This is a genomic window from Streptomyces sp. NPDC032721, assembly GCF_055579625.1.
This window is the reverse complement of the sequence record NZ_JBVIMX010000005.1, coordinates 172364-287706: the sequence shown is the minus strand read 5'-3', so window position 1 is coordinate 287706 and position 115343 is coordinate 172364. Positions and strand designations below refer to the sequence as shown.

Genomic DNA, 115343 nt, shown 5'->3' with positions numbered 1-115343 from the left:
GGCGACCGCGGCCACGCCCAGCAGGACGGTGGCCACCACGGCGGAGGTGCCGCGACCGGCACGACGTACGGACTTCGCCTGCACGGCGGACTCCCTCGGAGACGGACGGAAAGGAACGGGCGCGGCAACGGGCGCAGCGCAAGGACCGGGCCCCGTCCCCTGGACGCTACGTTCCGATCCGCTCCCGCCGGGCCGCCGTAAGTCCCTTCCCACAGGGCCAATCGTCCCGACTCGGCTCCTCAAGGCGTCTGCCTCTCAGGGCGCCTGCCCGTTCCAGGAACGCCAGAGCGCCGCGTACGGACCCTGCGCGGCGACCAGTTCGTCATGGCTGCCGAGCTCGACGATCCGGCCCGCCTCCATCACGGCGATCCGGTCCGCGTCGTGCGCCGTCTGCAAGCGGTGCGCGATCGAGATCACCGTACGGTCGGCACGCACGGCCGCCATGGCGCGTTCCGCGTGCCGTGCCGTCGTGGGGTCGAGCAGTGCGGTCGCCTCGTCGAGGATCAGCGTGTGCGGATCGGCCAGTTCCACCCTGGCGAGGGTGAGCTGCTGGGCCTGCGCCGCATCGAGCTGGACACCACCGGCGCCCAGCCGGGTGTCGAGCCCGTCCGCCAGCTCCCGTACCCAGTCGGCCTCCACCAGGGCGAGCGCCGTCAGCATGGCGGAGTCGTCGGCGTCCGGCGCGGCCATCGCGAGGTTCTCCCGCAGGGTGCCCAGGAACACGTGGTGCTCCTGGGTGATCAGGACGATGCGCTTGCCCAGCGCACCCGCCGCGGCCAGCGCCGCGACCGGCACCCCGCCCACCGTGACCGACCCCGTACGGGGAACGCCCACCCCGGACATCAGCTTGCCCAGGGTCGACTTGCCCGCCCCCGAAGCCCCCACCACCGCGAGGCGCTCACCGGGCCGCACCGTCAGATCGACACCGTCCAGCACGTCGTGCGTACCGGAGTACGCGTACCGGACCCCGGACACCTCGATACGGTCGTCGGCGGGCCGGCGCGCATCGGGCGCGGTCTCCTCGGGGACCAGCCCCACGCCCTTGATGCGGGCGAACGAGGCGCCGCTGCGCTGGAGTTGCTCCATCCAGACGAGCACCCGGTCGAGCGGGTCGACCAGCTGCCACATGTAGAGGCTGCCCGTCACCACCACACCCAGGCCGACCCCGCCGTCCAGATAGGCCAGACCCCCCACCAGGAGGATCAGCGCCAGCGGCAGCGTGTGCGCGAATTCGGTGACCGGGAACAGCACCGTCCGCAGGTACAGCGTGCCCCTGCCCGCCCGGTACGCCGAATCGATGGTCCGGTCCGAATGCCGCACCCGGCTCTCGCGCAGGCCGAACGCCTCGACCGTACGGGCGCCCTGCGCCGTCGCGTTCAGCCCTTCCGCCACGTCGGCCGAGGCCGCGCCTTCCGCGAGGTAGGCGTCCCTGGCCCTGGCGAGGTACCAGCGGCCGACCCACCACACGAACGGCAGCCCGACCAGCGCGCACAGCCCCAGCAGCGGATGCAGCACGAACACCGCGACGAGGATGAACAGCGCCTGCACCCCGGCGAGGAACACGTCCGGGGCCGCGTTGCGCAGCGTCGAGGCCACAGTGCCGACGTCGACGGTCGCGCGCGTCACCAGATCGCCGGTGCCCACCCGCTCGACCACCCGGGCGGGCAGGGCGAGGGTCCGCTCGACGACCTCCTCGCGCAGCCGGGCCAGGGCGCGCTCGCCGAACCGGTGGGACTGGTTGCGCGCGTACCGGGTCAGCACCAGCTGGGCGACGGCGAACCCGACGACGCCCAGCGCCAGCAGATCGACCTGGGAGGCGGTGATGTCACCCTGCTCGACCCGGCCCACGATCCGCCCCAGCAGCCACGGGCTGCCGAGCGCCGCGAGCGAGGCGAGACAGGTCAGGACGATGATCACGGCCATCGCCCGGCCGTCCGCCCTGAGCAGCCCCCAGCCGGCCCGGCGCGCCGTCGCGCTGTCGGCGACTGGCAGCTGCGGGGTCTCCGATGCGGTGCGCGAAGGGTGCGAGGTGTGCGAAGCGTGCGAGGTGCTCATCGGCCGGCTCCTTCCAGGGTGGGGACCGGTTCGTCGTCCGCGCCCCGGAAGACCAGCGCCCGGTACGCGGGCTGCCGCGCGAGCAGTTCACCGTGGGTGCCCACCGCGACGACCCGCCCGTCCACCAGGAACGCCACCTGCTCCGCATGCCCCAGCAGTAGCGGCGACGTGGTGACGACGAGGGTGGTGCGGCCCTGGCGGGCGGCGTTGACCCGCTCCGCGACGGTGGCCTCGGTGAGCGCGTCGAGCGCCGACGTCGGCTCGACCAGCAGCAGCACCTCGGGGTCCGCGAGCAGCGCACGCACCAGCCGCAGCCGCTGCCGCTGGCCGCCGGACACGTTCAGGGCCCGGTTGCCCAGCCGGGAGCCGAGCCCGTCCGGGAGCGCCTCGACGATGTCCTCGGCGACGGCGTCCCGCAGCGCCCGCTCGATCTCCGCGTCCGAATGCGCCCCCGCCGACACCGCCTCGCGGACCGGACCGCTGAAGACGTACGTGTCGTTGTCCGCGAGCAGCACGCGCCGCCGCACCTCGTCGAGCGCCATCCCCGACAGCGGGACACCGCCCCAGGTGACCTCGGAGTCCGTGTAACGGCCCAGCCGGTCGACCACCGCGCGCACCTCGTCGAAACGCGCGCTCACCAGGGCCGTCGTACGCCCGGCCGGAACCACCAGACCGGAGGCAGGATCGTGCAGATCGGCGGGGCCGGCCGGTCCTGGCACCAGGGTCGCGCGGTCCGCGACGTCGGGCTCCATCGCCAGGATGCGGGTCACCCGCCCCGCCGAGACGAGCCCGCGCGGCAGGTCGTCGGCGCCCTCGACGAAGAACGTCACCGGCGGCAGGAGCGCGGCGACGTATCCGTACACCGCCACCAGCTCGCCCACGGTGATGGCCCCACTGGCCGCCATCCGCGCCGCGATCCAGGTGACCAGGGCGAGGAAGAGGACCGGCAGACAGGCGCCCAGGGACTGCACCCAGCTGGTGAGCGCGGCGACCCGGTAGCCGTCGGCGAGCAGGGCCCGGGACCGCTCCCGGTAGCGGCGCGCGAACACCGCCTTGCCCCCTATGCCGTTCAGCACGCCCAGACCGGTGACGACGTCCACGGCCTGCGCGGTGAGTTCGCCCTGCTTCTCCCGGTACGTTCCCTCCGCGCCGTGCAGCTTCCCCAGCAGCGGGCCGACGGTCACCGCCAGCAGCGGGACCCCCAGCAGCACCACCAGCGCCAGCAGGGCGGAGATGCGGAACAGCAGCACGGCCGCGGCGGTGTAGGCCAGTACCGCACCCACACCCGGACCCGTGATGGTCAGGGTCTGGGCGATCCGCCCCATGTCCCCGGCCTGCAGATGGGTCAGCTCACCGGCCGACACCTTGCTCGGCAGCGCCGCCCCGAGCCGGGTGATCTGGCGGACGACGACCTGCACCGTGCGGTAGGCGGCGTCGATCCGGATGAGCGTCATCGTGCGGTGGCGCAGGATCCCCAGACAGGCGATGACCGCACCGACCACGAGGATCAGCACGACCCACAGGACCAGCTCCCCGGTGTCCCGCCCCTTGAGGCCGCTGTCGATCGCCCTCGACATGAGGTACGGCGGCAGCATGAGCGCACACATCCACGAGCTGCCCCACAGGGCGCCGGTGAGGACCCGCTTGGGCTGCATCCTGACCAGCCACCACAGGAAGCGTGCCGGACTGCGGAAGTCCGGTGTCCCCGGATCGGCGTGGGGGACCCGGTGCGCACGAGCGCGCGGGTCCGATCCCTCGACCACCTCGACTCCGTCGACTCCTTCGACTCCTTCGACCATGGTGGATTCCCCCCGAATCGGCTCGGCGAGCAGGCGTCGCGCTCCGTCATCTGATCATGACCGGTACCGGGCTTTTCCGTCGGGTGTACGAGAAGAGGCTGTTCAGGCCCGCCCCGGCGCGGGCGGCTTGTGTGCCGAGAAGGTCATCCCCTGGCCCACCCGGAGCGTGATGTCGACGTACCCCAGCGTCTGAAGCCGTACGAGGAAGGCGGCCGGCTCCACCGGGTGGTAGACGTCGCCCTCGTGGAAGTCGTGCAGCTCGGTGCTGGCGAGGCTGTCGGCGCCGACCAGCACCCCGCCGGGACGCAGTACCCGCAGCAGCTCCGCCAGCAGCCGGTTCTGGAGAGCGGTCGTCGGCACGTGGTGCAGCATCGTGAACGAGGCCGCCGAGTCGAACGAGTCGTCGGCGAACTCCAGGGACACCCCGTCACCCCGCAGGACCTCCACGTTCGTCCCGGCGTACCGGTCGGCCAGCAGCTCCGCCGCCCCGGCATCGACCTCGACGGCCACTACCCGCTCCACCCTGGTCCGCAGCCACTCGGTCGTCGCACCGGGACCCGGCCCCACCTCCAGCAACTCCCTTCCCAGTTCGGCCCGTTCGACAGCGACGGGCAGTACGTCGGTCCGCAGGAATTCGGCCCACTCGGGGGTCGCGCACAGCTCGTGGTTTCTGTTCATGCCCGCAACGCTAGGGACCGCCGACACCGCCCGGAAGGACGTAGCCTTCCACCCCATGTCGAGAAACGGACACGACGCCTCACGCGTCCTCATCGGTACGTTCCCGATGCCGGTGGGGACCCGGTTCAACCGGCACACCCACCCGGTGCACCAACTGGCCTGGGCGTCCAGCGGCACCCTCACCGTCGAGGCGGACGACCGGACCTGGGTGCTGCCGACCACCCGGGCGCTGTGGATCCCGGCCGGGGTGCCGCACGAGGTGCTCTCGGCGGGGCGCAGCACGATGCGCTCCCTCTACCTCGCCACCGCACCGACGGGCATCCCCGGGCCGTGGACCGCACCGCAGCCGGTGGAGGTCCCCGTACTGCTCGCGGAACTCATCCACTTCCTCGACGACCGCGACCTCCCCGCCGAACACCGGGCGCACGGCGAGGCGTTACTGCTCGACCTGCTGGTGCCGGTGGCCGTGACCACACTGGCCACGCCCCTGCCCGCCGACCCGCGCGCCCGCGAGATCGCCCGGCTCCTCATCGACGAACCGGCCTGCGCCCTCTCGCTCGACGCCCTGGGCCGCCGGGCCGGAGTCTCGGGGCGCACCCTCGCCCGGCTGTTCCTGTCCGGCACCGGAATGCCCTTCGGACGCTGGCGCACCCTCGCCCGCCTGAACGCGGCACTGCCCGCCCTGGCGGCCGGCGAACCGCTCAACCGGGTGTCACGGTCGGTCGGTTACGAGACGGTCAGTGCCTTCGTCGCGGCCTTCCGACGCGAGACCGGCACCACTCCTGGCGCCTACTTCCGCCCGCGCCGGCCCCAGTAGCCTCCCCGCCGCTGGGGCCGGCGCGCGCAACGACCGCCGCTACGGCGTCAGTTGGAGGTCAGTCCGCCGTCCACGGCGATCGCCGTACCCGTCGCGAACGAGGCGCGGTCGCTGCACAGCCACAGGGCCGCCTGTGCGATCTCCACCGGCTCCGCCATCCGCTTCTGCATCTGCCGGGCGACGAACGCCTCCTCCAACTCCGGTCTCGCGGCAACCACTTGGCTGATCATTTCCGTTCGGGTGGTGCCCACGACGAGAGTGTTGATGCGGATGTCGTGCGCGGCGTACTCGGCCGCGGCCGCCCGGGTCATGCCGAGGATCGCGTGCTTGGCGGCGACGTACGGCACGGGCGCTCCGGTGGCCACCATGGCCGCGGTGCTGGCGGTGTTGACGATCGCGCCCTTCTTGGCCCCGAGCATCACGGGTATCTGGGCGCGCAGGCAGTTCCAGGTGCCGCGTACGTTGACGTCCATGGTGCGGTCGAAGACGTCGGGGGCGAGCTCGTGCAGGGGGGACAGGTCGTCGCCCGCGTAACCCGCGTTGTTGAAGGCCGCGTCCAGTGCGCCGAAGTGCTCCACCGTCGCGTCCACGGCGCGCTGTACGTCGTCGGCGACGGAGACGTCACCCGCGCTGACGGCGGCCCGGCCGCCCGACTCCGCTATCTCCCGGGCGAGTTGCTCCAGTGTGTCCTTGCGGCGGGCCATCAGCAGGACCGACGCTCCCTCCGCGGCGAACAGCCGGGCCGCCGCCTCCCCGATCCCGCTCGACGCGCCAGTGATCATTACGGCCTTGCCGGCCAGCATTCCCTCGTTGTCACTCATGCGGTGAGTAAAGCCGCTGCGGACCCATGATCACAGCCCTTTGTGATCACGAGCTCTCGCACCGTGCGCGACCGGAACGGTCCCTGACGATCCGTCGGATCACTCCGCCGTCCTGCCGTAGGCTGAACACGCGTTCATGACACGCCTGTTGGTCGGAGTCGCTTGGGGGGCGAATGCGGGCGGGAGAAGTACTGAACGGCCGGTACCGGCTGGAGGAACGGCTCGGTGCGGGTGGCTTCGGCGTGGTCTGGAAGGCGTACGACCCCCAGGTCCAGCGGGTGGTGGCCGTCAAGGTCGGGGTGCCGAGGTCGGCGGGCGAGGCCCTGCGGATGGTCCAGGAGGCCAGGCTCAACGGCAGCCTCCCGCATCCGCACATCGCGACCGTGTACGACTTCGGCGAGACGGAGCGCGACGGCGAACGCGTGCTGTACCTCGTCATGGAGCTCATCGAGGGCGAGCCCCTGTCCGCGACGCTCGACCGGGGGCTCCCGCCGCTCGCGGACGCCCTGGAGTGGGCCGCCCAGATCTGCTCGGCACTGGGCGCCGCACACGACGCGGGAGTTGTCCACCGGGACATCAAACCCGCGAACGTCATGATCACACCGGCGGGCAAGGCCAAGGTGCTGGACTTCGGCATCGCCCGCGAGCAGGCCGCGGCGGCCCGGCTGACCAGTGAGAACACCATCATCGGCTCGCTGCCGTACCTGGCGCCCGAACGATGGACCAACAAGGGCGTCGACGGACGCGCCGACCTCTACGCCCTGGGATGCGTGCTCCTGGAACTCTCCACCGGCCAACTCCCCTTCCAGGGCGGGGAATGGCAGGAACTGTGCGTCCAGCACACCACTGTTGACCCCCCGCTACCGAGCACCCTGAGACCGGGCCTGCCCGCGGCCCTCGACGCACTGGTGGCAGAACTACTGTCCAAATCCCCCGCCGACCGACCGGATCACGCACGCGAGGTCGAAGACCGCTTACGAACCCTCCTGACGACCTCGACGCCGAACCTCGGCGCGGCGCCGGTGCCCGACCCGACGACGACCGGCGGCAAGCCGCCGACGAGCGGCAGCGGTCAGGTGGTGGCGGGCAGCGCCTCGGCGACGACCGACGGCACGACACCGACGACGGGCAGCGGTCCGGCGGTGACGGGCAGTGGGTCGGGAGCGACGGGCGGCGGTGGTCCGGTGGTGGCGGGCAGCGGGCCTGCGGCAACCGGGAGCGGCTCGGCAGCGACGGGCGGCACGACGCCGACGACAGGCGGCGGGCCTGCGGCTTTTGGCGGCGGTTCGGTGGCGACCGGCAGCTCCTCGGTAGCGACCGGCGGCAGGCCGCCGACGATCGGCGCTGGGCCGGTGGTGGCAGGCAGCGGCCCGGCAGCGCCCGGTAGTAGTCCACCGACCGTCGGCAGCGGTCCTGTCGCGACCGGTCGCGGCCCGGCCGCGACCGGGGCGCCACCCCCCGCGCCCAGAGCCTCTGCCGTTCCGCGTTCGCGTCGGCTTCGGCGCACCCTTCTTTCCGGTGTTGCCGTCGGCGCGGTGAGTGTGGTCGCCGTTGCCGTCTGGCAGTTCGTGCCTCCCGGCGGTGAGAAGGCCGATCAAGGGGCCAAGCCGGGGGCCTCGCCCGTTATCGACCGGTCTCCGGGCGCGCCCGACGCGCTGGGCAAGGGCAGCCCCACTCCGGCACCCAGTAAAACGGCGACCCCCAGCGTCCCGCCCGCCACCACGCCCGTCGCCGACCCCGTACCGGACGCGAGTCCTTCGCCCAAGCCGCGTCGGTCCTCGGCCAAGCCCAAGCCCAAGCCGCCCCGTCCGGCGCCGCTGCCCACCGGCTGGTTCCGGTTCACCAGTGCCGCGACCCGGATGTGCCTCACCGTCCCCGACGCCAGTACGGACGCCGCCGAGGGCCTCGTACAGTCCAACTGCGGTGTGGGTCAGGAGCAGTTCTGGCGGCTCACGGAGGAGGAGCGGGGCAGCGCGGGCCCGGTCTACTCGATCCGCAACGGGAACAGCGACCTCTGCATGTCCGTCGACGCCGCCCGCAAGGAGGAAGGGGTGGTCGTCACCCAGTACCTGTGCGGCGAGGGCGGTGGCGGCCTCTTCCCCGACCAGTACTGGAGCTTCCGCTACAACGGCACGTACCGCGCCTGGCAACTGGTCAACAGGAACAGCGGCAAATGCGTCGCCGTGCGCGAGGGCGGCGGCGAGCTCGACCAGGCGCTCCAACTCGACTGCGGCGGCGACGCCTGGCTCCTGTGGCGGACCTGACCGCCGGTGCAAAATTACGGGGTTTCCCGACAAGGCTTGTGCGAAAGGGCGTTGATGAGAGTGACAGCCGTGCTGCCCCGGTCGTTACGCGTGTGGCTCGGGCTGATCGCGGCCCTCGGCACGCTGGCGGTCGTCGTCCTCGGGGCCATGTACGCGGGCCACGGGCAGCCGGGATCGCTGGACGCCTGGATCCTGCGGGCGGTGGACGACCCGCGGCCGCCGTGGCGGCGCGTCGCGCTGGCCATCGACTTCCTGGGCGAACCCGCAGGCGCGGCGACGGTGGTCGCGGTCGCCGTCGCGGGCTGCCTGCTGCTGCGCAGACCCCGTGCCGCCGTGCTCGTCGTGGTCGCCTGCGGAGCGACCGTGGTGACGACGACGCTGCTCAAGTACCTGGTGGGACGCACCATCCACGGCCCGGAGAACCTGTCCTACCCGAGCGGCCACACCGGCTTCCTCACCGCGCTCGCCGCCACGGTGGCACTGCTGGCCGCAGGCCGGTACGGCCTCGGCAGAGCGGCCGGTACGTTCCTCGTGCTCGTCGCAGCGCTGTCGGCGGGCGCCGCCATGGCCTGGGCCCAGGTCTCGCTGGGCGCGCACTACCCGACCGACACCTTCGGCGGCTGGTGCACCGCGCTGGCGGTGGTCCCGGCGAGCGCGTGGCTGATCGACGAGGTGGCGGACAAGGTGGGCGACAAAGTGAGGGACAGGAGGGCCGACACCGTTCGCCCCGGCCCTCGCTGACACCGCGTCACCCCACGCCCGCCCCTCCTCACACCAACCGCCGGAACACCGGCTTCACCGGCCGCCCGCCCATCCACGGCGCGGGATCACCGGCGTCCAGCGCCTTGCGGTACACCGCACACGCCTGCGCCACCGCGTCGACGGTGCGCTCGATGTCGGTACCGCTCAGCGCACTGCTCACCACGAACGACGGCGCCAGCACCCCGCCCGCGAGGAGCTGCCGCAGGAACAGGGTGCGGTACTCCTGCGACGGCTGCCCGTTCACGTCCAGGGTGGCGAAGACCAGATTGCTGGCCCGGCCCCGTACGACGATGTGCTCACCGATCCCCGCGTCCGCCGCCGCGGCCCGGACACCGGACGCCAGCCGCTCGCCCAGCGAGTGGAGCCGTGCGGTGATGCCCTCCTCGGTGTAGGTGCTCTGCACCGCCATCGCCGCCGCCAGCGAGTGGGTCTCCGCGCCGTGCGTGGTGGACAACAGGAACACCCGGTCGCCGGAGTGCCGCAGCCCGCCGAACTCCATGAGCTCGCGGCGCCCGGCCAGCGCGGAGACGGCGAACCCGTTGCCCAGCGCCTTGCCGAAGGTGGAGAGGTCGGGCACGACGCCGTACAGGCCCTGGGCGCCCGCCTCGGACCAGCGCAGACCGGTGATCATCTCGTCGAAGACCAGCACGCAGCCGTGCCGGTCGGCCAGCTCGCGCAGACCGCCGAGGTACCCGGCCGGGGGTTCGGTGTGCCCGGCGGGCTCCAGGATCAGGCAGGCCACCTCGCCCTCGTACCGGGCGAGCAGTTCCTCGGTGGCGGCCAGGTCCCCGTACGGGAACGCCACCGTGAGCTCGGTGGTCGAGTCAGGGATCCCGGCGGACATCGGCGTCGTACCGATGAACCAGTCGTCGACGGAGAAGAACGGGTGGTCGCCGCAGATCGCCACCCGGGGCCGCCCGGTGGCGGCGCGGGCGAGACGCACCGCGGCGGTGGTGACGTCGGAGCCGTTCTTCGCGAACTTGACCATCTCGGCGGTCGGCACCGTGGCCAGGAAGCGCTCCGCGGCCTCGACCTCCACGATCGACGGCCGGACGAAGTTGCTGCCCCGGCCGAGCTGGCGGCGGACCGCCTCGACCACCCGGGGGTGGGCGTGGCCGAGGCTGACCGACCGCAGCCCGGACCCGTACTCGATGTAGCGGTTGCCGTCGACGTCCCAGACGTGGGCGCCGAGGCCGTGGCTGATGACCGGGGCCAGGTTCTCGGGGTACTGGTCGTCGCCCTTGGCGTACGTGTGCGCGCCCCCGGGGACCATGGCGTGCAGCCGCTCGTTGGCGTGCCGCGACCGGGGCAGCGGGAACTCCCCTTGCTCCGCACTCTTCTCCACGCTGACTTCAGCTCTCCTTCTTCTTCAGGGCTTCCGCGAGGCTCGGTGCCTCCCGGTCCCGCCGGGACATCGACACCGCCGGCAGCGGCCACGGAATGTCCAGCTCCGGGTCGTCGAAGGCGATCGTCACGTCCTCGGCCGGATCGTGCGGGCGGTCGATCCGGTACGAGGTGTCGGCGGTCTCGGTGAGCGCCTGGAAGCCGTGCGCGCACCCCGCCGGGATGTACAGGGTCCTCTGCGTCTCGTCGGACAGCTCGAAGAAGGCCCGGCCCAGGTACGTCGGCGACTGCGGCCGCAGGTCCACGACCACGTCGAAGATCCGCCCGTACGAACACCGCACCAGCTTCGCCTCCCCGGCCCCCGACCGCAGGTGCATCCCGCGCAGCACGCCCCGGGCCGAGCGGGAGACGCTGTCCTGGACGAAGGCGTACGGGTCGAGCCCCACCGAGCGGACCACATCGGCGTCGAACGTGCGGCAGAAGAAGCCGCGTTCGTCGGCGTACGGCGTCGGCTCGAAGAGGTACGCGCCGTCGATCTCCGGTACTTCGGTGGCCTTCACGGTGTCTCCCGCTGTGCTCGGTCCGGTTCGGCCGCGGGGAACACGGCCTTGGTCAAGTCGGCGAACTGGTCCCGGAGTTGACGGTCGACGTCGAGGTTCCGTTCGCCGAGGGTGCGGCGTAGGTCCGGCGCGTTCTTCTCCAGCGCCCGGAACTGTTCCAGCAGCCGGTCGGCGTCGACCTCGCGGGCCGGGTGGCAGTAGGCGCCCAGACCCATCCGGTCCAGGAGCGCGTCGCTCTTCGCCGCATAGCTGAGCGCGAGCGTCGGTACGCCGACCTTCAGCGCGCAGACCAGGTTGTGGTAACGGGTGGCCACCACGGTGTCGGCCACCGCCATCTCCGCCATCAGGTCGGCCAGCGAGCTTGTTTCTGCGGCGGTGACCAGGGGCGAGTCCACCGCGTCGAGGATCGCGGCGACCACCGGCGCGTCGCACGCGTCCCCGGTGAGCAGCCGGACCGCCCTGCCCTCCTCGGCCAGCGTACGCACGAAGCGGGTCGTCCCTTCGAGGTAACGGCGGTGGATCTCCTCGGCCCTGGCGCGGTCGTCGTTGCCGCCGTGAAAGGCCATGACGCCTACGCAGACCCGGCCCTCGGGGTCCGGGGGAGTGCCCACGGGCGGCGTCGGCGTCGGCGTCGGCAGCGCGAACGCGAGGTCCGGGTACACCCCGTCCCGTCCGGTCCGCACCCCCGTCGCCCGCATCGCCGCACGCGACGGGGCGTCCCGGTACGACCGGTAGGCGGCCAGCCGCGCCGACCAGCGCACCAGCGCCCGGGTCGCCCGGTCGCCGATCGGGGCCGCCCCGACCCCCACCAGCGCGACGCGCGCACCGAACAGCCGGCCGCTCGCACAGAGCAGGAACAGCGAGTACGGGAACCCCCAGGGCCGCAGCGGCAGCGTGGCCTCCAGGACCCCCATGCCCGGCACGATCACCACATCGTGCCGCCGCACCCAGGCGGCGGTGCGCACCACGTCGACGAGCTTGCCCAGACCCTTGCCCGCGACCGCGCCCGCCCGCGACGCCGTCCGGTACTCACCCCGGTACCAGTGCAGCCGCGTCGCCCGGATCCCGTACCGGGACGCGACGACCTCGGGACCGCCGCACAGCGCGTCCACCACCGCATCCGGGTGCTCGGCGCGGAGGTAGCCGAGCACCGCTTCGAGGGAGCCGTCGTTGCCGAGGTTCCCCGAGCCGAGCAGGCCGAACACCCCGACATGCAAAGGCCTTTGGCGTACGGCAGCGCTGGGTGTGGACGTCACGCCCGCCGCCCTTCGCGGCCCGCGACGAGGTCGTCCACCGAGACGGCCAGCAGCGCCGGATCGACCGGCGCGCGGTCCTCGACCCGCTCGCCCGCCCCGGGCCTGGCCCGGCTGGCCATCCACGCGGCGAGGTGGCGGTAGCACGCGAGCCGGTCGGCCGAGGAGAGCGGCGCCCGCCGGATCGCCGAGACGAAGCCCGCGACGTACTCGGCGAGCAGCCGGGGCGTCGGATGCAGCAGCCCCGCCCTGCGCGGGTCCAGGTTGACGCACCGGGAGCGCAGCGAAGGGTTCGCCCGCTCGGCGCGGGTGGGGTGGTCGCGGCGGAAATACAGGAGCTCAGGCACCTGGTGGAAGGGCCCGTGCAGACCGATCTCCGCGACGAACGTACGGTCCGCGTGGTGGTAGCTGTCGTGCGGCTTCACCCGGCGCAGCACGTCCGCCCGCATCACCCCGTAGAAGTCGTCGCCACCGGGCTCGAAGAGCATGCTGCGGAAGCGCTCGGGGGCACGCGGCGAGTCGGTGGCCAGGGTGTACTCGTACGGGACCTTCACCTGGCCGTGCTCGTCGATCACCGCCTGGTCGGCGTGCGCGAGGATCACCTCGGGGTGTTCGTCCAGTGCCTCGACGCAGGAGCGCAGCAGGTCGCGGGCGTACAGGTCGTCGTGCGAGGCCCACTTGAACAGTTCGCCCCGGCACTGGGTGAACACGTAGTTGTGGTTCGGCGCGGCACCGATGTTGCGGGTCAGCCGGAGGTAGCGGATGCGCGGGTCCTTCTCGGCGTACCGGCGGCAGATGTCCTGCGTCCCGTCGGTCGAGGCGTTGTCCGAGACGACCAGCTCGAAGTCCTCGTAGGTCTGGCCGAGCAGGGCGTCGAACGATTCGGCGAGGTACTCCTCGCCGTTGTAGACGGGCAGGCCGATGCTCAGCCGGGGAATGGCGGTCATGACGTCCTCACTTCACGGATGGGGGTGTGGGGTGGCGCAGGGCGGCGCGCAGTTGCAGCCACCAGAGCGCCGAACTGCTCAGCGTCGCGGCGGCGACGCCCCAGGCGGAGCCGACCGTGCCGCCCAGGGCCGCCCCGCCGAGGCCGCCGCCCACGTAGGCGGCGGAGGCGAACAGCTGGCAGCGCAGGCTGCGCCGGGCGGCGGCCAGGGCGCGCAGCCCGGCCGCCGCACCGGTGCCCAGGCCCGCGCCCGCGACGCCGAGCACGGCGGGCACGATGAGTTGTGACGCGGCGGGCCAGACACCGCCGAGCACCAGCTCGCCGAGCCGGTCGGGCATCAGCAGCAGCGCACCGCCCCAGAGCAGCGCGGCACCGGCCTGCCCGCCGCCGAGCAGCGCGCAGAACCTGCCCAGCCGGTGCGGTGACTGCCGCAGCACCCGTGCGGCTTCCGCGACGGTGACCAGCGACAGGCCCATCAGGACGGCGAGGAACGGGCCGAGCAGCAGCTCCGAGCCCCGGACCGCACCCACCGCGCCGACCCCGGCGATCGCGCCGAGCCCGTACGCCCGCAGCTGGCTCGCACCGCTGAGGCTGACGTTCTCGGCCAAGTACCGCAGCCCGAGGTCGCGTTGCTCGCGCAGCCAGCCGAGCGCCCGGCCCGGCCGGGGCCGGATCCCGGACTGGAAGCAGCCGTAGAGCGCCGCCAGCGCGGCCGACGCCCCCCAGGCGAGCACGAAGGCCGCCACACTGCCCACGCGGGCCGCCACGACCATCGCCGGGATCAGCGCGACGCCCCACACCAGGTCGTTGACGAACGCCTTGCGCCCGGCGCCCGCGGCGAAGAACGCGAACCGCCAGGCGTCCTGGAGCAGCAGCCCCGGCAGTACGACGCCCAGCCAGACGAACGCGGGCCCCACCGGGCCCCCGACGGCCAGCCCGACCAGCAGGCACAGGGCGCCGAGCGCGATGCCGACACCCAGCGCGGCCCCCGACGAGCGGCCCGCCGCCGCGCGCCACGACGCCTGCGGCGCCCCGCTGAAGCGCACCACGAGCGGGTCGGTGGCCAGCCCGCGCGCGACGTTGAGCACCACGCCATAGGTCAGCCAGGCCAGGCTGAACACACCGAACGCGGTCAGCCCCAGCGAGCGCGCCACATAGATGCCCACCGCGAAGTTGGTCAGGCTGGAGGCCGCCTGGTCGGCCAGCCCCCAGGACAGCCGCCCGGCCATGGCCCGCCTGCCGGACCCCTCCCGTGCCGGTGGCGTCGCCTTCTCCTCCTCGGTGGACATCGGCTTCATGCCTTGATCAGCCCGGCACCGTGCAGGGCGTCCGCCGCGGCGGCGACGGTCTCGAACGGCAGCGCCGCCCGCTCGGCCACGTCCAGCAGGCTCGGCTCGCCGTCGGACATGCTGAGCACCCAGAGCATGGCCAGCTGCGCCTGCTGCGCGTCACTGCGTCCGCCGAGCGACTCGTACAGCCCGCGCCGCCCCAACTGCGGTTCCCCGTAAGGGCTGAGGTTGACGTACCGCCGGTTGCGGTCGAGCACGCCGAACGCCTCGCGGCAGACGGACAGCGTGTCCTCCATCGCCTGGGGGGAGACGAAGTCCGGGTTGTCCGCCGAGGTGTGGTACTCCGGATAACCGGCGTACGGGGTCCGGCTGAGCGAGCCCACCCCGAGGTCGAACCCGGGGGAGCAGTACTGCCGCTCGTCATAGCCGTACGGACTGAACTCGGCGATGCGGTGCGGGCGTTGAGAGCCTTCCAGTACGTGCCGCAGCACCCGGTCGATCTCCGCGTCGCCGCGCCTGCTCTGCTTGTACGTCAGCTGCCCCCGGTCACCGGCACACGCCAGCACCAGCCCGTGCTTCACCTGCTCGATCCGCTCCCGGTTGCGCGCCAGCCAGGTGATCGCCCCGATCGTCCCGGGGGCGTAGATGAACCGGTAGGTGTAGTACGGGGTTTCCCGCGCCAGCGCGCGCGCCAGGAACGTCGCCACCGCGATGCCGGCCAGGTTGTCGTTGGCCAGCGACGGATGGCAGACGTGACAGGAGACGATCACCTCGTCCGGGACCTGCCCCGGCACCACGTGCTCGGCGTAGGTGAGATGACCGTCGGCGAGCGTGGAGTCGACGCGCACCTCGTACTCGCCGTCCGGCAGCGAGTCCAGGGTCTCCTGGGACAGGCAGAACCCCCACTCCGGCTTGTAGTAACTGGTGCGGTACGGAACCCAGTTCGGGTGCTCCGGCAGCGTGTGCAGATGCGCGCGCAGCTCGGACAGCGGCATGGTCCGGGCCACCGGCGCGCTGTAGCCGAGCACGTGCAGGCTGGACGCGGCGAAGTCGATCACCCGGTTTCCCGAGGCGTCGGCGACGTACGCGTCCCGGATGTTCCACTCCTGCGGCACCGTCCAGTCCAGCACCTGCGTACCCGTGGGCACCTCGTGGACCTGGAGGGGTACGTACTCGCCGACGATGTCCAGGGTGGCGCGCACCCCGTCGCCGGTGATGCTCCGGCACAGCGGGTACAGCCGCTCCACCAGGGCGTGCATCTCCTCGCCCGCCGAGGTCATCGGCGCCACCGCAGGGTGTCGTCGACGGTGCCCGCCTCGGACGCCGCGCGCAGCACCGCCAGGCGGGTGAACCGCTGCTCGAAGTCCTCCCGGGTCAGGCCGAACTCGCGGTAGGCGTCGGCGAGTTCGAGGGCGCCCTGCTTCACCGTCCACTCGCAGTCGAAGCCCGGGATCGCGCTGCGGAACCGGGAGAAGTCCACCCGGTACGACCGGGGGTCGGCACCGTTCTCCCCGGTGATCACCACCTTGGCGCCGGACACCGCCTCGGCGACCTTCTCGGCGATCTCGGCGACGGTGACGTTGTTGATCTCGCTGCCGATGTTGAACGCCCGGTCGTGCACCGCGTCCCGGGGCGCGTCCAGCGCGGCCGTGAAGGCCCGGGCGATGTCGGCGGCGTGCACCAGCGGGCGCCAGGGAGTGCCGTCGGACAGCACGAGGACCTCGCCGGACAGCAGGGCGTGGCCCACCAGGTTGTTCAGCACGATGTCGGCGCGCAGCCTGGGGGAGTAGCCGAAGGCGGTCGCGTTGCGCATGTACACCGGGGTGAAGTCGCCGTCCGCCAGCGCGTGCAGGTCGTCCTCCACCCGCACCTTGGACTCCGCGTAGGGCGTCACCGGGCGCAGCGGGGCGTCCTCGGCGACCAGGCCGCCGCCCCCGGCAGCCCCGTACACCGAGCAGGTGGACGCGTACAGGAACCGCCGCACCCCGGCGTCCTTGGCCAGCCGGGCAAGGCGCACCGACGCGTGGTGGTTGATGTCGTAGGTGAGGTCGGGGGCGAGGGAGCCCAGCGGGTCGTTGGACAGCGCGGCCAGATGGATCACGGCGTCCACCCCGGCCACGTGCTCCGCCGTGACGTCGCGCAGGTCCACCCGGTGCCCCGCCGGGTCCGAGGGCGGCGGGCCCAGTACGGAGTCGGCGAACAGGCCGGAGTCGAGGCCGACGACCTCGTGCCCGGCGGCGGCGAGGACCGGGGCCATCACGGTGCCCAGGTAGCCCTGGTGTCCCGTCAGAAGTACGCGCACTTTTCAGTCCCCCAGATTGAGCGTGAGTTTGGTGACGGCGAACGCCTCGGCGTAGCGCGCGTGGCATTCGATACCGCGGATCCGGGCGAGGCCGAGGAAGGCCTCCCGGTCGTACCAGGGACGGTGCCGCTGCGAGGGATAGTGCTCCTGCAGCAGCCGTACCTTCTCTTCGGCGATCTCCGGGGACAGCGGCTGGTACGCGCCCATCCGGCCGAGGTCGCCGTCCCACTTGACGATCTCGTAGCCCAGCACGAGGTGGTCGCGGAACGCGGTGGGAACCAGCTGCGCCAGGCCCCGGTGGTCCTGGTGCGCGTCGTCGGTGCGCGGCGCGAGCACGAGGTCCGGCTCCGTCCGCCCGCGCAGCTCCTCGACGGCGGCCTTGGCCTCCTCCCACTGCGCGGGCAGCCGGCCGTCCGCCAGCTTGAGCACGGTCAGCCGCAGATCGGCGGCCGGGCAGAAGGCGGCGAGCGCGGCCTGTTCCTCCTGCTCACGTGCACTGCCCCCACCGGTGAGGACGAGCGCGTCGACCCGGATTCCCGGCCGCGCCCGGCACAGCGTCAGCAGGGTGCCACCCGCCCCGATGGCGAGGTCGTCGCAGTGCGCGCCCACCGCGACCACGCTCGCCGGCCGTCGTCCGGCCCCGAGCCGGATCACGCGCCCACCCGCATGCCGTCGCGCTCCCACACGGCCCACGGGCGCTCGCCCCGGGTGTACGCGTCGTCGAGCGCGGCCCGCTCCTTCACGGTGTCCGTCGGCTTCCAGAAGCCGCGGTGCTGATGTGCCACCAGCCGCCCCTGCTTGGCCAGTTGACCGCAGCCGTCGGCGACCAGGTCCCCGTTCTCCGGTATGTGGTCGAAGACCTCCTGGCGGAGCACGAAGTAACCGCCGTTCTCCCACAGCGGCATGTCGCTCACCGCCGTGATGCCGCCCACCAGGCCGTCCTCGCCCAGCTCCACGCAGTGGAACGACGACTGCGGCGGCACCACCATCATCGACGCCCCGGCGTCGCGCGCCGCGAACCTGTCGATCATTTCGGGCAGCGGGGCGTCGGTGAGCACGTCCGCGTAGTTGGCGAGGAACATCTCGTCGCCGTCCAGGTGGTGGCGCACCCGGCGCAGCCGCTCACCGATCGGCGACTCGATGCCCGTCTGCGCGAACGTGATCGTCCAGTCGGCGATGTCCGTGGACAGCAGCTCGGTCCTTCCGCCCCGCAGGACGAAGTCGTTGGACGTGGTCTCCTCGTAATTCAGGAAGAAGTTCTTGATGTGGTGCGCCCCGTACCCCAGGCACAGGATGAACTCGGTGTGCCCGAAGTGCGCGTAGTAGCGCATGACGTGCCAGATCAGCGGTCGCGGGCCGACCATCGCCATCGGCTTGGGCACGTCGTCGGCGGTGCCGTTGCGCATCCGCATCCCGTAACCGCCGCAGAACAGTACGACCTTCATGAGGAGACCTCGACAATGCTCAGTTCCGGAATGGGGAAGACCAGCCGGCCGCCCCAGGAGTGGATGAACGAAAGCTGCTCGATCAGCTCGTCCCGCAGGTTCCAGGGCAGCACCAGTACGTAGTCGGGCTTGTCCGCGGAGATCTGCTCGGGCGGCAGGATCGGGATGCGGCTGCCCGGGGTGAACCTGCCGTGCTTGTACGGGTTGCGGTCGACCGTGTACGGGAGCAGGTCGGGCCGGATCCCGCAGTGGTTGAGCAGCGTGTTGCCCTTGCCGGGGGCCCCGTACCCGACGACGGTCTCGCCGCGCTCGGCGGCCTCGACGAGGAACCGCAGCAGGTCCCGGCGCACCTTGGCCACCCGGGCGGAGAACTCCGTGTACCCGGACAGCTCCTGGAGCCCGGCCGCCTTCTCCCGGTCGAGCACCTCCGCCACCCGGCGGCTCGGCTCGCCCGCCACCTCCGCGGGCCGCGCCCACAGCCGGATGGAACCGCCGTGCGTGGGCAGCAGCTCGACGTCCACCAGGGCGAGCCCGCCGCTGGCCAGCGCCCGGATCGCGGAGGCGACCGTGTAGTACTGGAAGTGCTCGTGGTAGATCGTGTCGTACTGGTTCTCCTCGATCAGCGTCAGCAGGTGCTGCACCTCGATGGAGACCCAGCCGTCGTCCGCGACCAGGGCGCGCAGCCCCCGGGTGAACCCGATCACGTCCGGGATGTGCGCGTACACGTTGTTCGCCACGACCAGGTCCGCCGGGCCGTGCTCGGCGCGGACGGCACTGCCGGTGGCCGGGTCCAGGAACGCGGTGAGCGTGGGCACCCCCGCCTCCCGCGCGGCGGCACCGACGTTCACCGACGGCTCGATGCCCAGGCAGCGGATCCCCCGGTCACCCACGTGCTTCAGCAGGTACCCGTCGTTGCTGGCGACCTCGACCACGAACGACCCGGTGCCGAGACCGAGGCGCGCCGCCGCACCGTCGACGAAGGTGCGCGCGTGCTCCACCCACGAGGTGGAGTAGGAGGAGAAGTACGCGTACTGGGTGAACGTCTCCTCCGGGGTGATCAGCGGAGGTATCTGCGCGAGCCAGCACTCCGTGCAGACCCGCAGGTGCAGCGGGTACGTCTGCTCCGGCTGGTCCACCTGTTCCGCCGTGAGAAAGCTCTCGCACGGCGGGGTCGCCCCCAGGTCGACGACGCTCCCCATCGCCGCCGAGCCGCAGAGTCGGCATCGAGTCATCTTCTTCCCCCATCCCTGCCCGCGCGGGTGCCCCGTCGCGAGCCAGTGGTTCCGTTTGCTGTTCCGTTTCCCGTGCCTGTGCCTGTTCCTGCCGGCGGCGCACCTTCCCCGCCGCCCGCCCGGCCCGCGATCGCGGACCGGTACCCCTCCACCAGGCGCTCCAGACCGACGGCAGGGCTGAACCCCTGCTCGTAACGGTGCCGGGCAGCCAGACCCATCTCCCGGGCGCGCTCGGGCCCCGCCGTGATCCGGCGGATGCGGTCCGCGAGCGAGGCGGGATCGTCCGGCTCGTGCAGCAGACCGGTCACCCCGTCCTCGACGAGTTCCACGAACGCGCCGTGCCCCGCCGCGACCGCAGGGACCCCGGCCGCCATCGCCTCCGCGACGACCAGCCCGAACGTCTCCAGAGCCATCGAGGGAGCCACCACGGCGACCGACCGCGCGACCGCCTGCCTGCACTGGTCCGGGTCGTACAGACCGACGTACCGCACGTCGTTGCGGCCCGCCGCCCAGGCGGTCACCTCCCGCTCCATCGGCCCCGCGCCTGCCAGCACCAGCGGCACCCCCACACCGCCGTCCGCCGCGAGCGCGTCCCACGCGGTCATCAGCAGCCGCACCCCCTTGGACTCCGTGAGCCGGCCGAGGAACAGCAGGTGCTCACCGTCGCCCGTCCTGCGGACCCCCGGATCGGGGACGAAGTTGTGCTTCACCGCCAGCCGCTCCGCGGGCATGCCGGAACGCACCAGGATGTCGCGCTGCGCCTGCGAGATGCAGAAGAACCGCTCCACCCCGGACCACCAACGCCGCCGGTTGATCGCGAGGTTGACCGCGAGCGGCACCGTCGCCAGCCGGGAGTTCCGGTAGCAGCCGTGCCGGACGGCGGGCAGCGACACCGTGGTGCCGACGCACTCGGTGCACAGCCGGCCCTCCCGGTGCAGCGTGCCCGGCGGGCAGACCTGGGTGTAGTTGTGCAGTGTGGCCACGGCCGGCACGCCGGCGTCGGCGCAGGCCGCCAGCACTGCGGGCGACAGCAGCGGGAACACGTTGTGGATGTGCACCACATCGGGCCGCTCGGCACGCAGCCGGCCGGCCAACTCTCCCCGTACCGCCGGATTCCACGGCACCAGGAGCGGCACCGCGACCTTGCCCGGCAGGGACCGGGCGGCGATGTCGTCGCTGCGCCGCTCGAACAGCTCGACCCGGTGGCCGCCCGCGCGCAGCAGCTCCACCTCCTGGTCGACGACCCGGTTCTCCCCGCTCGGCTGCGCCGAGGAGTAGCGGTTGTGCACCACGATGACGTGCATGGTTCAGCTCACCTTCGGCTTCCGGGCCCAGTGCGGGACACGTCGTCGCCCGGCGGCGGACACCGGGAGCGGTGCGGCCGGGGAGGATACGGGGAACGGCGCGGCCGGGGCGGGCACGGCCAGCAGCGAGGCGGCCAGCGCCAGATGCAGCAGATACGCGGATGCGTCGCCCAGACCGGCCTCGGTGTACGACGACATCGCGACGTAGACGATCAGGAAGATCGCGCAGGCCCTCGGCAGCGACGGCGGCCGCAGCAGCGCGACACCGCCCAGCACCACGAAGATCCCCACCACGATCGCGGTGCCGGCCAGCCCCTGCTCGGAGTAGACGGCCAGCCAGCTGTTGTCGATCGGCAGCCCGCCGTACGACTTGTCGCCCAGGCCCGTGCCGAACATCTCCTCAAGGCCCGAGCGGGGCGCCGACAGCAGGGCGTCCCAGACCTTCGCCCGGCCCGTGAGGCTGGTGAAGTACTCCTGGGACTGCCCGCGCAGGAACCACGCCTGCAACGCGGACGCGAACCCCACCGCGGCCACCGTCGCGCACACCACCGCCCAGGTGAAGAACCGGCGGGCCGCCGCACTGGTCATCAGCAGCGAGCCGATCGCCAGCACCAGCGCCACCAGCAGCCCGATCGTCGCCGTACGGGTGTGGCTCAGCGCGAGCAGGGCCAGTGAGGGCACGATGATCAGCGCCGCGCTCGCCCCCGTCGTCCGCCGGCCCAGCAGCAACAGCACGGTCAGCCCGACGATCACCGCCGCGTACTGCCCGATCTGCGGCGGCGTGAGCGGCCACAACGCGCCGACCAGGCGCCCCCCGTACAGCTCGGGCATGGCCGCGCCCGGGGAGATGACCAGCCCGAGGGCGGCCGACCCGAGCACCACGAAGTACATCCGGATGTGGGTCCTGACGAACGTCAGGCTGCCGTCCCACCAGCGGCTGAGCAGCCACAGCGTGGTGACGAACAGCGCCAGCCTGCCGCACCGGAACAGCGCGCCGAACCCGGAGTCCAGGTCCGCGCTGGAGAGCACGCTCGGCACCAGCAGCAGCGTCAGCAGCAGCAGGAAGGCACTCGCCCGGATCCGCAGCCGCAGATTGACCGCGAGCGCCAGCGCGAACGCGGCCACCAGCGAGCCCATGGTGACCATCTGGATCAGCGAGCGGGGGATCGGGAAGATGGTCTGCGCCCCGGCGGAGCCCAGCACGTTGAGGCCCAGCAGCGCCCAGGCCACCTGGACGGTCCTTGGCGCGGGGGCGTGGTGCGCCTCGGCGCCGGGCAGCTCCCGCGTCGTGTCCCGCGCTCCGGGCAGCCCGCCGTACGACAGGTGCGCGCTCACCTCAACCACCGGCCCGTGCGGTGAAACTGCTGCCCTTGTCCTGCCCGTACGGCGCCCCCTGCCACTTGCCGGACTCCAGCTTCTGGTCGGGGTCGTCGGCGACGAAGCTCCACGGACCGGCGTAGACGTTGTCGTGCCAGCGGTTGGCCTGCTTGTGCAGCAGGTCCTGGGACACCTTCTTGGCCTTGTACGGGGACCAGTCGGGATAGGTGCCGTAGTTGGACAGCACCGCCATCAGGCCGCACTCCGCCCTGCACTTCACGACGGACTTGTCCAGTACGAAGCGGTTGTCGTGGATGTCCACCCGCTGGGTCTTCCACCGGCAGTCGGAGTAGAGCGGCGGGGAGGCGATCGCGGGCTGTGCACAGCGCTTGGTGTCCTTCACCAGCAGCGTGCAGTACCCGGTCGAGGTGTTGGCGGGGCTGTTGCAGAACCGGTTGGAGTTCTCCCACAGAGTGATCCCGTTCCAGTTGTTCTCCAGCACGTTCCGGTAGATCTCGATCCTGTCCGTACGGGCCTTGATGCGTGGTTCGCCGCCCGCCTCGGAGATGTAGACCGTCGCGTACGGGAAGTTGTCGCCGCGCTCCGCCAGTTCGCGGCTGTCGACCCAGTTGTTCCGCAGGATCGTGTTGTTGCGGATGATCGTGTTGTAGCTGGTCTCGTACATCAGGGCGGCGCCGTCGTTGGCTTCCAGGACGTTGTTCTCGAAGAGGAAGTCGTTGTTGTTGTTGTCCGCCCACAGGCCGGTGCCCCGGTTGTCGTGCACCCAGTTGCCCCTGATGTCGGCGCCGTTGACGGCCCAGAACTTGATGCCGCCGGTGCAGCCGCAGCCCGGCTTCTTCTTCTCCCAGTCGCCGGTGTTGTTGCCCACGACCTCGTTGCCCTCCACCACCAGGCCCCGGATGGAGTCGCCTTTCTTGTACGCGTTCATCCCGTACTGCCCGTTGTCGCGCAGGCAGTTGGCGCGGACCTGCTGGCGGGCGCCCGCCATCATCCCGGCGCCCGAGTTCTTCTGGATGGTCGAGTGCTCGATCACCCATCCGTCGGACGAGGAGTTGTTGACCACGCCCTCGTCGTGCGGCGCGATGAAACCCTGCACCGTCAGGTGCCCGATGGTGACGCCGGTGGCCTCACCGCCGAACGCGTACTGGTTGACCCGGCGGCCGTCGAGCACCGCGCCCGGCGCGCCGAGATAGCGGTTGCCCTTCTTGGGGATGACCTGCGCGTACTGCTCCGGCACCAGCCTGTGCGTCCCGGGCCGGAGCCAGAACGTGGTGTTCGCGGGGCTGCTGTTGGTCTTCGCGGCGAGGTCCCCGACCACCGAGGGGTCGACCGTCACCGCGCCCGCGGGCGCCGTCGCCGGTCCCGGCGCGGGCTTGGCGCACACTCTGGCCACGGGCAGGGCGGAACCGCCCGACGCCGACGGAGCGCCGGACGGCTTCCCGCTCGGGTTTCCCGGGGTGTCCGGCGTGCCCGTACAGCCGGTCGCCGCCAGCAGGACCAGCACCAGCGGTGCCGCCGGTGCTGCCCAGTGCCGCCACTTGTTCCCCACGCTTTCCCCCCTCGTCCCTCGTCGTTGCTTTGTTGCTTGTCGCTCGTCGTCTAGTCGCTGAACCTGAGTACGGTCGTGAACCCGCCCGAACCGTCGGCGAATCCGGTGCCGACCAGGGTGGTGGCGGGCTCCTTGCGCCCGAAGCCGGGGGAGTACCAGCCCAGCGGGGGATCGCTCTCGCCCCGGTGCGCCCGCCAGCGCAGCTGACCGGGCAGGTCGAGCACCGCGGTGCGGTCCTCGCCGTCCTTGGACCAGGTGAGCACCGCCCAGTTCCCCACCAGGTCCGCGGAGATCGCCGGACCGAGGTGGAACGCCAGCCGCACCGCCCCGCCCGCGCCGCGCACCTCGTCGACCACCCGCAACTCCTTTGCTGCGGTGGCCAGTTCGACCCTTCGGCGGTGCACAGAGCGCCGGTACCCGGTGTGCTCGGCGCACCAGCGGAGCACCCCCGCACCCGACGTGCCGGGAACCAGCACCCGGCTGCGGGCGTGCCGGGTCCACAGGAACGGGCCGCCGGAACCGGACTGGTCGGCGCCGCCGAGCTCAAGGGTGTTGTGGCCCAGCGTGGAGCGGAAGTACCGCCGCCACTCTGGCTGCCCGTGGTAGCAGTACGTACCCGGGTCGGCGAGCACGTCGACCCCGTCGTGCCGCACCTCCACCGACAGCGCGTCCGCGTGGGCGTGCGCGGCGATCGACAGGAACCCGTGCGGACCGCCGTCGCAGCGGCACCAGATTCCCCCGGGACCGCGCAGGACGGTCATCCCCGCGTCGGCGAAGTGGACGGGCCGGCTCGCGGGGCGGGCAACGGGGCGGGCCACGACGGGTGCGGATGCGGCTGCCGTCGCCGTCGCGCGCCCGGTCGCCGTCACGCCGTACGGCCTGACGAGCGAGGCGAGCAGCGGGGTGCGCACATCGGACGCGGTCACCTCCGGCCACCAGTCGAGCCGCCCGAACACGGCGTCCCCGGTGGCCAGCAGCGAGGCCCAGCGGTCGGTGCCCGTACCGTCCACGACCAGCCCGTGCCCGTCGTCCGCGTCCCCCTGGCGCGGCGGCCGCAGCCCGTCGTCCACGACGGCCGCGAGCGCGTCGGTCATCCGCAGCAGCACCAGCCGGACCGTGTCGGGGACCGGTACCTCGGCGGCGTCCGCCTCGGCCACCGCCGCCAGGCCGAGTTCCAGGACGAGCCCGTGGTACTCGGTGGCCAGCTCGCGGTTGAGGCCCGAGGGGAAGGTGTTGCTCCGCAGGTGCCGCTCCAGCGACCGCAGCGCGTCCGCGCGCCAGCGCTCCGAGGCGGGGAACCAGCCGAACGCGCAGGCCGCCGCGAACTGCCCGGCCGCCTCCGCGATGATGTGGTTGTTCGCCGACGAACCCCGGCTGGGGAAGGCGGCCAGCCAGCGCTGGTGGTGCCAGATCTGGTTGCGGGCCACCGGGTTGTCCTCGAACAGGGCGGCCGCGCCTGACCAGCCGTCGAGCAGCCTGCGTAGCCACACCCAGGACAGCAGCCGGATGCCCAGCTCGATGCCGCTGATCCAGTGCACCCCGCGCAGCGGCGCGTTGGCCGACCACCACAGCTTCAGGTGCTCGGCCACCCGCTCGGCGTACCGCTCGTGCCCGGTGAGCGCGTACGCGGCGGCGAGCACGGTGAGGTACTGGTGCCGGGACAGCTCCCAGATCTGCTTGATGTCCCCCACGGCTTCCTCGCTGCGGTACGGCAGGTCGAACGCGTAGCCCCACGGCGCCCGGCGCCCGGTCTTCGGGTCGTACCACCAGTCCGGGTCGGTCAGGTCGTCGCGGACCACGCCGAAGTACTCGACGTGCCCCGCCATCAGCCGGTCCGCCTCGGCGACCAGCCGCTTCGCGGCGTCCGGCGGCACCGCGTCGAGCGTCCCTGCGGGCAGTACGGCCGTGAACCGGGCGCCCGTCACCTCGGGGCAGTCGGGCACCGAGGACCGCCACCGCCGCCTGCGCACCACGTCGCTCACCCGGCCGCCGACCTCGCGGGGCCCCATCCGGGACAGCCGGCGCAGGTACCAGCCCGCGCTCGTCACCATCACGTCGTCGCCAGGGTCACCGGCGCACCACCGGCCAGCGAGGTCTGCACCGCGAGGGTGGCCGCCGTGGTGGCGACCAGCGACTCCAGCGGCACCGGCATGGGCCCGCCGGTCCGTACGGCCCTGATGAACGCGGCCAGTTCGGCGTTCTGCCCCTTGTCCCTGGCCTTGGGCAGCCGGGAGCTCACCCACCGCTTCGACCCGTGCACCGAGGAGCGGACGAAGTCGTCCAGCCGCAGCACCTTGCCGTCCCCGACGAGGTCGAGGGTCTCCTTGGGGAAGCTGGACGCGCCGTTGGTGACGTAGCTGAGGGTGGCGGTGGACCCGTCCGGGTAGCGCAGCACGACCGTCAGGTCGTCGTTGCCGGGCGCGGCGACCGCGTACACCGAGACGGGGTCGGCATCCAGCAGCCAGCTCGCCGTGTCGACGAAGTGCCCGCCCTCACCGGCGAAACGCGAGCCCTCGGTGCCCTGGCGGAGGTACCAACTGCCCTGCTGGAGCGTGCCCGCGTTGATCAGGTAGCGCAGGTTCGCCGGACCGGTCCGCGCGCCGAACCGCTGCTTCGCCTCCTGGAGCAGCGGTGCGAACCGACGGTTGAAGCCCACCTGGAGCCGGTCGTTGCCGGACTCCTCGACGGTGTCGAGCACACCGGCCAGCTCCTCCTGGGAGAGGGCCAGGGGCTTCTCCACGAAGACCGCCTTGCCCGCGAGGAGCGCCTTGCGGGTCAGCTCGGCGTGCGAGCTGTGCCGGGTGACGACGAACACCGCGTCGACCGACTTGTCGCCGAGCACCGCGTCCAGATCGGTGGTCGCCTCCTCGAAGCCGAACTTCCGCTTCGCGTTGGCCGCGGACAGCGCGGTCGTCGTGACGACCGTCGACAGCTCGACGCCGTCGCGCCCGACCAGATGCGGCAGGAGCATCGACGTGGCGTAGTTCCCGGCGCCGACGAACGCCAGCCGGACCGGGGTCTTCGCGGCCCCGGCAGGGGCGGGCGCAGTGCCGGTGCGGCGTACGGAAGGCACAGCCACCGTCGGAGCCTGAACCTCCGTCTCCATATCCGTATCCGCGTGGGCCTGCGCCGGGTACTCGAACAGCACGGCCACGGCCTTCAGTTCGCCGTCCTTCAGACGCCGGTACGTCTCGACCGCGTCGTCGAAGTCGGCCACGTGCGTCACCAGCGGCGCCACGTCGACGCTGCCCCTGGCCACCAGGTCCAGGAAGCACGCCAGGTTGCGGCGCTCCGTCCAGCGCACGTAGCCGATCGGGTAGTCCCGCCCGTCGAGCTCGTACTCCGGGTCGTAACGCCCGGGACCGTAGCTCCGGGAGAACCGGACGTCGAGCTCCTTCTCGTAGTACGCGTTCCACGGCAGGTCCAGACGGCACTTGCCGATGTCGACGACCCGGCCCCGGTCCCGGCTCAGCCGGGCGGCCAGCTCGACGGGCTGGTTGGTGGCGCCGCCGGCCGCCAGGTACACCTGGTCCACGCCGTGCCCGCCGGTGAGTTCGGCGACGGCCGCCTCCACGGCCGGGGACCCGGGATCACCGCAGGCCGCCGCGCCCAGCCGGACGGCGAGCTCGCAGCGCACCGGGTCGGGGTCGGCGCCGACGACGCGCACCCCCGAGGCGGTCAGCAGCTGTGCCACCAGCTGCCCGATCAGCCCGAGCCCGATCACCAGCGCCACCTCGCCGAGCTGCGGTTCGCCCTGGCGGACGCCCTGCATGGCGATCGACCCGACCGTGCCGAAGGCCGCGTGCTGCGGCGCGAGACCCTCCGGTACCGGCGCGTACAGGTTCTTCGGCACCCAGTTCAGCTCGGCGTGCAGCGCGTGCTCGTTGCCCGCGCAGGCCACCACGTCGCCGACCTTCACGTCGTCGATCCCGGCACCGACCTGCTCGACCACCCCGCACAGCGAGTAGCCCAGCGGAGTGTACGAGTCCAGCTTGCCCATCACCTTGCGGTACGTGGCGGGCAGCCCGTTGGCGGCCACGCTCTGCACCACCTTGGCCACCTGGTCCGGCCGCGAGCGGGCCTTGCCCAGCATCGACATGCCGGCCTCGGACACCTTCATGAGCTCGGTCCCGGTGGATATCAGCGAGTACGAGGTACGGACCAGCACACCGCCCGGCTTGCACCCCGGCTCCGGAACGTCGAGCACCGCCAGCTCGCCGCTCTTGTAGTTCTGCACAACCTGTTTCACGCAAGTCCCCTAGTTCCTGAGCCTGTTGCCGAGCCTGTTACCGCGCTTGTTCCCGAGCCGTTCACTACGCCGCCGAGCGCGTGCCGCCGGAGGAACCGGACACCGCGTCCCGGTACCAGTACTCCAGCGTCAGCACGTGCCACAGGTGCTTGGAGAAGTCCCGCTGCCCGGCGGCGTCCTCGGCGACCATCCGCGCCAGCGCGTCGCGCCGCAGGAAGCCGGACCGTACGAGCACCCCGTCGTTGACCACCTCGCGCACCAGCGGCGCCAGGTCCCGGCTCATCCAGGCCCGCAGCGGCGCGCTGAACAGGCCCTTGGGCCGGTACACGATCTCCTTGGGCAGGATCGTGGCGGCGGCCTCCTTGAGGACGGCCTTGCCCTGCCGGCCCGCGATCTTGCGACTCCCCGGGAAGGCGAACGCCGCCTTCACCACCTCGACGTCCACGTACGGCACCCGCACCTCGGTCGAGGCGGCCATGCTGGAACGGTCCGTGTAGGCGAGGTTGAGGCCGGGCAGGAACATCCGCGCGTCGCCCAGGCACATGCGGTTGACGAAGTCGTCCAGGTCGTTGTCCTCGTAGACGTCCGCGTGCTCGGTCAGTACGTCGTCGACGGTCCCGGCCAGATCCGGGTTGATGAGCGCGAGCAGCTCCTCCTGGTCGTACATCGTGTAGCTGCGCCGGAACGCGGTCTCCTCCGGCAGGTCGGCGAAGGACAGGAACCGCTTCGCGAACCGCACCGACCGGTACCCCCGCTTGGCGGTGGCCACCGGCAGCCGGTCCACGACCCCCGACACCCCGCGCCGCACCGGTCGCGGGACGCGCTGGTAGCGCAGCGCGATGAGGTTGGCCAGGTGCTTGCGGTACCCGGCGAACAGCTCGTCCGCACCCATCCCCGACAGCATCACCTTCACCCCGGCCTCCCGGGCGGCCTCGCAGATCAGGAAGGTGTTGATCGCGGCGGGGTCACCGATCGGCTCGTCCAGGCTGTACGTCATCCGGGGCAGCATGTCGAGCACGTCCGGGGCGATCTCGATCTCGTGCAGATCGACCCCGAACCGCGCCGCCACCTGCCGGGCGTACCGCAGATCGTCCGGCATCGCCTCGAACTTGGCGTCCTGGGGCCGGAAGCCGATCGTGTACGCGGAGATCCCCGGCCGGTCGCGGGCGGCGAGGGCGGTCAGATAACTGGAGTCCAGACCGCCGGAGAGGAACGTCGCCACCGGTACGTCCGAGAGCAGATGACGCCGCGTCGACTCCTCCACCACGGCGGCGAGGTCCGGGAGTTCACCGCTGCGGGCGCGGTCCTGGCCCTCGGCGGCGACGTCCTTGAGGTTCCAGTACCGGCCGCTCTCCGTCCGGCCGTCCGGCCGCAGCCGCAGCCAGCTCCCCGGCGGCAGCTTCTCCGCGTCGCGGAACGCGCACCGTGAATCGGGCACCCAGTAGTAGAGGAGCGAGGCCACCAGCGCCGCGTGGTCCACCTCCAGCGATCCGCCGGTCGCGGCGGTGAGCGCCTTGAGCTCGGATGCGAACACCAGGCCTCCGCCGCGCCGCATCAGGAACAGCGGCTTGATGCCCAACTGGTCCCGGGCGAGCACCAGTTCACCGGTGCGCTCGTCGAAGACCCCGAACGCGAACATGCCGCGCAGCCGGGGCAGGCAGTCGGTGCCCCAGCGCCGCCAGGCCTCCAGGAGGACCTCGGTGTCGGAGGTGCCGCGGAACCGCACCCCGGCCGCTTCCAGTTCGGTGCGCAGCTCGGGCGCGTTGTAGAGCTCACCGTTGTACGTGAGGGCCAGACCGTCCGAGACCATCGGCTGGGCGCCGGTCCCCGTCAGGTCGATGATCGCCAACCGGCGGTGCCCCAGGTGCACTTCGCCGTCACCCGCGCTGTGTCCGTAACGGCCGGAGCCGTCCGGGCCGCGGTGCGCGAGGGTTTCGGTGAGCCGGTCGGTCACGGCCTTCCCGTCCGGCCAGCGGTACGTGCCTGCGATGCCACACATGTGTTACCGAGCCTCCTGGTCGTTTTCCGGGACCTGTGCGGCCCACGCCGGGTGCCGTTCCGCCAGCCGGGGGGTCTTCGTCCCGTTCTGTCCGGCCGGCGGCTCGCTCCGGCCACGTCGTGCGGTGTGCGGTCCTTCCCAGAGGGTGCCGTCGGTCCGGTCGCGCCGGTCGGGGTCGATCAGCACCACGCCGATCACCGGAATGTTCTGGTCCGCGAGTTGCCGTGCCACGGTGTGCAGCCAGGCGGTGCTGCCGTGCCCGGCCCGTACGACGAGGACGGTCCTGGTGCCGAGGTACCGCAGGTCGGTCCACGCCGTGCCGGGTGCCACCGAGCCGACGCCGATCCGGTCCTGGCCGGACACGGCCAGGACACTGTCGCCGCTGACCACGGCCGGATCTCCCGGCGCCGGGGTGCGGCCGGCGAGCCTTTGTGCGGGCAGACCGTCGACGACGGTCACCGGGCCGTCCTCCGTCAGCTTCCTGGCGACGTCCATCGCCAGCACACCGGTGCCGCGCGCGCAGCCCAGCTCCAGCAGAGACACCGGTTCCGCGGCGCTGCGCACGGTACGGGCGAGGGTCGCGGTGAGCCGCGCCCGGGCCGCCCGGTACCTCCGGCGCCGCCACAACCCGCCCCGCCCGCGCGGCAGTTCGGCGATGACCGAGGCGCCCAGGTGCGCCGCGATGTCCCGGCGCAGCACGGGCCGGTCGGCCACCAGCGTGCCGACGGCGGCGAGCGCGAGGCCCAGGAACAGTCCGAGGGCGAGTCCGATCCCCGCGTTGGTGAGCGCGGTCCTGGGCACCGAGTGGCGCACCACGCGCGGGGCGTCCACGATCTGCGTACCGGCGATCACCCCGGGCCTGCCGGTGCGCGCCTCGGCGGCGCGCTGGTCGAAGTCGGCGATCCGCGAGGTGAGTTCGGCCCGGCGGGCGAAGAGCGACTCGATGCCCGCCGCCGCACCCGGATTCGTCTCCGGCGCCCGGTCCCCGATCGTCCGGTTGACCTCGGTGAGCTCCTCGCGCATCCGGTCCCGCTGCTCCAGCAGGGCGTCGGCCTCGGCCTTCGCCGATTCCCGCATCCGCCGCACATGGTCCGCCACGAACGCCTCGGCCAGCGCCCCCGCCCTGGCCACCGCCTCCGTCCCGGTCTTCGCCGACACGTCGATCCGGAGCAGGTTGTTGGTCAGGCCGGTGCCCCGGTAGTCCTTCATGAAGTCCTCCGGTTTCTCCGGGGACTTGAGGGTTGCCAGTGCGCTGCCCGCGATCCGTGTGGTGGTGAGGAGTGCGACGTCGGTACGGATCAGCGTCCCGGTGTCGTTCGGCTGGTCCTCCCGGTGCGCGACCAGGATCGTGGTCACCGCGCTGGGCGGCGGCGGCATCAGTACCGCCAGCGCCGCACCGGCCACCAGTCCCAGGAGTGCCGTGGCGTACCAGATGAGCCGGCGCCTGCGCACCGCCACCACCAGTGCCTGGAGGTCGAAGAGCGGAGCGGCCGCAGCCGGCTCCGCGGTCGTGTTCGTCGTCACGCCGGTCCCCCCGTCGCGTTGCTGCCGACCGCGAGAACCGGAGCGGAACCGTCCGTGGCCGGGGGCGGGCCGGAGGACCGTACCGGACGGTCCCGGACCGTGCCCGCGACGACCACGCCGACGAGCTCGTGCCCGCCGTCCGCACACGCCCCGGCGATCTCCGCGAGATCGTCGGAGGTCCAGCGGCCCGCACTGAGGACGACCAGCGCACCGGACTCGGCGTCCCGGTCGGGCACCAGCGGGCGCTCCACCGCGACCTCCACCACCCGCAGCACGGGGAGCCCCTCACCTGCCTCGGCCGCCGTCTCTGTCCCTGGCCCTGTCCTTGTTGTCCCTGTCTCTGCCTCCGCCTCCGCGACGAGCTGCGCGGCGGCCCGCCGAGCGACTCCGTCGCCCTCCGGTACGACGACCAGCAGCCCGCGCGGCACCGGATGCCGGTCCCGCAGCCGGGCACACACCCGCCGGTAGCGGACCTGCCGGCCGGCCTCGTCCGCCGACCGCTGCGGGACCGGTACGTCCCACCGGACATCGGCACCGAGCAGCCGGCGGACCCGGGCCTTCGGCCCGTCGCCCTCCGGCAGCTGCGCGCCCCGTTCCTCGACCACGTCCACCGTGCCGAGGAGCGCCGCGCCCAGCGCCGCGCCGATCTCCCGCTCGGTGCGCGGCCGGCGGTTCATCCGCATCGCCGCGAGATGACCGATGACCGCCAGCAGGAAGAACAGCACCGCCCCGGCGACCACCAGCTGGATGCGGGTCGGCGGCGTCTGCGCGGTCGGCCGGGCCGCCGGTCCCATGACGACCAGTCCGGTCCTGTCGTTCGACGGGTCGGCCTGGTCCAGCTTGGTCATGGCCTCTTCCAGCGAGGTACGCAGCTTCTCCAGCCCGGTACGCGCCTGCACGCTCTCCACGGACCGCCCCGGATCGGCCGCCTTCGCCAGGTCGGTGATGCGCCGGTTGGTCTCGTCGACCTTCTTGCGCAGCGCGTCGAGCCCCTTGGTCGCGTCCGTGTCGCCGCCGCTGGTGAGCCGCGCGGCGAACGCCACGAACTGCTGCGCCAGTTGGTCGGTGAGGCGCTGTGCGACCTCAGGGGTGTCCGCCGTGCCCGAGAGCGTGATGATGTTCCCGTCGGACGCCTTGGCGCCCACCCGGTCGCGCAGCCCGTCGCCCCCGACACCGCTCCAGCCGAGACCGGCGGCGGTGCGGTCGAGCACCGACGAACTGGTCGCGATGTTCATCTGGGTCATCAGCCCGCGCTCGTCCCACTGCCCCGGCAGCAGCACCGATGCCGACGCCGCGTACTGCGGCGGGAACACCATCGAGGCGCCGAACCCGACGAGTGCGCCCAGCACGGTGAGGACGGCGAGCAGCCGCCGTCGCCGACGGAGAATCCGCCCGATCGTGGCCAGGCGAATCGTGTCCTCGCTCAAGGGTGCTGCCTCCTCCTTGCCCGTACCCGGCCGCGCGCCCCTCTCGGAGCGCGGGCACGGCACGCGGCGGCGTAGGCGGCGAGCAGCGATGCCTGCGAATTCTGCCAGGAGAGCTCCCCGGTGACCCGTTCCTGGCCGGTCTTGCCCATGCGTTCCCGCCTGTCCGGGTCGTCGAGGAGCAGCGCGATCAGCTTCGCGAACTCGCCCTCGTCGTTGGCGGGTGCGTAGACGGCGGCCTCCCCGGCGGAGACCCGCGCCTCCCGGAGGTCGAACGAGACGAGGGGCCTGCCCATCGCCATGTACTCCAGGACCTTGTTCATGGTCGACACGTCGTTGAGCGGATTGCGCGGGTCGGGGGAGAGGCACACGTCCGCCGTGGACAGGTACCGCACCAGGTCGGCGTCCGGGATGCGCCCGGTGAACTCGACCCGTTCGCCGAGCCCGAGCTGCCCGGACAGCTCCACCATCGTGTCGAAGGCGTCGCCGGAGCCGACGAACACCGCGTGCCAGTCGGTCCTGCCGAGATCGTCACGCAGCCGCGCCAGCGCCCGCAGGGCGTAGTCGACGCCGTCCTGGGGGCCCATCACCCCCAGGTAGCACAGCAGGTGGGGCTTGCCGCGCTTCAACTCCGGCTCCGGCGGCACCGGTTGGAACCGGTCGGTCTGCGGTGCGCTGCGCACCACGAAGACGTCCTCCGGCCGCTTGCCGCCACGGCGCACCGCGACGTCCCGGTAACTCTCGTTCGTGGCGAGCACGACGTCCGCGGCCCGGTAGGTCGCCCGCTCCAGCGCGCACACGGCGCGGTAGAGCACGTCCTTGCCGCGTCCGAACCGGGACAGGTACAGCTCCGGCACCAGGTCGTGCTGGTCGAAGACGAACCGGGTGCCCCGCCGCTTCAGCCACAGCGCGGGCAGGAACAGCAGGTCCGGCGGGTTGCACGCGTGCACCACGTGGACCGGGCCGACCCTGCGGGCCAGCCGGAACGTGTGCCACAGCGCCGATCCGTACTCCCGCAGATAGCCGGCCGGACCTCCGGTGGCCGCGCGCAACGGGTACCGGAGGATGTGCACCCCGTCGATGACGGCCTCAGGATCGGTGTCCCGCTTCTCCCCCCGGGGACAGATGACGTGCACCTCCCAGCCCGCGTCGCGCAGCGTCGTGCACTCCTGCCACACCCGCCGGTCGAACGGCACCGACAGGTTCTCCACCAGGATCAGCGCACGCCGGGCCGGCCGGGAGTCACCGGCCGTCTTCTGTGACGATGTGTTACCAAGCAAGGCCCACGTACCCCGGTTCGGTCCGACGCGCCTCGGCGTCGGGAAGGTGGATGAGGTCGACTATCACCGGTCCTTCGCCGTGCGGCAGCGCCGCCAGCACGGCCGGATCCCTGGTGCCGACCAGGCACACCTCGGCGTGGTCGAGCACCTCCTCGACGGAGTCCGCGAGCAGCTGCGCCAGGTGCGGCAGCCGGCTCTCGATGTACTCGCGGTTCGCCCCCATCAGCCGGGACAGACTCACGTTCGCGTCGTGGATCCGCAGGTCGTAGCCCTTGCCGAAGAGCGTCTCCGCCAGCTCGACCAGCGGGCTCTCGCGGAGGTCGTCGGTGCCCGGCTTGAAGGACAGGCCGAACAGGCCCACCCGGCGCTTCCCGGTCCGCTCGACCAGCTCCACCGCCCGCTGCAGGTGCGCCGAGTTGGAGGGCAGCACATGGGACAGGATGGGCACCGACACGTCGGCCCGCTGCGCCGCGTGGACCAGGCTGCGCAGGTCCTTGGGCAGGCAGGAACCCCCGAACGCGAAACCGGGCCGCAGATAGGCGGGGCTGATGTTCAGCTTCCGGTCGGCCAGGAACACGTCCATCACCTGGTGCGAGTCCACCCCGAGCGCCCGGTACACCGCGCCCAGCTCGTTCGCGAAGCCGATCTTCAGCCCGTGGAACGCGTTGTCCGCGTACTTGATCGCCTCGGCGGTCGGCACCGGAACCCGGAACACCTCGCCGGGCAGCGCGTCGTACAGCGCCGCCACCGCGTCGCCGCTCGCCCGGTCGAACTCGCCGATGACGGTCTTGGGCGGGTCGAAGAAGTCCCGCACACTGGTGCCCTCGCGCAGGAACTCCGGGTTGACCGCGACCCCGAAGTCCACGCCCGCCGTGCCGCCGACGGCCTTCTCCAGGATCGGCACCAGCAGGTTCAGACAGGTGCCGGGGAGCATGGTGCTGCGGAACACGACGGTCTGCCGCCCGCCCCGCTCGGCCACCGCGGCGCCGATCTGCTCGGTGACCCGCTCCAGGTACGTGGTGCACAGGCTGCCGTTGGCCTCCGAAGGCGTACCCACACAGACCAGCGACACCTCGCTGTTCATGATCGCCTCGCGGACGTCGGTGGTGGCCCGCAGCGCGCCCGCCTTGACGACCTCGGCGGTGAGCTCACCGATCCGCTCCTCGACCACCGGGGCCCGGCCGTCGTTCACCAGGTCGACCTTCACCTGGTTGACGTCCACCCCGATGACCTCGTGGCCCATGCTGGCCAGGCACGCGGCCGAAACACAGCCCACGTATCCGAGACCGAAAACGCTGATCCTCATGACCTCTCCCTCCCCTCGGTCAGGCACTCCCGGCCTGCGGTCCGCGTGTCCGCCGTGCGGCGGTCCCCGCGCATCAGTACGCCCCCTGCCCGTGCAGCACCGCACGCAGGGTCTTCCACAAGATCACCGCGTCCAGGGCGAGCGACCAGTCCTCCACGTACCGCAGGTCGAGGCGGACCGCCTCCTCCCACGGCAGGTCGCTGCGTCCGCTGATCTGCCACAGGCCGGTGAGCCCGGGCTTGACCAGCAGCCGCCGCCGGATGTCCGGGCCGTAGGCGGCGGACTCCTCCGGCAGCGGGGGCCGGGGGCCCACCAGCGACATCGATCCGGTCAGTACGTTGAACAACTGCGGCAGCTCGTCGATCGAGTACCGGCGCAGCACCGCTCCGACCCGGGTCACCCGGGGGTCCCGGCGGACCTTGAACAGCAGGCCCGCGCCCTCGTTCAGCGCGGCCAGCTCGGCACGGGCCCCGTGCGCCCCGGCGGACATGGTGCGGAACTTGAAGATGGTGAACTCCTGGCCGTCCTTGCCGACCCTGCGCTGGCGGTAGACCGCCCCGCCCCTGCTGTCCACCATGACGAGCAGTGCCACGCACACCATCAGCGGCGCGAACAGCAGCAGCAGGACCGCCGCGCCCAGCCGGTCGGCGACCGCCTTGACCACGCGGTGGCCGCCCGAGAAGGTCGGCATGCTGACCCGTAACAGCGGAATCCCGAGCACCGCGTCGACGTGCAGCCGGGGTCCGGCCACTTCCATCAGCACCGGAGCCACCACCATCTCGGCGTCCCGGCCCTCCAGGTTCCAGGCCAGCCGCTGCAGCCGGTCGGGGGACCAGTGCGGGTCCGGTGTGACGGCGACGACCCGGTAGTCGTCGCGGCGGACGTGATGGGCGACGTCCGACAGCCGGCCGACCACCGCCACGCCGTCCAACAGGGCGCCGTCGGGGCCGAGTCCGTCCGTCGTGCACACCGCGTCCACCCGCCACCCGAGGTGCGGGAACCTACGCGTCCTGGCGATCAGATCGCGTACGGTCTCCACGCTCCCGGCCGCGAGCACCGGCCGCAGACACCTGCCCTCCTTGCGCTGCCTGTGCAGCCAGAGGCGGAGCAGATACCGCGCGGTCATGGTGACGAGCGCGATGGCGGGCATCGCGACGAAGATCCACAGCTTGATGTTGCGCGAGGTGAGCGCGATGCCGCCGAGTGCGAGTACGACGATCGCGGCGAACAGCGAGCGTCCGAGCCGCCGGAACTCCTCGGCACCCTGGCCGAGGACGGCGGGCGCCCAGGCCCGGCTCGTCGCGAGTGCCCCGAGCACCAGCAGTTCGGTGCCGAAGGCGAGAATGATCCACTTCTCGTGCCAGTTGGCGGCGTCCCCGGCCCCGAAGAAGTTGCCTATCGTCAGTGCGACGACGGCGGTGGCCACGGTGTCGCTGGTGATGACGGTACGTCGGTACCGCTGCTCCCAGTCGATCAGGGGCCGGGTGATGGTCCCGTTCCTCAGGCGCCCTCGCGCCGGCGGAAACGGGCTGACTAAATCCCCTCGCTGCACGGGACCCCCCAGGTCGCCAGTGATTCGACGCGCTCGCCCGACACTGCCCCTCCCCCCGGGAAGCCCCCCGGCCCCCGCACTGTTCCTCTACGCGCGAGCCCCCCGGCCCGTGCGCCGCGCTGTTCTGCTGCGGGGGAGGCCCGTGCCGCCCGCGCATGACTTCTCGAACCACTGCGGTGTTACTGGAACAACCCACCCTGGTGGCAGGGGACTCAGAGTCCCCGCCGGTCTCCGATGTCGTGCGTCGGGGACGTAACTCCTACTTGTTCGAAGCACCGGACCTATTGATCATTTTTGGTCGCTTCATGTCCGAACAGCTGAAGCACGGTCAATCTAGACCACTGGCGCCGAGATGGAGAGAGGATGTGTGAAATTCGTGCTGAGGCTTTGCGGAAGCGTCCACCAATCGCTCACCACTGCGGGTAAACGACCAGGAGAACGCCCCTTGTGACCGGTGATGACCGGACTTCTCCGGCCTCTCGACACCGGCTTTCAACCGCACATCAAGCCCCCTGACCGATCCCCAACAGGCTTGCTGTGAACCCCTGTTGAAGCGGTCGCCCGACCGCCCCGGCGGCGTGCGGCGGGGCGATGCGTGCGGCGGGGCGGGGTGTGCGGCCGGGCGGAGTGTGCGCCAACGGCCCTTCCGGGCCTCAGGTCCCCTTCGCGAAGACGAGAACCTCGGTGGAGGCGACCCCCATGGGTGCCAGGAAACTGGCCTCCAGGCTGCAGTCGAGGGTCGCGAAGAGATCCACACAGGCGCGGCGGGGCATGGCGGCCGGATAGGAGCCGTGCCCCGCCCCGCCCTGTTTCGCCCAGGTGCGTACGGCCTCCGGGTCCAGACAGTTCTCCGTCATGACGTCGAAGACGATCCGCCCACCGGGCCGCGTCACCCGCGCCATCTCGAAGAAGTAGCGGCACGCACAGAGGAAGGTCACGGTGTTGAAGACCTTGTGTGCCTGCACGAGATCGACGCTCACGTCCGGCGTCGGAGCGAGACTTGATCCGGCGGTCGGCTGGGCGACCACGCCGAAGGTCTCCACCAGATAGCCCGCCCAGGGCGCTGCCGTCTCGTAGATCTCGTAGCGCCCCGGTGAGCACTCCTTCAGCGTCTTCTCCAGGTACCGCCCGGACCCGGGGCCGATCTCCAGCACCGTGTCCGGATTCGCGGCGAAGACGCCGAGAGCGGTGAGCTTGTCGATGGTCGACTGGGTCGCACCGGGCGTCCCGTTCATCACCTCGTCGATGTGGTCCCCCACCGACAGACCGGCCGCGCGTGCGGCCCGCATCGTCGCCTCGAACGGGATGAAGTCGTCAACACCCTCAAGGTTGTTGGTACTTCGCACGATGTCGAACCCGGCGCGTCCGAGGATCTTCTTGACCCCGGACTTCAACACCGAAGTTCCCTTTTCCACTGCCCTCATCAGGCATGACCCCCCCAGGTCGGCTCCTGCACTGGGGGTCAGCATAGGAGTGCGGACCCCGGCGCGCAGTGGGACGCCGAATTCGGTGCGCGACTAAGGGGTTTCGGCCAGTGACGGACCGAAAGCCACCTGTCGGGCAGCGGCCCGCGGCCGACGACGCGTCCGTACCGCGATGTCCTCCGGCCGCCCGGCAGGGCCGCTCGCATCCCGGCGATCATGGATGTCACAGTGGGCGTCCGCTTGTGGAGGGGCTGTGGCGAGGGAGAGGGCACATGCTGAAGATCGCGGGGATCGGGGCAGCGGAGGAGAGGGTCTACCGCCTTCTGGTGGAGGTACGGGACGCGGGCCTGGCCGAGATCGTCCAACGGCTCCACATCCGGGAGTACGAGGCGGCGTTACTGCTGTCCTCCCTGCACGACAAAGGTCTGGTCGAGCTGCCGCCCGGCGACGGCGGCACATACGTACCCGTCCCGCCGGACGTGGCGCTGCAGCCCCTGCTCGCGCGCGGCCAGGAAGCGCTGGAGTGGGCGCGGCGCGGAGTGGAGCAGCTGACCGAGGAGTACCGGGCGGCCGGCCGGCGCCATGACGCCGGGGAACTGGTCGAGGTGATCACCGGCAGCGGGGCCATCCGAGGGCAGCTCCGCCAACTTGCCTACGGGGCCCGCAGCGACCTGCGGTGGTTCTGCAAGGCCGATCCGGTGGCGCTGCGCGCCCAGGACAACGACGAGGAGTTCGAACTGCTCGCCCAGGGCATCCGCTACGAGGCGATCTACGAACGGGCCTGCCTGGAGCAGCCCGGCATGGTCGACAACGTTGCCCAGAGCGTACGAGCCGGTGAAGTGGCCCGCGCCACCAGTACGTTGCCCGTGCGCATGGTCATCGTGGACAGCTCCGTCGCCGTCTGTCCGCTGATGCCGGGTGGCGCGAGCGCCGCCCGGGGCGAGCCGACCGCCGCCGTCATCCGCAGCAGCAGTCTCCTGGACGCCCTCATCGCCCTCTTCGACATCCAGTGGGCGGCGGGAACCCCGCTGCACGTCACGGAGGAGGGCGAACTGGCCGACTTCGCCGGCGGCATGGGGCCGGGCGGCAGCCTCGCCGACGACGAGCGCTATCTGCTCTCCCTGGTCGTCGCGGGCGTGGCGGACAAGGCAATCGCCACCCAGCTGGGGGTGAGTCACCGCACGGTGCAGCGCCGGATCACCGCACTGATGCGGCGGGCGGGCGCGACGACGCGTACGCAGCTGGTGTGGCAGGCGGCGCGGCGCGACTGGCTCTCGTAGGACGTACGGAAGCCGCGACCGGGGGGACAGGCCGCGGCTTCCGGATCTCGCGTACTACCTCAACGCGTACGCCCGCTCGATCTGCTGCGTCACCTCATTGCCCGCGTCGTCCCAGGCGCGGACCCGCAGCGTGACGTACCCGCTGGTGCGGGCGGCCGGGGGGTGGGTGACGTGGACGCGGTAGGCGCCGTCGCCCCGGGCCGAAGCCTTCGCCGCCCGCCACTGCTTGCCGTCGTCGTACGAGACGGACACCTGCATGCCCTTCACGGCACGGCCCGTCAGACCGTCCTGGTGACGGGCGCTCACCCCGAAGGCGAAGGGCCTGGAGGCAGGGGCGGCGCCCCGGAGGTCGGTGGCCACGTCGTAGTCGAGCTGGAGGAGCGGAAGCAGTGACTCCTTGCCCTCGCCGGGGCGAGGGGCCGTGAACGACCAGCGGCTGCTGGTGGCCCGCGAGAGGGTGCCCCCGGCGCTGGTGCGCTTCACGTCCAGGTCCAGCTCGTAGCGGCCGTCGTCCCCGCCCGCGGGGAAGGTGCCCCATGCCCGGGGGCCCTCGGCGAGGATCTTGCCGTCGCGGCGCAGTACGGCGTGGCTCTCGTCGGGCGACGGGGTGGCGGCGTCCGCACGGGGCAGGGCGAAGCCGTAGTGGCCGGAGGCGTTGTCGGTGAACTCGGGGATTCCCACGGTCAGTTGATCACCCTTGCGGTGGGCGAGGCCTTCGGCACCGCGGGGGATCGCCGGGCGCACCACGGGGGCGTACCAGCTCTCCGTCGTGCGCTCACCGGGCCGGTAGGTGCGCAGCGGACCGAACATGCCGGTCCCCACCGCCTGGGACGCCCAGGCGTTGCGGGGGTTGACCCAGTGCAGCCACCGGGTGTCGGCAGGACCGCTCAGGTACTCCGTCCGCGCCTGCCCGGTGCGGACATACCGGGCCCGCGCGGCGAGGTACACCTCTTCCCCCTCCCACGGGCGCCAGGACTCCCGGTTCTCCGTGACGTAGCGCGTGCCGCCCGTGTCCGGGTAGCGCGAGAGAACGGTGGCCGTGTTCTTCGGCCCGACCTCGTGGACCACCTGCCGGGGGACGCGCTGTTCGGCGACCTGCACGACGTCGTAGAGGTACGGGCTGTCCGGGGTGCCCTTCAGCTCCAGTACGGTGCCCGGCGCGCGCAGCCGCTGCGCGGTGGCGCGGGAGGCGTACAGGCCGATCGCGGGCAGCCGCGGGCCCACCGGCTGCCAGGTGGCGGCCGCGTACTGGCTGCCGCTCGCGGTGGTGATGGCGGCCGCCGCTCCGGCTCGGGCGGCCGAGGTCACCGCCTCGTCGTACTCCACCCCTTCCAGTTGCACGAGCACCGCCGCTCCGCGGACGTCCGTGCCCCGGGCGCGCAGCGCCTCGTAGTCCTCGGGCCGTCCGCGACCGGCATCCACCACGCGCAGGCGCCGGACGCCCTCCACGGCGGGGGAGTTGTGGAGCAGCCGGACGGGGACGCCGGTCGTGGCGGCGGGGAGCGCGCGGGCGCGGAGCATCGGTGCGGTCAGCTGCCAGCGGGAGGTGAACTCGAAGGTTCCCCCGGTGAACGCCTCGGTGGGCGTGACGTGGAGGAGCTGTCCGCCGCTGTGTGCGCTGGTGAAGAAGCTGACGAACTCCCGGTCGGCGTTCTTGAAGTGGGTGGAGAAGACCAGCGGGCCCCGCTGCTCGGCCGGTTCGGGGGTCCGGATCCGTACGGGGACCGCCTTGCGTGCGTCGAGCGTCAGGTCCGTGGCACCGGCCACCCGCAGTTGGGGGTTGACCACCAGGCTGTGGGTGACGTTGTCCTCCGTGTGCTGCGAGATGACGCCGTGCAGGTAGTAACTGCCCTCGGGCAGGTCCACCGTCAGGCTCTGCCCCGCCGGTACTTCCTGGATGACGTCGAAGCGGCCCGTGGGGCCCAGCATGATCAGCGGGGAGACGGTCGCGGGCTGCCCGGCGCGGTCGATGCCGCGCACGGTGACCTTGCGCTTGACGGGGTCCTTCGTCGCGGCGAGAACGGTGTGCGCGACGGCCTGCCCGTCGGCCGAGGTGGCGGTGAGACGGCCGCCGTAGACGCCCTCGGGCAGTGCGGGGGTGTCGAGGGTGACGGTCACGTCGGCAGTGCCGCGGGCGGGCACGGTGACCTGCTGGGGGGCGCTTACGGCTCCTGCCGGGGCCGGAGCACCGTAGAGCTTGTCGAACGTGGTGGCCAGGGTGAGCGGGACGGGTGCGTCGCCGTCGTTGGTGTAGGTGACTTTCACCTGCCGCGGGCCCGTGTCCGACGCCAGCATGCCGAACGTGGTGGTGCCGGTGGCGCGCACCTGCTGGCGCACCGAGCGGGCCACGTCCACCCGGCCGGTGCCCTGCTCGTAGGCGCTCTGGCCGGGTGCCGTACGCGTCGTGCTCATCAACGCGTCCTTGAGCTGCTGGGCGCTCCAGCCGGGGTGACGCCCGGCCAGGACCGCCGCCGCGCCCGCTACGTGAGGGGTCGCCATGGACGTACCCGACGCGGCGGTGTAGGCCGCGTCCACCGGCCGGCCCATGGACGTACCGGCGGCGCGGGCGGCGACGATGCCGACGCCGGGAGCGGTCAGGTCGGGCTTGGCACCGTTGTCCCCGACACGCGGACCGCGGCTGGAGAAGGAGGCCAGCTTGTCGTCGCGGTCGACGGCGCCCACGGTCAGGGCCTTCTCGGCAGCGCCCGGGGTCCCCACGGAGTAGTCGGAGCCCGTGTTGCCCGCAGCGACGACGAAGAGGGCGCCGGTCTCCTCGGTGAGAGCGTCGAGGACGATGCTGAGGATGTCCGTGCCGTCGGTGGGCGTGCCGCCCAGGCTCATGCTGACGATGTCGGCGCCCGAGCGGGCGGCCCACTCCATGCCGCTGATGATGGCGGAGGTCGGCCCGGAGCCCTTGTCGTCGAGGACCTTGCCGATCAGCAGCCGCGCCCCCGGTGCCACGCCCTTGCGCGAGCCGCCCGAGGAGGCGCCGCTGCCGGCGACGGTGGAGGCGACGTGGGTGCCGTGGCCGTGGCCGTCGTTCGCGGTGGGGTCGGCGGTGAAGTTGCGTACCTCGCCGAGTTTCCCGGCCAGGTCGGGGTGCGTGGCGTCGACGCCGGTGTCCAGGACGGCGACGGTCGCGCCGCTTCCGGTGTAGCCGGCCTGCCATGCCTCGGGAGCGCCGATCTGCGCGGTGCTGTGCTCCAGAGTGGCGTGGACCTTCGCGTCCAGCCACAGCTTCTCGATGCCGCCCTCGAAGGCCGCGTTCTTGAGAGCGGCGTTCTTGGGAGCGGCGTTCTTCGCGTCGCCCCCGGAACCGGTGCCGCTCCCGGCGAGCGTGTCGTCATCGATGGCGTTCCAGAAGCGTCCGGCCTGCTTCTTGTCCGCCCTCAGCGCCGAGCCGCGCAGGCTCTTGATGACCGGGCCCTTGCGCGAACCGGTCGGCGCCGCCTTGGACTTGGGATCCGTACCGCCGGTGTAGCGGGCGATCAGCGGGATGGCGGAGGCGTGGCCGTCGTCGTAACCCTGCTCGATCAGGGAGGTGATGTTGAACAGCTGCCGGTCCAGCTTGCCGGAGGAGATGTACGGGAGCGCGGCGCGGGGCAGCACGTACAACTGCTTGTCGATCTCCAGCTGGGAGAAGTCTGCCTCCGAGGCGCCCGGGGCCGGCTCGACGGAGACGGTCTTCCGGCCGCCGGGGAAGGTCTGCAGCCGCACCCGGTCACCGGTCACGAGCGTGACGGAGGTGATCTGCGGGCGGTCGACGGAGTTCCCGCCGGGGGAGGCGGGCCCCGGGGCGGCGATCGCGCCGGAGGAGGTGGGGACCAGGGTGGCGATGAGGATGCCGGCCGCCAGAGCGGCGGAAGGTCTGAGCCGTATGTGCATCGGAACCTTTCCAGGGGGCATGGAAACGGACGCGCGGAGCGGCTACAGACTGGGGCCCCTCATGATCGCCGCACCAGCCTTTTCGATGCCGTGCTTACGACATGTCGCTTCTACGACACACGACTTGTCCCACCTCGCCCCAGCTGCCCGACAAACGCCCCAGCCCCACCGCGGCCTGCTACGAGATCCGGTTACCGGGAGTTGCTCCACCCGGCCGTGCTGGAGTACGAGTCGAGCAGGTCCACCACGAAGACCAGGGTCGAGCCCGGCGGAATCAACGGCGAGGGCGACTGATTGCCGTAGCCGAGACGAGGCGGCACGACGAGTTCGCGCCGGCCGCCGACCTTCATCCCCCGCACTCCCCGGTCCCAGCCCTTGATGACCCTGCCACTGCCCAGGGCGAACTTGAACGGCTGGTCCCGGTCCCAGGAGGAGTCGAACTCCTTCCCGGTCTCAAAGGTCACTCCGACGTAGTGGACCCGGACCACCATGCCGGACTTCACCTCGGGCCCCTGCCCGACGACCAGGTCCCGGACGGTCAGCTCGGTAGGAGCATCACCCGTCGGGACGTCGACCTCGGGCTTCGCCAGTTCACTCATGTACAGCCTCGTCACTCTCCGTCGCAGGCGTCGGCTCGGAACGGCCGGGCGCCTGAACACCTCATGCAGCGAACGCCCACGCTACCGAGCAGCCCGCTCCCGGAGCACACCGAACGACAGCGCGGACATACCTGATCGTGCCGTGGGTGCTTCGGCCGTATGACGGTGCTTCGCGCGGTAGGTGATGAGTCGATGACAGCGGCCCGGTCGAGGGGCCGGTGGGTGGTTCCGTCGGGGAAGCGGACATCGGCACGAACCCCCACCGAAGGAATCCCCCTTGAGCACGGACAACCTCCCTCCCGTGAGCAGGCCGTAGTCAGAACCAGTGCAGGCAGTGCGGTGGGTGCGGCTGGACACCTTCCGCATGTTCCCGATCGGGTCCTTCGGGTCGGCTCCCCGCGTGGCCATCACGGGGACGCCCCGCTTCTCCAGCTTCTTGATCTTTTCGTCCTTGGTGCGAACGCCTCCACGACGATGAGGTCGGACTTGGCCGCGTGGAGAGTGTCGAGGTCGGGTTCCTCACGTGTGCCGATGTCCTTCACTCCGTCGGGCAGCTTCTCCGCGCTGACCCAGGTGCGGTATCCCTTCGCGTCGGAGACTGCGGTGGGGGTGACGCGCAGGGTGAGCGCGTCCTCGACCTGCTGCCGTTCGAGGACCGCTATCCGCCGGGCGGGCTTGTCGAGCTTCACCTGGCGGCCGACGCCGGATCAGGTCCGGCCCGGCGTCCGGCGCCGTCCGGTGTGAACGCTGCCGGGGCGGGGCGCCCTGCGGCAGGGGCGGGTGTGTGACACCGCAGGTCATGGCGGGCGCTGCCTGCACCCGGCGAAGATCACCAACCGTTACGAGACGTGACCGGCAGGGCTCTCCGGCCACTGCGTGATCATCCCGAAGTCGAACGGGAGTACCTACTTGTTCACTTGGGGCGGTTGTACTCCCTCTGAGTCAAGTTCACGAAGAACACGAGCAATGAGCACGAGAAGGCCCCAATATGACGAATCCGTTCGAGGACCAAGAAGCTACTTACCTGGTACTGGTCAATCCGGAGGAGCAGTACTCGCTCTGGCCGACCTTCGTCGACGTCCCCGAGGGCTGGGAGATCGCGTTCGGCGAGGCTTCGCGACAGGACTGCCTGGACTACGTCGAGCGCACCTGGACCGACATGCGGCCCAAGAGCCTGGTGGATGCCATGGGCGACAACTGACGTAACGGGTCCAGCGGCCGTCCGCCGTCGCACGGCGGCACAGGTCCTTCTGCCGACTCTTCGCTCTCTTCGCTGAATACCAAGTACACGGGACATTCACCTTGCCGAACCATGCCCCAAAAGCCCTGACCGCAGCTCAAGAAGGCATCTGGTACGCCCAGGCTCTGGACCCGGAGAGCCCGGCCCAGAACATGGTGGACTACCTGGACGTCGTCGGCAGTCTCCAACTCGCCCTGCTGGAAAAGGCGTTCGGCCAGGCGTTGGCCGAGACGGAGCTGTTGCGCGTGCGGTTCGGGCAGGGTGGCGACGGGCCGTGGCAGGTGGTCGAGCCCCTGCTCGACTACCGACTGTCCGTGATCGACCTCCGGCAGGAGCCCGAGCCGGCGGCGGCCGCGCAGACGTGGATGCGTGCGGAGGCGGCCCGTCCCGCCGATCTCGAAGGGGGCCGCGTCTGGAGCCTGGCCGCGCTTCTGGTGGGCGAGGACAGGTACGTGGTGTATCTGGGGGCCCACCACATTGCTCTCGACGGCATTGGATACTCGGTGTGGCTGAACCGGGTGGCGGAGATCTACACCGCGCTGGAGGAGGGACAGGACTGCCCGTTCACTCCGTTCGCGACCCTCGAAGAGATCGTGGCCGAAGACGAGGCGTACCGCGGGAGCGAGCAGTTCGCACAGGACCGGGCGTACTGGGCGGGCCAGATGGCGGACGCGCCCGAAGCCGTCACCCTGGCCTCGGGGGCGGCGTTCGCATCCCGTCATGCGCACCGCCGTACCGCCGTGGTGTCGGCCGAAGTCGCCCAGTCGCTAAGGCAGTTGGCCCGCGCCTCGGGTGTCGCCCTGCCCGCACTGCTGATCGGGGCCGCCGGGCTGTACGTGCAACGAGTGGCACAGGCAGAGGAGGTGGTGCTGGGACTGACCGTCACGGCGCGCAAGGGCTCGCGCGTGCGGGGAGCGTTGGCGAGCATGGCCCAGGCACTGCCGCTGCGCCTGCCCCTCGCACCGGACATGAGCGTGTCCGGCCTGGCCCGGGAGGCGTCCGCACGGAGCCGGGGGGTTCTGCGGCACCAGCGTTACCGCTACGAGCACCTGCATCGCGACCTGAAACCCGCCCGTACCGGCAGTCGCATGTTCGGCCCCGTCATCAACTTCCTCCCCGACGACCGGACGATGCCCCGGTTCGGGCGATGCGAGACCACCGGGCGCACCTATCTGGCGAACGGTGCGGTGGACGACCTGACGATCCTCGTCTACGAGCGGGACGCAGGCCTGCGGGTGGACTTCCTGGCCAATCCCGCGCTCTACACCGAGGAGGAGAACGCCGCCCACCAGGCGCGGTTCCTCCACCTGCTCGCGGGCCTGGCCCGCCTGGAGCCCGATGCGCCGATCGCCCGGCTGGGGCTCGCCACCCCGGCCGAGCATCACCGCACTGTGGTGGAGTGGAACGACACGGCACACGAGGTCCCTGCGTCAGCGCTGCCGGACCTGTTCGAAGCACAGGTCGCCCGCACCCCGGACGCGACCGCGGTGGTGTGCGAGGCCACCGAAGTCTCCTACGCGGTGCTGAACGCTCGGGTGAACCGTCTGGCGCGGCTGCTGGTCACCCGGGGCGTGGGCCCGGAGAGCCGGGTGGCGGTTCTGATGGACCGCTCGCCCGACCTGGTGGCCGCCCTGCTGGCGGTGGCGAAGACGGGGGCGGCGTACGTGCCGATCGATCCCGGCCATCCCGCCGACCGGATCGCGTACGTGATGGCCGATGCTCGCCCGGTGCTGGTGGTGACCTCCCGCGCGGTGGTGTCGGTGGTGCCCGAGGGGGTGCCGCGATTGGTGGTGGATGCCCCGGAGACCGTCGAGGCGTGTGTACGCCTCGGGGGCGAGGATCTGACCGATGCCGAGCGCGGTGCGGCGCTGCTGCCCGACCATGCCGTGTACGTGATGTACACGTCGGGTTCCACGGGGCAGCCGAAGGGGGTGGTGGTCTCCCGGCGGGGGCTCGGCAACTTCGTGGCTGCCTTGCGCGGGCAGCTGTCGTTGGACGCCGATGACGTCGTCGTCGCGGTGACGACGGTGGCTTTCGATCTCCATGTACTGGAGTTGTACGTGCCGTTGGTGTCGGGTGCTCGGGTGGTGTTGGCCGACCGGGACACCGTGCGGGATCCGCGGGTGCTCGGGCGGCTGATCGCCGGGGCCGGAGCCACGGTGTTGCAGGCGACGCCTGCGGGGTGGCAGGGCCTGGTCGCGGAGGCTCCGGAGGCGGTGCGCGGGCTGCGGGTGCTGGTCGGTGGTGAGGTACTGCCTCCGGTGCTGGCCGGGCGGTTGACGGCGACGGCGGCGTCGGTGACCAATCTGTACGGCCCGACGGAGACCACCGTGTGGTCGACGTGGGCGGACCTCCAGCCCGGACACGACGGCCGTGCGCCCATCGGCAAGCCGATCGCCAACGCCCGGGTGCTGGTGCTGGACGCGGCGTTGCAGCCGGTGCCGGTCGGGGTGGCGGGCGAGCTGTACATGTGCGGCGCCGGGCTGGGCCGGGGCTACCTTGACCGGCCTGTGCTGACCGCGGAGCGGTTCGTCGCCAATCCCTATGGCGGGCCGGGTGAGCGGATGTACCGGACCGGTGACCTGGCTCGGTGGAGCACCGAGGGGCAGCTGGAGTATCTGGGCCGTACCGACGATCAGGTGAAGGTGCGTGGTTTCCGCATCGAGCTGGGGGAGGTCGAGGCGGCGCTGGCGGCGCATCCGTCCGTCGCCCAGGCGGCGGCGGTGGTCCGTGAGGACCGGCCGGGCGACAAGCGGCTGGTGGGGTACGTCGTCCCCACGGGCGGTCTGGGTGGGGTGGACGTCGCGGATGTCCGGGCAGGTCTGTCGGCCGTGTTGCCGGAGTACATGGTGCCGGCGGCGATCGTCGAGCTGGCCGCACTCCCGCTCACGGTGACCCGCAAACTGGACCGCAGAGCTCTGCCTGCCCCCGACTTCGGTGCCGGTGTCACCGGCCGGGGCCCGTCGAGTGCGCAGGAGGAGCTCCTGTGCGCGGTGTTCGCGGAGGTGCTCGATCTGCCGTCGGTGGGGGTCGACGACAACTTCTTCGAGCTCGGCGGGCACTCGCTGCTGGTGACCCGATTGGTCAGCCGGATCCGGTCGGTGTTCGGCGTGGAGCTGCCGATCCGGGCGGTGTTCGAAATGCCTGTCCCGGCTGTCCTCGTCGGCCGGGTGACCGCTTCCGGTGCGTCCCGGCGCGGGCTGGCGCGAGTGGAGCGGCCGGAGGTGGTGCCGCTGTCGTTCGCGCAGCAACGCCTGTGGTTCTTGGAGCAGTTGGAGGGTCCTTCCGCGCTTTACAACATTCCCATCACGCTCCGTCTCACTGGGGACCTGGATAGTGAGGTGCTGCGGGGCGCTCTGGCCGATGTCGTTGCTCGCCATGAAGTTCTGCGTACGGTCTTCGGGCATGTCGACGGTGTTTCTGAGCAGCGTGTTCTCGCCCTTGAGGCGGTCGATCTTCCGCTGGTGCCGGAGGTGGTGGCGGAGAGCGAGTTGGCGGGGGTTGTGGCTGCGGAGGCGGTGCGTCCCTTTCGTCTCACCGATGAACTCCCGCTGCGGGTGCGGCTGTTCGCGGTCGCTCCGCAGGAGCATGTGTTGGTCCTGGTGCTGCACCACATCGCCGGTGACGGCTGGTCGTTGACACCGCTGGCCCGCGACATCTCCGCTGCCTACACGGCCCGTGCCGATGGTCGGGCACCGGACTGGGAGCCGCTTCCCGTCCAGTACGCGGACTACACCCTCTGGCAGCACGACCTCCTGGGCGACCAGGGCGATTCCAGTAGCGCCCTGTCCACGCAACTCGACTACTGGCGTGCGGCGTTGGCGGGTACGCCGGAAGAGTTGGTGCTGCCCGTGGACCGGTCGCGTCCGGCAGTGGCTTCTCGTCGGGGTGGCGCTGTGGAGCTGCGTGTCGATGCCGAAGTGCATCGGGCCGTGGTGGAGCTCGCCCGTGCGCAGGGTGTGACGGTGTTCATGGTGGTGCAGGCGGCGTTGGCTGCTCTGCTGCACCGTCTGGGCGCGGGGGAGGACATCCCCATCGGCACCCCTGTGGCCGGTCGGACCGACGAGGCCCTTGACGATCTGGTGGGCTTCTTCGTCAACACGCTCGTGCTGCGCTCCGACGTGTCGGGGAACCCCGACTTCACCGAGCTCCTCGGGCGGGTTCGTGAGCGTGCGCTGAGTGCCTACGCGCATCAGGACGTGCCGTTCGAGCGCTTGGTGGAGGAGCTCTCGCCCGTACGGTCGATGGCCCGTCACCCCCTCTTCCAGGTCATGCTCACCCTGCAGAACAACACCACGCCGGACCTCGCGTTGCCCGGCCTGACCGTCGAGGTGCTGCCGCCCGGGAACCGTCCTGCCAAGCTCGACCTGGACGTCCAGTTCAGCGAACACCTCACCGACGGGGGCGAGCCCGCCGGGCTGGGGGGCGTACTCACCTACGCCGCCGATCTGTTCGACCACCACACCGCCGCCGGCATCGGTGAACGCTTCCTCCGGGTCCTGAAAACAGTGACCCAGAACCCCTCGGTGCCGGTCAACCGCATAGAGATACTCGACGCTGCCGAACGCGACCGCGTCCTGGTCGAATGGAACGACACGGCCCGCGATGTCCCCCTCGCGACCATCCCCGAGCTGTTCCAGGCCCAGGTCGCCCGTACCCCGGACGCGACCGCGGTCGTGTTCGAGGGCGTCGGAGTGTCCTATGCGCAGCTCAACGCCCGCGCCAACCGGCTCGCCCGCCTGCTGGTGCAGCGCGGGGCGGAGCCCGAGCGGGTGGTTGCTCTGGCGCTTCCCCGGTCCGTCGACCTCGTCGTCGCCATCCTGGCCGTACTCAAGACAGGGGCTGCCTACCTTCCCGTCGATCCCGGTCATCCGGCCGGCCGGATCGCCCGGCTGCTCGCCGAGGCGCGGCCCTCGGTCCTCATCGCCGACGACGCGACGTGGGAGAGCCTGCCGGGCATCGACGTAGCTCACCTGTCACTTGACGATGCCCAGTTGCGGCAGGACTTGGCGGGCCGTGCCGCGCACGACCTGCATGATCTGCACGACCTGTCCGACGCGGAACGGCGCAGCCCGCTGCTGCTCGACCACCGTGCGTACGTCATCTACACCTCCGGGTCCACGGGCCGTCCCAAGGGCGTGGTGGTCACGCATCGTTCGCTCGCCAACAACATCGCCGCCGTCATGCCGGAGTATGGAATCGACGAGCGTGCGCGGGTGCTGGGGGCGACGGCGTTCAGCTTCGACGTATCGGTACAGGACCTCTTCGTCACCCTGCTCTCCGGTGCGGTCTTCGTGCTGGCCGCCGACGAGGACCGGGTCGACCTTGCGCGCCTGGAGGGACTGATGCGTGCGCAGGGCGTGACAGTGGCGCATGTGACACCGGGAGTGGCGCGGTCGCTGGACCCTGCGCGGCTGCCGGAGCTGCGGTTGCTCGTGGTGGGAGGCGAGGCGTCGGACGCGGCCCTGGTCGACCGGTGGGCCACTGACGTCCGCGAGTTCTGCAACAGCTACGGGCCGACGGAGACGACCATCGGCGCCACGCTGATGCGCTGCGCCGCGCCGTCGCGGGGCGGTACTCCGCCGATCGGCCGCCCGCTGGCGAACACCCGGGCCTTCGTACTGGATCGGTCGTTGCGGCCGGTGCCTGCGGGGGTGGCCGGAGAGCTGTACCTGGCCGGGGTCCAACTGGCTCGGGGCTACCTCGACCGGCCCGCGCTGACCGCCGAGCGGTTCGTCGCCAACCCCTACGGCGGGCCGGGGGAGCGGATGTACCGGACCGGCGACCTGGTGCGGTGGAACGCCGAGGGGCAACTCCACTTCCTGGGCCGTTCCGACGACCAGGTGAAGATCCGCGGCTTCCGTATCGAGCTCGGTGAGGTTGAGGCCGCGCTGACGGCCCATCCGTCCGTCGCCCAGGCTGCGGTGGTGGTCCGTGAGGACCAGCCGGGTGACAAGCGGCTGGTGGGGTACGTCGTCCCGACGGGCGGTCTGGACGGGCTGGACGTCGCGGATGTCCGCGCAGGCCTGTCAGCAGTGCTGCCGGACTACATGGTGCCGGCGGCTATCGTCGAGCTGGCCGCACTCCCGCTCACGGTGAACCGCAAGCTGGACCGCAAAGCCCTGCCTGCCCCCGAATACCTCGCCACGAGCCCGAGCCGGGAGCCGCGGAACCTTCAGGAACGCCTGCTCAGTCAGGCGTTCGCCGACGTCCTGGGTCTGCCGAAGGTCGGGGTGGACGACAACTTCTTCGACCTCGGCGGCCACTCCCTGCTGGCCACCCGCCTGGTCAGCCGCATCCGCAGCACTCTTGGGGCCGAGATCCCGATCCGGGCCCTGTTCGAAGTCCCCACCGTTGCCGGGCTGGCCCGCCGTCTCGCCGAGACCGGCTCGGGCGGCGTACGACTGCCGCTGGCTGCCCGGCCGAGGCCCGACACGGTGCCGTTGTCGTTCGCGCAGCAACGCCTGTGGTTCTTGGAGCAGTTGGAGGGGCCTTCGGCGCTCTACAACATTCCCATCGCGCTCCGTCTTACCGGGGACCTGGACAGTGAGGTGCTGCGGGTCGCTCTGGCCGATGTCGTTGCTCGCCATGAAGTTCTGCGTACGGTGTTCGGGCAGGTCGACGGTGTTTCTGGGCAGCGTGTTCTCGCCCGTGAGGCGGTCGATCTTCCGCTGGTGCCGGAGGCGGTGCCGGAGAGTGAGTTGGCGGGGGTTGTGGCTGCGGAGGCGGCGCGTCCCTTCCGTCTCACCGATGAACTCCCGCTGCGGGTGCGGCTGTTCGCGGTCGCTCCGCAGGAGCATGTGTTGGTCCTGGTGTTGCACCACATCGCAGGTGACGGCTGGTCGCTGACGCCGCTGGCCCGCGACATCTCCGCTGCCTACACGGCCCGTGCCGATGGTCGGGCACCGGACTGGGAGCCGCTTCCCGTCCAGTACGCGGACTACACCCTCTGGCAGCACGACCTCCTGGGCGCGGACCAAGACGCGGCAAGCCCCCTCAACCGCCAGCTGGACCACTGGCGCGAGACCCTCGCGGGTCTGCCGGAAGAACTCACCCTGCCCACCGACCGGCCTCGGCCACCGGTCGCCTCCCATCGCGGTGGCACGGTCGACCTGTGCATCGACGGCGAGCTCCACCAGCGGATCACCGGCCTGGCCCGCGCCGAGGGCGTCACCGAGTTCATGGTGCTCCAGGCCGCTCTCGCCACCCTGCTCCTCCGACTCGGCGCGGGTACCGACATCCCCATCGGGACCTCACTGGCGGGCCGTACCGACGAAGGCCTGGACGAGCTGGTCGGCTTCTTCGTGAACACCCTGGTCCTCCGTACCGACCTCTCGGGCGAGCCGTCCTTCCGCGCACTCCTGCACCGCGTTCGCGAAGGGGGTCTGGACGCCTTCGCCCACCAGGACGTGCCCTTCGAACGGCTGGTGGAAGACCTCGCCCCCACGCGGTCCATGGCCCGCCACCCCCTCTTCCAGGTCATGCTCACCCTGCAGAACGGCGCCCCCGCGAGCCTCGCTCTGCCCGGCGTCCGAACCCAGCTCCTCCGCACGGGTGATCAGCCCGCCAAGTTCGACCTCGACATTCAGCTCCGCGAGACCCACAACGGCAGCCTGACCGGCTCCCTCGTCTACGCCACCGACCTCTTCGACCCCGGCACGGCGACCTCACTGGCCGAGCGGTTCGTCCGCGTCCTCGACACCGTGACCGCCGACCCGGCACGGCCCGTCACGGACATCGACCTGCTCAGTGCCGACGAGCGGCACCGCGTACTGGCGGAGTGGAACGCCACCGCGCACGAGGTGCCGGTGGCGACGCTTCCGGACCTCTTCCGGGCGCAGGCCGCGCGCACCCCCGACGCCACCGCCGTGGTCTTCGAGGACGTACGGCTCACCTACGCCGACCTCAACGCCCGTGCCAACCGGCTCGCCCGCCTCATGGCCGGACGCGGCGCCGGGCCCGAAACCCTCGTCGCGGTCCACCTGGAACGCTCCACCGATCTCGTCGTCGCCCTGCTGGCCGTTCTCAAGACAGGCGCCGCCTACCTCCCCGTCGACCCCGACCACCCGGCCGACCGCGTAGCCGGTCTGCTCGCCGACGCCAGGCCCGTACTGCTCCTCACCACCGACGCCCAGCGGCCGGCGGACACGGACACCGCCCGGACCCCCTGCCTCGTCCTCGACGACCCGCAACTGGCCACCACTCTCAGCCGCCTGTCCGCAGCCGACCTGGAGGACAGCGACCGTACGCGTGCCCTTCGCGTCGATCACCCGGCCTACGTCATCTACACCTCAGGGTCCACCGGACGTCCCAAGGGCGTCACGCTCACCCACCGGGGCCTGATCAACCGGCTGACGTGGATGCAGGATGCCTACCGGCTGACGGCGGACGACCGGGTGGTGCAGAAGACGCCGTTCGGGTTCGACGTGTCCGTGTGGGAGTTCTTCTGGCCGCTGACCGAGGGTGCCACCCTCGTGATGGCCCGTCCGGGCGGGCACCGCGACCCGGTGTACCTGGCCGAGCTGATCCGGCGCGAGGGCGTGACGATCGCCCACTTCGTCCCGTCGATGCTCCAGGTGTTCGTCGCCCAGCCCGCCGCCCGGGAGTGCGTGTCCCTGCGGGCCGTGGTCTGCAGCGGCGAAACGCTGTCCGCCGTGTTGCGAGACCGGTTCCACGCGGTGCTGCCGGTCCCGTTGCACAACCTGTACGGGCCGACCGAGGCCGCCATCGACGTCACCGCCTTCACCTGCGAGCCGGGCGTCGACACGGGGGGTGTGGTGCCGATCGGCCGCCCGCTGTGGAACACCCGGGTGTTCGTACTGGATGCCGCGCTGCGGCCGGTACCGGCCGGGGTGGCGGGGGAGCTGTACCTGGCAGGCGTCCAGTTGGCCCGGGGTTACCTCGACCGGCCCGCACTGACCGCCGAACGGTTCGTCGCCAACCCCTACGGCAGGCCGGGGGAGCGGATGTACCGGACCGGTGACCTGGCCCGCTGGAACACCGCTGGGCAGCTGGAGTACCTGGGCCGTACGGACGACCAGGTCAAACTGCGCGGATTCCGCATCGAACTCGGCGAGATCGAAGCCGCCCTGCTCACCCACCCGTCCGTCACCCAGGCGGCCGTGACGGTCCGTGAGGACCGGCCGGGCGACGAGCGGCTGGCCGGGTACGTGGTGGCAGCCGGTGGCACGGACGTCGACGTCGCGGAGCTCCGCGCCCACGTGGCCCGGGTGTTGCCCGAGTACATGGTCCCCGCCGTGATCGTGGTGCTCGACGGACTGCCGCTGACGGTCAACGGCAAGCTCGACCGAAGGGCGCTGCCGGTTCCGGATCACGGTGCCGGGAGGGCCGGCCACGGTGCCGGGAGGGCCGGCCGGGGGCCGTCCACGGTGCGGGAGGAGATCCTGTGCGGGCTGTTCGCCGAGGTGCTCGGCCTGCCCCCCGTCGGCGTCGACGACGACTTCTTCGAGCTGGGCGGGCACTCCCTGCTGGCGGTGACGCTCGTGGAGCGGGCCCGTACGGCGGGTGTCGCGGTGGACGTACGAACGCTGTTCACCAGCCCGACCGTGGCGGGTCTGGCGGCGCTGGAGGGCGCGGCGAAGGCGGTACTGCCGGCCAACGGCATCCCCGACGGCGCCACGGTGATCACACCGGAGATGGTCACGCTCGCCGACCTCACGACGCAGGAGCTCGACGGAATCCTCGCGGCGGTACCTGGCGGCGCGGCCAACGTCGCCGACATCTACCCGCTGGCCCCGCTCCAGGAAGGCATCCTCTTCCACCACCTGCTCGAAGGTGAGGACGGCACCGACCTCTACACCCTGCCGTACGTCCTCGGCTTCGACTCCAGGCCCAGGGTGGACGCCTTCCTCACCGCTCTCCAGCAGGTGGTCGACCGGCACGACATCCTGCGTACTGCCTTCCTGTGGGAAGGGCTGCGGGAACCCGTCCAGGTCGTCCTGCGCACCGCCCCGGTCGCGGTCAGGTCCCTCCCGCTGAAGGGCGCGGACGTCGTGGGCGGCCTGCTGGCCACACGTACCGCGCCGATGGACGTCCGCAGCGCGCCCCTGATCCAGGCCGGTGTCGCGCGGGACCCCGGCGACCAGCGGTGGTACGTCCTGCTCGAAGTGCATCACCTGGTTCAGGACCGGACCTCCCTCGCCCTGGTCTTCGACGAGATCCGCGCGATCCTCTCCGGCAGCGGAGAAACGCTGCCCGCGCCGCTGCCGTTCCGCGAGTTCGTCGCGCGGGCACGGCTCACGGTCCCGGCGCAGGAGCACGAGCGGTTCTTCGCGGAGCTCCTCGGGGACGTTAGCGAGCCGACCGCGCCGTACGGGCTGCTGGACGTGCACGGCGACGGCAGCGGCGTCTCCGAGGTGCGCATGCCGCTCGACGCGGAGGTGGGGCAGCGGCTGCGGGAGCAGGCACGCCGTCTGGGTGTCAGCCCGGCGACACTGTTCCACGTCGCCTGGGCGCGTGTCGTGTCAGCGACCTCGGGCCGGGACGACGTGGTGTTCGGCACTGTGCTGTTCGGCCGGATGAACGCGGGAGCGGGCGCCGACCGGATACCCGGCCTGTTCGTCAACACGCTGCCCGCCCGCCTCGACATCGCCTCCGTGAGCGTGCGCGACGCCGTACACGCGATGCGGCAGCAGCTCGCGGACCTGCTGGTGCACGAGCACGCACCGCTCATCCTCGCCCAGCGGGCCAGCGCACTTCCCGCCCGGACACCGCTGTTCACCTCGCTGTTCAACTTCCGCCACAGCGAAGACACCGCCGCACCGAGCCCCGACGGGATCGAAGTCCTCCACGGGCACGAGCGCACCAACTACCCGCTGGAACTCTCCGTCAACGACACCAACCCCCTCTTCACCCTCACCGTCCAGTCGGTGGCCCCGGTCGATCCGCGAGCCGTGGGCGCCTTCCTGCAGACCGCGGTCGCCGACCTCGTCACGGCACTGGAGGAGGACCCCGGGCGACCGCTGCGTGCGGTCCGGGTGCTGGACGAGAAGCAGCGCCGGATGCTGGTCGAGGAGAACGACCTCGTCGGCGATGTCGCTCCTACGACTACGACGCTCTGCGAGCGGTTCCAGGCCCAGGCGGCCCGGACTCCGGACGCGGACGCGGTGGTGTGCGAGGGCGTACGGCTCACCTACGCGGAGCTGAACGCGCGGGCCAACCGGCTGGCGCGACTGCTGGTGGCCCGGGGTGCGGGTCCTGAGCGGCGGGTGGCGGTGATGATGCACCGCTCACCGGATCTCGTGGTCGCCCTGCTCGCCGTGGTCAAGGCCGGTGCGGCGTACGTGCCGATCGACCCGGAGTATCCGGCTGACCGGGTGGCGTACGTCCTCCAGGACGCGGCTCCCGCACTGGTGGTGGGCACCGGAGCGGTGGCGGACGTGCTGCCGGAGAGCATCGTGCAGGTGCGGCTGGACGATCCCGCCACGACGGCCGCGCTGGGTGAACGCGCCGACGAGGACCTGTCCGACGGCGAGCGGGGCGGTACACCGCTGCCGGGCCACGCGGCGTACGTGATCTACACCTCCGGATCGACGGGCCGGCCCAAGGGTGTGGTGATCACCCACGCGAACGTCACCCGGCTGTTCTCCGCCACCGACGGGTGGTTCGGATTCGGCCCCGACGACGTGTGGACGTGGTTCCACTCGTTCGCGTTCGACTTCTCCGTGTGGGAACTCTGGGGAGCGCTGCTCCACGGCGGCCGGCTGGTCGTCGTGCCGTTCGCGGTGTCGCGGTCGCCGGAGGAGTTCCTGCGTCTGCTGGTGCGGGAGCGGGTGACGGTGCTGAACCAGACGCCGTCGGCGTTCCACCAGCTCGCCCAGGCCGACGCGAACGCCCCCGCCCTCGGCCAGGAACTCTGCCTGCGGCTGGTGGTCTTCGGCGGAGAGGCACTGGATCTCGGCCGGCTGGCGCAGTGGTACGCCCGTCATCCCGACGGCGCGCCGCGACTGGTGAACATGTACGGGATCACCGAGACCACCGTCCATGTGACGTACGCGCCCTTGACCGCGGAGGACGCGGGCCGGGCGGGGAGTGTCGTCGGGCGGGCCATACCGGACCTGCGGACCTACCTGCTCGACGGCGGACTGCAACCGGTTCCGGAGGGCGTGCCCGGAGAGTTGTACGTGTCGGGTGCCGGTCTGGGACGCGGGTACCTGAACCGGGCAGGGCTGACCGCGGAGCGGTTCGTCGCCTGCCCGTACGGCGGCCCCGGCGAGCGTATGTACCGCACGGGTGACCTCGCCCGCTGGAACACCGAGGGCCAGATCGAGTACCTCGGCAGGGCCGACGACCAGATCAAGATCCGCGGCTTCCGCATCGAGCGGGGCGAGATCGAGGCCGCCCTGCTCACCCACCCGTCGGTGGGCCAGGCCGCGGTGGTGGTGCGCGAGGACCGGCCGGGCGACCGACGCCTCACCGGATACGTCGTGCCCGCCCGCGAGCTGTCCACCGAGGACGTCCGTGCGTTCCGGGCGGCGGTCGGCGCTCTGCGCACCCATGTGGCGACCCTGCTGCCGGAGTACATGATTCCGGCCGCGATCGTGGTCCTGGACGCGCTGCCGCTGACGGTGAACGGCAAGCTGAACCGCGCCGCCCTCCCGGTGCCCGAGTACGCGGGCCAAGGCGAGAGCAGGGAACCCGCATCAGCCGAAGAGGCGGCTCTCTGCCGCATCTTCGCCCAGGTGCTGGGCGTCCCCGACATCGGAGTGGACGACAACTTCTTCGACCTCGGCGGGCATTCCCTCCTCGCCACCCAGCTCGCCGGTCAGGTCCGCGCCACCCTCGGCAGGGAAGTCCAGATCCGCGCGATCTTCGAAACACCCACCCCCGCCGGCCTGGCGAAGCGGCTGGGACCGGAGAAGCACAGCCGACCAGTCCTGGGCCGCCGGTCGCGCTGAGGCCACCGGCTGCGCTGAGGCCGCCAGTGGTACTGAGGCCGCCAGTGTGCTGAGGCCGCCAGTCGTGCCGACCGCGCCGAGGCCTCGGGGGGCGTCTCCTTCCCGCACACCTTTACCTGTTCAGTTCCGTCACATGTCGTAGAGAGCACTCTGATGATTCCTCTGTCCTTTGCCCAGCAGCGGTTGTGGTTCCTCGGTGAACTGCAGGGACCCAACGGCATGTACAACATCCCGATCACCCTGCGGCTGACCGGCGTCCTGAACCAGGAGGCCCTGCGAGCGGCCCTGGCGGATCTGATCGAGCGGCACGAAGCCCTGCGCACCCTGATCGCGACCGAGGACGGCGTCCCCGAGCAGCGGATCCTCACCGCGGTGGACGCCGGACTGCGGCTGCCGGTGAGTGCGGTGACGGAGGGCGAGATGGTGCGGGTGGTGGCCGAGGAATCCGGCCGCCCGTTCGACCTCTCCCGGGAGATCCCTTTGCGGGCCCGTCTGCTCGCCGTGGCTCCGCAGGACCACGTACTGCTCCTGGTCGCCCATCACATCGCGTGCGACGGCTGGTCCCTGGCGCCCTTGGCGCGCGACGTCGCCGCCGCGTACACCGCCAGGTCCAACGGCCACGCCCCCACCTGGGAACCCCTCCCGATCCAGTACGCCGACTACGCCATCTGGCAGCGCGAACTCCTCGCGGGCGAGGACGATCCGACGAGCTTCCTGAACCAGGAACTGTCGTACTGGCGGAAGGCCCTGGCCGACCTGCCCGAGGAACTGCCCCTACCCTTCGACCGTCCGCGCCCCGCCGTGCCGAGCGACCGCAACGGCAGCGCGGACGTCCATGTCAGCGCCGACCTCCACCGGCGGCTCACCGCCCTCGCCCGCGCCGAGGGAGTCACCCTGTACGCGGTGCTGCACGCCGCGCTCGCCACCCTGCTCTCCCGCCTCGGCGCAGGCACCGACATCCCGATCGGGACCCCGGTGGCCGGGCGTACCGAAGTCGCCCTGAACGACCTCGTCGGCTTCTTCGTGAACACCCTGGTGATCCGCGGCGACCTGTCGGGACGCCCCTCCTTCCGCGAGGTGCTGGCCCGCGTACACGAACGGAACCTGGACGCCCTCACCCACCAGGAACTGCCCTTCGAGCGGCTGGTGGAGGAGCTGGCCCCCGTCAGGTCGACGGCCCGTCAGCCGTTGTTCCAGGTCCTGTTGGTGTTGCAGGACAACGTCCAACCGCCCCTCGCGCTGCCCGGCCTCGACGTGACCGTGCTGTCGGGCACGGAGGCCCCGGCCAGGGCCGACCTCTCCGTCTCCGTCAGGGAGACCTTCGGCCCCGACGGCGTCCCGACCGGCATCAGGGGCGGGATCGGTTACGCGGCGGACCTGTTCGACCACGACACGGTGCGGACGCTCGCCGAGCGGTTCGTCCGGCTCCTCGACCTGGTGACCGCCGACCCGGCGCGGCCCGTCGACGACATCGACCTGCTGGCCCCGGCCGAACGCCGCCGGGTCCTGACCGGATGGAACGACACCGCGCACGACGTCCCGGCGGCGACGCTGCCCGAGCTGTTCGAGGCACAGGCGGCGCGCACGCCCGACGCGACGGCGGTGGTGTCCGGTGACACCGAGGTCTCGTACGCCGACCTCAACGCCCGCGCCAACCGGCTCGCCCGTCACCTGGCCGGCCACGGCGTCGGTCCGGAGACCCTCGTCGGTGTCCATCTCGAACGCTCCACCGACCTGGTCGTCACCCTCCTGGCCGTGCTGAAGGCCGGAGGCGCCTACCTCCCCGTCTACCCGGACCACCCCGCCGACCGGATCGCCCACCTGCTCGCCGACGCACGGCCCGCCGTGGTCATCACGACCGGCGCCCTGCACCCGGGCCTTCCCTCCGGCGAGAAGCTGGCGCACGTCGTCCTCGACGACCCGGACACGACGCTCACCCTCGCCGGGCTGTCCTCGGCCGACCTCGACGACAGCGACCGCCCCGGGGCGCTGCTGCCCGCCCACCCGGCGTACGTCATCTACACCTCCGGCTCCACCGGACGGCCCAAGGGCGTCGCCGTGCCCCACCAGGGCGTGGTCAACCGCCTGGAGTGGATGCAGCACGAGTACCCGATCGGAGCCTCGGACCGGGTGCTGCAGAAGACCCCCTTCGGCTTCGACGTATCGGTCTGGGAGTTCTTCTGGCCCCTCCTCCAGGGCGCGGCCCTGGTCGTGGCCCGCCCCGGCGGACACCGCGACCCCGGCTACCTGGCAGACCTCATCCGGACCCGGCATGTCACCGTCACCCACTTCGTCCCCTCCATGCTGAAGGCCTTCCTCACCGAACCATCGGCCGCCCGCTGCACCGGCCTGCGCGCCGTCCTGTGCAGCGGCGAAGCCCTCACCCCCGAACTCCGCGACCACTTCCTGCGCACGCTGAACACTCCTCTGCACAACCTCTACGGCCCCACCGAAGCCTCGGTCGACGTCACCCACGCCTCGCACCTCACCAGTGGCGACCCGGTCGTCCCCCTCGGCCGACCCGTGTGGAACACCCGGACCTTCGTACTCGACCCGGCCCTGGGGCCGGTGCCGACCGGTGTGGCCGGGGAGCTGTACCTCGCGGGTGTGCAGTTGGCCCGGGGCTATCTCGCCCGTCCCGGTCTGACCGCAGAGCGGTTCGTCGCCAACCCGTACGGCGCGCCCGGCGAGCGGATGTACCGCACGGGCGACCTCGTGCGGTGGACCGCTGACGGGGAGCTGGAGTATCTGGGCCGCACTGACGATCAGGTCAAGATCCGTGGCTTCCGTATCGAGCTCGGTGAGGTCGAAGCGGCCCTGGTGTCCCATCAGGCCGTCGCCCAGGCCGCCGTCGTAGTCCGCGAGGACCAGCCCGGCGACAAACGACTCGTCGGCTACGTCGTCCGGAAGTCCGGCGGCGAGGGCAGTGACGTAAGTGATGCCAGTTCCGGCAGCGGGGGCAGTGACGTCCGCGCCCATGTCACCGGTCTGCTGCCCGACTACATGGTGCCCTCGGCCGTCGTGGTCCTGGACGCCCTCCCGCTCACCGTGAACGGCAAGCTCGACCGGGCCGCGCTCCCCGCGCCCGGGTACGCCACGGTCCACACCGACCGGGGGCCGCGTACCGCCCGCGAGGAAATCCTGTGCGACGCCTTCGCCGAGGTACTCGACCGGCCGCACGTCGGAGTGGACGACAACTTCTTCGACCTCGGCGGACACTCGCTGCTGGCGGTGACGCTGGTGGAGCGGCTGCGCGCCCGTGGCCTTCTCGTCGACGTACGGTCCCTGTTCAGCACGCCCACCGTGGCCGGTCTCGCGGCGACCACCGGTCGGCCCGAGGTACGGGTTCCCGAGAACCGCATACCGGACGACGCGCAGGTCATCACCCCGGACATGCTTCCCCTGGTCGACCTGACCGCCGCGCACATCGCCGACATCACCGCCCGCATCCCCGGTGGCGCCGCGAACGTGGCGGACGTCTACCCGCTCGCTCCGCTCCAGGAGGGCATCCTCTTCCACCACCTCATGGGCGGCGGGACCACGGACGAGGACGTGTACGTCCTGCCGACCGTTCTCCGCTTCGACTCCCGCGACAGGCTCGACGCGTTCGTCACCGCACTCCAGCAAGTGGTCGACCGGCACGACAACTTGAGGACCGCCGTGCTCTGGGAAGGGCTGCCCGAACCAGTGCAGGTGGTGCTGCGGCGCGCCGCGCTGCCGGTGCAGGAGGTGGTACTGCCCGGCGACGCCGAAGTTCCGGCGTCCGACCAGGAACTGGTCGTCCGGCTGCTCGCGGCGTGCCCTTCGTCCATGACCGTCAGCAGCGCTCCGCTGATCCGGATGCACGTGGCCGCGCAGCCGGGTGGCGGACAGTGGCTCGCCCTGGTGCAGGTCCACCACCTGATCCAGGACCACACCGCGCTGGACATCATCCTGGACGAGGTACGGGCCTTCATCGACGGACGCGACGACGAGCTGCCCGCCCCCTCGCCGTACCGCGACGTCGTCGCCCAGGCGCGGGCCCAGGTGTCCGAGCAGGAACACGCCACCTACTTCTCACGGCTGCTGGGCGACGTCACCGAGCCGACCGCTCCGTTCGGGCTGGTGAACGTTCGTGGGGACGGCACGGCGGCCACCGAGGCCACCGCCGTCATGGACCCGCGACTCTCCGCGAGGCTCCGCGAGCAGGCCCGGCGCCTCGGTGTGAGCCCGGCGACGCTGTTCCACGTCGTATGGGCCCGGGTGCTGGCCGCGACCTCGGGCCGCGACGACGTGGTTTTCGGAACGATCCTGTTCGGCCGGATGGGCGCGGGGGCCGAACGCGCCGTGGGCCTGTTCATCAACACCCTCCCCGTCCGGGTCGGCACCGGCGGCTCCAGCACGCGTGACGTCGTACGCGCCGTACAGTCCCAGCTCGCCGAGTTGCTGCTGCACGAACACGCGCCACTCGCGCTGGCACAGCGGGCGAGCGGGATGCCCGGGGACGCCCCGCTGTTCACCTCGCTCCTGAACTACCGCCACAGCGGGACGAGTTCGGAGCCGGCACGTGACGGGCTGCCGGGCGTGGACGTGCTCTTCATGCAGGAGCGGACGAACTACCCCGTCGGAATGATCGTCGACGACAACGGCAAGGACTTCGCCTTCACGGCTCAGGTCGTCGCACCCGGGTCGCCCGACATCCTGTGCACCATGATGGCGACGGTCGGCGAAGGGCTCGTCACCGCGCTGGAATCGGCCCCCGATGTGCCGCTCGGTGACATCGACGTGCTGGGTGCGGGTGAGCGTCGGCGTGTGTTGGTGGAGTGGAACGACTCGGCGCGGGATGTGCCGGTGGCGACGTTGCCGGAGTTGTTCGAGGCGCAGGCGGCGCGGACGCCGGGGGCGACTGCGGTGGTGTGCGGCGACATCGAGGTCTCGTACGGCGAGCTCAATGGGCGTGCCAATCGGTTGGCGCGTGTTCTGGTGGAGCACGGGGTTGGGCCGGAGCGGACGGTCGCGCTGGTGTTGCCGCGCTCGGTCGAGTTGATTGTCGCGATTCTGGCTGTGGTCAAGGCTGGTGGTGCTTATCTGCCGGTCGATCCGGCTTATCCGGCTGACCGGATCGCGTATCTGCTCTCCGACGGCCGGCCTGCCTTGGTCGTCACGGGCGGCGCGGTGCCGGACACGTTGGCAGATGTTGAGCAGTTGTCGCTGGACGAACCGGAGCTGCTCCGGGCCCTGTTGGTCGTTCCCGACGATGATCTGTCGGATGCGGACCGGTGTGGTGCGCTGCTGGCGGCCCATCCTGCCTACGTGATCTACACCTCCGGCTCTACCGGCCGTCCCAAGGGTGTCGCGGTCACCCACCAGGGCCTGGCGAGTCTGGTCGCTTCGCAGGCCGAGCGGTTCGCGGTGACGACTGCGAGCCGTGTCCTTCAGTTCGCCTCGCCCAGCTTCGACGCCGCACTCGCGGAGATCGCCGTCACACTGTGCACCGGAGCCACCCTGGTCACCGCCACCCGCGACGAACTGCTCCCCGGTCCGGCCCTGACCCGCCTCCTCACCCGCCAGAACGTCACCCACGCCACCCTTCCCCCCGCCGTTCTCCCCGACCTCAACCCCCGCGACCTGCCCCAACTGACCACCCTCATCACCGCAGGCGAAGCGCTCCCCGCACACCAGGTCACCCCCTGGGCTGCCCATCGCTCCCTCATCAACGCCTACGGACCGACGGAATCCACCGTCTGCGCCACCACCGCCCAGCTCGCCCCTTCCACCGACGTCCGTATCGGCACTCCCATCGCCAACACCCGCCTCTACGTGCTGAACACGGGCCTACACCCCGTCGCCCCGGGCGTTCCCGGCGAGCTCTACCTCACTGGCCCCGGTCTCGCCCGCGGCTACCTCGGCCGTCCCGGTCTGACCGCCGAGCGGTTCGTCGCCAACCCGTACGGCGCGCCCGGCGAGCGGATGTACCGCACGGGCGACCTCGTGCGGTGGACCGCTGACGGGGAGCTGGAGTATCTGGGTCGTACGGACGATCAGGTCAAGATCCGTGGCTTCCGTATCGAGCTCGGTGAGGTCGAGGCGGCCCTGGTGTCCCATCAGGCCGTCGCCCAGGCCGCCGTCGTAGTCCGCGAGGACCAGCCCGGCGACAAACGACTCGTCGGCTACGTCGTCCCCACCACCCCGGACGTGAACAGCGCCGCCATCCGCACCCATCTCGCCGGTCTGCTGCCCGGCCACCTGGTGCCCTCGGCCGTGGTGGTCCTGGACGCGCTCCCGCTCACGGTGAACGGCAAGGTGGACCGCACGGCCCTGCCCGCTCCCGACTTCACCGCCGCGAACCCGGGCCGCGAGCCGCGGACTCCGCAGCAACAGCTTCTGTGTCAGGCGTTCGCCGACGTCCTCGGCCTCCCGCACGTCGGGGTGGACGACAACTTCTTCGACCTGGGCGGGCACTCGCTGCTGGCGACGCGGCTGGTGAGCCGTATCCGCGCTGTCCTCGGGATCGAGATCCCGATCAGGGACCTGTTCGAGGCCCCCACCGTCGCCGGACTCGCCGACCGTCTGACCGTTGCCGGGCCGGTGCGCCGGAGGCTGACCGCCGGGCCGCGCCCCGAGGTGGTCCCGCTGTCCTTCGCCCAGCAACGGCTGTGGTTCCTGGGCGAGTTCGAAGGACTCTCCGCGCTCTACAACATGCCCATCGCCCTCCGCCTGACCGGAGACCTCGACCGCGAGGCCCTTCGCCTCGCCCTCCACGACGTCATCGTCCGGCACGAAGTCCTGCGTACCGTCTTCCCGGGCGTCGACGGCTCGCCGGAGCAGCGCATCCTCGGGGCGGACGCGATCGACTTCCGGCTGCCGGTGGTGGAGGTGTCGGAAGCCGGGCTTGCACAGGTGGTGGTCGAAGAGGCGCAGCGCCCCTTCGACCTGGCTCGTGAGATTCCGCTGCGGGCGCGGCTGTTCGCGGTGGCGCCGGGGGATCACGTACTGGTGGTGGTGCTGCACCACGTCGCCGGTGACGGCTGGTCCCTCGCGCCGCTGGCACGGGACATCTCCCTCGCGTACACGGCCCGGTCGGGCGGCCACGTCCCTACCTGGCAACCGCTCCCGGTCCAGTACGCCGACTACACCCTCTGGCAGCGTGAGTTGCTCGGGGACGAGGACGCTCCTGGCAGCCTGCACAGCACGCAGCTGGCTTACTGGCGCGAGACCCTCGCCGGACTGCCGGAAGAACTCGCCCTGCCCAGCGACCGCCCCCGGCCGCAGGTGGCATCCCATCGCGGTGCCACCACCGCCGTCCGCATCGACGCGGACCTGCACGCCCGGCTGACCGTACTGGCCCGCGCCGAAGGCGTCACCATGTACATGGTGCTCAACGCCGCACTGGCGACACTGCTGTCCCGGCTCGGCGCGGGCACCGACATTCCGATCGGCACGCCCGTCGCCGGACGTACCGACGAGAGCCTGAACGACCTCGTCGGATTCTTCGTCAACACCCTGGTGATCCGCACCGACGTATCGCGCGCCCCCACCTTCCGCGAACTGCTGCGGCGCGTCCGCGAGCAGAGCCTCAACGCCCTTGCCCACCAGGACGTACCGTTCGAACGGCTGGTGGAGGACCTGGCCCCCGCACGGTCGATGGCCCGCCACCCCCTGTTCCAGGTCATGCTCGCCCTGCAGAACATCACCGACCCGGCACTCCACCTGCCCGGCCTGGACAGCCACCCGCTGTCCCCGGGGGACCAGCCCGCCAAGTTCGACCTCGACCTCCAGCTCCGCGAGACCCACGCCGACGGCCACCCCGCCGGCCTGAGAGGCACCCTCACCTACGCGGCCGACCTGTACGACCGCACCACCGTGGACACCCTCGTCCAGCGGCTCGTCCGCGTGCTCGACGCCGTGACCACGGACCCCGCACTTCCGGTCACCGGCATCGACCTCCTCGGCCCGGCCGAACGCCACCGGCTCCTCGTCGAGTGGAACGCCACCGACGGGGAGGTGCCGCAGGCCACGCCGGCGGAGTTGGTCGAGGACCAGGCGGCCCGCAGGCCGGACGCCACCGCGGTCGAGTTCGACGACGCCACGTTGTCCTACGCGGAGCTCAACGCGCGGGCGAACCGTCTGGCGCGACTCCTGGTCTCCCACGGCGTACGGCCGGCGGACCGGGTGGCGGTGATGATGGACCGGTCGGCCGATCTGGTCGTCGCGCTGTTGGCGACCGTCAAGGCGGGGGCCGCGTACGTGCCGATCGACCCGGGCTACCCGGCCGAACGGATCGCCTTCATGCTGGCGGACGCCCGGCCGGCCCTGCTGGTCACGCGACAGGCCCAGGTCCGTACGGACATCCGCGCCGAGCGTGTGGTGGTGGACGATCCCGCCACGGTCGCGGAGTTGGCGGAGCTCGACGCCGGGAACCTGTCGGACGCGGACCGGGGCGGCAGGCCGACGGCCGCGCACCCGGCGTACGTGATCTACACCTCCGGATCGACGGGGCGTCCCAAGGGCGTGGTCGTACCGCAGGGGGCCGTCGTCCGTCTCGTACGCCGGACGAACTATGTGGCGCTGGGCACTGGCGACGTCGTCGCCCAGGCGTCGTCGGTGTCGTTCGACGCGGCCACCTTCGAGATCTGGGGTGCGCTGGCCAACGGCGCGAAGCTGGTGGGCGTCGAACGGGAGGTGCTGCTGTCTCCCGAACGGCTCACCGCGCAGATCGAGCGCAGCGCGATCACCACGATGTTCGTCACCACCGCGCTGTTCAACCGTCTGGCCGCGGAGTCGCCCGAGGGGCTCGGACGCCTGCGGTACCTGCTGTTCGGCGGCGAGGCAGCGGACCCGTCCATGGTCCGGCGGGTCATGGAGCTCGCCGCACCGCAGCATCTGTTGCACGTGTACGGGCCCACGGAGACGACGACGTTCGCTACCTGGCACGAGGTGGAGCGGGTCGCGGGCGGACCGGTACCGATCGGCGGTTCTGTACCGACCGGCGGACCGGTACCGATCGGCGGGCCGGTCTCCGGCGCCCGGCTGTACGTCCTGGACGCCGCGCTGCGGCCGGTACCGGCCGGGGTGGCTGGTGAGTTGTACGTGTCCGGGGCCGGTCTGGGCCAGGGATACTCCGACCGGCCGGGGCCGACCGCCGAACGCTTCGTTGCGAACCCGTACGACGGGCCGGGGGAGCGGATGTACCGCACGGGCGACCTGGTGCGCTGGACCGCCGACGGACAACTCGAATTCCTCGGCCGCACCGACGACCAGGTCAAGATCCGGGGCTTCCGCATCGAACCAGGTGAGATCGAGGCCGCCCTGGCCTCCCACCCGGCCGTCGCCCAGGCCATCGTGGTTGTCCGCGAGGACCACCCCCGAGACAAGCGCCTCGTCGGCTACGTCGTCCCGAGAAACCGTGCGAACGGCGCCGCCCTCGACGGCCCGAACGGCCCGAACGGTCTGGACGGCGCGGCGGTCCGTGAGTACCTGGCGCGGCTGCTGCCCGGCCACCTGGTGCCCTCGGCCGTGGTCGCCCTGGACGCGCTCCCGCTCACGGTGAACGGCAAGGTGGACCGCAAGGCCCTGCCCGCTCCCGACTTCGCCGCCGCGACCCCGGGCCGCGAGCCGCGGAGCCCACAGGAACAGCTTCTGTGTCAGGCGTTCGCCGACGTCCTCGGTGTCCCGCACGTCGGGGTGGACGACAACTTCTTCGACCTCGGCGGCCATTCGCTGCTGGCGACGCGTCTGGTCAGCCGTATCCGTGCCGTCCTCGGGGCCGAGATCCCGGTCCGGGCCCTGTTCGAAACTCCCACGGTGGCAGGACTCGCCGACCGTCTGACCGACTCCGTACCCGCGCGCCGGAGGCTGGCCACCGCCGGGCCGCGCCCCGAGGTGGTCCCGCTGTCCTTCGCCCAGCAACGGCTGTGGTTCCTCGGCGAACTCGAAGGACCCTCCGGCCTCTACAACATTCCGCTCGCCCTCCGCCTCACCGGAGACCTTGACCACGAAGCTCTCCGTACCGCACTCACCGACCTGATCACCCGGCACGAAGCCCTCCGCACCGTCTTCCCGAGCATCGACGGAACGCCGGAACAGCACATCCTCGGCGCGGACGTGGACGCGGACGCGATCGACTTCCGGCTGTCCGTGGTGGAGGTGCCGGAAGCCGAGCTCGCGCAGGTGGTGGCCGAGGAGGCGCAGCGCCCCTTCGACCTGGCTCGTGAGATTCCGCTGCGGGCGCGGCTGTTCGCGGTGGCGCCGCAGGATCACGTCCTTGTGGTCGTCCTTCACCACGTCGCCGGTGACGGCTGGTCCCTCGCGCCGCTGGCACGGGACGTTTCCCTCGCGTACACGGCCCGGTCGGGCGGCCACGCCCCTACCTGGCAACCGCTCTCGGTCCAGTACGCCGACTACACCCTCTGGCAGCGCCAACTCCTGGGCGACCCGGACGACACCTCAAGCCTGCACCACACGCAACTCGCCCACTGGCGGCAAGTTCTGGCCGATCTGCCGGAGGAACTGGCGCTGCCCGCCGACCGCCCCCGGCCCCCCGTGGCCACCCACCGCGGCGGCACCGCGCGCCTGCACACCGACCCCGACCTGCACCAGCGGCTCAGCGCCCTGGCCCGCGAAGAGGGCGTCACCATGTTCATGGTGCTCAACGCGGCGGTGGCGACACTGCTGTCCCGCCTCGGCGCGGGCACCGACATCCCCATCGGCCTGTCGGTGGCCGGACGTACCGACGAGAGCCTGGACGAGCTCGTCGGGTTCTTCGTGAACACCCTGGTGATCCGCACCGATGTGTCGGGCCGTCCGTCCTTCCAGGAGGTACTGCGGCGCGTCCGCGAGCAGAGCCTCAACGCCCTCGCCCACCAGGACGTACCGTTCGAACGGCTGGTGGAGGACCTGGCCCCGGCCCGTTCCATGGCCCGCCACCCGCTGTTCCAGGTCATGCTGGGCCTGCAGAACACCACGGCACCCGTCCTCGACCTGCCGGGGCTCGACACCGCCTGGCTGCCCGGCGGCGACCAGCCCGCCAAGTTCGACCTCGACATCCAGCTCCAGGAGACCTTCGCCCCTCACGGCCGGCCGAGCGGCCTGACCGGCGTCATCACCTACGCGACCGATCTGTTCGACCACACCACGGTCGTCACCCTGATCGAACGCCTCGTCCGGCTCCTCGACGCCGTGACCACTCGCACCGCCCGGCCCGTCACCGGCATCGACCTCCTCAGCCCGGCCGAACGCCACCAGGTCCTGGTGGAGTGGAACGACACGGCACACGAGGTGCCCGCGTCCACGCTGCCCGAGCTGTTCGAGGCACAGGCGGCCCGCACTCCGGACGCCACCGCCGTCGTGTTCGAGGACCGCGAGGTGTCCTACGCCGACCTCAACGCACGCGCCAACCAGCTCGCCCGCCTCCTGGTCAGCCACGGCGCCGGCCCCGAACGACTCGTCGCCCTGGCACTGCCCCGCTCGACCGATCTGATCGTCGCCGTCCTCGCCGTACTGAAGACGGGCGGCGCCTACCTTCCCATCGACCCCGAGCACCCCGCCGACCGCATCGCCCACCTGCTCACCGACGCACGGCCGGTTCTCCTGCTCACCACGGAAGCCGTCCGCGTCACCACGGAAGCCGTGCACGCGGAGGGGAACTTCACCAACGTCACCACGGAAGCCGGCCACCCGGAAGGGACCGTCCCCCCACTCGTCCTCGACGACCCGCACACGACGCGCGTCCTCGACGGGCTGCCCGTCGGTGACCTCGACGACACCGAGCTGCACGGCCCGTTGCTGCCCGCCCACCCGGCGTACGTCATCTACACCTCTGGCTCCACCGGGCGGCCCAAGGGCGTGGCCATCACCCACCAGGGCGTCGTCAACTACATCGCCCGCACCCGGCACGCCTACCCGCACCTCAGCGGCAGCACCCTGCTCCACGCGTCCATCGCCTTCGACCTCGGCGTCACCGCCCTGTACGGCGCGCTCACCAGCGGCGGCCGACTGCACATCGTCACCTGGGACGAAACCCTCCCCGCCACGCTCGCCGACCACGAGATCACCTTCCTCAAAGCCACACCCAGCCACCTGGCGTTCCTCCAGACCCTTCCCGGCAACTGGGCACCCACCGGCCAGCTCATGCTCGGCGGAGAACCCCTGCGCGCGGCCCAACTCCAGCAGTGGCACCGCGACCACCCGGACGTACCCGTCGTCAACCACTACGGACCGACCGAGACCACCGTCGGCTGCACCGACCACCCCGTGACCACCCCCGACGGCACCGGCAAGGGCATCGCGCCCATCGGCCGCCCGATGTGGAACACCCGGACCTACGTACTCGACCAGGCCCTGCAGCCGGTTCCCCCGGGCGTCTCCGGTGAGCTGTACGTCGCCGGTGCCCAGCTCGCCCGCGGATACCTGCACCGCCCCGGCCTGACCGCCGAGCGGTTCGTCGCCAACCCCCACGGCGGGCCCGGCGAGCGCATGTACCGCACCGGCGACCTCGCCCGGTGGACCACCGACGGACAGCTGGAGTACCTGGGCCGCACCGACGACCAGGTCAAGATCCGCGGCTTCCGCATCGAACCCGGCGAGATCGAAGCCGCCCTCACCTCCCACCCCGCAGTCACGCAGGCCGCCGTGCTCGTCCGCGACGACGCCCCCGGAGACACCGGGGACAAGCGCCTCGTCGGCTACGTCGTCCCCACCACCGAGGGCGTGGACGGCGCCGCCCTCCGCGCCCACGTCGCCACGCTGCTGCCCGACCACATGACGCCGTCGGCCGTGGTGGTCCTGGACGCACTCCCGCTCACCGCCAACGGGAAGATCGACCACCGCGCCCTCCCCGCACCCGCGTACGGGACGACCGAGGGGAGCCGGGAGCCCAGGACCCTTCAGGAACAACTCCTGTGCCAGGTCTTCGCCGGCATCCTCGGCCTGCCGCACGTCGGGGCGGACGACAACTTCTTCGACCTCGGCGGGCACTCGCTGCTCGCCGTACGGCTGGTCAGCCGCATCCGCACGGTGCTCGGGGCGGAGGTCCCGATCCGGGCCCTGTTCGAGAGCCCCACGGTCGCCGGACTCGCGGCCCGGCTGGGGGACCTGGACGAACCACGGCCCCGGGTCACGCCCCGGCCGCGCCCGGAGGTCCTGCCGACGTCCTTCGCCCAGACGCGGCTGTGGTTCGTGCGCGAACTGGAAGGCGCCAACGCCAACTACCACATCCCGGTGGCCCTGCGCCTGACGGGCGACCTGGACGTCGAGGCGATACGCGCAGCCCTGCGCGATGTCCTCGTACGGCACGAAGCGCTGCGGACCGTCTTCCCGGCCCCCGACGGCGCACCGCGGCAACTCGTCCTCCCTGCGGAATCCGTGTCCTTCGACATGCCGCTCGTCGAGGTGGACGAGGCCGACCTGCGAGAGGCGACGGCGCGGCTGTCGCGTTCCGCGTTCGAGCTGCGGACCGACATCCCGCTGCGCGCCCGGCTCTTCAGGCTGAGCCCGCAGGAGCACGTACTGGTGATCGTGGTGCACCACATCGCCGCCGACGCGTGGTCGCTGGTCCCGCTGGCGGGGGACGTGTCGGCCGCCTACGAGGCCCGGTCCCACGGCCACGCCCCGACCTGGGAACCCCTGCCGGTCCAGTACGCCGACTACACCCTCTGGCAGCGTGACCTCCTCGGCGACCCGGACGACCCCGACAGCCTCCACCGCACCCAACTGGCCTACTGGCAGAAGAAGTTGGCCGGGCTTCCAGAAGAACTCGCCCTGCCCGCCGACCGCCCCCGGCCCCGTACCGCCACCCACCGGGGCGGCACCTCCGGCCTGCACATCGACGCCGGGCTGCACCAGCGGCTGACCGCCCTGACCCGTGCCGAAGGCGTCACCCTGTTCATGGTGCTCAACGCCGCACTGGCGACGGTGCTTTCCCGGCTCGGCGCGGGCAACGACATTCCCATCGGCACCCCCGTCGCCGGACGCACCGACGAGAACCTCGACCAGCTGGTCGGCTTCTTCATCAACACCCTCGTCATCCGCACCGACCTGTCCGGCGACCCCACCTTCCGCGACCTGCTCCACCGGGTCCGCGACGAGAGCCTCAACGCATTCGCCCACCAGGACCTGCCGTTCGAACGGCTGGTGGAAGACCTCGCCCCCGTCCGGTCCTCGGCCCGCCACCCCCTCTTCCAGATCATGCTCGTGCTGCAGAACGTCGCGGCTGCCACGCTCGATCTGCCCGGCCTGGACATCGAGCGACTCGACGTCGGCGACAACCCGGTCTTCGACCTGTCCTTCATCCTCGGCGAGGAGTTCGACGCCGACGGCGCTGCCGCCGGGGTGAACGGAATCGTCACGTTCGCCGCCGATCTCTTCGACCGCGCGACCGTCGACATGCTCGTGGACCGACTCGTCCAGGTGCTCGATGCGGCAACGGCCGACCCGGGCCTGCCGCTCGGTGACATTGACGTGCTGGGTGTGGATGAGCGTCGGCGTGTGTTGGTGGAGTGGAACGACTCGGCGCGGGATGTGCCGGTGGCGACGTTGCCGGAGTTGTTCGAGGCGCAGGCGGCGCGGACGCCGGGGGCGGCTGCGGTGGTGTGCGGCGACATCGAGGTCTCGTACGGCGAGCTCAATGGGCGTGCCAATCGGTTGGCTCGTGTTCTGGTGGAGCGGGGTGTGGGGCCGGAGCGGCTGGTGGCGTTGGTGTTGCCGCGGTCGGTCGAGTTGATTGTCGCGATTCTGGCTGTGGTCAAGGCGGGTGGTGCTTATCTGCCGGTCGATCCGGCTTATCCGGCTGACCGGATTGCGTATCTGCTCTCCGACGGCCGGCCTGCGCTGGTCCTCACCGGTGGGGAGGTGCCGGTCACGTTGGCTGATGTTGCGCGGTTGTCGCTGGACGACCCGGAGCTGCTCCGGGCCCTGTCGGACCTGCCTGACGGCGATCTGGCGGATGCGGACCGGTGTGGTGCCCTGCTGGCGGCCCACCCTGCCTATGTCATCTACACCTCCGGCTCTACCGGCCGTCCCAAGGGTGTCGCGGTCACCCACCAGGGCCTGTCGAGTCTGGTCGCTTCGCAGGCCGAGCGGTTCGCGGTGACGTCTGCGAGCCGTGTCCTTCAGTTCGCCTCGCCCAGCTTCGACGCCGCCCTCGCGGAGATCGCCGTCACGCTGTGCAGCGGGGCCTGCCTCGTGCTGGCGGCCCAGGAGGACCTGGTGGGCGGACCGGCGCTGGCTCGCTTCATCACCGCCGACAAGGTGACCCATGTGACGTTGCCTCCCGTCGTGTTGGCGGAGCTCGCTGCGGACAGCCTGCCCACCGTGACGACCTTGGTGACCGCAGGTGAGTCGCTGCGGCCGGATCTGGTCGGCCGATGGGCGACAGGACGTCGTCTGGTCAACGCCTACGGCCCGACGGAGTCCACGGTCTGTACGACGATGGGAGTGCTGAGCGCCGACACCGCGATCCCCTACATCGGGGAGCCGATCGCCCGTACGCGGGTCTTTGTGCTGGACGCGATGTTGCGGCCGGTGCCGGTCGGGGTGGCGGGGGAGCTCTACGTGTCCGGGGCCGGGCTGGCCCGAGGGTATCTCGGCCGTTCGGCGCTGACTGCGGAGCGGTTCGTCGCCAATCCCTACGGTGGGCCGGGGGAGCGGATGTACCGGACGGGTGACCTGGCCCGGTGGAGCACCGAGGGGCAGTTGGAGTACCTGGGCCGTACCGACGATCAGGTCAAGGTGCGCGGTTTCCGTATCGAACCCAGAGAGGTCGAGGCGGCGCTGACGGCGCATCCGTCCGTCGCCCAGGCGGCTGTGGTGGTCCGTGAGGACCAGCCGGGCGACAAGCGGCTGGTGGGGTACGTCGTTCCCGCCGGGAGCATTGCCCCGCAGGCGGACGGTTCCGCCCTGCGTGCCCACGTCGCCGGTCTGCTGCCGGATCACCTGGTGCCTTCGGCCGTGGTGTTCCTGGACGCGTTCCCGCTCACGGTGAACCGCAAGCTGGACCGCAGGACGCTGCCCGCCCCCGGTTACGGTGCGGCTGCCGACGGCCGGGCTCCGGCGAACGTGCAGGAGGAGATCCTCTGCGCGGTGTTCGCCGAGGTGCTCGACCTGCCCCGCGTCGGGGTGGACGACAACTTCTTCGAGGTCGGAGGGCACTCCCTGCTCGCGACTCGTCTGGTGAGCCGGATCCGGTCGGTGTTCGCGGTGGAGACGCCGATCCGGGCGGTGTTCGAGACGCCCACTCCGGCTGGTCTTGCAGGCCGGTTGACCTCTTCTAGCGTGTCTCGGCGGCCGTTGGGGCAGCGGGAGCGGTCGGAGCTGGTGCCGTTGTCGTTCGCACAGCAACGCCTCTGGTTCCTGAGCGAGTTGGAGGGGCCGTCGGCCACCTACAACATTCCGATGGTGCTGCGGCTGACCGGTGCGCTGGACGCCGACGCCCTGCGGGCGGCACTGCACGATGTGGTGGGCCGTCACGAGGTGCTGCGTACGGTGATCAGCTCCGTGGACGGTCGGCCCTGCCAGCGGGTCGTGGACGGTGGCGAGGTCGGGGACCTGCTCATCACGGTCGACGCCCAGGGGGCCGGACAGGCCGGACAGACTGGACCGCCCGAACAGGCCGAACAGGCCGGGCTGGCCCGTCTGGTGGCCGAGGCGGCGGAGTACCGGTTCGACCTGACGGACGAGATTCCGCTGCGGGCCTCTCTGCTGCGGACCGGTCCCGACGCACACGTACTGGTCGTGGTGCTGCACCACATCGCCGGTGACGGCTGGTCGCTGGGCCCCCTCGCCCGCGACGTGTCCGCCGCCTACGCCGCCCGCTCCGCCGGTGCCGCTCCCCTGTGGGACGCGTTGCCGGTGCAGTACGCCGACTACAGCCTGTGGCAGCGCGACCTCCTCGGCGACCAGTCCGACCCCGGCAGTCTGCTGTCCGAACAACTCGCCTACTGGCGTGCGGAGTTGACGGGAGTTCCGGAGGAGTTGACGCTGCCGGTGGACCGGACGCGTCCGGCTGTGGCGTCTCATCGTGGGGGCACCGTTCCTCTGGTCGTCGATGCCGAACTGCATCGGGCGGTGGTGGATCTGGCCCGGTCGCAGGGCGTGACGGTGTTCATGGTGATGCAGGCGGCCCTGGCCACCTTGCTGCACCGTCTCGGGGCGGGGGAGGACATTCCCATCGGCACTCCCCTCGCCGGTCGGACCGACGAGGCGCTCGACGACCTGGTCGGGTTCTTCGTCAACACGCTCGTCCTGCGCTCCGACCTGTCGGGGAACCCCGACTTCGTACAGCTACTTGCCCGCATCCGTGAGCGTGCGCTGAATGCCTACGCGCACCAGGACGTGCCGTTCGAGCGGCTGGTGGAGGAGCTGACCCCGGCCCGGTCGATGGCCCGCCACCCGCTGTTCCAGGTGATGCTCACCCTCCAGAACAACACCGCACCGGTGCTCCAACTGCGCGGCCTGGACGTTGAGATGCTGCCCACCGGCAACGGCCCCGCCAAGTTCGACCTGGACGTCCAGCTCGGTGAACGCCTCACCGACGCAGGCGAGCCCGCAGGCCTGCACGGTGTGATCACGTACGCCGTCGACCTGTTCGACCACCACACAGCCGCCGACATCGCGCAACGCTTCGTCCGAGTCCTGGAGTCCGTCACCACGAACCCCTCGGTGCCGGTCAACCGCGTAGAGGTACTGGACCCGGCCGAGCGGCACCGCATCCTGGTGGACCGGAACGACACCGCCCGCGACGTTCCCCTCGCGCCCCTGCCCGACCTCTTCCAGGCCCAGGCCGCCCGCACCCCCGACGCGACCGCCGTCGTCTTCGACGACACCGAGGTGTCCTACGCCGACCTCAACACCCGCGCCAACCGCCTCGCCCGCCTGCTCATCGAGCGCGGTGCGAAGCCTGAAGCGATCGTCGCCCTGGCGCTGCCCCGGTCGATCGACCTCATCGTCGCCATCCTGGCCGTACTCAAGGCAGGAGCTGCCTATCTGCCGATCGATCCGCGCCATCCCTCGGACCGCATCGCGTACGTGCTCGCAGACGCCCGACCGACAATCCTGATCACCGACGAAGCGGGACAGGACGAACTACCGCCCACGGACGCCGTGCGGCTCCTGCTGGACGACGTACGGCTATGGGAAGACCTGGCGGGCAACTCCGGCCACTTTGACCTCCTCAGTCACTCCTGCCCCTCCGGCCACGACGTGACCGACGCCGAACGTTACGGCCCCCTGCTGACCAGCCACCCCGCCTACGTCATCTACACCTCCGGCTCCACCGGCAGCCCCAAGGGCGTCCTGGTCACCCACCGAGGCGTACCGAACCTCGCCGCCGACCACATCGAGCGGCTCCGGATCGGCCCCGAATGCCGGTTGCTCCAGTTCGCCTCGCCCACTTTCGACGCCTCGGTGGCCGACATGTGGCCGGCCTGGCTGGCAGGTGCGGCCGTGGTGCTGGCTTCCTCGGACCAGCTGACTCCCGGTGAGCCGCTGGCGCGGCTGATCGCACGTCAGCGCGTCACACACGCGACCCTGCCCCCCGCGACGCTGCCACTCCTCGCCTCCGCGGGCGGTCTTCCGGAGGCGATGACCCTGGTGGTCGCCGGTGACGCGTGCCCGCCGGAGACCGCCGAGCGGTGGTCCCGCGGCCGGCTCATGCTGAACGTCTACGGGCCGACAGAGGCGACGGTCGCCTCGCTGGCCAGCGCCCCCCTGTCCGGCTCCGGCGTGCCGCCCATCGGCGTACCCCTGTGGAACACGCGTGCCTACGTACTGGACTCCGCTCTGTGGCCGGTGCCCGCCGGCGTACCCGGCGAGCTGTACCTGGCCGGAGTGCAGCTGGCCCGGGGATACGTCAACCGGCCGACGCTGACCGCCGAACGGTTCGTCGCCAACCCATACGGCGGGCCGGGGGAGCGGATGTACCGGACCGGTGACCTGGCCCGGTGGAACACCGAGGGGCAGCTGGAGTATCTGGGCCGTACCGACCACCAGGTCAAGATCCGTGGCTTCCGGATCGAGCTCGGCGAGGTCGAGGCCGCCCTGGCCTCCCACCCGGCCGTCGCACAGGCTGCCGTCGTCGTCCGCGAGGACCAGCCCGGTGACAAGCGCCTGGTGGGATACGTCGTTCCGGCCGGGGGTTCCGCCCCGCAGGCGGACGGTTCCGCCCTGCGCTCCGCCCTGCGCGCCCACATCGCCGGGCTGCTGCCGGACTACATGGTGCCCGCTGCCGTGGTGCTCCTTGACGTGCTCCCGCTCACGGCGAACCGCAAGCTGGACCGCAAGGCCCTCCCTGCCCCCGACTACGGCGTGGGCGTCACCGGCCGGGGTCCGGCGAACGTGCGGGAGGAGATCCTGTGCGCGGTCTTCGCCGAAGTGCTCGGCCTGCCGCAGGTCGGGGTCGACGACAACTTCTTCGAACTGGGCGGCCACTCACTGCTGGCGGTGACGCTGGTGGAGCGGGCGCGCGAACGGCGCATCGGCGTGGACGTCCGCTCGCTGTTCCTCAGCCCTACGGTGGCGGAACTGGCCGCGGCAGTCGACCAGGCGGCCGGACAGCCAGCCGGGGGGCAGGTGGCCGTCCCGCCGAACGGCATTCCCGCCGACGCCACGGTGATCACGCCGGAAATGGTGACGCTGGCCGACCTCACCGCCGAGGAGATCGACCGGATCGTCGCCGTCGTTCCGGGCGGGGCGGCGAACATCGCCGACATCTACCCGCTGGCCCCGCTCCAGGAGGGAATCCTCTTCCACTCCCTGATGGAGAGCGAGAACGCCACGGACCCCTACGTCCTGCCGATCGCGCTGGACTTCGACTCCCGGGCACGCGCCGAGGCATTCCTCGCCGCGGTGCAGCGAGTCGTCGACCGGCACGACATCCTGCGGACCTCCTTCGTCTGGACGGGGTTGCGCGAACCCGTCCAGGTGGTGGCCCGCCGGGCAGCCCTTGCCGTGCGGGAGGTCGACCTCCCCGCAGCGGCGGACCGTGACACCTCGCAGACGGCGTCGCGCCTCCTCGCGGCCTGCCCGCCGAGCATGGACCTCTCCCGGGGGCCTTTGCTGCGCGCCCATCTGACCCGGCAGCCGGTCGGGGACCGCTGCGTCGTGGTGGTGCAGGTCCATCACCTGATTCAGGACCACACCGCGTTGGACGTGGTCATGGGTGAGGTGGCGGCGTTCCTCGACGGGCGGCAGGACACCCTGCCCGAGCCGCTGCCGTTCCGGGAGTTCGTCGGGCAGGCCAGGTCGAGGGTGTCCCCCCGGGAACACGAGACGTTCTTCGCGGAGCTGCTCGGCGGTGTGAGCGGGCCGACCGCGCCGTACGGCCTGCTGGACGTGCTCGGGGACGGCCGTGACGTGACCGAGGCGCGGACCCCGCTGGACGCGGGCCTCGCGGTGCGACTGCGCGAGCAGGCGCGGCGCCTGGGGATCAGCCCGGCGACGCTGTTCCACGTGGCCTGGGCGCGCGTCGTGGCGGCCACCTCGGGCCGGGACGACGTGGTGTTCGGCACGGTGCTCTTCGGCCGGATGAACGCCGGAACGGGCGCGGACCGGGTGCCGGGACTGTTCATGAACACCCTTCCCGTACGGGTGAACGCGAGTGGCGGGGGAGTGCTGGACGCGGTGCGGGGAATGCAGCGGCAGCTCGCGGAGCTGCTGGTGCACGAGCACGCCCCGCTGGCCGTGGCACAGCAGGCCGGCGGAGCTTCCGCCCGGAGCCCGCTGTTCACCTCGCTGTTCAACTACCGCCACAGCGAGGCCGCCGCCGACGGCGTCGAACTGGACGGCGTCCAGCTGCTCCAGGCGCACGAGCGCACCAACTACCCGGTCACCGTAAGCATCGACGACATGGGTGAGGGCTTCGTCGTGAAGGCCCAGACGGCCTCCCCGATCGACCCGCACGCCCTTGCCTCGATGGTGACGACGGCGGCCGACGCCGTCGTATCGGCGCTGGAGACCGCACCGTCGACCGCACTCGGCCAGGTCGGGGTGCTCCCTGCCGTAGAGCGGGAGCGGTTGTTGGTGGAGTGGAACGACACTGCGCGTGAGGTTGCTCCCGCGACGGTCGGTGAGCTGTTCGAGGGGCAGGTGGCACGGACTCCGGATGCGGTCGCGGTGGTGTTCGAGGGAGCCGGGCTCACCTATGCGGAACTGAACGCGCGGGCGAACCGGTTGGCGCGGGTGCTGGTGGCCGGTGGGGCGGGTCCGGAGCGACGGGTGGCGGTCGTGCTGGACCGTTCGCTGGATCTCGTCACGGCTCTGCTTGCGGTGGTGAAGGCCGGTGCGGCGTATGTGCCGGTCGATCCGGAGTATCCGGCGGATCGGGTGGCCTACGTGCTGGCCGATGCGCGCCCGGCACTGGTGCTGACCACCCGTGAGTGCGAGGGCGTCCTGCCGGAGGGCGTGGCGCGGGTGGTGCTCGACGATCCTGCGACCGCGACCGAGCTGGCGAGGGCGGCTGATCGGAACCTGTCGGATGCCGACCGTGGTGGGGTGCTGCTGTCCGCCCATCCTGCGTACGTGATCTACACCTCCGGGTCGACCGGGCGGCCCAAGGGCGTGGTGGTCCCGCACGAGGGCGTGGTGAACCGCCTGGCCTGGATGCGGGAGGTCCACTGCCTCACCCCGGGCGAGCGGGTGGTGCAGAAGACGCCGTTCGGGTTCGACGTGTCGGTGTGGGAGTTCTTCTGGCCGCTGACGGAGGGCGCCACCCTGGTGATGGCACGTCCGGGCGGCCACCGCGATCCGGACTATCTGGCCGAGCTGATCCTGCGCGAGCAGGTGACCGTTGCGCACTTCGTGCCGTCGTTGCTGGAGGTGTTCGTCGCCGCGGCAGAGGCGTCGCAGTGGCCGATGCCGTCCTTGCGCGCGGTCGTGGCCAGTGGCGAGGCGCTGCCGGCCGGACTGCGTGACCGGTTCGCGGCGTCGTTCGGGGTGCCGTTGCACAACCTGTACGGGCCGACCGAAGCGTCCATCGAGGTCACCGCCTTCGCCTGCGAGCCGGGTGCCGGCGCGGGTGGTGTGGTGCCGATCGGCCGCCCGGTCTGGAACACGCGGGTGTTCGTACTGGACGGCGGGCTGCGGCCCGTACCGGCGGGAGTGGCGGGGGAGTTGTACCTGGCAGGCGTCCAGTTGGCCCGGGGCTATCTGGACCGGCCCGGTCTGACCGCTGAGCGGTTCGTAGCCAATCCTTACGGCAGGCCCGGCGAGCGTATGTACCGCACCGGTGACCTGGCCCGCTGGGACAGCGACGGGCAACTGGAGTACCTGGGCCGCACTGACGACCAGGTCAAGCTCCGTGGCTTCCGTATCGAACTCGGCGAGATCGAGGCAGCCCTGCTCACCCACCCGTCCGTGGGCCAGGCCGCGGTGGTCATCCGGGAGGACCAGCCGGGCGACCGACGCCTCACCGGATACGTCGTCCCGGCGAGCGGTCCGGACGGAGGCACGGACGGAGGCGTGGGCGGCGACGTGGACGGAGGTGTGGACATCGCGGAAGTCCGTGCCGGCCTGTCGGCCCTGTTGCCGGAGTACATGGTTCCGTCCGCGATCGTCCAGCTCAGGGACGGACTGCCGCTGACGGTCAACGGCAAGCTCGACCGGAAGGCACTGCCCGCTCCGGACCACTCGACGGGACACCCGAGCAGGCAACCGGGAACCTCCCACGAGTATCTGCTTCGCGAGGTGTTCGCCGACATCCTCGACCTTCCTGAGGTCGGCGTGGACGACAACTTCTTCGAACTGGGCGGCCACTCACTGCTCGCCGTACGGCTGGTGGGTGAGATCCGCAACGCCACCGGCACGCAACTGTCACTCGCGAGCGTGTTCCAGAGGCCGACCGTGGCGGGCGTCGCGTCGCTGCTCGCCACGGACACCGGTACCGGCACCGGCTCCGGCTCCGGCTCCGGGGAAGACCTCTTCCAGCCGGTGGTGGCGCTGCGCGGGCACGGAGACCGGCCGCCACTGTTCTGCCTGCCCCCCGCCAGCGGTGTGAGCCTGTGCTACGTCGGTCTGGTCCGGCACCTGGACGCCGACCAACCCGTGTACGGACTCCAGGCGCCGGGCGTCACCCTCGCCCAGGAGACCCCGTCCGACCTCGACGCGCTGGTCACCTGGTACGTCGACCACATCACCAGCATCCAGCCGAGCGGCCCCTACCACCTGCTCGGCTGGTCCATGGGCGGCAACCTCGGGCACGCCGTCGCGGTACGGCTCCAGCAGGCCGGGCAGGAGGTGCCTCTGCTGGCCGTGATGGACGCCTACCCGCCGGACACCGACGCCCCGTACGAGGAGGCCGACGACCACGCGGTCATGGTCCAACTCCTGCACGCCCTCGGGCACCCGGTGGAGACCCACGACCAGCCGCTCACCGTGCCCGTGACACTCAGAATCATCAAGGAGGAGATTCCCGCCCTGAAGGAGCTCACCGAGGATCACGTCCGAGGGGTGGTCCAGAACACCCGCGACAACTGGCGGATGGTCCGGCGCACCGCACCGGGGCACTTCACCGGCGACATCCTCCACTTCCCCGCAACCGAGACCGGGTTCCCCCAGGAGGAGGTCCTCAAGCGGTGGGCCCCCTACTTCACCGGGCGTCTGCACAGCCATCCCGTCGCCTGCGCACACAACGAGATGACCAGGCCCGAGCCCCTGCGACAGGTCGGGAAGGTGCTGGCCGCCGCTTTGGCGAAGCGATCACAGTGACGTCGGGGCCCCACGCGCGATCTCGCGCGTGGGGCCCCGAACCCTCTGCTACCCGACGGTGAGCCGCGCCTTCAGACCGACGCCTTCGCACGGAGACGGGCGACCAAGTCCGCGACCAGCGGCGCGGCGTGCTCCTCAAGATAGAAGTGCCCACCGGGGAAGGAACGTGAGTCGAAAGCCGAGCGGGTCACCGAGGACCAGGCGTTCACCGATTCCTCGCTCAGCTTGTCGTCCAGGTCCCCGTAATAGGCGTAGACGGGAACGTCCAGAGCCGGTGACGGGAGCGACGGCGCATACCGCTCAAGGAGCCGGTAGTCGGCCCGCACGGCCGGGAGCAGCAGTTCGCGCAACTCGTCATTGAGGAGGGCCGCCGCGCTCGTACCTCTCATGGCGACGAGCTCCTGCACCAGTTCCTCATCGGTCGCGTCGGCGAGGCCCGGGGAGTGGTTCTTGCCCGGCCCCGATCTGCCGGAGACGAACAACGCCTCGGGCCCGGCCGAGCCGGGTGCCGCTGCCAGGCGTACCGCCACCTCGAACGCCACGGAAGCGCCCATGCTGTGGCCGAAGAACGCCAGCGGACCGCTCGGCAGGCTCGCGCAGGCATCCGCGAGCGACTCCGCCAGCTCCTCCATGTGTTCGACCGGCGACTCGAAGATCCGGTCCTCACGCCCTGGGTACCGTACCGCCAGAAGCTCCACGTTCTCGGGCACCAGATCAGCCCATGAGCGGAAGAAACTTGCCGAACCCCCGGCGTGGGGGAAGCAGACAAGACGAAGCTCCGGGGCGCGAGCGCCCCGTATCGACCGGAACCACCGGGAAGCTGATGTCCCCTGGGGCATCGTGTTCATCACCGCTCTTCTCCACCGCACTTCTCTGCCGTCGCTGCCGAACCAGCATGCACTGCCGGATCGTTGGGGTGCGCGTCCGGGTGACCGGTCCCCTTGTGCCGCTGGTAGTAACGGCCGACCCGCACCCGGTTTCCGCACAGCGCGGGGGAGCACCAGCGCCGTCTCGGGTTCAGCGCGAGGAAAAGCAGTCTGCAGTCGGGCCCTTCGCAGCGGCGTACCTTGCCGAGGGCGAGGGGGTCGGTCAGCAGGTCGACGGTGGCGTCGGCCAGTTCCGCGAGCAGGACATCGGTGGCACTCCCGCTGCGTACCCGGGTCGCGGTGACCGCTTCGCCGTCCCAGTCGAGTCTGCGGTGCGGGGGAGCGGCGAGTTGGGCCCGGGTGAGCGCGCGCAGCGCCTCGGCGGGCGGTTCCGCGCCGTCGCGGACGCATTCGATCACGGTCGAGATCCGACCGCGCAGCACCCGCAGCGCGTCGAGGACGGGGCCGCTGGGGGGCGGCTGAGTGAGTCGTCCTGTCTGGGCGTCCAGCCAGTGCTGGAGCTGCTCTTCGGAACCCAGCAGGTCGAGCTCGCCCTCGGGTCCGTTGACGCGGGTGTTGACGAGGTCCAGGGGGAGGGGTTCGCCGACCAGGGGCTGCCTGTTACTCATGGAGCTAATGCTACTCGAATCTATTGACCCATTAGTAGTCCGCCCGCTATAACTAATGCATCAACGCCACAAGGGGGCATGTGAAATGACGAGGTACGGCACGGCAGGCACAGAGGTCACGCGGACCGTCCACCGCTTCGCGGAGGTGGACGGGGTCCGGGTCTTCTACCGGGAAGCCGGCCCCACCGACGCGCCCACGTTGGTGCTGCTGCACGGATTCCCGTCCGCCTCGCACCAGTTCCGGCGGCTGATCGACACTCTCGGCACCCGCTACCACCTGGTTGCTCCCGACTACCCCGGCTTTGGTCACACCGAGGCCCCCGAGGACTTCACGTACTCCTTCGAAAGCCTCACCGACGTCATGGAGGGCTTCGTCGAAGCCTTGGGGCTGGGCGCGGACGGGTTCGCCCTCTACGCCTTCGACTTCGGCGGTCCGGTCGGTATGCGACTGGCCGGCCGGCACCCCGAGTGGATCAACGGGCTGATCGTGCAGAACGCCAACGCCTACGCGGAAGGACTGTCCGAACTGGCCCTGGGCCTGACCGCGAACCGGCCCGGCGTACCCGGAGCCGAGGAACGGGTCCGCGAGATCCTGACCCTCCAGGTCACCCGGAGCCAGTACGAAGGCGGCACCGGCGACCCTGCTCTGATCGCCCCCGACGGCTGGACCCTGGACCAGCACTTCCTCGATCTGCCGGGCCGCAAGGAAGCCCAGGTCGCCCTGGCCCTCGACTACCACTCCAACATCGACCGCTACCCGGTCTGGCAGCAGTGGCTGCGCGAGCACCAGCCGCCGACTCTGGTGCTGTGGGGCCGCGGTGACGCGTTCTTCCCGGAGTCCGGGGCGCACGCCTATCTGCGTGATCTGCCCGAGGCGAAGGTGCACGTCTTCGACACCGGCCACTTCGCGCTGGAGGAGATGCTGCCCGAGATGGCTCCCCTGATCGCCGATTTCCTCGAAGCGTCCGCACGCCCCACTGACACCAAGAGCGCCACCGACACCAAGAACACCGCTGGCATCGAGGAGAGGACACCCATGAGGATCGCGATTGTCGGAGCGAGCGGAAACCTCGGCAGCGCCGTCTCCGCGGAGGCCGCCTCACGCGGTCACCAGGTCACACCGCTCGGCCGTGCCACCACCGATGCCGGTGACCCCACCGCCCTGGCCGAGGCCGTCGCCGGGCACGACGCCGTGGTGGTCGGCGTCAAAGGCCCTGACCACCTGGTGACGAGGAGCGCGCAGGCCCTGTTGAAGGCACTGCCGGATGCCGGGGTCTCCCGGCTGGTGTTCCTGGGCGGCGGCGGCAGCCTGGAGTACGCACCGGGCGAGCGGTTCGTCGACGCACCCGGCTTCCCTGCCGCGTACCTGGAGACAGCACGCGACCAGACCGAGGCCCTCGACCTCCTGCGCGCCACGCGGACACCGGTCGAGTGGACCTATGTCAGCCCGCCGCCGATGCACCTGGTTCCCGGACCGAAGAGCGGATCCTTCCGGGTCGAGGCCCGGGACACCCCGATTGCCGACGCCGACGGCGAGAGCCGCATCTCGGTGGGCGACTTCGCAGCCGCGGTCCTGGACACGCTGGAGCAAGGCACCTTCATCCAGGAACGGATCACCGTCGGCTACTGACCGCCCTGGCAGGCCCGGGGCGGCTCGGTCGCACGGGTCAGCCAGGCCGGCAACCCGCCGGGGCTGCTACGGGATCGGCTTGCGGATGGCGTCGCGTATCTTGCTGGTCTCGGCGGCCGCTACTTCGAGTGAGTCGGCCGCCGGGCTGAAACCGATCGCGACGGTGGTGTTCTCGTCGCCCCAGCCGCACACGGTTTCCGCGTCCACCGTCGTGCAGCGGATGCCGACGTCCGAGCCGGGGACGCTGATCGTTCTGGGTGGCTCGCTGACAGTTTCGCTGCCCGTTACGGTCATGGCGTCCATCAGGCCGCCCCGCGACCACTCCGGGTCCTAGAATCGACCGGACGACCCGTACACCGACATCTTTTCGAACCCCGGCGACTTGGCTGTGCCGACGTAGTCCACGGAGTGGTGCAAGACGTCCTTCTGGCTCCAGCCGTCCGGTTGCGGGTCCGTGAAGGATGACGTAGCTCGTGCCACCGAGCAGGAGCAGACCTCCGGCCACACCGAAGGCGCGCAGGGCCTTGCGCTTCCTCCTCGGCGGAGCGGGATTCGTTCGCGGGCCCCCGGGTGGCTGCTGTGGGAAGGCGGACGCGGGCTGGGCGGGCTGGGTGGCGGCAACGGTCGCAGCACTGGCAATGTGCCCGCCCACCGGGGTACCGGCAGCCCCGGAGGCCGCCGTCGATACGGGTGGCACGGCCGTGGCAGGCGCGGTCGGCGGGTGCGCGGCAGGGCCCAGCGCCGGCTCCGCAGCGGTGTGCGGCGCGAACAGGTCCAACAGCCCGACGGGGGTCGGCCTTTGCGCCGGATCCTTGGCCAGACAGGCGGCGACCGCCGGGCGTATGTCCTGGGGTACGGCGGACAGGTCCGGCGGCTCGTGCACGGCCCGGTACATCAGCCCCATCGGGGTGCCCTCCCCGAACGCATGGCCACCGGCCGCCGCGACCAGCACCGCGCCCAGTGCGAACACATCGGCGGCGCCGCCGACCTCAAGTCCCTGAGCCTGCTCGGGAGCCAGGAAACCAGGGGTGCCGAAGGCCGCTCCGGTGGAGGTCAGCCGGGTCGACTCCAGGGCTCGGGCGATACCGAAGTCGAGCACCCGCGGACCGTCTTCGGCCATGATGATGTTGCCCGGCTTGAGGTCACGGTGAATCAGGCCACAGCTGTGAATGGCCTGCAGCGCCTCCGCCAACGCCGCGCCGAGCTGCCGCAGTCGGGCCTCGTACATGGGGCCTTGTTCGGCGAGCAGCCGCGACAGCGTCGGCCCCGCGATGTAGGCGGTCGCGAGCCAGGGCGCCGCCGCGTCCGGGTCGGCGTCGACCACCTGCGCCGTATGGAACCCGCCGACCCTGCGGGCGGCGTCGACCTCCGCGCGGAACCGGGCACGGTAATGCGGATCGGCGGCCAGCTCGGGGCGGTCCACCTTGACGGCCACAGTACGTCCGCCCCGGGACCGGGCCAGGTACACCGTCCCCATGCCGCCCGCTCCCAGCTCACGCTCCACGGCGTAACCGCCGATGCGCTCCGGCAGTTCAGGTCAGATTGGTCACGTAGCTGGAGCAGGTGCCCGCAGCGATCTTCTTGGTGCTCCAGTGGCCCTTGCAGACACGGAATTTGAAGGTTGCGCTCTCGGGGAAGTTCTTGTTCTTGAAACGGGTGGAGCTCGCGCCGGCGGCGTGGAAGATGGCGCCGTAGCGGCTCCCGACCTGCCAGTCCACGACGGCGGAGGAACCGTCGGACACCCCGTCGTGCACGCTGAACCAGTCGCCTTCGGGGGCGAAGCAGGCCTGCGGGTCGCCCCCCGAGGGACTTGAGAACGGACGTCCATGCAGAGGCGGCGGGTGCTCGTGGCGGGTGCCGCCATCGGGGGATCACTCGCCGCCCGCCACCCTGGGGATGTCCCCGAAGCGACGTCCGCCACGACGGCGGGATGCTCCGTTCGCGGCACGTCGCCCGGCGCGCCGCCTCGGACAGAACGGGGAATCGTTATGACACGTCGACCGCCACTGTACGGACTGCCCTGGGCGATGCGGCAGCGTGAGGGCGCCGCACGCGGTCGGTGCGCCGTGCCCGCGCCGGACGACCCGGGGCCACTGCGCGCGCCCTGGCCGTTCAAGGCCGCGGGCCCGGTGCCCGCCGCACCGGTCGTCGACCACACCGGCTGCCTGTACGTGCCGACGGAGACCGGGGTGCTGCACCGGGTCGAGCCGACCGGCTCCGGAGCGGCGATCCTCGTCACCGGGGCGGCGCTGCGGACCTCGCCCGCGCTCGCCGTCGCGGGCCGCGGCGGCACGTCCGGCGGCGACACGGTGACCGACCCGCCGCCCGCCTCGGTGTACGTGGCCGACACGGACGGCGAACTGCACTGCGTCCGCGGCGACGGAACACCGATGTGGTCGCTGCGGCCCGGCGCGGGGCGGCCGGTGCGCTCGGCGCCCGCCGTGCACCGGACGCCCACCGGCGGCCTGTCGCGGATCTGGCTGGGCGACGACGACGGGCGGCTGTACGGGGTCGTGGAGACGGCCCCGGACGCGGCCCGCACCGACTGGTCGTACACGGTGGCCGCGGGGGTGCCCGTACGCACGTCGCCGGTGGTGTCGCCGGACGGGGTGACGGTGCGGCTCGCCGCAGCGGACGGGCACCTGCACGTCCTGGACGCGGCGACCGGCATCCCGCTGTACGCACCGGTGCGGCTGAGCGGCGAGGCGCTGTGGACGCCCGCCTTCGACGAGGACGCGGGCGACGTCACGTACGTCACGGGACAGGACGGGACGCTGCGTGCGGTGGAACGGGGCGGGCAGGAGCTGTGGGCGCTCGCGCTCGGACGGAACCTGTACGCGGGCCCGGCGATCGGCCCGGACGGCACCGTGCTCGCGGTCGCCGACGGGGCGCTGCACGCCGTCTCGGCGCAGGGCACGCTGCTGTGGAGCGAGCCCCTGCCGCCGCGCGACCGGTACACGAGCGCGCCCGTGGTGGACAGTTCGGGCCTGTGCCTCGTGACGTCCGACGGCGGCCTGGTGGTCGCGGTGCGCACCGGTCAGGGCCTGGCCACCGGCGCCCGGACGCTGTGGCAGGTCCGCCCGTCGACGACCACGCTGACCGGGGCGGTCCTCGACGGCCACGGCCGGGTCTTCGTCGGCGACCGGGCGGGCCGGGTGCACGCCCTGGACGACTCTCCCGCGTACAAGGTGTTCGCGCAGGGCTCGCTGCAGGCGGCCGGAGACGTCGACGTGTACTCCCTGCGTGAGGTGTACGGGGTGCCCGAGCCCGCCAGGACGCTGCGGCTGACCGGGGGCGGTGGCGTCCTCGACGGGGAACCGGCGACCTCGCTCGACCGCTCGGTGATCGCGCACGCCGTGCGCCCGCCGGGCGAGGTGCGCACGGCCACCCCGGGCGGTGCACTGTCCGAGGTACTGGCCGCGGGCCGCGGACCCGCCTTCACGCCCGTCGACGATACGACCGGCAGCCCGAAGGCCCCGCACACCACGGCGTACGTAGCGCTCACCGTCGACGTGCCGGGCGGCGGGCGGAGGCTGAGCTTCGTCCGGCCGGACACCGGCGCGGCCCGGTCGTTCACCACGTGGGCCGCCGCCCTCGGCGTACCGCCCGCGCTGCTCGGGCAGTTGGAACCGGCGGGCACCGAGGAGTCGCACCCGGCGTTCTCGCCGGACGGCCGCAAGCTGGCCTGGCGGCAGTGGGACCCGTCGAACGGGTCGAGCCGGCTGTGGCTGCTGAGGCTCGGCCCGGCGGGCTGGGACCTGACGCCCGTCGGACCGTGGCTGCCCTACGATCCGGAGCACCCCGACGGCGGGCCCGACGAACCGGCCTTCTCGCCGGACAGCGCCTGGATCGCGGTACGGGAGGGGCTGAGCGTCGCCCTCCACGACGTCGTCGGCAGCAGGCTCCCGGTCTACACGTCACCCGGCAAGGGCCGGGTGCCCTGCCACCCCGCCTGGGCACCGGACGGCTCCGAACTGGCGATGGGGGTACGGGACGGTGCCGCGACCGACGTCTGGGCGGCGTCCGGGCCCGGCTACACCCGGTACGCGCCGCTGACCACCAGCGGGGACGGCGACGAACCCGCTTACGACTTCTTCCGGATGCCGCCGCCCGAGCGGCTCGCCCTCGACGTCGACAGGCAGGTTCCGGACGCGCAACTCCGCGTCCTGGGAAGGGGGTTCGACCTGCTGCACCCGGCGAACAACGTCGTGGAGTTCGTCCACACCCTGCGCACGGCCCCGCTGCGCGCCCCCGTGCAGAAGGCCGAGGTCGACCCGGTGAGCGGGCTCGGGGTCCTGACGGTGCGGGTGCCGCGGCTCGCCGGGCACGGCCCGGTCACCGTGAGGACCCGGTACGGCAGTGCCGCCACGCCCGACTTCCACGTGCTGCCCGCCCCGGCCCGGCTCGTGCAGCGGCGTACCGTGCCGGGCGCCCGGATCCGGGTGTTCGGGCGCGGCTTCGACCTGAGCCCGGCGAGCGCGCACACGGTGTTCTTCGGCTCGCTCGCGGTGGGCGCCGAGCGCGGGGAAGTCGCGGGGGACGAGGAGTTCCTCGTGGTGACCGTGCCCGCGGGGGTGGCGGCGAACACCGAGGTGAGGGTCGCCAACGGCTACGGCGAGACACCCTGCCCGCAGCGGCTCGCCCTGCTCACGCCCACCCTGTCCCTGCTGCGCACCGTCGACTCGGGGGCCCCGGGCGCCGGTCTGCCCTCGTACGCGACGCAGGGCGGCGTCGGGGTGGAGGTGCGGGTCAAGGGCGCCGACTTCCCGTACGACCCCTATTTCGGGTACGGCGTCGACCATCCTCGGCTGATGGTGGAGCCCGTCGCGCCGCGCCGGCCCGTCGGCCCGGTCGAGATCAGGCGGCTCGGGTTCCGGGTGCCCGGGGCATCCGGGGCGGACACCGCCGACCTGGCGACCGCCGTCTTCCCGTTCCCCGGGATCGGCACCGGGCATCCGGGCGGCGCGCTGCGCGTGTCGGCGGCCGACCCCGGGCTCGCGGCGGCGCGCGCCGAGTGCCCGTTCCGGTTGCCGGAGACCGACATCCCGATCGTGTTCGTACCGGGCACCAGCGGGACCTCCCTGGACCTGGCTCCGGGCACGCCCACGCCGGTGCTCGGGGCGTCGGTGACGGACATCCACTACTTCCCCTGGCTGAGCAAGGTCCCGGTGCCGTGGCCGCTCAACCCGTTCGGGCCGCTCGTCCACTCCCGGGGGCCGTTCGTCTACAACCCGTCCGTGCCCACCGGGCTGCGGCCCGCCGATCCGCGCGGCCCCAGGGTCTGGGGCGGGGTCGAGTGCGCCGCGGAGATCCTCGCCGGGACCGTGACCGGGAACGACGGCAACCACTATCTGGACCTGTGCGCCTTCGGGGAGGACGGGCTGCCGCCCGTGGACTCGAAGGTGGTGCCGGGAACGGTCCTCCAGGACGTCCTGATGAACCCGCCGATCAAGAGCGGCTCCACCCAGTGGGGCTTCGACGAGGTCTACAAGCCGTTCGTCGACTTCTTGCGCGAGGCCGACACCGGCACCGGCTGGCCGGGCCGACCGCTGTGCCTGGGCACGGATCCCGCCACCGGTGTCTGCGTGGACGAGAACGGCGCACCGGCCTCCGGGCACAACGCCGTCTACCTGTTCAACATGGACTGGCGACGGAACATCCCCGACGAGGCGAACCGGCTCGCCGCGTACATCGACTCCGTGCGCGCCCGGCCCGACGTCGACGGCCGCAAGGTCGTCGTCATCACCCACAGCTACGGCGGCCCGGTGGCCCGCGCCTATCAGCTCGATCCCGCGCACGCCGCCGAGGACAAGGTCGACCAGATCATCTCGCTGGGCGGCGGCTTCCTCGGCGTGCTCGAACCGCTCAACATCCTGGAACAGGGCAGTACTTGGGGGCTCGGCTGGTCGCTCGGACCCATCGGGTTCGGCATCCAGCCCTGGCAGACCAAGAACCTCGCGCGGAACTGGCCCACCGCCTACTACCAACTGCCCAACTCCGAGGACTGGTTCGCAGACCACGGCACGGCGGTCGGCGGCCGGATCGTGGACCGCTCGTACGTACGCGACTACACCTGGTTCCCCTCCGCGGGTGCGGGCGAACTGACCACGTGCGCCGAGAGCAACGACTGGATCCGCGGCCGGCACAACAAGGACATCACCCGCGCCTTCGAGGCATTCGCCGCAGCGACGCCCGCTCTGGGCGACTTCCGCGGCGGCACCGGGGCCATCTACCACCACCGGATCATCGGCAAGGGCCGGATGGACACCACCGTCGCTGTCGCCCTACGGTCACTGCCGTCGCTCGGCGCACTGTTCCACGTGCCGGTTCTCGACCCGTTGTGGTACGCCGAGATGGTTCCGACCACCCACTGGGAGGCGGTGAACGGCGACGGCGACTCCACCGTCCCGTACCACGGGGCGCTCGGCCTCACGCTGCCGCAGGACGACCGGGTGTACGTGATCGACGGGATCGTGCACGGCCAGTTGCCCAACACGCCCGCGATGATCGGCAGCGGACGCCAGAAGGGCCTCCTGCAACTGCTCCTCGAAGGACTCGTGGTCGGCTCGGGGCAGGCTCCGCCGCCCTTCACGTCGCAGAACCAGGTCACCGAGAACATGGCGATGCCGCCGGCCGCCCTGGTGGCGGACGGGGACGCCGGCGCCGACCGCTGGACGCTCGAACTGCGCGGTGCCGCCGCCTTCGACATCACCGACCAGGAATTCCGGCACCTCGGGCCGCACCCCGAACATCCCGCACTCGTCGAGACCGGCATCCCCGGCGCGACGCTCCAACGCGGGCTCGCCGTCACCTCGGCCTTCCTGCCCGAAGGACGCTACGAGGTCCGGGTGGTGCCGCAGGAGCCGGGGCCCGTGCGGCTCCACGTGCGCCCGTACCGCGGCGCGGCCGGACTCGACGTCCTGCTGTTCCGGGACGCCGTCCTCAAGAGCGCCGACGAGTGGGCCGTACTGCACCTGGACGCCGCCACCGGCGCGGGAGGCGAGGCCTGGCTGGAGATCCATGCCGCGGACGGTACGGTGCGCGACCGGGTGGCCGCCGCAGTCCTCACCGCGGCCGAGGCCGCCGACACCGCGCCGCCGCGCACCTCGGTGACGCTTGCCGACGGCACCGTGCAGATCACGGCCGACGACGGACCGCACGGCTCGGGCGTGCACCGCACCCTGCTCACCCTGGACGGCGCCCACCACGCACCGTACGAGGGCGGGCCGCTGCCGATCCCCGAGGACGCCGCACTCGTGATGGCGTACTCGGAGGACGGGGCCGGGAACCTGGAGTACCCGGGCTGGACCCTCGGGGCCCTCGGCCTCGGCGACTCCGCCCTGCGCTTCAAGGTCGGCGACCCGGAGCTCGCCGCCTCGGTGGAGGTGCGCAACCTCGACCCGATCGGGGTCACCGCGCCGATCGGCTGGGCGGCGGCCACCGACGCCCGCTGGCTGCGCCTGACGCCCACGACCGGCAGCACGCCCGGCACGCTGCGGGTGGAGGTGCTGCCCGATCAACTCCCCGACGAGCACGGGGACTTCACGGCATCCGTCCGGGTGTCGGTGACCGACGACGACGCCGTGTTCCGGGTCAGGGAACTGACGGTGCACGTGCACGCCCGCTGAACCGGACACACCACACCACCGCACGGGGGAGAACGATGACGACGACCGATCCCGCGCCGCCCCGGACCACCCAGGCGGCGTGGGTCCTCCTGGAAATCCTGCTGTTGCCGACGCTCCTCGCCGTCGTCAACTACGGCCTCGACCAGACCCGGGCCTCCGCCCAGGAGAGGCTCCTGGGCAACCTCGCGTACGTCATCCTCGTCGCGGCCGTCCTGCTGCCGCGCGCGCTGCGCCGCGACGCGCGCCGGGAGCGGGACCGGGCCCGGACGGCCGGCGCGGGGTTCACGACCGTACTGCTCGCCGTGGTGCTCGGCGCGGCGGTGCTGATACTGACCCAACTACTGTCGACCTGGGTGGGGTTGGGCAGCCTGGGCTTCCTCAGCCGCAGGCTGCCGGGCGGCGGGGACCCCACGCTGGTCTATCTGAGTGTGGCCCTGCGGGGGCTGCCGCTGACGCTCGCGGTGGCGGCCCTGCTCTCCGTCGCGGTCGGGCACCGGCTGCGCGGGCGATCCCGGTGGGCCCTGAATTGCATCGTACTCGCCTTCGTACTGGGTGTGTTGACACTCAATCAGGCCCTGGATGTGCACTGGGACGCCGTGCCGAGGGCGGAGCACCGGTACGTGCCGATCGCCGTCGGCGTGCTCTGCTGGATCGTGGGCCGCATCGGTCTGCGGTACGCGGCCCGCACCCAGGATCTGTACGACGCCGTCTACGACCTGCGGACCCGCGCCCGCAACGCACGTACACCGAACGACCTCTGACGCCCCATCGGCCCGAGCCTTCTCTCGGCCTGCCGTCCCCGGCGCTATGGTGCCGCATGCTCTACGGACGGCAGGCCGAGGCCGCGCGTATCGAGGGGGTACTGCGCGCCGCCCGCGACGGGTGCAGCGGTGTCCTCGTGCTGCGCGGCGAGGCCGGGATCGGCAAGACGGCGCTGCTGCGGAACGCGGACGAGACCGCGCGGGCGGCCGGGATGCGAGTGCGCTGGGTACGCGGCTGGGAGCCGGAACGGCCGATCGGCTTCGCCGGCCTGTCCCAGCTCGTGCGCCCCGCCGAGCACCTGCTGGAGCGGCTGCCCGACGTACAGGCGGCGGCGCTGCGCGGGGCGGTCGCGCTCGGACCCGCGCGGCCCGCCGACCGGTTCGCGGTGTGCGCGGCAATGCTCACGCTGGTCTCTCAACTCGCCGTGGAACAGCCCATGTTGCTCATCGTCGACGACGCCCACGCCCTCGATGTGCCATCCCTCGAAGCGCTCGCGTTCACAGCACGACGGCTGCTGGCCGAGTGCGTGGCGGTGTTGGTCGCCACCCGTCCCGAGGACGCCGCCGACCGGCTGCTGTCCGCCCTCGACGTCCTCGAACCCGCCCGCCTCGACGACCGCGCCGTCGCCGGCCTCGTCACCGACCGCACCGGGATACAGCCCACGGCCGAGGTGCGGCGGCGCCTCGCGTCGGGCTGCGGCGGCAATCCGATGGCGCTGATCGAGCTGGTTTCGAGGCTGACCGAGGACGAACTGAGCGGGCGGGCGGCGATGCCCCGGAAGGTGGCCGCGGGCGCCACCGCCGAGGCGCTGTTCGCCGCGCGGGTCGGCGCCCTCGGCCCGACGGCATGCACCCTGATGCTGCTCCTGTCGGCGGCGACCGGCGGCAGCCTGCGCGAAGTGACCGCGGCGGGCCGGGCGCTGGGGCTGCCCGCGTCGGTGTACCCGGAGGTGGAGCGCAGCGGCCTGGTCTCCTTCGGCCTCGACCGCTACGACTTCGCGCACCCCCTGGTCTCGACGGCGGTCCTCGCCACCACCGATCCCGAACAGCGCCGCGCCGCGCACCGGGCGCTCGCCGACGCCTGCGCCGGACCCACCCAGGCCGCCGAGCGGGCCTGGCATCTCGCGGAAGCGGCGCTCGGTCCCGACCGGCGGGCGGCCGCCGCCCTGGAGGAACTGGCCCGCACCGCGCGCTCGCGTAGTGGGTACGCGGCGGCGGCCGAGGCCTGGCAACGGTCGGCCGAACTCAGCGAGACCCCGGCCGAGCGCGCCCGGCGGCTGACCGAGGCGGCCGGTGACGCGCTGCTCAGCGGGCGCAACAGCCAGGCCGGAGAACTGCTGGCCGCCGCCGACCTCCTGGTGGACGAGCCGGGGCTGCGTGCCGACATCGCCGCGGGCCTCGGCCGCGTCGAGCTGTACACCGGGCACCCCCGGGCCGCACGCCGGCTCGTGCTCCGGGCCGCCGACGAGGTGCGCGACCGCTGCCCGAGGCGGGGCGCCGAACTGCTGGCCGACGCCGCCATGGCGTCCCTGCTCGCCGGTGACCCGGGCGGCGCCCTCGACGCCGCCGGCCAGGCGGAGAAGCTGCTCGACGGGTCCGCTCCCGCGGTCCGTCTCGTCATCGGCGTGATCCGCGGCCTGACCCTTTTGCATCTGGGCGACGGCGTCGGGGGCCGAGAGCAGCTGCGGTACGCGATGACGCAGGCCGAGCGGCACGTCGCGGACGGCCTCGCCGCCGAGTACGTCGCCCTGTGCGCCACGGCCATGAACTGGACCGGTGAGCACGCCCTCGCTCACCGGACCACCCGCACGCTCATCGACCGGCTGCGCGCCGGCGGGGCGATGGGCATGCTGCCGTTCGCGCTGTACGCGTCCGCGCACGCGGAGCTGCTGACCGGGCGTACGGAGGCGGCGTTCGCGTCAGCGACGGAAGCGGTGGAGCTCGCCGCCTTCTCGGACAACGAGTTCTGGCGCTATCTCGCGCTCAGCGCACTCGCCCACGTAGAAGCGGTACGCGGTGACGAGGAGGCGTGCCGGGCGCATGCCGGGCAGGCGCTCGTACTGCGCCGTCCCGGCACCGACTATCCGCGGGACGCCAGTGAGGCGCTGGGCCATCTCGAACTGAGCCTGGGGGACGCCCCGGCGGCGCTGCGGCAGCTGCGGGACGGGGCGGCGGCGACGCCGTCGGACGATCCGGAAGCTCTGCTCGACAGCCACTTCGACACTGTCGAGGCGGTGATCAGGGCAGGGCTGCCGTTGTCGCCGCGCACGCTGGACGGGCTGGAACTCCACGCGCAGCAGGAGCAGTTGCCGCTCCAGGCGGCGGTCGCCTGGCGGCTGCGGGGGCTCCAGGCGCCGGAGGGGGAGATGGCGCCCGCCTTCGAACGGGCCCTGGAGCTGCACGGGCGGGTGCCGTGCCCGCTGGAGTGTGCGCGGACCCGGCTGGCGTACGGGGAGCGGCTGCGGCGCGGACGACAGAGGATCCTGGCCAGGGAGCAACTGCGGTCCGCGCTCGCGGAGTTCACCCGGCTCGGGGCGGACGCCTGGGCGGAGCGGGCGCGCAAGGAGCTGGCGGCCACCGGGGAGACGGTGCGGACGCGGGGCGCGGGTCCGGAGGGGGCCGCGCTGACCCCGCAGGAGTTCCAGGTGGTGCGGGCGGTGGTACGCGGCGCCACGAACAAGCAGGTGGCATCGGCATTGTTCCTGAGCCCGAAGACGGTGGAGTTCCATCTCGGCAACGCGTATCGGAAGCTGGGCGTCCGCAACCGTACGCAACTGGCGCACCGGCATTCCGCACTGGGCGAGTAGCCCCGGGTCAGCCTCCTTGGCCGGCGGGCCGCATGTGACGGCTGTGGGACAAGAGGATCCGGCACCTGGGACACCGGGAGTTGGCCGGTAGCCACCTGGCGAATGGGCTCCTCCGGGCCCAGGCTGCCGTGTCATGAACTCAGCGAAGCGCGCCACCGTCATGGGCACAGCCGTCGCTGCCGTCGCCGTCGCGGCGCTGGCAGCCGCTCCCACAGCCTCCGCCGACTCGGCGAAGGGGTGTGTGTACCCGCGGGTCTGCTTCTACCTGACCGACAGCAACTGGAACAACTCCAACCCCACCGCCGGCTTCCAGGACGTCACCAGCTCCTACCAGAACCTCGGCTCCAACAGCCGCGGCGCCGACTGGGTGCGCAACACCCGCAACGACGACCGCGCCTACTTGCGCTACATCCGCCACAGCACCGGCGCCACCGAGTACATCTGCGTCCTGCCCAACCAGACAGCCCACTTCACCTCCGCGTACACCGTCACCGGCATCCGCATCGACACCGCGGCCTCCTGCCCCTGAGCTCGTCCGCCGCGTCGAAACGACTGCGCGTAGCAGAGCACGCGGTGCCAAGGGCCCGCATACCGGCGTCGGTATGCGGGCCCTTCCGGGTGCGGCGGGCGTAGTCGGGCTGCGGCGGTGACGGGCGCGGTCAGTCCCCCGCTCTCCACGGCGATCTCCACAGGAGCCATGGCGCCCCTGGTGGCGAAGTCGGTAACAGTGGCATCACGGGCCTGTTTTCCCTTGGGTACAGGGGCAGTTGGCCACTCTTCGCGGTGTGGACCGAGTGATAGGAAGAGAGTTCGATCACCGCATGTAGGTCCCCAGCGGCCTATGTGTTGTGCCCCTTTCCCCGGAGCAGGTATGCCGGATCGACGGGGGACTGCGGCCGGTCAGCGCACCGTTTGAAGGGGGAAGTACTGATGACCAACCCGCCGCCGGGCGGTTTCGGCTCACCGCAGGAGTTGCCGCACGGCGTCCCGAAGGACCCGCCGCCGCAGCCCGGCGAGCCCGGGTACGGCTTTCCGCCGGTGTCCGGCCCGTACTCCCCTCACCCCAACCCGTACGGCGGGAATCCGGCGCCGGGGTACGAGACCCCCGGCCCGTACGGCAGTCCGCTCAACCCCCACGGCGGCCAACCCGAGCAGCGGCCCCCGGCCACCCCGCCCGGCGGTAACCGCGGCGGCGGCTTCTTCAAGGGCAAGCGGGCCGCGTTGATCGGCACAGCGGTGGCGGCCCTGCTCGTGATCAGCGGCGGTGTCTGGTTCGCGGCCGGCGACTTCGCGGCCGGCAACGGGGACAAGAAGCCGAAGGCCGGACCGAGCCAGAACGCCCAGCCGTCCACGTCCCCTTCCGCCGGGCAGGGGGCGGGCAGTGACGACGGCGGCGCGAACGGCGACCTCAACGCAGGGCGCAAGCCGGGCGAGGCGAAGGTCAACTGGCTGCTCAAGAATGATGTGGACCTGCCCGGCAAGGGTGCGGACGTGTACGGTCCGTGGGTCGTCGGCGACACCATTGTCGTGGGACTCTACGAGGCTGTCTCCGCCTACTCGACGGCGGACGGCACACGCAAGTGGACCCTGTCCATGCCCACCGGGCTGTGTGCCGCACCCGCTGCGCCCGCCGCCAACGGGACCATCGTCGTCGGTGTCGACGAGCCCGGCGCTCGCGAGAAGTGCACCGGGCTCCAGCAGATCGACCTGCGGAGCGGCCAGGCGGGCTGGAAGAGACTGATCCCGCAGGACGGGAACTCCCCGCTGCCCTCCGACATCTCGCTGACCATCAGCGGCAGCACTGTGACCGCCGCCGGCAGCCACCAGTCGTTCGCCTTCTCGCTCGCCGACGGGAAGCACCTGTGGGGCAGTCGGGCGCCGGGCAGCTGCCGGCCGGACGCTTTCGCGGGCGGCCCGAGACTGATCGCCGTCGGCAGCTGCCCCACGAAGGAATCCAGCCAGGTGCAGTACGAGGTCAGCGAAGTCGACCCGGCCACCGGCAAGCCCAAGTGGGCCTACCGGCTGGACCCCAACTGGACAGTCGAGAAGGTCCACTCGGTCAGCCCGCTGGTCTTCTCCGCCTACCAACGCGACGAGAGCAACACCAAGAAACGGACCGTCCTCGCACTGACCGACGAGGGAAAGCTCCGCTCCCGCATCCAAACCGGCGCGGACAAGTTCGAGCCCAAGTGCACGGGTGCGAACAGACCCCTTGCACCGGACCTGGAGGACTGCCTCGGTATTGCCGCCGACACGAACACCCTCTACATGGCGACTGATGCCAGCGCCACCCGTACCGCGAACGCGGTAGTGGCCTTCGACCTGGACACCGGCAAACCCAAGTGGCGTGCCGCGGCTCCCACCGGACGCACCATGGCACCGCTGCACGTGGAGGAGCGCGGCAACGTCCTGCTGTACACGGCGGCGTCCAACGACAGGGGCGGTGCGGTCTCCACCCTCGCTCCGACGGGCGGCACTCCCAAGGTGTTGCTCCAGCACCCGGCGTCGACCGCGCAGATCGAAAGCACCTTCTGGGATCCGCGCTACATCTACGCCGGCGGTGCCTTCTACCTCGCGAACGGCTCCGTCTCCTCCGCGGTCACGGACGCCGAGGAGAAGACGAAGAAGCTCGTGATGGCGTTCGGCAAGTGAGAGGCACACACCGATGACGCAGCCGCCCTCGCCCGAGGACCCGTCCCCCCACCAGCCCTCCCCAGGTTTCGGCCCGCCGCAGCAGGCACCCCTCGGCGGCTTCGGCCCGCCGACCCCGCCGCAGCAGCACGGACCGGGATACGGGTACCCGCAAGGGCCCTGGGCCCCACAGCCGCAGTCCGCCCACACACCGCCGCCGGGGCCCGGTGGCGGCAAGAAGCCGGCCACGCGGCTGCGGGCCGTCGTCGCCGCAGCCGTCGCCGCGACGCTGATCATCGGCGCAGGAGTCTGGTACGCGAACAGCGGCGGCGACAAGCACCACAACAACGCCCAGGGGACCTCCGGCGCCACGCCGGGAACCGAGGGCGGCAAGGGCGGACAGCCGGCCTTCGACGGACCGGGCAAGGAGAAGGTGCCCCCGAGCACACGCTCCAGGCTCGCCTTTCAGCTGCCTCCGCCCGTCGTGCCCGACCGGACGAAAGTCATGGGCTCCTGGCTGACCGACACGGTGTACGTCAAGACGGGCATCACCTCGATCACCGGGTACGACATCGCCGGCGGCACCCCGCTGTGGACGATCCCGCTGCCCGGCCAGCCCTGCGCGGCCTCGGACCACACATCACAGGACAACAGGACCGCGATCGCCTTCGAGGCCGCCAAGCGGAAGACGACGCAGGATCTCGTGCCCTGCACCGAAGTCGGTGCGATCGACCTCACCACAGGGAAACTGCTGTGGAGCAAGTCCGTCCCCGACGGTACGGCCGGTGACCAGAAACTGCGCTTCGACGAGGTCACCCTGAGCGGCAACACCGTCGCCGCCTCCGGCGAAAAAGGCGGCGCCGCCTGGGACCTGGCCGACGGCAGACAGCGGTGGAAGCCACAGGCCAACACCGAGAACTGCACCGACGCGGGATACGGCGGCGGCGAGGCGCTCGTGGCAGCCCGCAGATGCGGCCCCGCCGCGAGCATGTACGGGGAAATTCAGAACATCGACCCGGCCACGCGAAGGCCGCTCTCGACGTTCAGGATGCCCAAAGGCTTCGACTACCCGTCGATCGTCTCGACCAGGCCGCTCGTCGTCGCCGCCAAACTCCGCGGCGCCCCGGGCAACATCTCAGGCCTGGACTTCTTCTCCATCGACGAGAAGACCGGCAAGCTCAAGACCGTCATTTCCGCACCGGACGACCGGTACGCGGCGGACTGCGAATTCGACGAAGTGGAAGGCTGCCACGGCGTGGCCGTCGGCAACGGCCGCATCTACCTGCCCACCAAGGAACACCAGGTCGGCGAGGAGCAGTTCGTCCGGACCAACGAGATCGTCTCGTTCGACCTCACCACAGGAAAGCCGACATCCGACAAAACGAGCGCGGGCAACCGCCACGAGATGTATCCGCTCCGCATGGACGGCGGCAACCTCCTCGCCTACAGGGCACCGGTGTTCGGTGAAGGAAGCAGACAGATCGTCAGCATCGACGGCGCCACCTTCAAGCCGGTGACCCTGCTGGAGAGCTGGGTCTGGGAAAGCGCGCGCGGCAAGGAATGCGACTTCTCGCACGAAGCGGAGATCCTCTACACCAAGGGCCGCCTGTTCATGTCGGGCGGGACGATCAGCAAACCGGAGAAGTCCTCCACCGGCGAGAAGAAGTGCCTGGCCGTGGCATACACGACCGGCTGAGGCAGCGGTGCCGGACAGACGGGTGTACGGGCGCGCCCGTCGTGCGGCGCGCCCGTACACCCGGAGGGTGGATCAGCGGTGCAGTTTCAGGCGGTGGACGCCGCCGTCGACCGTACCGACGTACAGCGTGCGGCCGTCGCGGGCGGCGGCCAGCTTGGTGGTGTCGGTGTTCTGCAGACCGCTGGAGATGTTCTCCCAGGTCCGGCCGTTGTCGGTGCTGCGCAGTACGCCCCGGCCGCCCTGGACGAGTCCGGAGGCTCGCGAGCCGGTGGTGGCGGCGTAGAGCGCCCCGCCGACCCGCAGCAGGTCCGACACGTGGACCGCGAGCGGACCGGTGTCGGCGGTGCGGAAGGTCCTGCCGTCATCGGTGCTGACCCGGATGGACTCGCCGCCGACCACCAGGCGCCGGCCGTCCGTCGTGAGCGCGGAGACGGGGCCGTCGGCGACCTTGGTCTTGGTGACGCCGCCGTCGTCCGAGCGGTAGAGGCCCGAGGAGTTGCCCAGCCAGAGGCGCCGCGGGTCGCGCGGGTCACCGGCCATGGCGTCGAACGACCTCTCGTGGAAGAGGTTCTTCCAGGTGCGACCGCCGTCGGTGGTCGAGTACAGCCCGTTGCCGAAGATGCTCCGGAAGCTGATCGCCACCCGGTCGGGGTCCGCCGGGTGCACCAGGATCGACGTCGGTACCTCCGACGAGGTGCCCTTCACCTGCCAGGTGCGGCCGGCGTCGCCGCTGCGGGAGACCTTGAAGAGGCCGGTCGCGGTGCGCCGGACCTGCCACACCACCTTGGTGTCCCGGGGTGAGACGGCGAGGTGCGAAGTGAGGCGGCCGGTCATGCCCTCCGCACCGGACTGGCCCCACTCGGGACCGGCGACGGGGATCGTGGTGCGGTAGGTGCCGCTCACCGTTCCGGCGAGCAGCTGGTCGCCGCTGGCCGCGAGGGCGAGGGTGGTCAGGCCCTGGACGCCGATCCTGCGGTAGCCGGTGGCGTCGGCCTTGCCGCGGTACAGGCCGTCCTGCTCGCTGGACACGGTCACCGAGCCGTCGGCCCAGCGGTCGTAGTCCATCGCGATGGCGGCCTTGGAGGGCGCCGGGGCGGGCTGCCAGGTCCTGCCGTGGTCCCGGCTGACCTGCCCGGCACCGAACAGCGCGCGCAGGTACAGGTCGCCGCCGGAGGCGGACAGTCCGTTGCCGCCCTCCTTCAGGGGCAGCACGGTGGACCAGGTGCGGCCCTTGTCGTAGGAACCGCGGACGCCCGTACCGGGGACGAGGGCCAGCACCACGGTGGCGTCGGCCGTCAGGCCGCGGACGGTGTTCACCGGTTCGTCGAGGACGAGCTGCGCCGGACCGGGATCGCCCTTGCCGACGCCGTCGATCCGCCAGACGCTTTCGAAGGTGGCCAGGTAGAGGGTGTCGCCGACGAGAGTCGCGTCCCGTACCGCGCCGTTCACGCCGGTCGGGTACGTCGCCCAGTTGTCGCCGGCGTCCGTGCTGACCATCAGGGTGCCGTCGACCAGTGCGGCGAGGGTACGGGTCTGCTCGTCGGCGACGAACTCCTCGATGTGCGCGTCCGGCACGTCGAGCTTGCGCCAGCTGCGGCCGTTGTCGTCGGTGCGCAGGATGGTGCCCCTGCGGGTGGGGTCGGCGGCCGTGTTCACGGCGTACCACCAGCGGTCGGGGCGGCGGGCGTCGACCACGACCGCGCCGGTGCCGTTGCCGTCGGCGACCGGCAGCCTGCCGACCTGGCGCCAGTTGGTGCCGCCGTCGGTGGTCAGCCAGGGAGCGGCCTTGCGGTACTGGGTCACGACGGCCTGCTTCGGCCGGGCGGGCGTGAGCGCGACGTGGCCGGCCTCGCTGTTCGGGCCGATGGGCTCCCAGCGGTTGCCTCGGCTGCCCGCCGGGGTGACCTCGAAGGCGCTGGTGCCGGTGATCCGCCGGCCGTCGGTGGTGGTGGCGCGTACGGCCAGCAGATAGGCGCCGGCCGCCTTCTCGTTCACGTCGGCCTGGTAGTAGCCGGCGCCGTTCATGGTGGTGGGCAGGGTGTAGCTCTTGCCGTGCGGCGGCCTGACGGTGATCTCGGGCGGCGCGTTCAGGGCCGCCGGGGAGGCGATGTTCACCGTGGACCGGCCGTCGCTCGGGTCGGGGGACGCCTGGACGACCAGGTGCCGTACGACAAGCAGGTAAGGCACCCGCAGAGCAGGACCGCGCGCCGGGGTGGCCGTGATCCGGCCGCTGATCTCCTGGTCGGTTTCCGGGCGGTCGGCGCGCAGGGTGACGGTGACGGTCGCGGACCCGCCGGCGGGGACGGTGACCCGGGACGGGGACACGGTGGCGGGGCCGCTGCTGCTCAGAGTGGTGGCCAGGGGCGCCTTGCCGGGGTTGGTCAGGCGTACCTTCGCGGTGCCGCCCACGGTCCGGCCCGAGAGGTCGGCGAGGCCGAACGACACGGCCGACGGGGAGGCGCCGAGGGTGGCCTCCGCCGCGGCGGCCACGTCGAGGCGTCCGTTGCCCTGGACGGTGGGTCCGGTGCCGGCGAGCGGCTTGGCGGAGCCGACCAGGGCGGACCTGATCCCGTCGGGCGCCTGGTCCGGGCGCAGTTGGCGCAGCAGTGCCGCCGCTCCCGCGACGTGCGGGCTCGCCATCGAGGTGCCCGACATCCGGTAGACGCCGGGTCCGTACATCGAGGTGGGGATCGCCGAGCGGATCTCCACGCCGGGCGCGACGAGGTCGGGCTTGAGGCCGAAGCCGGTGCCCGGTCCGCGCGAGGAGAACGAGGCGATCTCGTCGGTGGAGTCGGTGCCGCGCAGGGTGACGGATACCTTGCCGGCGGCCAGTTGGCGGCTCAGCTGGGCGTACTGGGTCGTGTCGATGCCCATGGAGACAAGACGGTCCATACGCAGCGAATCCCCGGAGGCGGAGCCGCGGGTGAGGTCGGGGCGCGCGGGCGTCGCCGGGGCCTCGAACGTTCCGGGGCCGCCCGCGAGTACAGGGCCGTCGTGGGACGCAAGGCCGCCGAGCACGGCGAGCGCACCGCGCTTCTCGGCCTCGCGCGCCCAGTCGATGTCCTGCTGGCTCAGCACTTCGGTGCTGGGCGGTACGAGGATGTCGGCCCGCAGGATCTTGCCCCGTACGTCACCGACCCGCTTCCAGTCCTCGGCGGTGCCCGCGCCGACGTCCACGAGCGGGGCGGTCACCGGCTCCCGGGGCGGGTTCGCGGACAGGATGCCCCGGTAGGTCTGGATCAGTTCGGGCTTCGGGCCCGCGAGGTACGCGCTCGGGGTGCGCACCCCGCTGGTGGAGGCGCCGACCGCGATGACGCCGTCTGCGGACGCCGGGGTGTTGACGGTGCCGCTGCCCGGCCCGCTGTTTCCGGCCGCCGCGACGACGACCACTCCGGCCCGTACGGCGGCGCTCGCCGCGCGGCCCAGCGGGTCGGTTCCGTCACCGGGGCCGCCGAGGCTCATGTTGATGACGTCGGCGGGGAACGGGTTGGCCGGGTCGGCCGCCGCCTCGATACCGGCAACGATGTCAGAGGTGTAACCGCTGCCGTCGGCGTCGGTGACCTTGTACGCCAGCAGGCGGGCGTCGGGCGCCATGCCGGTGACGCCGTCCTTGCCGGCCGCCTTGCCCGCGATGATGCCCGCGACGTGGGTGCCGTGGCCGTTGTCGTCCATCGGGTCGCCGTCGCCGTTGGCGAAGTCGTAGCCGCCGACGACCTTGTGGTCCTTGCCGAAGCCGCCCCCGAGGTCGGGGTGTCCGTAGTCGACGCCGCTGTCCAGGACCGCCACGACGGTGCCCTTGCCGGTGGCCTTCACCCCGGACGGGTCCGCGCGCTTCCAGACCTCGGGTGCGCCGGTCAGCGGCACGCTCACGTCCGTGCGCACCTGTATCCGGGTGTCGGGCCGGACGGCGGTGACGCCCGGCAGCGCGGCCAGCCGTGCCGTCTCCGAAGCGGGCACCGTCATCGCCACGGCGTTGACCAGCAGGCCGAGTTTGCGCGGCGAGCCGGGGTGCAGTCCGGCTTTCCGCACCTCCCCGACGAAGGTGTCCTGCCGGGCCGCCAGTTTCCGCCGGGCCTCGGTGACGGCGGCGGCGGGGCCGGCGGCCAGGGAGGTCAGGGTGCCGCTGGGGGCGGCGGCTACGGCGGCGTCCCCGGACAGTTCGACGATGACCCGCTGGTTCGGGTCGGGCGACTTCGCGGTAGCGGTCGTGGTGCCGGGCAGCGCGGTGAGCGTCCCGGCGAGAGCGACGGTGGTGACCGTAACGGCCACCAGGCGTCGGGTTCTTCGTGCGTTCTTGGCCATGGGCAGCAGTCCTAGCCCCGAAGTCACTCTGCGTACAACAGATCCTGGCGGCCCATTGCTGCCGCTGGCACAAGTGGGCCAGGATCGGCATATGACGAACGAGCTCACCGCCGCAGGCATCGACCCGTTCGACGAGAGCGTCTACCGGGCCGTGCTGACCCGGCGTTCCGCGGCCCCGGCCGAACTCGCCGCCGATCTCGGCTGCTCCGCGCTCCGTGCCGCCAGGGCGCTGGACCGGCTGCACGACCACGGCCTGGTCGGGCGGCTCGCGGGGGTCCGCCGCCGGTACGCGGCCATCGAGCCCGGGGCCGCTGTGGAGTCCCTGGTGCGGTCCAGGGCCGCGGAGCTGGACCGGGTCCGCTCGGCCGCCGGGGAACTGTCCCGCCTTTTCGCCGCGGCCCAGTCCGGCGCGGCCGGAGAGGAGGAGGTGGAGATCATCACCGGCCGGGAGGCGCTCGGCCGCTGGTTCGTACGGCTCCAACAGGAGGCGCACGAGGACGTCATGACGCTGGACCGGCCTCCGTACGCCCTGACCACGTCCAACCCGGTGGAGAGCACGGCGCTGGGCCGGGGGGTGCGCTACCGCGCGGTCTACGCCCCCGAGGCGCTGGAGTGGCCCGGGGTGCTCGCCGACATCCGCGCACTAGTGCGCCGGGGTGAACAGGCCCGCGTGATGCCGGGACTGCGGATCAAACTGGCCCTCGCGGACCGCCGGTTGGCGCTGATGCCGCTCTCCCTGGACCTCGACGGCGTACGTGCCGCGGTCATCCGCCCCTGCACCCTGCTGGACGCACTCATCGACTACTGGGAGCTGTGCTGGAAGCAGGCCCTGCCGCTGGACGCCCCCGCCGAGGACCCGCTCGACGAGGAGGACCGCCTGGTGCTCACCCTGCTGGTCAGCGGCCTCAAGGACGAGGCGATAGCCCGCCAGCTCGGCTGGTCGGTCCGCACCATGCGGCGGCGCATGAGCCGCCTCCACGAACTCCTGGGCTCGGTCAACCGCTTCCAGGCCGGCGTGGTCGCGGCCCGCCGCGGCTGGATCTGACCTGCCGCGGGGCCTCGCGGGCCGCTCCGTAACTCTGCGAGCACCAGCTTCAAGCGATCTTCCAGGTGGCATACCGGCGTTGAACCGCTGTTTCCTTCAGCCACGAGGGCGAATCCCGCAGATTTATCACGACGCGGTACGTTCCCTAAGCGCGGGCTTCTTCCAGCAGACCAGCCGCATGTGCGGTCCGCTGGTACAACACGTAGCGGCCGTCTCTGACCTTGGTGACGAGGCGTGCGCGGTGCAGGGCGCCGAGGTGGTAGGAGACGGTGCCCGGGGCGTATCCGGTCCGGGTGGCGAGTTCCGCGGTGGACCGGGCGGTTTCGAGGTCTGCCAGCAACGCGGCGCGGGCGTTGCCGACCACTTGCGCGATCCTTCCGGACCTGCGATCCCGGCCGGCTCCGATCCGCTGGGCGGGGTAGTAGAGGACGAACTGCCCGGGGGTGTCGACCTGGATGATGACGTCGGGCCAGTTGAGCACGCTGGGTGCGAGGACCAGGTCCCGGCCGGTGACATCGATTTCGCCGGCCCACGGCTTGGCGAGGGTGACCGCGTTGCCTGCCCAAGCGATATCGGGGTGGAGTGCTCCGAACGTCCGGCCGACGCCATGGGTGGCGATGGCGGTCGCGCGGTGGGCGATGTCCTGATCGATGATCGAGTGCAGCTCGGGCCAGCCCTCGGCCAGGGCATCGCGCCAGAACCGGGCGAGACCATTGGCAAGACGGCGCTGCATCCGTCCCGATTCCGCGATCCGGCGAGTGGTGGCCAGCAGCGGCCTGTGCCAGTGGGTCCGGGTGTGGGTGAAGACCTGGGCTTCGAGGTCTTCCTGCGCTGCGGCCTCGATCTGCGCGATCTGCTCGTCGAGCAGGTCGCGGCGCTGTGCGTGCGTTGCCGGCTGAGGGGTGAGCAGGTCAGGTCTGTAGGTGTCGCCGTTTCGCGGCAACAGGTCTGCGAGCAGGGCTACGTCCGGATGAGCGAGTGACGCGCGGGCGAGTGGCCCAGGATCTCCGAACACTGGGTGTCGTCCCGACGCGGCGGTGAGTCTCAGCCACGCCATGGACTCCGACGCGGGCGAAGGGGCCAACCGCGTTCTGGACACTGTGTCGGCGTCTACACGCAGGGTGAGCACCGCCCCGACGGTAGCAGTGGTCGCGATGGATTTGAACTGGCTCGAATGCTTTCCGGTGTGAGGCCCGCGCCTGCTTGAGTCGTGTTGTCGAACAACGGCAGCAACGTTCACTGCCCGGTCCGAGGCGGTCGCCTCCGCGCTTGCGCACCGGGCACTCAAGGAACCTGGGAGTGGTGGTCATGGTGAAGCCGAAGGACACAACGAAGGTGAAGAGCCGCACGGTGAAGACCCGCACGAGGAAGGTCGGCATGGCTGTGACGGCTGCCGCGTCGGTTGCCGGAATGGTCTTCGCGGCGGCACCCGCTACCGCCGCCGGTGCCGCCACCTTCTCGATCGAGTACGGGGCGAGCTACTACGAAGGCAAGGCCAGCTGGTCCAACCGGTCGGTCAGCGTCGACGGATCGTTCAAGGCCAGCAATTGTCGACGGGTCTACGCGCGGGCGTTCGCCGGCAGCACCTCACTGGACTTCAAGAGCAGCAGCACCTGGTGCAACCGATCCGGTTCTGCGGACTTCGCCCTTGCCGCGAACGTAGTCGGTGGGTCCGACAACATCTGGCTCTACATGACCGACGAGAACCAGAACTACCTCAAGGGGCAGACCTGCTACCGCGCCGGCTACTGCGTCAACGGTCTGCGCTAGTCCCCACCCTGGACCCTGGAGATCGCATGAAGACTCATCTCGCCGCCGCCCTCGGATCGGCCGTGCTGACCGCGGGTGCCTTGTTGGGCGCTCCCGCCGCCTCCGGCGCGCAGACCGCCCCTTACCCAAGTACCCCTATCGACATCAGGATCGGCGCCAGCTCCGTCCGCGGCTCCCTGACGTGGTACGGGTCGCCGGTGGCCGCTGGAACATTGCGGTCCGTCGGCTGCAACCGGATGTGGTTCCGCGCGTACGACGCTCCTGGCAAGGAGCTCGCCTTCTCCAGTACCAGCACTCAGTGCGACACGACGTCCCGCTTCACTCTTTCGTTCCCCGGAGCGACGGAGTCCGTCGAGATCTGTCTTGTCGGTGCGGATCCGGCACCCAAGTGTGGGTGGTACAACCGGCCCTGACCCCTCCGACCGGCCTGGCTGTGTGAGGCTGCTGGGGTTGCCTGGGGCCCAACGCGGGCTCCAGGCAACCGACGTCAAGCTCTAGAAGAACCCGAGCTTCTTGGGACTGTAGGAGCAAAGAATGTTCTTGGTCTGCTGGTAGTGGTCCAGCATCATCTTGTGCGTCTCGCGGCCGATGCCCGACTGCTTGTAGCCGCCGAACGCCGCGTGCGCCGGGTACGCGTGGTAGCAGTTGGTCCAGACGCGGCCCGCCTGGATCGCGCGGCCCGCGCGGTACGCCATGTTCATGTCGCGGGTCCAGACTCCGGCGCCCAGGCCGTACAGGGTGTCGTTGGCCGTGCCGATGGCGTCGTCGAAGTCCGTGAAGGACGTGACCGCGACGACCGGGCCGAAGATCTCCTCCTGGAAGACCCGCATCCGGTTGTCGCCCTCGAAGATGGTCGGCTGGACGTAGTAGCCGCCCGCCAGCTCGCCGTCGTACTCGATGCGCTGACCGCCGGTCAGGATCTTCGCTCCCTCCTGCTGGCCGATGTCCAGGTAGGAGAGGATCTTCTGGAGCTGGTCGTTGGAGGCCTGGGCGCCGATCATCGTGTCCGTGTCGAGGGGGTGGCCCGGCTTGATGAGTTCGGTGCGGGCCTTCGCCGCCTCCATGAACTCGCTGTAGTGGCCGCGCTGGACGAGTGCGCGCGAGGGGCAGGTGCACACCTCGCCCTGGTTGAGGGCGAACATGGTGAAGCCTTCGAGAGCCTTGTCGCGGAAGTCGTCGTCCGCGTTCCAGACGTCGTCGAAGAAGATGTTGGGGCTCTTGCCGCCGAGTTCGAGGGTGACGGGCTTGATGTTCTCGGAGGCGTACTGCATGATCAGCCGCCCCGTGGTGGTCTCCCCGGTGAAGGCGATCTTCGCGACGCGTGGGCTGGAGGCCAGCGGCTTGCCCGCTTCGACGCCGAAGCCGTTGACTATGTTGACCACGCCCGGCGGCAGCAGGTCGGCGATCAGGCTCATCCAGAAGTGGATGGAGGCCGGGGTCTGCTCTGCGGGCTTCAGGACGACGGCGTTTCCGGCGGCGATGGCCGGCGCCAGCTTCCAAGTGGCCATCAGGATCGGGAAGTTCCAGGGGATGATCTGGCCGACCACCCCCAGCGGTTCGTGGAAGTGGTACGCGACCGTGTCGTCGTCGAGCTCGCTCAGCGAACCCTCCTGGGCGCGCAACGCCCCCGCGAAGTAGCGGAAGTGGTCGATGGCGAGGGGGATGTCGGCGTTCAGGGTCTCGCGGACCGGCTTGCCGTTCTCCCAGCTCTCCGCGACCGCGAGCTGTTCCAGGTTCGCCTCCATCCGGTCGGCGATCTTCAGCAGGACGTTCGCGCGGTCGCCGGGTGAGGTGCGCCCCCAGCCGGGTGCGGCCGCGTGCGCGGCGTCCAGGGCGAGTTCGACGTCCTCGGCGGTGCCCCGGGCGATCTCGCAGAACGGTGCGCCGTTGACCGGACTCGGGTTCTCGAAGTAGCCGCCGCGTACCGGGGCCACGTACTCGCCGCCGATCCAGTGGTCGTAGCGCGCCTCGTACGAGACGATCGCGCCCTCGCTGCCGGGTGCGGAGTATCGGGTCATCGCATGGCCTCCCTGGGAAGGTGCCGCCCGCCCTTGGACGGCGCCTCAAGGGACGCTAGAGCGGGCGAGGTTGCAACTCCGTTGCAGGCGCCGTGGCCGCCGGTTCCGTCGCGGTCGGTTCTGTTGCGGTCGGTTCCGTTGCCCCGGTTACGTCGGCCCGGGTTCCGTCACCCCGAGTTCCGCGTCCAGTGCCCGTACGCGCGCGTGTACGGAGGGCTGCCGCGACGCGGAGGTGACCGACGCGAGCGCCCGCCACACCGGCAGGTCGTCCTCGCCCCACGGGCTGTGCACCCAGTCCGACAGCAGCCCCGGATCCGCCCGCGCCACCAGCGCCGCCCGCAGCTCACCCGCCAGCCTGTTCCGCAGCCGTACGACCTCGGGCGCCTGCGAACCGGGCAGCAACGGCCCCCGGTACGCGGCCATGGCGGCGGCCACCGCCCCCGAGCCCAGCCGCCGGGCCACCGTCCGGAAGTCCGCGTCGACGGGCACGGTCAGCCGGTACGGGCGTGAACGCAGCAGCCCGGGCCCCAACAGGCGCCGCAACCGCGACAGTTCCGCGCGCAACGTCACCGGTCCCGCCGCCCCGTCCTCGTACAGCTCGCACAGCAGCTCGTCCCCCGAGAGCCCCTCGGGGTGCCGGGCCAGCAGCACCACTATCTCGCTGTGCCGCCTGCTGAGCCGCACCTTCGATCCGCCCGCCACCAGCACCGCCTCGTCACGGCCCAGCGCAACCAAGGACGCGGTGTCGCCCTCGGCGGGCGGCGCGGGCGGGAGCAGCGCCAGGTGCGATTCGGCCGCGCTGGCCACCGCCTGTACGAACGCCAGGCTGTGCGGATGGGCGAGGCTGTCCCCGCCGGTGATGTCGAGCGCACCGAGAAGCCGTCCCGAGTGGGGATCGTGCAGCGGGGCGGCGGCGCAGGTCCAGGGGTGCACCGGGCGCAGGAAGTGCTCGGCCGCGAACACCTGCACCGGCCGGTCCAGGGCAAGTGCCGTGCCGGGGGCGTTCGTTCCGACCGAGGACTCGGACCAGCGCGCCCCCGGTACGAAGTTCATCCGGCCCGCGCGCCGCCGGGAGGTCGCGTGCCCCTCCACCCACAGCAGCCGCCCCTCGGCGTCGCACAGCGCGACGAGGTGCTCGCCGTCCCGTGCGTACGTGCCCGTCAGCTCGCGCACGAGGGGCATCGCACGGGCCAGCGGATGGCTGTCGCGGTAGGCCCCCAGCTCGTCGTCGGCCAGCTCCACGCGCGCGTGGCCGTCCGGGCTGACCCGGGCGCGGGCCGAACGCCGCCAGGAGTCGGCGACCACGGGGCGGACCGGCCGTTCGACCCGGCCCGCAGAGGCGAACGCCTCGTGCGCCCGGCGCAGCGCGCCCAGCCGTTCGCGCGGATCGGTCCCCGGCTCCAGAGCCACCCATGCATCGGTCAACTCGGCCTCCCCGGCCCATCGTCGTCCGGCGGGGGAGCGGCGGCAAGCGTTCCGGCAGCCGTAGAACCCCGTCTAGTCCTCCGACTGCGCCGCGATGATCAGTTCCTTCATCAACTCCCGGCTCAGCTCCGGATCGTCCTCGAAGGGCAGCCAGTCGCGCCCGCACCGGCACCGCATCCGCACCAGGTCGCCCCACCGGCCCCCGGCGGAGAATCCGGTGACCGCCGCGCAGCCGGGGCAGGCCATCGGCCCTTCCCCCGCCACCACGATCGGCGCGAGCATCTCGATCGACCAAGGGTCCAGCAGCTCGAACTCGTCCACGTCGCCCGCCCCTACCGGGACAGCACCGCGCCGGGTCCGGCGCACGGTCGCGGGGACCGCGCGCCGAGCTCCGGAGCAGGGGTGTTCTTGTCGGTTTCCATGCTGCGGATACTGGCACGGGAGCGGAGTGCACGGCCAACCGGAGGCAGGTCGGAGAGGTGGGTCAGAGAACCGTCCGCGCCACCTCCCGCAGGTGCCGGTGCAGCCCCCGGTGGGGGTCACCCGCCGGCAGCCACTCCTTGCGGATCTTTGCCACACACGTGTAGTTCGTGTCGCACACGTTCGCCAGGGGAGCCTCCCCGGCCTGGCTGACCAGCTGGTACGCGTCCAGCTCGGACAGCCCGTAGTCGCGCGCCAGCCACTGCACCAGGTCCAGCTGCGAGATCCGGAAGGCGTCCTCCAGCGGGCGGGCCGACCCCGTCGAGAGGATGTGGGTGTCGGACTCCAGCCGGGGCCAGGGCGTCGCCACCCCCTTCAGCAGCTCCACGACCACCTTCGTGTTCATCGCGCACTCCACCGCGACCCCGCAGGTCTCGCCCTCGCCCTGGCGCGCGTGCCCGTCGCCCAGGCTCAGCAGCGCGCCCGGCACGTTCACGCCCAGGTAGCAGGTCACCCCGGTACGCATCTCGGGGGTGTCCATGTTCCCGCCGTGCGCGTCGGGTACCAGCGCGGAGCGCACCTCCAGGTTCGCGGGCGCCACCCCCACCGTGCCGTGCATCGGGTCCATCGGCAGTTCGATCTCGATGTCGCTGTCGCGGGCCCGGAAGAGACAGGTGCGGCGCTCCCGGTCCAGCTCCCACATCCACACCACCTCGGGCAGCGGCGCCTGGAGCGAGGCGGTGGCGTGCGTCGAGGTCAGCGCGCCGAACAGCGGCACCGTCGTCGACGCCGCCCAGTCCCTGGCGGGCTCGATCGACACGAAGTGCACGGCCACCGTGTCGCCGGGCTCGGCGCCCTCCACGTAGAAGGGCCCGGTCTGCGGGTTCAGGAAGGGGAACTCGCAGACCTGCGACACGAGGTCCTTCTCGGAGCGCACCCGCCCCGCGAAACAGTCCTCGGTGTACAGGTCGAGCACCGTGCCGGGCGCGATCCGCGCGACCGGGGCGGCCCCGCCGAAGGTCCAGGCGTACTCGTGCTCCTGCGGTCGTACGGTCACGACGCGGGGGTCGGTCATGGGTGTGCGGCTCCGCTCTCCGGGCTCTCGGGCCGGTTCGTGCTCTCGGACAGGTGCTGAAGGTGCCGCTGGTACTAGAGGCGCTCGTCTGCGTGTGGCCGCCTCTGCTGTCGTACGTCGTCCTGGTCCAGCGGCAGCTCGTCCAGGTGCACCCGCCCGGTCTCCGCCACCCGCTCCGGGTGCCGGCGCAGCAGCACCACCAGGACCACGACCCCCAGCAGCATCCAGACGGCCACGACCGGACCCGCGTACGACACCGGCGCCTTGAGCTCGGAGACGAAGTCGAAGGCCGGGATCCCGGCGGCGGTCAGCAGCGCCGGGACGAACGTGGCGATGCCCAGGACCGGGAACAGCAGGTGCAGCACCGGGTTGAACAGGTTCCTGCGACGCCTCAGGAAGTACCCGACGCACGCCAGGTTGACGACGATGTACACCCCGATGACGACCGTGACGATGATCGTCGCCAACAGCACGAAAGCTGTCAACGGGTCGTACGCGAAGCCCAGCCAGAGCATCGCCACGACCGCGACGACGAACTGCACGGCCACCCCGGTGACGGGGGAGCGGTGGCGGGGGTGCAGCCGTGCGAAGACGGCCGGGAAGACCCCGATGCGGCCGAAGGCGAAGGCGGTACGGGTGGACACGTTGGAGCACGCGTTGGCGTTGGCGAGGGTCGAGTTGACCACCGCCAGGAACAGCAGCAGCCAGAACAGCCCGAACGAGGCCCGGGCCACCCCTTCCCAGGAAGCCGCCCCCGAAGCCCCGAACGAGGCGAACTTCTCCGGGCCCAGGTAGACCGCCATGGCGTACGTCGTCAGGACGTAGACCAGTCCGATCGACAGGGCGGCGCCGAGCACCGCCCGGCGCATCGTGCGGCGCGGGTCCCTGGCCTCCTCGGCGAGCGGGGCGGCCGCCTCGAATCCGGCGAAGGCCAGCACCGTATAGACGGATCCGGCGAAGACGCCGCTGACCCCGGAGAAGCCGTCGGCGGTGTGCGAAGTGCCGAACACCGAAAGGGTGTTGGCGTCGCCCGCCTGCGAGATCAGCAGCACCGCGAACACCACGAACACGGCGACTTCGAAGATGCCGAGCACCGTGCCGAAGCGTGCTGAGGCCCGTACCCCGAGGAACCCGGCCAGCGCGATGACCACCGCACCGGCCAGCGACCACGGCCACCACAGGTCCTCCGGATAGGACGCCCACTCCTGGTGCAACGTGCCCGCCGTCGTGAACCCCAACTGGAGCAGCAGCAACGCCGGTACGAGGGATTCGACGAAGGCGTACCCCCAGCCCACCAGGAAACCCACCGCCGGGTGGAGGCCCTGCGCGGAGTACGTCGCCACCGAGCCCGCGGCGGGCATCCGGCGCGCCAGTTCCGCCACGCACGACGCGGTGAACAGACAGGCCACCATGGCCACCAGGACCGACAGCGGGAGGCTGCCGCCCGCGAAGGCGGCGCCCGCCGGGATGGACGCGGCGATGGCCGCGGCGGGCGCCATCGCCGTCACACTCTGGAAGAGCACGTCCCGCAGCCCGACGGCGTTGCGGAGCAGCCCTGTTCGCGATTCCCCCGACACCCTGTGGTCTCCCTGTCCGCTGACCGGATGGCCCGGTCCGATGAACGGTGGCGCAGTGCGCGGCAACCGTACGGCGGTGGTGCACGTGGCGGAAGGGGGCCGGAGGGCGTGTTATGGCCCAGTGGTATGCCCCCGGGGGTAATGCGGAATGTCGCGATCCGGCGCGTGCTGGGCACCAACTTGCGCACAGGGGTCGCGAGTCGACTCCGTACGTCCGATTCTGGAGGGTATGGCCACGCCGCCCGTACCACCGCAACAGCCGCCCGGAAACCCGCCCGGAGGAGGGGGCTTCGGCCCGCCCCAGGGGCCCTACGACGGCCCGCCTCAGGGCCCGCCGCAAGGACCGCCCCCAGGATCGTCCCCGGGGCCGCACTCAGGACCGCCCGGCGGCCGGCGCCCGCTGGTCATCGTGCTCGCCGTACTCCTCGCCGTCGCCGCCGTCGTGGCGATCGTCCTCGTCGTGACCAAGGACAGCGGCTCGAAGGACCCGGCGGTACCCGCACCCAGCACCACGAAACCGGGGCCCTCCTTCAGCCTGCCGAGCGAGTTCCCGACCAGCTTCCCCACGAGCCTGCCCACCCTCCCCTCGGACTTCCCGACCTCGCTGCCCTCCGGTCTGCCCACCGAACTCCCCAGCGACTTCCCGACGGACCTCCCCGGCCTGCCGTCGGACATCGCCTCCGACCTGGACTCCTTCCTGCCCTGACGCGCCGCCCGCGACGGGGCGGTGGTGCTGTTGCCGCCACCCCGGTGCCGGGGGCTGCCCTCCCACGGTCCGGGTGCTGTCCTCCTGGGTTCCGGGGGCTACCGCCATGGTCCGGAGCCCGTGGTCTCCGTAACGTCACAGGAGTCGGGTGCCGCGATCGCCGCATGCGCCTCCAGAGACCGGAGTCCAGCAATGCCCCCTGCCCTCCCGGCCGCCGCCGAGCGGCCCACAGCGACCGCGTCCGGAA

General features: G+C 71.5%; 58 protein-coding genes and 1 pseudogene (2 of these 59 running past the window's edge). 18 read left to right on the top strand and 41 right to left on the bottom strand.

Going from position 1 to position 115343, the window contains the following annotated elements:
* The 4 genes from ACZ5PB_RS13515 to ACZ5PB_RS13500 all read right to left on the bottom strand — a co-directional run.
* A protein-coding gene (locus ACZ5PB_RS13515; RefSeq protein ID WP_468690662.1) for a DsbA family protein crosses the window boundary here: on the bottom strand, positions 1-84 show its 5' portion. Its footprint begins 660 nt before the window's first position; the window shows 84 of its 744 coding nt (coding positions 1-84); it begins with the start codon at positions 82-84; its stop codon lies beyond the left edge, outside the window.
* Positions 85-255: 171 nt separating this feature from the next.
* Positions 256-2055 carry an ABC transporter ATP-binding protein gene (locus tag ACZ5PB_RS13510; RefSeq protein ID WP_468690660.1) on the bottom strand — a complete coding sequence of 600 codons (1800 nt, stop codon included), beginning with the start codon at positions 2053-2055 and terminating at the stop codon, positions 256-258.
* Positions 2052-3854 (bottom strand): ABC transporter ATP-binding protein, encoded by a 1803-nt coding sequence (locus ACZ5PB_RS13505; protein WP_468690657.1) that lies wholly within the window; start codon positions 3852-3854, stop codon positions 2052-2054. Before ACZ5PB_RS13505 ends, ACZ5PB_RS13510 begins: the two co-directional genes overlap by 4 nt.
* Before the next feature lie 102 nt (positions 3855-3956).
* A complete protein-coding gene (locus ACZ5PB_RS13500) occupies positions 3957-4532 on the bottom strand; it encodes a class I SAM-dependent methyltransferase (RefSeq protein ID WP_468690656.1) in 576 nt (191 codons plus the stop codon).
* A 55-nt stretch (positions 4533-4587) separates the two neighbouring features.
* On the opposite strand from ACZ5PB_RS13500, the gene ACZ5PB_RS13495 reads away from it, so the two are divergent.
* The gene (locus tag ACZ5PB_RS13495) at positions 4588-5349 is read left to right on the top strand and encodes an AraC family transcriptional regulator (RefSeq protein WP_468690654.1); all 762 of its coding nucleotides are present in this window, start codon (positions 4588-4590) and stop codon (positions 5347-5349) included.
* 47 nt (positions 5350-5396) lie between these two features.
* On the opposite strand, the gene ACZ5PB_RS13490 is transcribed toward ACZ5PB_RS13495, so the two are convergent.
* Complete coding sequence (locus tag ACZ5PB_RS13490) at positions 5397-6170, bottom strand: SDR family NAD(P)-dependent oxidoreductase (RefSeq protein ID WP_468690652.1); 774 nt, start codon at positions 6168-6170, stop codon at positions 5397-5399.
* A 173-nt stretch (positions 6171-6343) separates the two neighbouring features.
* On the opposite strand from ACZ5PB_RS13490, the gene ACZ5PB_RS13485 reads away from it, so the two are divergent.
* Positions 6344-8434, top strand: a complete 2091-nt coding sequence (locus ACZ5PB_RS13485) for a serine/threonine protein kinase (RefSeq protein ID WP_468690650.1) — start codon at positions 6344-6346, stop codon at positions 8432-8434.
* A gap of 54 nt (positions 8435-8488) precedes the next feature.
* On the top strand, positions 8489-9175 hold the full coding sequence (locus tag ACZ5PB_RS13480; RefSeq protein WP_468690649.1) for a phosphatase PAP2 family protein: 687 nt from the start codon (positions 8489-8491) through the stop codon (positions 9173-9175).
* A gap of 28 nt (positions 9176-9203) precedes the next feature.
* Here ACZ5PB_RS13480 and ACZ5PB_RS13475 read toward each other — a convergent pair whose 3' ends face one another.
* From ACZ5PB_RS13475 to ACZ5PB_RS13370, 22 genes are all read right to left on the bottom strand, one after another.
* The gene (locus ACZ5PB_RS13475; RefSeq protein WP_468690646.1) at positions 9204-10541 is read right to left on the bottom strand and encodes a glutamate-1-semialdehyde 2,1-aminomutase; all 1338 of its coding nucleotides are present in this window, start codon (positions 10539-10541) and stop codon (positions 9204-9206) included.
* 7 nt (positions 10542-10548) lie between these two features.
* Positions 10549-11100, bottom strand: a complete 552-nt coding sequence (gene rfbC, locus ACZ5PB_RS13470) for a dTDP-4-dehydrorhamnose 3,5-epimerase (protein WP_468690644.1) — start codon at positions 11098-11100, stop codon at positions 10549-10551.
* On the bottom strand, positions 11097-12356 hold the full coding sequence (locus tag ACZ5PB_RS13465) for a polysaccharide pyruvyl transferase family protein (protein ID WP_468690642.1): 1260 nt from the start codon (positions 12354-12356) through the stop codon (positions 11097-11099). The genes rfbC and ACZ5PB_RS13465 overlap by 4 nt, the downstream gene beginning before the upstream one ends.
* Positions 12353-13300 carry a glycosyltransferase family 2 protein gene (locus tag ACZ5PB_RS13460; RefSeq protein ID WP_468690640.1) on the bottom strand — a complete coding sequence of 316 codons (948 nt, stop codon included), beginning with the start codon at positions 13298-13300 and terminating at the stop codon, positions 12353-12355. The genes ACZ5PB_RS13465 and ACZ5PB_RS13460 overlap by 4 nt, the downstream gene beginning before the upstream one ends.
* Positions 13301-13307: 7 nt before the next feature.
* Positions 13308-14597, bottom strand: coding sequence for a hypothetical protein (locus tag ACZ5PB_RS13455; RefSeq protein WP_468690639.1), 1290 nt, complete (start codon positions 14595-14597; stop codon positions 13308-13310).
* Positions 14594-15877, bottom strand: coding sequence for a DUF4910 domain-containing protein (locus ACZ5PB_RS13450; protein ID WP_468690638.1), 1284 nt, complete (start codon positions 15875-15877; stop codon positions 14594-14596). Before ACZ5PB_RS13450 ends, ACZ5PB_RS13455 begins: the two co-directional genes overlap by 4 nt.
* The gene (locus ACZ5PB_RS13445) at positions 15865-16890 is read right to left on the bottom strand and encodes an NAD-dependent epimerase/dehydratase family protein (protein ID WP_468690636.1); all 1026 of its coding nucleotides are present in this window, start codon (positions 16888-16890) and stop codon (positions 15865-15867) included. The genes ACZ5PB_RS13450 and ACZ5PB_RS13445 overlap by 13 nt, the downstream gene beginning before the upstream one ends.
* 3 nt (positions 16891-16893) lie before the next feature.
* The gene (locus ACZ5PB_RS13440) at positions 16894-17544 is read right to left on the bottom strand and encodes a PIG-L deacetylase family protein (RefSeq protein WP_468690634.1); all 651 of its coding nucleotides are present in this window, start codon (positions 17542-17544) and stop codon (positions 16894-16896) included.
* The gene (locus ACZ5PB_RS13435; RefSeq protein WP_468690632.1) at positions 17541-18335 is read right to left on the bottom strand and encodes a sugar phosphate nucleotidyltransferase; all 795 of its coding nucleotides are present in this window, start codon (positions 18333-18335) and stop codon (positions 17541-17543) included. Before ACZ5PB_RS13435 ends, ACZ5PB_RS13440 begins: the two co-directional genes overlap by 4 nt.
* A complete protein-coding gene (locus ACZ5PB_RS13430) occupies positions 18332-19567 on the bottom strand; it encodes a class I SAM-dependent methyltransferase (protein ID WP_468690631.1) in 1236 nt (411 codons plus the stop codon). The genes ACZ5PB_RS13435 and ACZ5PB_RS13430 overlap by 4 nt, the downstream gene beginning before the upstream one ends.
* Positions 19564-20871, bottom strand: coding sequence for a glycosyltransferase (locus tag ACZ5PB_RS13425; RefSeq protein ID WP_468690629.1), 1308 nt, complete (start codon positions 20869-20871; stop codon positions 19564-19566). Before ACZ5PB_RS13425 ends, ACZ5PB_RS13430 begins: the two co-directional genes overlap by 4 nt.
* Positions 20872-20874: 3 nt before the next feature.
* Entirely contained in the window at positions 20875-22149 is a 1275-nt protein-coding gene (locus ACZ5PB_RS13420; RefSeq protein WP_468690890.1) for an O-antigen ligase domain-containing protein, read from the bottom strand.
* 58 nt (positions 22150-22207) lie between these two features.
* A complete protein-coding gene (locus tag ACZ5PB_RS13415) occupies positions 22208-23758 on the bottom strand; it encodes a right-handed parallel beta-helix repeat-containing protein (protein WP_468690627.1) in 1551 nt (516 codons plus the stop codon).
* 50 nt (positions 23759-23808) lie between these two features.
* Entirely contained in the window at positions 23809-25809 is a 2001-nt protein-coding gene (locus ACZ5PB_RS13410; protein ID WP_468690888.1) for an alginate lyase family protein, read from the bottom strand.
* Entirely contained in the window at positions 25809-28007 is a 2199-nt protein-coding gene (locus ACZ5PB_RS13405; RefSeq protein WP_468690626.1) for a bi-domain-containing oxidoreductase, read from the bottom strand. The genes ACZ5PB_RS13410 and ACZ5PB_RS13405 overlap by 1 nt, the downstream gene beginning before the upstream one ends.
* 64 nt (positions 28008-28071) lie before the next feature.
* The gene (gene asnB, locus ACZ5PB_RS13400) at positions 28072-30006 is read right to left on the bottom strand and encodes an asparagine synthase (glutamine-hydrolyzing) (RefSeq protein ID WP_468690625.1); all 1935 of its coding nucleotides are present in this window, start codon (positions 30004-30006) and stop codon (positions 28072-28074) included.
* Positions 30007-30009: 3 nt separating this feature from the next.
* Positions 30010-31530 carry a Wzz/FepE/Etk N-terminal domain-containing protein gene (locus ACZ5PB_RS13395; RefSeq protein ID WP_468690623.1) on the bottom strand — a complete coding sequence of 507 codons (1521 nt, stop codon included), beginning with the start codon at positions 31528-31530 and terminating at the stop codon, positions 30010-30012.
* On the bottom strand, positions 31527-32957 hold the full coding sequence (locus ACZ5PB_RS13390) for a Wzz/FepE/Etk N-terminal domain-containing protein (RefSeq protein WP_468690621.1): 1431 nt from the start codon (positions 32955-32957) through the stop codon (positions 31527-31529). Before ACZ5PB_RS13390 ends, ACZ5PB_RS13395 begins: the two co-directional genes overlap by 4 nt.
* Entirely contained in the window at positions 32954-34234 is a 1281-nt protein-coding gene (locus tag ACZ5PB_RS13385; protein WP_468690619.1) for a glycosyltransferase family 4 protein, read from the bottom strand. Before ACZ5PB_RS13385 ends, ACZ5PB_RS13390 begins: the two co-directional genes overlap by 4 nt.
* Positions 34224-35540, bottom strand: coding sequence for a nucleotide sugar dehydrogenase (locus tag ACZ5PB_RS13380; protein WP_468690617.1), 1317 nt, complete (start codon positions 35538-35540; stop codon positions 34224-34226). Before ACZ5PB_RS13380 ends, ACZ5PB_RS13385 begins: the two co-directional genes overlap by 11 nt.
* A 73-nt stretch (positions 35541-35613) precedes the next feature.
* Complete coding sequence (locus tag ACZ5PB_RS13375) at positions 35614-37092, bottom strand: sugar transferase (protein ID WP_468690615.1); 1479 nt, start codon at positions 37090-37092, stop codon at positions 35614-35616.
* 653 nt (positions 37093-37745) lie between these two features.
* Positions 37746-38516, bottom strand: a complete 771-nt coding sequence (locus ACZ5PB_RS13370; protein WP_468690614.1) for a methyltransferase domain-containing protein — start codon at positions 38514-38516, stop codon at positions 37746-37748.
* A gap of 272 nt (positions 38517-38788) precedes the next feature.
* Between ACZ5PB_RS13370 and ACZ5PB_RS13365 the strand changes: the two genes are divergently transcribed.
* Entirely contained in the window at positions 38789-39796 is a 1008-nt protein-coding gene (locus ACZ5PB_RS13365; protein WP_468690612.1) for a helix-turn-helix domain-containing protein, read from the top strand.
* Positions 39797-39850: 54 nt separating this feature from the next.
* On the opposite strand, the gene ACZ5PB_RS13360 is transcribed toward ACZ5PB_RS13365, so the two are convergent.
* The 3 genes and pseudogenes from ACZ5PB_RS13360 to ACZ5PB_RS13350 all read right to left on the bottom strand — a co-directional run.
* Positions 39851-43681, bottom strand: a complete 3831-nt coding sequence (locus ACZ5PB_RS13360; protein WP_468690611.1) for a S8 family serine peptidase — start codon at positions 43679-43681, stop codon at positions 39851-39853.
* Positions 43682-43872: 191 nt separating this feature from the next.
* Positions 43873-44280, bottom strand: a complete 408-nt coding sequence (locus ACZ5PB_RS13355) for an FKBP-type peptidyl-prolyl cis-trans isomerase (protein WP_468690609.1) — start codon at positions 44278-44280, stop codon at positions 43873-43875.
* Positions 44281-44628: 348 nt separating this feature from the next.
* Positions 44629-44984, bottom strand: a pseudogene (locus ACZ5PB_RS13350) (ABC transporter substrate-binding protein); the annotation flags it as partial.
* 284 nt (positions 44985-45268) lie between these two features.
* Between ACZ5PB_RS13350 and ACZ5PB_RS13345 the strand changes: the two are divergent.
* The 3 genes from ACZ5PB_RS13345 (at position 45269) to ACZ5PB_RS13335 (ending at position 82110) form a co-directional block, all read left to right on the top strand.
* Entirely contained in the window at positions 45269-45481 is a 213-nt protein-coding gene (locus tag ACZ5PB_RS13345) for an MbtH family protein (RefSeq protein WP_468690608.1), read from the top strand.
* A 101-nt stretch (positions 45482-45582) separates the two neighbouring features.
* Positions 45583-58437 carry a non-ribosomal peptide synthetase gene (locus ACZ5PB_RS13340; protein ID WP_468690606.1) on the top strand — a complete coding sequence of 4285 codons (12855 nt, stop codon included), beginning with the start codon at positions 45583-45585 and terminating at the stop codon, positions 58435-58437.
* Positions 58438-58590: 153 nt separating this feature from the next.
* Positions 58591-82110 carry a non-ribosomal peptide synthase/polyketide synthase gene (locus ACZ5PB_RS13335; protein ID WP_468690604.1) on the top strand — a complete coding sequence of 7840 codons (23520 nt, stop codon included), beginning with the start codon at positions 58591-58593 and terminating at the stop codon, positions 82108-82110.
* Between the two features lie 71 nt (positions 82111-82181).
* Here the strand turns inward: ACZ5PB_RS13335 and ACZ5PB_RS13330 are convergent, their stop codons facing one another.
* Positions 82182-82949, bottom strand: coding sequence for a thioesterase II family protein (locus ACZ5PB_RS13330; RefSeq protein WP_468690886.1), 768 nt, complete (start codon positions 82947-82949; stop codon positions 82182-82184).
* An 8-nt stretch (positions 82950-82957) separates the two neighbouring features.
* Positions 82958-83605, bottom strand: coding sequence for a CGNR zinc finger domain-containing protein (locus tag ACZ5PB_RS13325; RefSeq protein ID WP_468690602.1), 648 nt, complete (start codon positions 83603-83605; stop codon positions 82958-82960).
* A gap of 85 nt (positions 83606-83690) precedes the next feature.
* Here ACZ5PB_RS13325 and ACZ5PB_RS13320 point away from each other — a divergent pair, with 85 nt between their 5' ends.
* Entirely contained in the window at positions 83691-85235 is a 1545-nt protein-coding gene (locus ACZ5PB_RS13320; protein WP_468690600.1) for an alpha/beta fold hydrolase, read from the top strand.
* A gap of 37 nt (positions 85236-85272) precedes the next feature.
* Here the strand turns inward: ACZ5PB_RS13320 and ACZ5PB_RS13315 are convergent, their stop codons facing one another.
* The gene (locus ACZ5PB_RS13315; protein ID WP_468690598.1) at positions 85273-86712 is read right to left on the bottom strand and encodes a serine/threonine-protein kinase; all 1440 of its coding nucleotides are present in this window, start codon (positions 86710-86712) and stop codon (positions 85273-85275) included.
* 55 nt (positions 86713-86767) lie between these two features.
* Complete coding sequence (locus ACZ5PB_RS13310; RefSeq protein ID WP_468690596.1) at positions 86768-86989, bottom strand: hypothetical protein; 222 nt, start codon at positions 86987-86989, stop codon at positions 86768-86770.
* A gap of 234 nt (positions 86990-87223) precedes the next feature.
* Between ACZ5PB_RS13310 and ACZ5PB_RS13305 the strand changes: the two genes are divergently transcribed.
* From ACZ5PB_RS13305 to ACZ5PB_RS13280, 6 genes are all read left to right on the top strand, one after another.
* The gene (locus ACZ5PB_RS13305) at positions 87224-92863 is read left to right on the top strand and encodes an outer membrane protein assembly factor BamB family protein (RefSeq protein WP_468690594.1); all 5640 of its coding nucleotides are present in this window, start codon (positions 87224-87226) and stop codon (positions 92861-92863) included.
* A 35-nt stretch (positions 92864-92898) separates the two neighbouring features.
* Positions 92899-93624 (top strand): hypothetical protein, encoded by a 726-nt coding sequence (locus ACZ5PB_RS13300; protein ID WP_468690592.1) that lies wholly within the window; start codon positions 92899-92901, stop codon positions 93622-93624.
* 56 nt (positions 93625-93680) lie between these two features.
* On the top strand, positions 93681-96431 hold the full coding sequence (locus tag ACZ5PB_RS13295; RefSeq protein WP_468690590.1) for a helix-turn-helix transcriptional regulator: 2751 nt from the start codon (positions 93681-93683) through the stop codon (positions 96429-96431).
* 133 nt (positions 96432-96564) lie between these two features.
* The gene (locus tag ACZ5PB_RS13290; RefSeq protein WP_468690589.1) at positions 96565-96960 is read left to right on the top strand and encodes a hypothetical protein; all 396 of its coding nucleotides are present in this window, start codon (positions 96565-96567) and stop codon (positions 96958-96960) included.
* A 401-nt stretch (positions 96961-97361) separates the two neighbouring features.
* The gene (locus ACZ5PB_RS13285) at positions 97362-99083 is read left to right on the top strand and encodes an outer membrane protein assembly factor BamB family protein (protein WP_468690587.1); all 1722 of its coding nucleotides are present in this window, start codon (positions 97362-97364) and stop codon (positions 99081-99083) included.
* A gap of 13 nt (positions 99084-99096) precedes the next feature.
* Complete coding sequence (locus ACZ5PB_RS13280; protein ID WP_468690584.1) at positions 99097-100758, top strand: outer membrane protein assembly factor BamB family protein; 1662 nt, start codon at positions 99097-99099, stop codon at positions 100756-100758.
* Between the two features lie 72 nt (positions 100759-100830).
* On the opposite strand, the gene ACZ5PB_RS13275 is transcribed toward ACZ5PB_RS13280, so the two are convergent.
* Positions 100831-105060 (bottom strand): S8 family serine peptidase, encoded by a 4230-nt coding sequence (locus ACZ5PB_RS13275; RefSeq protein ID WP_468690582.1) that lies wholly within the window; start codon positions 105058-105060, stop codon positions 100831-100833.
* Positions 105061-105151: 91 nt separating this feature from the next.
* On the opposite strand from ACZ5PB_RS13275, the gene ACZ5PB_RS13270 reads away from it, so the two are divergent.
* A complete protein-coding gene (locus ACZ5PB_RS13270) occupies positions 105152-106105 on the top strand; it encodes a helix-turn-helix domain-containing protein (RefSeq protein ID WP_468690581.1) in 954 nt (317 codons plus the stop codon).
* A gap of 145 nt (positions 106106-106250) precedes the next feature.
* Here the strand turns inward: ACZ5PB_RS13270 and ACZ5PB_RS13265 are convergent, their stop codons facing one another.
* Entirely contained in the window at positions 106251-107048 is a 798-nt protein-coding gene (locus ACZ5PB_RS13265) for a helix-turn-helix domain-containing protein (RefSeq protein ID WP_468690579.1), read from the bottom strand.
* A 365-nt stretch (positions 107049-107413) separates the two neighbouring features.
* Here ACZ5PB_RS13265 and ACZ5PB_RS13260 point away from each other — a divergent pair, with 365 nt between their 5' ends.
* Positions 107414-107875, top strand: coding sequence for a hypothetical protein (locus tag ACZ5PB_RS13260; protein WP_468690578.1), 462 nt, complete (start codon positions 107414-107416; stop codon positions 107873-107875).
* 494 nt (positions 107876-108369) lie between these two features.
* Here ACZ5PB_RS13260 and adh read toward each other — a convergent pair whose 3' ends face one another.
* The 5 genes from adh to ACZ5PB_RS13235 form a co-directional block, all read right to left on the bottom strand.
* The gene (adh, locus tag ACZ5PB_RS13255; protein ID WP_468690576.1) at positions 108370-109893 is read right to left on the bottom strand and encodes an aldehyde dehydrogenase; all 1524 of its coding nucleotides are present in this window, start codon (positions 109891-109893) and stop codon (positions 108370-108372) included.
* Between the two features lie 147 nt (positions 109894-110040).
* Positions 110041-111318: a GAF domain-containing protein gene (locus ACZ5PB_RS13250; protein ID WP_468690575.1), complete on the bottom strand. Its 1278-nt coding sequence runs from the start codon at positions 111316-111318 to the stop codon at positions 110041-110043.
* Positions 111319-111390: 72 nt separating this feature from the next.
* Positions 111391-111639: a hypothetical protein gene (locus tag ACZ5PB_RS13245; protein ID WP_468690572.1), complete on the bottom strand. Its 249-nt coding sequence runs from the start codon at positions 111637-111639 to the stop codon at positions 111391-111393.
* Between the two features lie 163 nt (positions 111640-111802).
* Positions 111803-112813: an acetamidase/formamidase family protein gene (locus ACZ5PB_RS13240; protein WP_468690570.1), complete on the bottom strand. Its 1011-nt coding sequence runs from the start codon at positions 112811-112813 to the stop codon at positions 111803-111805.
* 74 nt (positions 112814-112887) lie between these two features.
* On the bottom strand, positions 112888-114390 hold the full coding sequence (locus ACZ5PB_RS13235; RefSeq protein ID WP_468690569.1) for an APC family permease: 1503 nt from the start codon (positions 114388-114390) through the stop codon (positions 112888-112890).
* 409 nt (positions 114391-114799) lie between these two features.
* Here ACZ5PB_RS13235 and ACZ5PB_RS13230 point away from each other — a divergent pair, with 409 nt between their 5' ends.
* A complete protein-coding gene (locus ACZ5PB_RS13230) occupies positions 114800-115096 on the top strand; it encodes a hypothetical protein (protein WP_468690567.1) in 297 nt (98 codons plus the stop codon).
* A 192-nt stretch (positions 115097-115288) separates the two neighbouring features.
* Positions 115289-115343: the 5' end (the start) of a fatty acid desaturase family protein gene (locus ACZ5PB_RS13225; protein ID WP_468690565.1), read on the top strand. Its footprint extends 995 nt past the window's final position; 55 of the gene's 1050 nt are visible here — the first part of the coding sequence; the start codon lies at positions 115289-115291; its stop codon lies beyond the right edge, outside the window.

Coding starts and splice junctions, on each gene's coding strand:
- ACZ5PB_RS13510 (WP_468690660.1), bottom strand. CDS start 2,055: ATGAGCACCTCGCACGCTTCGCACACCTCGCACCCTTCGCGCACCGCA.
- ACZ5PB_RS13505 (WP_468690657.1), bottom strand. CDS start 3,854: ATGGTCGAAGGAGTCGAAGGAGTCGACGGAGTCGAGGTGGTCGAGGGA.
- ACZ5PB_RS13500 (WP_468690656.1), bottom strand. CDS start 4,532: ATGAACAGAAACCACGAGCTGTGCGCGACCCCCGAGTGGGCCGAATTC.
- ACZ5PB_RS13495 (WP_468690654.1), top strand. CDS start 4,588: ATGTCGAGAAACGGACACGACGCCTCACGCGTCCTCATCGGTACGTTC.
- ACZ5PB_RS13490 (WP_468690652.1), bottom strand. CDS start 6,170: ATGAGTGACAACGAGGGAATGCTGGCCGGCAAGGCCGTAATGATCACT.
- ACZ5PB_RS13485 (WP_468690650.1), top strand. CDS start 6,344: ATGCGGGCGGGAGAAGTACTGAACGGCCGGTACCGGCTGGAGGAACGG.
- ACZ5PB_RS13480 (WP_468690649.1), top strand. CDS start 8,489: ATGAGAGTGACAGCCGTGCTGCCCCGGTCGTTACGCGTGTGGCTCGGG.
- ACZ5PB_RS13460 (WP_468690640.1), bottom strand. CDS start 13,300: ATGACCGCCATTCCCCGGCTGAGCATCGGCCTGCCCGTCTACAACGGC.
- ACZ5PB_RS13455 (WP_468690639.1), bottom strand. CDS start 14,597: ATGAAGCCGATGTCCACCGAGGAGGAGAAGGCGACGCCACCGGCACGG.
- ACZ5PB_RS13435 (WP_468690632.1), bottom strand. CDS start 18,335: ATGAAGGTCGTACTGTTCTGCGGCGGTTACGGGATGCGGATGCGCAAC.
- ACZ5PB_RS13430 (WP_468690631.1), bottom strand. CDS start 19,567: ATGACTCGATGCCGACTCTGCGGCTCGGCGGCGATGGGGAGCGTCGTC.
- ACZ5PB_RS13425 (WP_468690629.1), bottom strand. CDS start 20,871: ATGCACGTCATCGTGGTGCACAACCGCTACTCCTCGGCGCAGCCGAGC.
- ACZ5PB_RS13410 (WP_468690888.1), bottom strand. CDS start 25,809: ATGGTGACGAGCGCGGGCTGGTACCTGCGCCGGCTGTCCCGGATGGGG.
- asnB (WP_468690625.1), bottom strand. CDS start 30,006: ATGTGTGGCATCGCAGGCACGTACCGCTGGCCGGACGGGAAGGCCGTG.
- ACZ5PB_RS13380 (WP_468690617.1), bottom strand. CDS start 35,540: ATGAGGATCAGCGTTTTCGGTCTCGGATACGTGGGCTGTGTTTCGGCC.
- ACZ5PB_RS13370 (WP_468690614.1), bottom strand. CDS start 38,516: ATGAGGGCAGTGGAAAAGGGAACTTCGGTGTTGAAGTCCGGGGTCAAG.
- ACZ5PB_RS13365 (WP_468690612.1), top strand. CDS start 38,789: ATGCTGAAGATCGCGGGGATCGGGGCAGCGGAGGAGAGGGTCTACCGC.
- ACZ5PB_RS13360 (WP_468690611.1), bottom strand. CDS start 43,681: ATGCACATACGGCTCAGACCTTCCGCCGCTCTGGCGGCCGGCATCCTC.
- ACZ5PB_RS13355 (WP_468690609.1), bottom strand. CDS start 44,280: ATGAGTGAACTGGCGAAGCCCGAGGTCGACGTCCCGACGGGTGATGCT.
- ACZ5PB_RS13345 (WP_468690608.1), top strand. CDS start 45,269: ATGACGAATCCGTTCGAGGACCAAGAAGCTACTTACCTGGTACTGGTC.
- ACZ5PB_RS13335 (WP_468690604.1), top strand. CDS start 58,591: ATGATTCCTCTGTCCTTTGCCCAGCAGCGGTTGTGGTTCCTCGGTGAA.
- ACZ5PB_RS13330 (WP_468690886.1), bottom strand. CDS start 82,949: ATGCCCCAGGGGACATCAGCTTCCCGGTGGTTCCGGTCGATACGGGGC.
- ACZ5PB_RS13325 (WP_468690602.1), bottom strand. CDS start 83,605: ATGAGTAACAGGCAGCCCCTGGTCGGCGAACCCCTCCCCCTGGACCTC.
- ACZ5PB_RS13320 (WP_468690600.1), top strand. CDS start 83,691: ATGACGAGGTACGGCACGGCAGGCACAGAGGTCACGCGGACCGTCCAC.
- ACZ5PB_RS13315 (WP_468690598.1), bottom strand. CDS start 86,712: ATGGGGACGGTGTACCTGGCCCGGTCCCGGGGCGGACGTACTGTGGCC.
- ACZ5PB_RS13305 (WP_468690594.1), top strand. CDS start 87,224: ATGACACGTCGACCGCCACTGTACGGACTGCCCTGGGCGATGCGGCAG.
- ACZ5PB_RS13300 (WP_468690592.1), top strand. CDS start 92,899: ATGACGACGACCGATCCCGCGCCGCCCCGGACCACCCAGGCGGCGTGG.
- ACZ5PB_RS13295 (WP_468690590.1), top strand. CDS start 93,681: ATGCTCTACGGACGGCAGGCCGAGGCCGCGCGTATCGAGGGGGTACTG.
- ACZ5PB_RS13290 (WP_468690589.1), top strand. CDS start 96,565: ATGAACTCAGCGAAGCGCGCCACCGTCATGGGCACAGCCGTCGCTGCC.
- ACZ5PB_RS13285 (WP_468690587.1), top strand. CDS start 97,362: ATGACCAACCCGCCGCCGGGCGGTTTCGGCTCACCGCAGGAGTTGCCG.
- ACZ5PB_RS13280 (WP_468690584.1), top strand. CDS start 99,097: ATGACGCAGCCGCCCTCGCCCGAGGACCCGTCCCCCCACCAGCCCTCC.
- ACZ5PB_RS13275 (WP_468690582.1), bottom strand. CDS start 105,060: ATGGCCAAGAACGCACGAAGAACCCGACGCCTGGTGGCCGTTACGGTC.
- ACZ5PB_RS13270 (WP_468690581.1), top strand. CDS start 105,152: ATGACGAACGAGCTCACCGCCGCAGGCATCGACCCGTTCGACGAGAGC.
- ACZ5PB_RS13260 (WP_468690578.1), top strand. CDS start 107,414: ATGGTGAAGCCGAAGGACACAACGAAGGTGAAGAGCCGCACGGTGAAG.
- adh (WP_468690576.1), bottom strand. CDS start 109,893: ATGACCCGATACTCCGCACCCGGCAGCGAGGGCGCGATCGTCTCGTAC.
- ACZ5PB_RS13240 (WP_468690570.1), bottom strand. CDS start 112,813: ATGACCGACCCCCGCGTCGTGACCGTACGACCGCAGGAGCACGAGTAC.